Genomic DNA, 112807 nt, shown 5'->3' on the forward strand with positions numbered 1-112807 from the left:
GCGCTTGCCGACGCGGGTGACATAGTCGGCGAGGGGCCCGGACATGGCGCCACCGAACTGCTGCACCAGTTCCTTGCTGGCCTGCGCGCCCTGCTGCCGTTCCGAAGGGGACAGGCCGGGGGCATATTGCGCCAAGGCGGGGGTGGCAATCAGGATGGTGGCGAGAAACAGGTGACGCATTGATACCTCCGGGCCGGGATAGTGCCGTTGTTCGGCCGAATCTAAAGAATCGGCGAGGTCAGGAATCGTTCCCGGCGGTTGGCCTTGACGGTGGCGGCAGGCTGATTGTGGAGCGCGCGCAGCTCCTCCTCGATGGCGTCTCCCAAGGAGCGGATGGCGGCCGCCGGCGCGCGGTGGGCACCGCCGGGGGGCTCATCGACGATGCGGTCGGCGACGCCCAGGCGAAGGAGGTCGGGCGCGGTCATCTTCATCGCCTCGGCGGCGTCGGCGGCCTTGCCCGCGTCACGCCACAGGATGCTGGCGCAGCCTTCCGGCGAGATGACCGAATAGACGGCATGTTCGAACATCAGCACGCGGTTGGCGGCGGCCAGCGCGACGGCGCCGCCGCTGCCGCCCTCCCCCACGATGGCGGTGACCAGCGGCACGTCGAGGTCGAGGCAGGCCTCGGTCGCGCGGGCGATGGCCTCGGCCTGGCCGCGCTCCTCCGCCTCAATGCCGGGGAAGGCGCCCGGCGTATCCACCAGGGTGACGACGGGCAGGCCGAAGCGGCTGGCCATGGTCATCAGCCGGATCGCCTTGCGATAGCCCTCCGGCTTGGCCATGCCGAAATTGTGGGCGACGCGGCTGGCGGTGTCATGGCCCTTTTCATGGCCGATCAGCATGACGGCCTGGCCGCGGAAGCGGGCGAGGCCGCCCTGGATCGCCGGATCGTCGGCAAAGGCACGGTCGCCGGCCAGCGGCGTGAAATCGCTTACCAGGCCGGCGGCGAGCGAGCTGAAGCGCGGGCGGTCGGGGTGGCGGGCGACCATGGTCTTTTGCCAAGGGGTGAGCTTGGCGTAGAGGTCGCCGAGCAGCTTCACCTTGCGGCCGAGCGCGCGATGGAGATCTGCGCCGCGGGCGGGGTCGCCCATCAGCAGGGCGATTTCGGCATCGATCGCTGCGACGGGCTTTTCGAAGTCCAGAAGGCTGGGCATGGCCTCTGCCTAAGCGGGAACGCGGACGTAGTCCAGCCGCCAGACTTCATGGCCGAGGGCGCGGGCCTTGGCGGCGAAGCGGGTGTCCGGCCAATCCTGCGGCACGTTTTGCCAGTGAAACGGCGTTTCAGCGGTCCATTCAAAATCCGGACGGGCAGCCATGACCATCAGCGCGTGACGGAGATAGCGGGGGTGGTCGGTCGCCAGCTTGAAATGGCCGCCGGGTTTCAGCTTGGCGGCGATCAGGTCCATCGGGCCGGGGTTGACGAAGCGGCGCTTGGCGTGGCGCGCCTTGGGCCAGGGGTCGGGATGGAGCAGCCAGACGGTGGACAGGCTGGCATCGGGAAGGCGTTCCAGCACGTCGAGCGCGTCACCGCGGTGCAGGCGGATGTTGGTGAGGGCTGCGTCGTCGATGTCGGCCAGCAGCCCGGCGACGCCGTTCAGGAAGGGTTCGGCGCCGATATAGCCGTCGCCGGGGTTGCGCACAGCCTGGAAGGCGAGATGCTCCCCCTTGCCGAAGCCGATTTCCAGGTGAAGCGGGCGTTCATCAGTGAAAAGACGTCGCGCGGAAAGCGGGCCTTCGGGAATGGCGAGCGTTGGCAGCAGGGTTTCGATCAGCCCGGCCTGCCGCTCCCGCAGCGGATGGCCCTGGGCGCGGCCGTAGAGGCGACGGATGGAGAGCGGGTCGGTCATCCGTTGCCCCTATCAGCCGCAGGCACCCCGCAAAAGTGGCCGCTTCACGCTGCGCCGCGGCGTCGCCACTATGGCAGGGTCAGGAGTTTCATGATGGCCGACGCCGACGCCGCACGCGATTTCACCCATGCCAACAGCCCGGGGCCGAGCGTCGCCGAGATCCATGCGCGCGACCATCCGCCGGTGCCGGCGAAGCTGGGCGACGACAGCTGGCGCGATTTCGGCACCGCGCCGCTGGCGGCGAGCCGTTACACCAGCCCGGCCTTTTTCGCGCTGGAGAAGGAACGGATGTGGCCGCGCGTCTGGCAGATGGCTGCGCGCGACGAGGAGTTTCCGGAACCGGGCGACCTGGTCGTTTATGACAATCTGGGCAAGTCGGTGATCCTGGTGCGGCAGGCGGACGGTGGCGTGAAGGCGTTCTGGAATGTCTGCCTGCATCGCGGGCGCAAGCTGCGGACCGAGGCCGGCCATGCCAATGAGCTGCAATGCCCATTCCATGGCTTCACCTGGAACAATGACGGCACGCTGAAGCAAATCCCCTGCCGCTGGGATTTCGCGCATCTGAGCGACGAGGCGATGACACTGCCCGAGGTGCGGGCCGAGCGCTGGGCGGGATACTGGTTCGTCAACTGGGACGGCAGCGCGCCGCCGCTGAACGAGTATCTGGCGCCGCTGCCCGAGCATTTTTCGCACTGGGGGCAGGAGCGCAATTTCACCGCGGTGTGGGTGGGGAAAGTCATCAGGGCAAACTGGAAGGTGGTGGCGGAGGCGTTCATGGAGGCGTGGCATTCGATCACCACGCACCCGCAGATCCTGCCCTTCACCGGGGACAGCAACAGCCGCTATGCCATCTGGGGCGATCATGTGAACCTGGCGCTGACGCCGTTCGGGGTGGCCAGCCCGCATCTGGGCGATATCGAGCAGGCGGCGATCATCGACGCCTTTTCGGGCGGGGCCGGGCGCAACAACGAGGAGGCGGCGCCGCTGGTGCTGGCACCGGGGCAGACGGCGCGGGCTGCGCTGGGGGCGCGCAACCGGGAGGGGTTCGCGGCGCTGGGCTATCCGGAGGCCGCGCAGGCGAGCGATGCCGAACTGCTGGATGCCTGGACCTACAATGTGTTCCCGAACATCTCGCCCTGGGGGGGTTATCTTTCGAACATCAGCTATCGCTGGCGGCCCTGGCCGGACGAGAATGCGACGCTGATGGAGGTGCGGGTGCTGGCGAAGGCGCCGGCCGACGGCCCGGTGCCAAGGGCGGCGGAGATGGTCTTCCTGAAGGAGGATGAGCCCTGGAGCAGCGTCACCGCCTGGGGCCGGCTGGGCGGGGTCTATGACCAGGACATGGCCAACCTGCCCTATGTCCAAGAGGGACTGCACTCATCGGCGAACGACCGGGTCGAGCTGGGGCATTATCAGGAAAGCCGGATCCGGCATTTCCATGCGACGCTGGATAAATATCTGGCGCGATAACTATTTGTTGCCCACGACCTGCCGCCAGACCGCCAGCACGAGAATGGCGCCGAGCGTCGCGCCGATGAAGCCGGTCCATTCACCGTCGGCATACCAGCCGAGCTGCTTGCCGATCCACGTGAAGACGGCGGCGCCGACGATGCCGAGCAATGTGGTGAACAGGCAGCCCTGCGGGTTGCGCGGGTCGGACGAGATGGCGCGCGCGAGCAGGCCGGCGACGAAACCGATGATGATGGCGCCGATCCAGCTCATGATGCCTGCTCCCCTGATGACAGGGAAAGAGGTTAATGCCGCGCGAGCCTGTCGGCAACCACACGAATGGCGGCGGGATTCCAGCCGAGGCCGCTGTGGGTGCCTTCGATGGTGACATTTTCCACCAGCGGCCCGTCGGGCGCGCGGGAGGCGCTGCGGTCGATCACGCCGTCGCCGCGGGCGGTGACGGCGGTGAAGGGGACGGGCGGCAGCGCGCCGGGCCGCCAGTCGATCGGGGCGGCATCGATGCGGTGGCCGGCGACACGCTGATAGAGCGGCCAGGCGTTGTTGGCGTAGAGGTCGCCCGAGACCGGTGACCCCAGCGTGATGACCTGGCGCACCATCGAGGCATGGCGGCGGGCGAGTTCGACCGCGAACAGGCCGCCGAGGCTCCAGCCGACCAGGGCGACCGGTGCGGAATGCGCTTGCGCCAGGTCTTCGACGCGCGCTTCGAGCGTTTCGAAGAGGCCGGGGCGCAGGCCGAGGTTGCGGCCCAGCCCCCAGCCGTGGACGCGGTGGCCAAGGCCGGACAGCACCGAGCGCAGTGGCGCGGTGGCCCAGTCGCCCGACAGGAAGCCGGGCAGCACGAGGACGGTGCGGGTGGGCCAGCTGGGCAGGTTGGCGATCAGGCGCGAGCGCTGCCGCATGAAGGCGATGAAATTGACGGGCGAGCGCACCTCCCCCAGCAGCGCCAGCGGGGTGGGCCGCGGTGCCTGGGGACGAGGGGTGGCCGGATTCGCGCGCATCGCTGTCATAAAAACGCCATAGACTGAACCAAGGGTGAAGGCCATGGGCTGAAATGCCGCGCGCCGCCCCCATATGGCGCCTAACCATGATCAGGATCGGGCCGATGCGCTGGACTTTGGATGATATCGACTGGGCAGGATTCGACCCCGCGCGGGTGGATCCCGACCTGCTGGCGGTGGTGAAGACCGCGTCCTTGGTGGAGGCGAATGCCGCCGACTATGTCGCCTATCTGCGCAATGTCTTTGCCGATGACCCGGACTTTGTGGCGGCGGCGGTGCAGTGGGGCGTGGAGGAGGAGCAGCATGGCGCGGCGCTGGCGCGCTGGGCGGAGCTGGCAGACCCGCGCTGGTCGGCGGCGGCGGCGCTGGCGGATTTCCGCGCCAATTACCGGCTCGACCTGGACACCGATGTGTCGATCCGTGGCAGCCGGGCGCAGGAGATGATCGCCCGGCAGGTGGTGGAGACCGGCACCAGCAGCTTCTATTCGGCGATCAGGGACGCCAGCGCCTGCCCGGTGCTGCGCGAGGTGGCGGGGCGGATCGCGGCGGACGAGTTCCACCATTACCGCCTGTTCCGCACCCATGCCGAGCGTTATGCGGCGGGCAAGCTCTCGCTGTGGGCGCGGGTGAAGACGGCGTTGACGCGGTTCCAGGAAGCCGAGGATGACGAATTGGGCTGGGCCTGGTTCGCCGCCAATGTGCGGCCGGCGCAGCCCGATGCGGTCTATGCCGCCCGCGACTGGGGCGCCGATTATTGGGTGCGCGCGATGGCGCTGTATCGCCGGCCGCATATCGACAATGGCGTGCGGATGCTGCTGCGCGCGGTGGGACTGGCCCCCAACGGCGTGCTGTTCCGGGGCGTTTCGGCGCTGTTGTGGTTCGCCACCCGGCGGCGGGCGGCGGCACTGGCGGGTTAGAGCGAGTCTCGATCTGATTGCATCAGATCGGCCGCTCTATCTCTTTGTTTCTCCGCATGGGTTTCCGATGCTGGTGATTGCACAGACACGGAACATGCTCTAATCGGTCTTTCGTTCGCCGCGCGCCGCGATGGTGGCGGCGGACACGTCCGCCACCACATTGCCGATGGTGCGGAACAGGTCGGGCAGGATTTCGACCGCCAGGAACGGCACATAGATTTCCGGCGGCACGCCGAGCACGGTGCCGATCGGGATGAGGGCGGCGAAGAAGGTGATCTGGCTGGGCAGGCTGACCACGGTGAAGCTCATCAGCAGCGCGGTGGCGGCGGCGGCGATCAAGGCGCCGGTGCTGTAGTCGATATCCAGGATGGCGGCGCAGTAAAGAACGACCGCCATGTTGGCCATCGGGCTGGTGATGCGGAAGGTGGTGACGGCGAGCGGCAGGGTGAGCCGCGTGACACGGTCGGGCACGCCAAGCTCGCCGCTGGCCTTCACCATCAGCGGCAGGGTGGCGAGCGAGCTTTGCGTGCCGAGGCCGACGGCGAGCGCCGGGCCGAGCGCGCGGATGAAGCGCAACGGCGGCACGCCGCCCCACACCCAGGCAAGCAGCCATGCCAGCAGCAGCGACAGGATGCACATCAGCGAGACGAAGCCGACATAGTGGACGAGGGTGCCGACGCCGGCGACGCCGGCGCGTTCGCCCAGGCCGAAGGCGAGCGCGAACACGCCGAGCGGCGCCGCCCACAGCACCCAGCCGACGATCACCAGCATCGCATCCGCCAGCGCGTCGATCGGGGCAAGCAGGGCGGCGCGGCGTTGCGGCGACAGGGTGAGCGCGGCGAAGCCGAGGGCGAGGCCGAAGATCACGATCTGGAGCATGGAACCGTCGGCCAGCGCCTTGAAGATGTTGGGCGGGATCAGGCCGTTGACCCATTGGCTGAGCGGCGGCGGGCTGGGCAGCGTGGTGCCGGGCGGGATGGCGGCGGCGAGGCCGGGCGGCGGCGGGGAAAGGGCGAGAAGGGCCGGCCCGGCGGTGATGGCGAGCGTGGCGGACAGCAGCAGCATGACGGCGAAGATGCCGAGCGAGCGGGCGGCGAGGCCGCCGGCGCGGGCGGTGTCGGCGGCGGAGGCCAGCCCGCTGATGAGGAGCGCGAGCACCAGCGGGATGACGGTGAGTTTCAAGGCGTTGAGCCAGAGCGTGCCGATGGGGTCTGCGAGCGCCAGCAGGCTGTCGCCGCGTTCGGGAATCAGCGCCGCCACGGTGACGCCGGCGGCGAGACCCAGCAGGAGGCCGGCGAGGGTGCGGAGCGCGGCGGCGGTGGTGGCGGTCATCGCACCCTGCATAGCGGGCAGGTGGCGAAAGGGAAGCCGTTGCGGTCGGCGGTGGGCATGGGCAAGGGGCGGGGATGGCAGAGGATTGGGATGCGATTGCAGGCTGGCTGGCGGCGCGGGGGCATCGCCTCGCCGGGCCGGGGGAGCGGCTGGCGGGTGGGCTGGCGAACCTGAACTATCGGGTGGTGGTGGACGGGCGGGATGCGGTGTTGCGGCGGCCGCCGGGGGGTGTGCTGGCCGCGGGCGCGAGCGACATGGGGCGGGAGGCACGGGTGCTGCGGGCGCTGGCGCCGGTGCTGCCGCTGGTGCCGCGGCTGCTGGTGTTTTGCGATGATGCCGGCGTTATCGGTGTGCCGTGGCAGCTGATCGAGTGGCGGCCGGGAGTGGCGGTGGGCGGGTCGCTGCCGCCGGGGTTCGCCGCCACGGATGGCGGCTGGATGACCGACGCGCTGCTGGAGGCGATGGTGGGGCTGCATGCTCTGGCTCCGGAGGCGGTGGGTCTGGGTGCTCTGGGCCGGCCGGGATTCAAGGCGCGGACGCTGGCGGGCTGGGCGCGGCGGGCGGAGGCGGCATTCGGGGATGCGCGGCCGGCGGGGCTGGATGGGCTGCTGGCGCGGCTGGCGGCGGAGGTGCCGGACGATGCGCCGCCGCGGCTGCTGCACATGGACCTGAAGTTCGACAACCTGCTGCTCGATCCCGGAGCGCGCTGCGCCACCGCGCTGATCGACTGGGACATGGGCACGCTGGGGCCGCCGGGGTTCGATCTGGCGGTGCTGCTGAGTTACTGGGCGATGCCGGGCGACCCCGTGGATGTGCACGCGCTGGGGGCGGTTCCCAGCCTGACGCCGGGCTGGCCGACGCGGGCGGCGGTGATCGCCGGCTATGCCGCGCGGGCGGGCGGTGTGCCGGATCATCTGGGCTGGCTGCTGGCGCTGGCGCGGCTGCGGCTGGGGGTCGCGTGGATGCAACTCTATCGCTTGTGGCAGCGGGGCGATCTGGCGGGGGATCGCTATGCCGGGTTCGAACGTCAAGCAGGCGCGGTGATCGCGCATGCGGCGGATGTTTATGGAGAGACGGCATGATCGATTTCACCCCGCCGCGCGAAACGCTGGCGCTGGCCGCGAAGGTGCGGCGGTTCGTGGCCGAGGAGATCGTGCCCTATGAGCGCGACCCGCGGCTGACGCAGCATGGGCCGACGGACGATTTGCGGCGGGAGATGGTGGCGAGGGCCCGGGCGGCGGGGTTGTTGACCTTGCAGGCGCCGGCGCGGTTCGGCGGCATGGAGTTCAGCCATCTGGACCAGGCGGTGATTTTCGAGGCGGCGGGGTGGAGCACGCTGGGGCCGGTCGCCATGAACTGCGCGGCGCCGGACGAGGGCAACATGTTCATCCTGGGGAAGATCGCCAGCGAGGAACAGCAGGAGCGCTGGCTGCGGCCGGTGATCGAGGGCCGGGAGCGGAGCGTGTTCGCGATGACGGAACCCGATGGCGCGGGGAGCGATCCGGCGCAGTTGAAGACCGAGGCCGTGTTCGACGGGACGCATTACACCATCAACGGGCTGAAATGGCTGATCACGGGGGTGAATGGCGCCAAGACCTGGATCATCATGGCGAAGCTGCTGCCCCATGATTTCGGCAACGATGGCCCGACGCTGTTCCTGTGCGATGGTGACACGCCGGGGATCGAGATCGAGCGGGTGATGAACTCGATGGACCGCAATTATGTGGAGGGGCATGGGGTGGTGCGCTTCCGCGACCTCAAGCTGCCGGCGAGCGCGCTGGTGGGGGAGGCGGGCGCCGCGTTCCGCTATGCGCAGATGCGGCTGGCGCCGGCGCGGATGACACACTGCATGCGCTGGCTGGGGGCGGCGACGCGGGCGCATGTCATCGCGCTCGACCATGCGCGGCGGCGGACGGCGTTCGGCAAGCCGCTCATCGAGCATCAGGGGGTGAGTTTCATGCTCGCCGACAATGAGATGGCGTTGCAGGCGGCGCGGCTGGCGATCTGGCATACCTGCTGGCTGATGGACCGGGGCGTGAAGGGGCGGCACGAGAGCAGCATGGCGAAGGCGAGCGTCAGCGAGGCGCTGTTCGCGGTGGCGGATCGCTGCGTGCAGATCCTGGGCGGCATCGGCGTGACGGATGAGACGGTGGTGGAGATGATCTGGCGCGACATGCGGCCGTTCCGGCTGTATGACGGCCCGACCGAGGTGCATAAATATGCCATCGGCCGCACGCTCAATCACAAAGGCACGGGCATGACGGCGCTGTTCGAGGATGCGGCGTGAGCGTTGCCTGGGAGGGGCGATTCATCGAGGCGCATGTGGTGCCGCACGGGCGTGGCGGGCAGTGGGAATATGTGAAGCGGGTGGGCGGCATCGGGGCGGCGGTGATCCTGGCGCTGACCGACGCAAACGAGATTGTTCTGGTGGAGCAGTATCGGCCGCCGCTGGGGCGGGCCTGCATCGAGCTGCCGGCGGGGCTGGTGGGGGATGTGACCGCGGGCGAGGCGGTGCTGGACTCGGCACGGCGCGAGCTGATCGAGGAGACGGGCTTTGCAGCCGCTGAGTGGGAGATGATCGGCGAGTTCGCCTCCAGCCCGGGGATGGTGGGGGAGACGTTTCACCTGTTCCGCGCCACCGGGTTGAGCCGCGCGGGCGCGGGCGGCGGGGTGGATGGCGAGGGGATTGAGGTGCATGTGGTGGCGGTGGATGCCATGCCTTCCTTCCTGACCGCGGCGCGGGCAAGAGGGTGCGCGATCGACACGCGGCTGTTGCTGACCTTGCGACTTGTCTGACCGTCACTGCCGGATCGGCGCGAAAGTGGCAGGGTTATTGAAATTACAAATGGGCAGCATTTTCGACTGCGAACCCTGCTCTTTGGCTTCCATAATGATACACCCACTATTCCCTCGGGGCAATTTTATTACTGTCTTCCGAAAGTTCATGTATTGCTGTTAATGATATTTAATCTTGGGAATCTCATGAACCGATCTTAACATCATTGTTCATTTTCAATTCACGGCGGATTGTTAGTCAGCACCCTCTCCGGATTGGCCGGGGTTATCGTGATTGCTGCGAAAGGCATTTCTTCATGCGCAAATTCTCTTCGCTGGCCCTGCTGGGTCTGGCGGTGTCAGCTCCCGCCTTTGCGGCCGAACCGTTCAACGGGCCCTATGTCGGCGCGACGCTCGGCTGGCAGCAGGACCGGTTGAACCTGTCGGTGACCGATGGCGGTGTCACCCAAAGCGCGTCGGCGACCGCCGACGGGTTGGGGTTCGGTGGCAGCCTGGGCTATGACTTCAAGCTGGACGACAGCATCGTGCTGGGTCTGGAGGCCAGCATCGGCGGCACGACCGGCAAGCTGACCGACGGCGCGGCACCCGGCGTGTCGATCAAGGCCGGACGGACGCTGGGCGTCACCGGTCGCCTGGGCTTCCTCGCTGCGCCCGAGACGCTGGTCTATGCCAAGGGCGGTTATGTCAACGGCCGGTTCAGTTTCCGCGACAGCGGCGACAATGTTTCCACCAACAAGGACGGCTGGACGCTGGGCGCGGGCGTCGAGCAGTCGCTGACGCCGAACATCTCGGCACGGCTGGAATATGCCTACAGCAAGTTCGGCCGCTTCGGCGAGAGCGGCGCCGACATCGGCCTCGACCAAATCAGCGCGCGTTTCACGCGCAACGAGATCAAGGCGGGCGTCAATTTCCGCTTCTGATCGACGGCGCATGACATGAGGGGCGGCGGCGGGCTCATCCCGCCGCCGCCTTTTTTTCAGGCCGCCAGCTCGGCGGATTGTGGCGCGCCGGGGGCGGTGGCGACTTCGGCCAGGCGGCGTTCCAGCGTCTTGATGCGGGCGGGTGAGGTGATCTTGTCGCCGGTCAGGTCGGTCAGGTAGAAGACGTCCACCGCGCGCTCGCCATAGGTGGCGATGTGGGCGCTGTGGATGGTGACGCGGGCGCCATAAAGCGCGTAGGTCAGCGCGTAGAGCAGGGCCGGCCGGTCGAGCGCGTTGACCTCGACAACGGTAAAGCGGTTCGAGGCCTTGTTGTCCACCAGCACCTGCGGCGCGAGGCGGAATGCCTCCTGCCGGCGGCGGGCGAGCGGTTTCGCGGTCAGCCGGTCGGCGAGGCGCACCTTGCCGGCGAGCGCATCGGCGATGGCGCTTTCCATGCGTTTCAGGCGCGCGGGCTCGTCGAACGGGCCGCCGAGCGGGTCCTGGATGACCAGATTGTCGAGCGCCATGCCATCGCGGGTGGTGTGGATGCGGGCATCGACGATGTTGGCGCCGCCGAGCGAGATGCCGCCGGCGATGCGGTAGAAGATGCCGGGATGGTCGGGGGCATAGACGGTGACCAGCGTGGCGCCGGCGGTCGCATCCGGCGTGCAGCGAACGTTGAGCGCGCTCTGGTCGAGGTCGGCCTGCGCCACCAGCGCCATGTTGGCGGCGAGCACGTCGGGGGATTCCGACAGCCAGTAGCTGTCGGGGAAGCGGCCGGCATAGGCGGCGAAGCTCTCGTCCTTCCAGCCCATCACGCTTTGCAGCCGCGCCTTCTTGTCGGCGATGCGCTCGTTGCGGCCGGTCTGCTTGTGGCCCAGGCGCAGCACTTCCTCGGCACTGTTATAGAGCGTGGTGAGCAGCGCCGCCTTCCAGCCGTTCCAGATGCCGGGGCCGACGGCGCGGATGTCCACTACCGTCAGGATCAGCAGCAGGCGCAGCCGTTCCGGGCTGGCGACCGCTTCGGCGAAATCGATGATGGTCTTGAAGTCCGACAGGTCGCGCTTGAAGGCGGTGGCGCTCATCAGCAGGTGATAGCGCACCAGCCAGGCGACGGTTTCGGTCTCCGCCGGCGACAGGCCCAGGCGCGGGCAGAGGCGTTCGGCGACCTCCGCCCCCAGGATGCTGTGGTCGCCGCCGCGGCCCTTGGCGATGTCGTGCAACAGCACCGCGACATAGAGCACGCGGCGGCTGACGATCTGGTTGATGATGGCGGTGGAGAGCGGATGGTCCTGCCGCAGCTCCCCCTTCTCGATGCGGTTCAAGAGACCGATGGCGTGGATGGTATGCTCGTCCACGGTATAATGGTGGTACATGTCATACTGCATCTTGGCGACGACGCGACCGAAGTCCGGCACGAAGCGGCCGAACACGCCGGCCTCGCCCATCCAGCGCAGCACCCGTTCGGGCGTGCGGGGCGAGGTGAGGATGTCGAGGAAGAGCGCGTTGGCGCGCGGGTTGCGGCGGATCCCCTCGCCGATCAGGCCGGCGTCGCGGTTGGCGGCGCGCATGGTCATCGGGTGCACCTCCAGCCCGTGCAGGTCGGCGAGCTGGAAGAGTTCGATGAGGCGCACCGGGTCCTCGGCGAAGAAATCGTCGCGCGGGATTTCGATGCGGCCGCGGTTGAGACGGAAGCCGTTGAGGCGCGACGGGCGGCGGGCGAGCGAGGGCAGCCAGGCGCTGCGGCTGAAGCGTTCCTCGAGATGCGCGATGAACAGTCCGGTCAGGTCGCCGACGGTCTTCGCCGTCAGGAAATAGTGGCGCATGAAACGTTCGACCGGGGCGACGCCGGGGCGGGCACGATAGCCCATGCGCTCGGCGAGGTCGCGCTGCACGTCGAAGGTCAGGCGCTCCTCGGCGCGGCCGACCAGGTCGTGCAGGTTGATGCGCACCGCCCACAGGTGGTTCTGCGCGCGGTTGAACTGGCGCAGCTCCGCCGGCGTGAACAGGCCCTTGTCGGCGAGTTCCTCGGGCGTGCGGGCCTGGAGCGCGAACTTGCCGATCCAGAACAGGGTCTGGAGGTCGCGCAGGCCGCCCTTCCCTTCCTTGAGGTTGGGTTCGACGACGTAGCGGCTGTCTCCCAGCTTGCGGTGGCGCTCGTCGCGCTCCGCCATCTTGGCGGCGATGAAGGCGCGCGCCTCGCCGCTGACGATTTCGCGCTGGAAGCGCAGGCTGGCCTCGTCATAAAGCGGCTGGTCGCCCCAGACATAGCGGGCCTCGAGCAGCGCGGTGCGGACGGAGAGATCGGCTTTCGCCATGCGCAGCATCTCGTCGATGGTGCGGGTGCTGTGCCCGACCTTCAGCCCCAGGTCCCACAGCATGTAGAGGATGGATTCGACCACCTGTTCCACCCAGGGCGTGGAGCGCAGCGGGGTGAGGAACATGATGTCGACGTCGCTGAAGGGCGCCATCTCGCCCCGGCCGTAACCGCCAACGGCGACCAGGCTGAGGCGTTCCGCCGTGCTGGGGTTCTTGGCGGGGTAGAGGTGCGTGAGGGCGACATCATGCGCCAGGCGCAGCAGCTGGTCGGTCAGGAAGCAATGCGCGGCGGCGAGTTCGAGGCCGCGGCCGGGATGGGCGGCGATGCGGCGTTTCAGTTCGGCGCGGGCGGCGGTGAGCGCGGCCTTGAGCAGGCGGGAGGCGGTGCCGCGCCGCGCGTCCGGCGCGCAGTCGGCCAGCGCCGCGTCGATGCTCTCCGCCACGGCGCGGCGGTCGATGATGGCGCGGCGGTTGGGGATCTCGCTCATCGCCCGGCTATAGCGCCGCCCGGGGGAAAGTGACAGTCGCACGGATGGCCATGGTGCGTAAGATGCGCACCGGGGAGAGTGACCATGACCGAGCACCGGACCTTCTGCCGATTCTGCCACGCCAACTGCGCCATGATCGCGACCGTGGAGGAGGGCCGCGTGACGGCGGTGCGCGGCGACCCCGACGATGCCATGTATGGCGGCTATACCTGCATCAAGGGGCGGCAGCTGGCGGACGCGCACAACCACCCCACGCGGCTGACGATGCACCAGCAGCGGCAGGCGGACGGCAGCTTCGTGGGCGTGGACAGCGAGACGGCGCTGTCCGACATCGCCGCGCGGCTGCGGGCCATCGTCGACGCGCATGGGCCGCACAGCGTCGCCTTCTACTGCGGCACCTACGCCTTCCAGAACTCCGCCGGGGTGGGGGCGGCGCACGCGCTGGCGACGGGGATCGGCACGCGCAACTTCTATACCTCGGTGACGCTCGACCAGCCGGCGAAGGTCTATACCGTGGGCCGGCTGGGGACTTGGGGCGGCGGGGTGCACAGTTTCAGCGATGCCGACGCCTGCATCTTCGTCGGCAACAATCCGCTGGTCAGCCATTATGCGCCGCCGGGCGGCGTGCCGCCGTTCAGCCCCAGCCGGCGGTTGCGGGACAGGCTGGATGCCGGGTTGAAGCTGGTGGTGATCGACCCGCGGCGGACGGAGGTGGCGCGGCTGGCGCACATCCACCTGCAGCCGAAACCCGGCGAGGATGCGGCGATCCTGGCAGCGATCGTGCAGGTGATGATCGCCGAGCGGCTGATCGACGAGGCCTTCTGCCAGCGGCACGTCGGCAATCTGGACGCGCTGCGGGAGGCGGTGGCGCCGTTCACGCCCAAGGTGGCAGCGGCGCGGGCCGGGGTGGCGGCGGGCGATATCGTGGCGGCGGCGCGGCTGTTCGGCGGGGCGAAGCGCGGCGCGATCAGCACGGGCACGGGGCCGGAAATGGCGGGCCAGGGCAATCTGGTGGCCTGGCTGGTGGCGGCGATCAATATCATCGGCGGGCGGTTCTACCGGGAGGGCGAGACGAGCGCGGTGCCGCGGGTGTTCACGCCGGGACAGGGGCCGCGCCGTGCGCAGGTGGAGCCGCCGGTGCGGCCATGGGGCGAGGGCTATCCGGCAAGCCGCTTCCGCGGCCTGACGCAGCTGGGTTTCGAGATGCCGTGCAACGTGCTGGCGGACGAGATGCTGGTGCCGGGCGAGGGGCAGGTGCGCGCGCTGATCAACATCGGCGGCAACCCGGTGGTGGCCTTTCCCAACCCCGAGAAGATGGTGCGGGCGCTGGCGGGGCTGGAGCTGCTGGTGAGCGTGGACATCCGCATGAGCCAGACGGCGCGGCGCAGCGACTATGTGCTGGCGCCGAGCATGTGCCTGGAACGGGAGGACATCACCAACCTCTCCGAATGGTGGTTCGAGACGCCCTATGCGCGCTATGCCCGGGCGCTGGTGCCGCCGCCGGGCGAGGTGCTGGACGAATATGAGATGCTGTGGGAGCTGGCAAAGCGGATGGGCGTGCCGATGCCGCTGGCGGGCGGGCCCTGCCCGATGGACGCGCGGCCGACGAAGGCCGAATTCCTGGACCTGATGAGCGCGGGGTGCCGGGTGGCGCCGAGTGTGGTGCGGGCGGATACGGCGGATGGCGCGGCGATCACCTATCCCGATCAGGCCGCGGTGGTGGAGCCGGGAGCGGACAATGGGGTGCGGTTCGATCTGGTGCCCGATGACCTGGGCGAACTGCTGGCTGCGACGTTGAGGGCGCCGACGGCCGACTATCCGTTCCGCATGACCAGCCGGCGGTCGGCGCATGTGTTCAACTCGTCGGGCCATCAATATGCCGCGCTGGCGAAGCGGGGGACGGCGAATTTCGCCTGGATGCACCCCGAGGACATGGCGGCGCTGGGGCTGGCGGACGAGGCGGCGGTGACGATCGCGTCGAAGGCGGGGGCGCTGCCGGGGCTGGTGAAGGCCGACGCCGACATGCGGCGCGGCGTGATCAGCATGAGCCATGCCTTCGGCGATGTCGGGCGCGATGCGCACGTGGCGGCGATCGGCAGCACGACGGGGCGGCTGGTGGACGAGACGGTGGATTATGACCCCATCACCGGCCAGAGCCTGCAATCGGCGATCCCCGTGCGGGTGGTGGCGGCTTGAACCGTTGCGCCGGGCATGCCAAAGGAGCGTTGTCGCGGGTGTAGCTCAATGGCAGAGCAGAAGCTTCCCAAGCTTACGACGAGGGTTCGATTCCCTTCACCCGCTCCACTTCGCTTTGCTTCGGTCGCTTGCGGCCCCGCTCCACCTCACAACGCCGCCGGGACCGCCGCATCGGACCGCCACTTGTGGCATTCGGCTATGGCCGGCGCAGTGTGGCTTTCAGGAAGGCGGCTTCATCGTCGCGGTAGGGTGCGCCGTTGGCGTGCAGGATGTCGTGGAACCAGGGGTCGGGTTCCGGGCCTCCCGCCGGGTCGCTCCAGGCATACTTGGTCTGTGACCTGCCGTCCACCAGGCCCCAGTTCCAGCAGCCGACCCGTTCGCGGTGGAACAGCGGCAGATGCGTTTCGAACAGGCAGTTTTCCCGCCGGTTGAGATATTCGGTGCACCACAGCGGTCGGCCGAAGGCTTTCAGCCTGGCCAGCTCGGCCTCCAGCGTTTCAACCGGCTTGTAGTTGTGGAAGCTGATGATGTCGGAAAGACCGTGCAGCGTCGCATTCAGGCCCTCGTCCTCATGCCAGGAGCCGGCGGTGAGCGGCTGCGACGGGTCGACAGTGCGCACCCAGCCGAAAGCCGCGTGCAGCAGCGCGATGGCCGCGTCGCTCTGGGCAGGGCGATCGCGCATCAGTTCGGCCATGGCGAGCTTGCGCTCCGCCCGGGGCAGCGCCATCGCCGGCATGTAGATGTTGGTACATTCGTTATAGACATCCCAGCCGATGATGCGGCGGTCATCGGCGAAGCGGCGCACCACCGCGGTGACATAGGCTTCCAGCACCGGCCAGCGGCCGCGGTCGAGCAGCGTGTCGCGCCCCGGCGACCGCGCCCAGCCCGAATTGTGGACACCCGGCACCGGGTCGGGCTGCCGGCCGGCCCTCGGCTCGTGCCAGCAATCGTCGAACAACACCACCAGCGCCGCGATGCCGTGGCGGTCGGCGATGTGCAGGAAGGCGTCGAGGCGGCCGAGGAAGCCTTCGGCGTCCTCCGTCCACAACAGGTCGTGGAGATAGACGCGCACGGCGTTGAAGCCGAGTGCTGCCGCCCAGCCCAGCTCGCGGTCGATGGTCATGGCATCGAAGCTGTCGGCGGCGAACATCTCGATCTGGTTGATCGCCGTCGAAGGCAGGAAATTGCAGCCGACATACCAGGGGCGCGCCGCGGCCCAGGCGTTGGCGCGCGCGGCGGACCAGCGTGCGTGGCTCACGCGGCGGTCTTCGACAGGCCGTTTTGATAGGGCGTCATGTCCATGCCGGGATAGCGCGCCGCGACATCGCGGATGGTCTGTTCGTCCCAATAGGGATCGCCGATCTTGGGAAAGCCGAACAGCTCGCGCTGCGCCGGCGTCATCGGTGCCAGCGCCATGCTCCACAACCGCGAATTGGCGCGGTCGGGCCACGCCATTTTCCCCGTCCACGGCCGCCCGCGCGGCTGGAAATCGGTGAGCAGCACGAAGCGCGCGCGGTTGCTGCCGGTCATCGCCGAGCCGCGGTGGAGCACGTCGGTGCGATAGATGAACAGGCTGCCGGCAGGCCCCGTGATCGCGACCTCCTCGTCGGCATGGGCGCCCATCGGCACGAACCAGGGGGTCAGCGGCACGTCGCGCGTGCGATCGAGCGGCACCACCTTGGTGGGCCCATCCGCCTCGGTCACGTCGGACAGCAGCAGGAAGGTGGTTACCTGCATGAAATCATCATCGGCCCTGGGCACGACCAGCGAATGGTTGCTGTAGTCGCGGTGGTGCGCCTGGTCATAATTCACCGCGCCCGAATATTTCGCCCACAGCTCGATCTTGTAGAGGTGGAGATCGTCCGTCGCGCACAGCCGCCGCGCCGCGTCGACCAGATCGGGATGAACCGAGAGATGGTTGAGGGCGTTCGATGGATAGGGGAAGAGTTTCAGCCCGGAAAATTGTGTGGCCACCAGCGCCGCATGGCGTTCGGGGTCGGCGAAATAGGCCTCGGGCGACGGGAACATCTGAAACAATGCCTGCCATGCGGCGGCGAGCAGATCGGGTTCGAGGAAGTTCTCGACGACGGTGAACCCGCGGGTGCGGACCTCGTCCAGATGGGCATCGCTGACGTGCATGGGTCCTCCGCCATGACCAGGGCGTTCACTGTCCCGTCAATTATCTTATTATTGCGATGGCGGGACGGGCAATGCAAGGGATGATGTCACCACAACATGCGCGGGTGGGGCCCGGGCGGCGCGGGCCGCCCCTACATGTTCGGATAGCCCGGCCCGCCGCCGCCTTCGGGCGTTACCCAGTTGATGTTCTGCGTCGGGTCCTTGATGTCGCAGGTCTTGCAGTGCACGCAGTTCTGCGCGTTGATCTGCATCCGCGGGCCATCGGCTTCCTGGACGATTTCATACACGCCCGCCGGACAGTATCGCTGCGCCGGCTCGTCATAGAGCGGCAGGTTGATGCGCACCGGCACGCTCGGGTCCTTCAGCACCAGGTGAACCGGCTGGTCCTCCTCATGGTTGGTGTTGCTCAGGAACACGCTCGACAATTTGTCGAAGGTCAGCACGCCGTCGGGCTTGGGATAGGCAATGGGGTGGGCATGTTCCTTGCGCAGCAGGCTTTCATTGTCCTTGTGGTGGCCCAGGGTGAAGGGCATGCGGATGCCGAAGCTCTCCAGCCACATCGTCACGCCCGCGGCCATCGTGCCCGCCACATTGCCCAGCTTCTCGACGAGCGGCAGCGTGTTGCGCACCATGCGCAGCTCCTTCTCCACCCAGCTGTTGTCATAGGCCGCCTGATAGGCCGCCAGTTCATCGCCCTGCCGCTGGCCGGCGACCGCATCGACCACCGCGTCCGCCGCCATCATGCCGCTCTTCATCGCGGTGTGCGTGCCCTTGATCCGCGGCACGTTGACGAAGCCGGCGCTGCACCCCACCAGCGCGCCGCCGGGAAAGGCCAGTTTCGGCACCGATTGCCAGCCGCCGTCGGAAATCGCCCGCGCGCCATAGCTGACGCGCCGGCCGCCCTTCAGGATCTTCGCCACCTTGGGATGGGTCTTGTAGCGCTGCATCTCGTCGAACGGGCTGAGATAGGGGTTGCGATAGTTCAGCCAGACCACGAACCCGATGGAGATCTGGTTGTTGGCCTGGTGATAGATCCAGCCGCCGCCGTTCGCATCGGAGAGCGGCCAGCCCTGCGTGTGGATCACCCGGCCGGGGACATGGTTTTCCGCCGGCACATCCCACAATTCCTTGATGCCGATGCCATAGACCTGCGGCTCCTTGCCCTCGCGGAGCTTGAATCGCTCGATCAGCTGCTTCGAGCAGCTGCCGCGCGCGCCCTCGGCGAACAGCGTGTATTTGGCATGCAGTTCCAGCCCTGGCTGGTAGCTCGGCTTGCGGCTGCCGTCCCTGGCGATGCCCATGTCGCCGGTCGCCACGCCTTTCACCCGGCCGTCGTCGTGATAGAGCACTTCGGCCGCCGCGAAGCCCGGGAAAATCTCCACCCCCAGCGCCTCGGCCTGCCCGGCCAGCCAGCGGCAGAGGTTGCCGAGAGACCCGGTATAGGTGCCCTTGTTGTGCATGAAGCCGGGCGTCAGCAGGTGCGGGAAATCCCACTTGCCCTTCTCGCTCAGGATCCAGTGCTGGTTGTCGATCACCGGCACCTCAGCCAGCGGGCAATCCATCGTCCGCCAGTCCGGCAGCAGCTCGTCCAGCGCCTTCGGATCGATGACCGCGCCGGACAGGATGTGCGCGCCGATCTCGGCGCCCTTCTCCAGCACGCACACCGACAGCTCCAGGCCCTTTTCCGCCGCCGCCTGCTTCGCCCGGATCGCCGCCGACAGGCCCGCCGGCCCGCCGCCCACGATCACCAGGTCATAGGGCATTGCTTCGCGTTCGCTCATGATCGTCCCAATCAAATCCTCGTCTGCTGCGTCTTATCGCAGCAGAACCTCGCTTGACCAGATGCGCATGGTCGCACGCCTTGACCCCCCGCCACCCCGCTTTCATGACAGCGCCAATGTCGGGAGGGGTCTCTTCACACGCGAACGACCGCGCCGCGCTCGCTTTCTGGCTGGAAAGCGGGGTGGACATGCTTGTCGATCCACTGCCCCGCCGCTGGCTGGCGCCGGTCGTCAAAGCCTCGCCGCAACCGTGCGCCGAACCCGCGCCGCCACCGCCAGCGCTGGCATCGTCCAAGGCGTGGGACCGCTTCACCACCCTTGCCGACCTGACCGCTGCCGTCGGCACCATCCCCTTCGCCGATGGCAACCCCGCCGCCGGCGTGATGGTGCTGGGGGATGGCCCCAGCGCCGAGGACCTGCGCACGGGGCGCCCCTTCAGCGGCCCTGCCGGCGAACTGCTGGACCGCATGCTGGCCGCCATCGGGCTGGATCGTGGTGGCGCCTACATCGCCCTGCTCTGCCCGCGGCGCAGCATCCCGACCGCGCCGGGGCCGGAGGATATCGCCCGCGACCTGCCGCTGACGCGCGCCCACATCCGCCTTGCCGCGCCGCGTGTGCTGCTGCTGCTTGGCCAGTCCCCCAGCGGCGCGCTGTTCGGCGAACGCGGCCCGATCAGCAGCCTGCGCGGCCAATGGCGCGACCTGGACATCGAGGGGCACCGTGTCGCGGCGCTGGCCAGCTTCAACCCCGGCTATCTGCTGCGCAACCCGCTTGCCAAGCGCGAGGCCTGGGCCGACCTGCGCGCGCTGGGCGCCAGGATCGCCGCATGATCCGCGCGCTCCTTCTCTCCCTTCTGCTGGCCACCGCCGCCGACGCGGCGCCGCGCGCCATGCTGCTCAGCGCCGCGGAAAGTGCCACCCGTCTTGGCGTGGACGACAGCGTCACGGGCGTGCCCGGCCTGCCGCTGCGCGCCGCCGAGCGGAAGGTGCCGGCCCAGCTGACGCCGGCGCAGCGCTTCCAGTATCGCCGCCTCTTCCTTGATATCGATGCCGGCCGTTTCAGCGCGGCCCGCGCGGCGCTGGCTGCCATGCCGCAAGGTCCGCTGCATGCCGCGGCGCAGGCGCAGATCCTGCTGGGCCTGGGCGCGGGTGCCGGCCAGACCGCCCTCATCGACTGGTTGAACGCCAACCCCGCCGCGCCGCAGGCGTCCGCCATTGCCGCGCTTGCCCGTCGTGCCGGTGCCGCCGAGCTGCCGGCGCTCGCCAGCCGCCGACAGCTCGTGCCGGTCCGGCTGACGCCCTCGCTTGGCCCGCGCAGTGCCAGGGGCGACCTGCCGGGCGACGCCACCTTCGCCGCCAGCGCGCGCGCGCTGCTGGCGGCCGACCGCATCGCCGAGCTCGAAACCGCGCTCGAAGCGCATGCCGGCACGCTCAGCAGCGGTGTCGCCGCCGAATGGGCACAGCGTGCCGCCTGGGACCGCTACCTCGACGGCGATGATGCCGCCGCCATGCGCCTGGGCGACCGCGCCGCCGCCGGCACCGGCGATTGGGCCGTCATGGGCAACTGGGTCGCCGGCCTCGCCGCCTTCCGCCAGAATGATTGCGAGGGCTCTGCACGCCGCTTCGACGCCATCGGCCGTCAGTTCGCCTCCGCCGACATGGCGTCCGCCGCCGCCTATTGGGCCGCCCGCAGCCATTTGCGCTGCGGTCGCCCCGACCAGTCCGCCGCCCGCCTTGCCATCGCCGCGCGCGACACCACCGGCTTCTACGGCCTGCTCGCCACCCGCGCGCTGGGCATCGAACCGCGGCTGGATTGGCGCGAACCCGATTTCATCAATGCCGACTGGAACCATCTTTCCGACCTGCCCGGCGCGCGGCGCGCCGCCGCGCTGGTGGAGATCGGCCAGCTCGGCCTTGCCGACCGCGAGCTGCGCCAGCTCGCGATGATCAGTCCGCCCGCCACCTATGAGCCGCTGCTGCGCCTTGCCGCCCGCCTCGACCTGCCCGCCACCCAATATTGGCTGGCGCAGAACCCGCCGCCGGGGCAGATGGCGCCGCTCAGCGCCCGGCTCCCCGCGCCGGACTGGCGGCCCTTCGGCGGCTGGCGCGTGGACCGCAACCTGGTGTTCGCCCATGCGCTTCAGGAATCGGGCTTCATCATGTCGGCGACCAGCCGCACCGGTGCCCGCGGCGCGCTGCAACTGATGCCCGGCACCGCGCGGGACATGGCGCGCGCCGCCGAGATGCAGCATGACGAGACCATGCTGACCGACCCGTCCTTCAACGTCGAATATGGCCAGCGCTTCCTGGAACTGTTGCGCGACACGCCCCAGACACAGGGCCTGCTGCCCAAGGCGATCGCCGCCTACAACGCCGGGCATGGCAATGTCGGCAAATGGAATCAGGGTGGCGTGCGCGACAATGGCGACGTGCTGCTGTTCATCGAGAGCATCCCGTTCCGCGAGACGCGCCACTATGTCGAGGTTGTGTTCCGCAACTACTGGCTCTACTCGATCCGCGCCACCGGCAAGGCGCCGAGCCTGGACGCCATCGCCGCCAACCTGTGGCCGACCTTCCCCGGCCGACCGGGCCCCGCCGCCGTCGCCACGCCGCCGGTGGTGGTCAACGCGTTGTCGCTAACCACCACCGTCGCATCCGCCACCCCTTGACATCAATCACTTGCCAACTATAGTTGACAAGTGATTGATGTCAAGCAGACGCGCATCTTTGCTGACTGGTTACGGGATTTGCGCGATGCGCGTGCACGGGACCGGATCGAGCTTCGGCTCGCACGCATCGCTGTCGGGCATTTCGGTGACGTCAAACGCGTGGGCCGCAAACTGATCGAGGCCCGTGTGGACTATGGCCCCGGCTACCGTGTCTACCTGGTGCGGCGCGGACAGAAGCTGGTCGTCCTGCTCTGCGGCGGCGACAAATCCAGCCAGCAGCGTGATATCGCGGCCGCATTGGCGATGATTGAGGAGTTGGATTGATGCCCCTGGACCTGCTGCCTTACGACGCCTCAGCCTGCCTCGTCGGTCGACCCGAAGAGCAGGCATCCCTGCTGTCCGATGCGCTGGCCACCAACGATCCGGATATTGTCGCCGGCGCGCTCGCGCTGATCGCCAGGGCGCAGGGTGTGAGCGCGATGGCGCGCGAAACCGGCCTCAGCCGCGAAGCTATCTACAAGGCGACCCGCAAGGACGGCAATCCTCGGCTCTCCACGCTCATTGCCATGCTGAAATCGGCCGGCATCAAACTCACCGCAACTGCCGCCTGATGCCGCTCGACCTCTCGCGCCCCTTTCTCCCCGTCCGCATCGCCGTCCTCACCGTCAGCGACAGCCGGACGCTGGCCGAGGATCGCAGCGGGGACACGCTGGTTGAGCGCCTTACGGCGGCCGGTCATGTCCTTGCCGACCGTCGGCTGCTGAGGGACGACCTTGCCACCATCATCGACATGCTGAACCACTGGGTTGATGACCCGAGCGTGGACTGCGTCATCACCACCGGGGGCACCGGTGTTACCGGACGCGATTGCATGCCCGAGGCGTTCGGCGCCGTTTGCGAAAAGACCATCCCCGGCTTCGGTGAGCTGTTCCGCTGGCTCAGCTTCCAGACCATCGCCACCTCCACCATCCAATCCCGCGCCACCGCCGGCACCGCGCGTGGCACCTATCTGTTCGCGCTCCCCGGCTCGACCGGCGCGGTGAGGGACGGCTGGGATGGCATCCTCGTCCACCAGCTCGACAGCCGCCACCGCCCCTGCAATTTCGTCGAGCTGATGCCGCGATTGCGGGAAGCCTGACGCCGCGCTACCCAGCCCGCATGATCCGCTGCTACGTCGCCGGCGCCGAAGGAGCGCGTCCCTTCCCCGAAGATGGCGTGCTGCCGGAAGGCACGGTGTGGGTGGACGTCGCCGACCCGCTGCCGCACGAGAAGGAATGGGTGGAAAAGGCGCTTGCGCTCGACCTGCCCACCCGTGCGGACATGGAGGAGATCGAGGCCTCCAGCCGCGTCTATCGCGAAGGCGACGCCAGCTTCATGACCGCGACGCAGGTCGTCGGTCTCGACAGCGACGATCCCACCGCCGTCCCCATCGCCTTCATCCTGACGCCGCGCCTGCTCGTGACGCTGCGCTTTTCCGATCCGCACAGTTTCCGGCAGATGATCCTGCATTGCGAGCGCGTGCCGCTGCCCGACAGTTCGCTCGCCGTCCTCATCAAGCTGCTCGACATGATCGTCGACCGTCTTGCCGACATCCTGGAGCGCATGTCCGCCGACGTCGACCGTACCAGCCGTCAGGTGTTCGGGCGCGATACGCCGAAGACCAAGCGCCTGTCATCGGACAATCTGCGCGACATCCTCAGCCAGATCGGCGCCATCCAGTTCGTCGTCAACAAGGTGCATGATTCGCTGCTGACATTCGCCCGCATGATCAGTTTCCTGAACCTGCCGCAGGAAACCGAAGCCGCCGCCAACGGCAGCCGCGCGAAGCTGGACAAGCGCAGCCGGGAGGGCCTGAAATCGCTGGTGCGGGACGTCAGCTCGCTGCTGGAGAACAGCAGCTACCTCACCAACAACATCGCCTTCCTGCTCGACGCGGCGCTCGGCCGCATCAGCATCGAGCAGAACGCCATCATCAAGATCTTTTCGGTCGCCGCCGTGGTGTTCCTGCCGCCGACGCTGGTCGCTAGCATCTATGGCATGAACTTCGAGCATATGCCCGAACTGAAACTCCAGCTCGGCTATCCGATGGCCATCCTGATGATGATCCTCTCCGCCGTCCTGCCCTACCTCTGGTTCAAGAAGAAGGGCTGGCTGTAGCGGCCTTGCCCCTCCCCTGAGGGGAGGGGTGCGGGGTCAGAACTTCGCGACCGCGCCGGCGTAGAAGAAGCGGCCGCGGTTGTCGTAGATGGCGCTGCCGCCGCCGATGCCGGTCAGGCCGAGCGGAGGCTTGCGGTTGCCGATATTGTCGACGCCGATGTAGAAGTTGAACTTGTCGTTGACGTCCACGCCGGCGCGGACATTGTGGTAGGTGACCGGGCTGTAGAAGGTGCGGTCGGCGAAGTCGGCATTCTGCGGCGGGCGGCCCTGCTTGCCGAAGAAGTCCTCATAGGTGCCAAGCGTGCCCTGCGTGACGATCATCTTGCCGATGTAGCGCATCTGGTAAGCGAGGCTGAAGGGCCCGGCCTTCAGGTCGACGTTCCAGTTGAAGCTGTCGCGCGGATCCCCCAGTTCGAGCAGCAGCTGATCGGCGAAATTGGGGTTCGCCGGGTCGAGGAACTGATCATTCTGGATGGCGCGGGTGTAGAGGACGCGCGTGCCGAGCTGGACCCCGCTCTGAAACTCATGACGGTAGGCGGCCTCGACATCGATGCCGCGCACTTTCAGCTTGGCATAGTTGAGCTGGATCTGTTGCAGGCTGCCTTCGACGATCTGGAACGGCTCCTCGCCATTCGGGCCGCCGCCAGCGCCGGAGCGCTGGAACAGCGAGCAGAACTGGTTGGTGAGGTCCGGCCCATCATAGCAGGCGTTGAGGATGTTCTGCGCCGACGGGGAGGTGATCACCTTGTTCACCGTGACATCATAATAGTCGACGGTCAGCGTGAAGCCGGGAGCGAAGCGGGGCTGGAGCACACCGCCGATGGTCCAGCTGTCGGAGGTTTCGGCCTTCAGGTCGGGATTGCCGCCGGAGACGATTTCCAGCGACGAGGAATAGATGAAGTTGAAGCCCTGGGGCACGCCGGCGGCGCGGCAGTTTGCCTCTCGCGTGGCGGTGCCGGTGCCGATCTGGCCCGCGGAGCAGGGATCGACGACCGTCGCGAAATTCTGCCCCGGCGGCGTGAAGAGTTCGACGAGGTTCGGGGCACGGACGGCGCGGGCATAGTTCGCACGGAAGCGCAGGTCGCGCACCGGCGCCCACTCGATCCCGCCATTATAGGCATAGACGGTGCCGGTCGAGCCCTTGTACCTGGCGATGCGCCCGGCGCCGGTGACCGTGAGGTTGTGGAAGAAGGGCCGGTCGGCAAGGATCGGCAGCCGGATTTCGGCATAGCCCTCCGTCACCTGGAAGGAGGGTGGCGAAAAGGTGGGAATGATGTTGTAGAAGGTATAGCCCTGCTCGACGAGCTCGTCCTGCTGGTAGCGCGCGGTTTCGCGCCGATGTTCCCCGCCGATGACGAAGCCGACCGGCCCGCCGGGAAGTTCGAACCAGTCGCTGCTGTCGCCGGCCAGGAAGGCGCTGGCGACGAACTGGCTGATCTTGCCGACAGCAGTGGTATCGGTCAGGACATAGTTGCGCGCCTCGGGGCTGATGTTGCCGCCGCCGAACAGGTTGATGGGGACGCAGGCGGCGATGTCGTTCGCCAGGATAGCGTCATTGTCGACATAGGGAATGGCGGCGTCAGGGTCGAAGCGCGAACGGCAGACGATGTTGCCGCTGGCGGGATCGCGCGCGGCATCGGCCGCCAGCAGGAAGCGCTGGATGTTGAGGTTGCCGAGGATTTTGGTGCGTTCCTTGAACTCGCCATAGTTGATGCTGGCCTCGTAGCGCCAGTCATCGTTGAAGGTGCCGCGCGCGCCGATGACGCCTCGCCAGGTCTCGCGCGTCGCTTCTTCCGTTCGGGCACCCAGGCCGAGGAGGTTTTGCCGCAGCGAGAACCGGGCGGTGGGCGCAGGCGCGGTGCCGTTCTGCAAGGTGAGCTGCTGGGTGATCAGGTCGCGTGCCTGGGCGCCGAGATAGGGGTTGTCGAGCCGGGGACGTTCGCGGCTGTCACCCAGTGCGGTGCCGGTGATGAAGGCCGGGCCGCTGTTGCCGGTGCCGACCGAGCGGGTGCGCGAATATTTGGCCTCGACAAAGGGTTCGAAGGCCTCGCTCACCTCGAAGCGGCCGATCACGGTCGCGTTGAAGCGGTCAAGCGTGGGCGCGAGTTGCAGCTCGTCACCATTGCGGAAATTGTCGCCATTGCCCCCGATGAAACTGCCGTTCGGACCGATGCCGACACGCTGGCCGGTTTGCGGCGCCAGCGTGCCATCCGGGTTGAAACGGAAAACGCAGTTGTAGGGGGTGCCTTCGGGATCGGTTCCGCACGTGCCGGTGTTGAAACGGACGAGGCCCGTGTTCCCGAGGGTGGCCGAGCGGATGTCCTGGAAAAAGGTGCGGTCGGGGTTGCCATCGGAGCCGTTCGGCGTGCCGGCCGGATCGGTATCGACGGTGAGGAAACCATCATTCTGGCGCAGGTTGGGGCGTTCGCTGCCGAAATAATCCTGCTGCCGTGTATATTCCAGATTGACCGCGACATTGCCGCGGCCATCGGCGAAGTTGGTGCCGGCGGTGCCGCTGATGCGATAGGTGCCGGCATCGCCATAACCGCTGATGCCGCCCAGGCCGCGCAGCTCGACGCCTTCGAAATTGCGTTTCAGGATGAAGTTGACGACGCCGGCGATGGCGTCGGAGCCGTAGACCGCCGAACTGCCGCCGGTGATGATCTCGACCCGCTCAATGAGGTCGGTGGGAAAGATGTTGATGTCCGGCGAGACGGCATTGTTGAGGATGTCCGAGGCGACATGGCGACGGCCGTCCAGCAGGACGAGCGTGCGCTGCGTGCCGAGGCCGCGCAGATCGAGCAGGTTGAGGCCGGCGGTGCCGAGAAAGCGGGTGGAGTTGGCCTGGCTGTAGGTGCTGCGCAGCGAGGGCAGGTCGTTCAGCACGTCGCCGATCGAGACCTTCCCCGTTTCGGTGAGCTGCTGCGCGTTGATGGCGACGATCGGCACCGGGGTGTCGGTATTGGGGCGCGCGATACGGCTGCCGGTGACGACGATGGTGTCGGCAGGGTCTTCCACGGCAATGTTTTCGGTCGCGTTCGGGACCGGGGCAGCCGGCTGCGTTGCGGGCGCGGTCGGGGTGGGGTCGATGCTTTGGGCGGAAGCGGAGGCGGCGCCAAGGGCGACGAGGCTGACGGCAACAAACAGACGGCAGACGGAGTCCGGGCGGAGTTCGGTTCTGAGCATGAATGACCCTTACGCAACACAACAACACAGCGCCGGCCAGAGCTGCCCTCCAAGGGTCCGAACGTCATACTGACACGCCCGGTCGCTTCACCGACATGACAGACGTGTCGATTAAATTACATTTCAGAAAGGTTCTTTCGACAAACGGCCTTGTTTGGCGGACGAACGACATTGGGTGCGTCTCGTGGCTTGTCGTGATCTGCCGGAAGGCACCAGATATGCCCCGATGCCAGAAACATGCCGCATGATCTCACTTGAGATGCCGTCGATGGGCATGATCTCGCTGTTGCGTCCCCCATGTAAAGCTGCAATCGCGGCGACAACGCCCTAATTGTAGCGTCGCAGTTCATCCTTCGCGATGGCTTGGCGGTGCACCTCGTCCGGGCCGTCCGCCAGGCGAAGGGTGCGCTGGCCGGCATAGCCGGAGGCGAGGCCGTAATCCTGGCAGACACCGCCGCCACCGTGCGCCTGGATTGCCATGTCGATGATCTTTGTGCTGACATTGGGTGCCACAACCTTGATCATCGCGATGATGGTCTTGGCTTCCTTGTTGCCGACCGTGTCCATCATGTAGGCCGCCTTCAGGCAGAGCAGGCGGGCCTGTTCGATCTCGATGCGGGCATTGGCGATGCGTTCGTGCCAGACGCCCTGGTCGGAGATCGGCCGGCCGAAGGCGACGCGGGATTTCAGCCGCTTGCACATCTTCTCCAGCGCGCGTTCGCTGGCGCCGATGCTGCGCATGCAATGGTGGATGCGGCCCGGCCCGAGGCGGCCCTGCGCAATCTCGAAGCCACGGCCTTCGCCCAGGATGATATTCTCCACCGGCACGCGGACATTCTCCATCACCACCTCGAAATGGCCGTGCGGCGCGTCGTCATAGCCGAACACGTGCAGCGGCCGCACCTTGGTCATGCCGGGCGTGTCCATGGGCACGAGGATCTGCGACTGCTGAAGGTGCTTGGGCGCGCCGGGATCGGTTTTCCCCATGACGATGTTGACCTTGCAGCGCGGATCGCCGACGCCCGAGGACCACCATTTCCTGCCGTTGATGACATAATGGTCGCCGTCACGGGTGATGCTGGTTTCGATGTTGGTCGCATCGGACGACGCCACCGCCGGCTCGGTCATCAGGAAGGCGCTGCGGATTTCGCCGGCCGACAGCGGCGCCAGCCAGCGGTCCTGCTGCGCCTGAGTGCCATAGCGCGCCAGCACCTCCATGTTGCCGGTGTCGGGCGCGGAGCAGTTGAACACTTCGCTGGCCCAGCCGACCTTGCCCATCTCCTCGGCAAGGGGGGCATATTCCATGTTGGTCAAGGGTGTGCCGTCGAAGTGGAACTCGTGGATGGCCGGCGCGCCGGCATGGACGGGCGGTACGAACATGTTCCACAGGCCGGCGGCGCGGGCGAGGGGTTTCAGCTCCTCGATCACCTCGATCACCTTCCAGCGCTCGCCGGTCATTACCTCCTGCGCATAGCGTTCCTCGTTAGGGTAGATGTGCTCGTCCATGAAGGCGCGGACGCGTTCGATCATTTCCTTTGTGCGTGCGCTATAGTCGAACTGCATGGACTGGCTCCCTCATACTGGTCGGCGCGACCTTAGCGACGATTCGGGGAGGGGCAAGCCGCGCGTTTTGGGCAGTGGCCGGTTGCCGTGGTTGTTCAGGGCAGCAACGCCATGGTGCCATATTCCCAGGCCCAGCGCAGGCCGGTTTCGCCGAGCGCCGCGCGGGTCAGGCGGGGGAAGGCGGGTTCGGCGCGGACGTCGTTCGACAGGATCAGCACGCAGCGCAGGCGCCGTTCGAGGCAGACCAGCATGTTGCCGGTGGAATCATTGTGGCCGCCCTTGAAGAAGCCGCGGCCCTGCGGGCCGGTGAAGGTGACAACGCCGAGGCCGGCGGCAAGGCCAGGCCAGCGTTCCCCGACCGGGGCTTCGGGTTGCAGCGAGGGAAACTGGCTGCGGCTGGTAATCGGGCGCTGGGGTTCGAACAGTGCGGCACCCTGTCGCCGGACGAGGCGCGCGGTGATGGCGGCAAGGTCGGCGATGCTGCTGTCCAGCGAGCCGGCGGCACGTACCTTGCTGCGCTCGTCATGCGGTTCCGGCTGGCCGTCCGCCTTCCAGCCGTCGGCGAGGTTGTCGGCGAAATCCGCGCGCCACATCATCGCGGTGCGCCCGGCGCCGGCGGGGGCGAACAGGCGACGCTGCATTTCGGTGCCGACGTCGAGGCCGAGGCCGGCCTCCAGCACGAATTGCAGCAGGATGATGCCATCGCCGGAATAGGCGTAACGGCTGCCGGGGGTGAAGTGAAAGCGCAGCTTTCCATCCGGTTCGAGGAAACCGAAATTGGAAAAGCCCGAGGCATGGGTGAGCAGGATGCGCGGCGTGAGCAGCCGCCAACGGTCATCGCCGGCAAGGTCCGACCAGCGGGCATAGCGCCGCTCGATCTCGGGGCCGGCATAATCGGGCAGCGGTTTCGGCAGCAGGCTGGCGATCGGGGCGTCCAGGGTCAGCCGACCCTCGGCTGCCAATTGCAGGACAGTGGCAGCAAACAGGGTCTTGGTCAGCGAGGCGGCATACATCACCGTGTCGCGTGTCAGCGGCTGCCCGGCGGCGTTGCGCAGGCCGTGCGCGCTGACATGTGTGACGCGGCCGCGATCGATGACGGCGATGGCCAGGCCCTTCGCGCCGGTGGCGGCCATGGCCTCCGCCACAGCCTGTTCGAGGGGCGTCGCGGGCGCCGCGGCGGGCAGCATCAGGGCGAGGAGGAATATGGTGGTGCGCATCGGTTCAAGCGCGGATCGGGCGCAGCAGGGCCTCTTGCGCGGTGCTGGCGATCAGGCGGCCGTGGCGGTCGTGGATGCTGCCACGGGCGAGGCCGCGCCCTGACTGGGCGCTGGGACTGTCACAATCGAACAGCAGCCAGTCGTCGGCGCGGGCCGGGCGGTGAAACCACATGGCATGATCCAGGCTGGCCATGAACAGGCTGGGGCTGGGCATCGGCAGCGTGTGCGGCATGGCGGCAGTGCCGGCGAGCCAATAATCGGAAAGATAGGCGAGCAGGCAGGCCTGGTCGGGGCCATCGTTGGCGGTGGCGGCGCTGGGAAGACGAATCCACAGCGTGCGGCGCGGCGCGGCCTCCGGCTTTTGCAGGAACTGCGTGGGATCGACCGGCTTCACCTCGATCGGGCGCTCGGGGGCGCTCCAGCGGCGGATCAGCCAATCCGGCAACCGGTCGGCCCATTTGGTGGCGAGGGTCGGCAGGTCGTCGAGCATCTCCGGGCCGGGGATGCCGGGCGCGATGGGCGTGGCATGGTCGAACCCCTCCTCGGCGGCGTGGAACCCGCACTCCATGTGGAAGATCGGCTGGCCCTGCTGCACGGCGGTAACGCGGCGGGTGGAGAAGCGGCCGCCATCACGGGTACGGTCGACCTGGTAGATCACCGGACTGTCAGCCTTGCCGGCGCGCAGGAAATAGCCGTGCAGCGAGTGGACGCCGCGGTCCTCGACCGTGTGCGTGGCGGCGGTGAGGGCTTGGGCGAGCACCTGGCCGCCGAACAGGGCATTGTTGGCGTTGCGCTGGTTGTAGCGGTTGCGGAACAGGTTCAGATCGAGCGCTTCGAGCGCGAGCAGTGCCGGGGCGCTCTTGCCATCCCATGGCAAGACGGAGGCGGGAGCGGGTTCGGACATGGCTGATGGCGTGCCATCGCCCTGGCGTTCGTGCAAGCTGGCTTTGCCGGAGCGAGCGCCTAAGGTGGCGGCATGTCCGATGAAATCGCCACGCCCGCCGCCACCGTGATCATCCTGCGGGACGTAGCGCCGCCCGAATTCCTGATGATCCAGCGCGCGAGTACGATGGGCTTTGCCGGCGGTGCGATGGCCTTTCCTGGGGGAAAGGTGGATGCCGGCGACCGGGCGGAAGGGGTGGTTTACGCGGGGTTCGACGGGCTGGACGGGGTAGACGCCGCGGCACGGATCGCGGCCGCGCGGGAGGCGTTCGAGGAGGCCGGCATCCTGTTGTCGGCCGGACCGACGGTTTCGGTGGCGGCGCGGGCGTCGGCACGGACCGCGCTGGTGCGGCACGAGCGGACATTCGGGCAGGTGCTGGCAGGGTTCGGGCACAGCTTGTCGGCCGACGTGTTTCGGCCGTTCGCGCGCTGGGTTCCACCGCCGGGGCTGCACCGGCGGTTCGACACGCATTTCTACCTGGCGCGGCTGCCCGATGGTGAGGAGGCGCTGGAGGATGGCGACGAGACAACGGCGGCGCGCTGGGTGACGGCGGATGGTGCGCTGGCGGACCATCTGGCGGGACGCGGGCAATTGCTGTTCCCGACACGCTGCAATGTCGAGCGGCTGGGGCAGTTCAGTTCGCTGGAGGCGCTGTGGAATGATGCGACGCCGATGGCCGATGTGCAGCCTCGGGTAGCCGAGGTGGCAGGCGAAATGATGCTGATCATTCCCGATGGCATCGGCTACCCGGTGACGCGGCGACCCTTGTCGGGGGAACGGCGGGCCTGACGCAGGCTGCTGTTTCTACATGAGAAAAAGCGGGATTATTGGCGGCATTCCCGCAGCATGGCAGGGTCTTCGTGTCGGAAGGAGCCGAGTCGTCATGCCGAAGGGAAAGGTCCGGGAGCCGAAACGCGTGGTGCTGGAAAAGCCGTTCGGCGGCATCGCGGCAGGGTGCATCCTGTTCGTGGCGACGCCGGAGATCGTCGCCGACTATGTGCGGGCCATTCCCGCCGGCGAAACGCGCAGTGTCGAGCGGATGCGCCACGAGCTGGCACGGCGCCATCGCGCCGACGCGAGTTGCCCGGTTTCGACCGCCATTTTCGTGCGGCAGGTGGCGGAAGGGGCGTTGAAGGCCATGGCGGAAGGGGCGGCGCGCGATACGGTGGCGCCCTTCTGGCGGCTGGTGGCGGCGGGAACGCCGATCGCGAAGCGGTTGCCGGTGGACGCTGCCTGGCTGGAGGCGCAGCTGGCGCTGGATGCCGCTACACCGGCGCCGGCCTGACGCGGAAGCCGCGGACCGGGTTGCAATCGGGCGTGGCGGTGATGCTGGCGCGGCCTTTCAGGGTGACGAAGACGCGCAGCTCGCCTTCGTCCGGGCAGATTTTGTAGGTCCAGCTGTAATCCCAGCCGTCGGCGTAGTCGACCGATTGCGCTTCGGCAAAATGGCCGCGGCGTTCGCCTGCGCTGCTGATGTAGCTGATGAGCGCGCGTTCGGCGATGCGGTCTGCATCCTCCTGCGTGATCGGGGAAGCGGGCCGGAACAGCCAGACAGCGGCGGCGGCGGTGAGCGCCAGCATGGCGAGGGTGAGCTTGCCCGCCGTGGTCATAGGAAGGCGTCGAGCGGCAACGCGGTGCCGGCCTGGGCGTAGATCGCGCGGGTGCGGAAGAAGCGGGTGAGGCCGGCCGCGCCGGAGCGCGGTGGTCCCATGCCGGAAAGCTTGAAGCTGCTCTTCTCGGCGTCCGAGAGCAGGCTGGTCAGCGCGCCGTCGTTGAGGCTGACGGCGCCGGCGTGGAGATACCGGGCGACGGCGGCAGCCTCATCGAGTGTGCCGGCGAGGACAGCGGCGGAGAGGCCGAAATCGCCGCTGTTGGCAAGGGCGATGGCGTCGCCGGGGGTGTCAACCGACGTGACGGGCATAACGGGGCCGAAGGTCTCCTCGGTCATCACGGCCATCGCCGACGTGGCGTTGGTGAGGATGGTGGGACGAAGCCAGAGGCCACCGTGGTTTTCGACGCGGCCACCGGCGAGGAGGGTGGCGCCTTTGGCGAGCGCGTCGTCAACCTGCGCCTGCACCTGATGCGCCTGTTTTTCGAAGATGAAGGGACCGAGGCCGGCAGAGGCGGGTGAGGCGGTGTTGAGCGGGACGGCGTCGGCGAGGCGGGTGAGTTCGGCGAGGAAAGGTTCGGCGATGGCGCGCGCGACGTAGATGCGCTCGATCGACTGGCAGGCCTGGCCGGTGGCGCGGCAGCTGGCGGAGAGCGCAATGGCGGCGGCCTGGTGGGGATCGGCACTGGCGAGGATGATCATCGGATCCTTGCCGCCGAGTTCGAGGCTGGCGGGAACGAAGGCGCGGGCAGCGGCCTCGGCAACCTTTCGCCCCGTGGCGACGCTGCCGGTGAAGGCGATGAAGTCGACGGTGTTGACGAGGGCGGCGCCGGTGGCGCCGTCGCCCTCCACCACGGCCAGAACGGGGGCGAGCGCGGGGATGGTGGCAACACAGGCCATCAGGGGGGCGATGAAGCGGGGCGTGACCTCCGACGGCTTGACGAGGGCGGCGCAGCCGGCGGCGAGCGCGGGGATGGCATCGGTCAGCGCCAGCAGCAGCGGGAAGTTCCACGGGCTGATGACACCGACAAGGGCATAGGGGACCGGCGCGGTCGAGAAGGTGATGCCCGGCATGGCGGCCGGCGACGAGGGCCGGTGGGCGGCGGCGATCAGGGCGGGAGCGGTGGCGGCCCAGCGTCGCAGCGCGGCGGCGGTGGCGCTGATTTCCAGGCGGGCGACACTGTGGCGGCCGGTATCTGCGGTAAGCGCGGCGAGGAGGTCTGGCGAGGCTTCGAGCGCGTCGGCGAGGACCATCAGGTCGGCCGCGCGGTCATCGGGCGACCGGCCGGCCCAGGCGGGTTGGGCAGCGCGCAGCGCGGCGGCGTGCGCGGCGATGGCGGCGGCATCGAGGGGGGCGATGCAATGGTCATGAAGGCCGCTGTGCGGATTGCGCACCTTCATGGCGCGGACTTCGTTTTTTTCCAGGTGATGACCCGGTAGAGGTAGATGCCGAACAGGATGACGATGATGGCGGTGGAGAGCGGCCCGATGACCTTGTCGATCTCCGCAAATCTTTTGCCCAGCAGATAGCCGGCAACCGCGAGGCCCGTGGTCCAGACGAAGGTGCCGAGCGAGGAGTAGAAGAGGAAACGGCGCCAGTCCATCGCGACCAGGCCGGCGGGGATGGAGATGAGCGAGCGCACCGTCGGCAGCACGCGGCCGACGCCGACAATCGCCCCGCCATAGCGTTCGAACAGCTTCTGGCCGCGGACGATCTCTTCATGATCGAGCGTCAGGATGCGGCCGAAACGGATGGCGAAGCGTTCGAAGCGCGTGAGGCCGAGCCAGGCGGCGAGCAGATACCAGAAGATGTTGCCGATCATGCTGCCGATGGCGCCGGCGATGATCACACCGGTCAGGCTGTGGCCGCTTTGCGCGGCGTAGATGCCGGCGAGCGGCATGATGACTTCGGACGGGATCGGCGGGAACACCGTTTCCACGAACATCAGCAGGCCGATGCCGACATAGCCGAAATTGTCGATGATGGTGCCGATCCAGTCGGTCATGCGCGGCGCGCCTCCACCGCGTCCCAGAAGCGCGCGGGCGTGTCGGTGCCATTGAAGCGGTCGATGGCGACGATGCCGGTGGGGCTGGTGACGTTGATTTCGGTGAGGTGCCCGGCGATCACGTCGATGCCGACGAAGACCAGACCGCGTTGCTTCAGCGCGGGGCCGAGGCGGGCGCAGATTTCCACCTCCCGCGCGGTGAGTTCGGCGGCGTGGGCGGAGCCGCCGGCGGCGAGGTTGGAGCGGATTTCGCCGCTTTTGGGCAGGCGGTTGATGGCGCCGGCGGGTTCGCCATCGATCAGCACGATGCGCTTGTCGCCTTCGGCAACACCGGACAGGAAAGCCTGCACCATGAAGGGTTCGCGCCAGATCTGGCCGAACAGTTCGGTCAGCGCGGGCAGGTTGCTGTCCGATTCGGGTACATGGAAGACCGCGCTGCCGGCGTTGCCGTAGAGCGGCTTTACCACGATGGCGCCGTGGCGGGCGCGGAAGGCCTGCGCCTCCGCCAGCGACCGGGTGACGAGGGTGGGCGGCATCAGGTCGGCGTATTCCAGCACGAACAGCTTTTCCGGCGCGTTGCGGACGCTGGCGGGATCGTTCACCACCTGCACGCCGGCGGCCTGGGCGCGTTCGAGCAGATGGGTGGCGGTGATATAGGCCATGTCGAAGGGCGGATCCTGCCGCATCAGCACGGTATCAATGCCGGTAGCAAGGTCGAGGGGAGCGCGTTCGCCAAGCCATTCGAAATGCGCGCCCGGAGCGCCCGGCGTGGGGCGCATGACACGCAGCGGCCGGGCATCGGCGACAACGCGGCCTTCGACCCAGTGCAGCTGGTTGGGGCCATAGTGCCAGAGCCGGTGGCCACGTGCCTGCGCCGACAGCATCAGCGCGAAGGTGGAATCGCCGGCGACATTGATGGTTTCGATGGGATCCATCTGGACCGCGACGGCGAGGGACAAGGGCATGACTGGCGCTATGGCGGTGGCGGGCGATGAGGGCAAGGTCAGGGGACGAGGGTGAGGGTGCCGGTCTCCAGCGCGGCGGCGGCGAAGGGCTGATCCAGCGTCACCAGCGTGGCGCCGATACGCCGACAGATGGCGAGGTGCAAGGCGTCAGCGGCGCGAAGATTGACCGTCGGATGCGCGCAGAGTTGCGCCGCGCTGCGAAAATCATCGGCCTCGACCGGAATCAGCGGCAGGTTTTTCGCGGTCAGTTGCGCGAACCGCGCCATGACCGAGGCACGCTGCACTGCCTGGATCTGCCCGATGCGCGCCTTCATCGAAATCGCCGCGGCAAACTCCGTGACGGCCCATTCGCTGATGCAGTGCTGGGCATCGCGGTGCAGCCGGAACCATTCATAGACTTGCGCAGTTGCTATCTCGTCGGTCAGCAGGCTGACCACGACCGATGTGTCGAGATAGGCTTTCAATACCGTGCATCGTCGCGCATGGCACGCACGACATCGATATCACCGGGCTTGTGTGGCGGCAGGCTATCGGTGAAGCGGCGCAGTTCTTCGAGATCGAGGGGTTCATAGGTGCGCGTCGCGGGGGCCAGCGTCGCGACCGGTTTGCCGCGTTTCAGGATCGTGATGGTTTCGCCGGCAGCGGCGCGTTTGACCAGCGCGCTGAGAGCGGCCTTGGCTTCGGCGAGGTTGATGGCGTTCACGGGTGCGCTCCTGACCAGGTTGTTGGTCATATAGCGGTTTGCGGAGAAGGGGACAAGGTTCAGCGCGCCAAGGCGGCGACGTTTCAGCGCGCGAGCGCGGCAACGGCCGCCTTGATGCGCGCTTCGACCGCTGGATCATGGGTGGTCTCGCGCATCGCGGCGAGGCTTTCGCGGGCGGCGGCGCTGTCGCCGCTCAGCTGTTCCAGCCGGGCGCGGTCCCACCAGAGCGTGCTGACCATCGGGGCGATGGCGGTCATGCGGCGCGTGAGGACAAGCGCGCGCTCGACATCGCCGGCCTTGCGGGCACGGGCGGCGGGGTTGGAAAGCAGGCGGATGAGCGTGGCGCGGTTGGTCATCGGCGCGACATGGTCGGGACGGGGTTTGACGTGGCGCCCGAGGCTGCGGGCGACGATGGCGGCGAGCGCGCCCTCGCCGAGCAGGGCGCCGCCTTCGAACGGGTCGATCAGCACCGAGCCGGGTTCGCGGCCGATGCGTACCAGCACATGACCGGGAACGTTGAGGGCAGCCGCCGCCCAGCCCACGCGACGGGCAAGCGCGACATAGAGCATCGACAGGATGACCGGCAGGCCGCGCCGGCGGGCCAGCATCGACAGCCAGTCGGCATTTTCCGGGGCATCATAGCGCGTGGCGTCGCCGCGGAACCCGTCCTCCACGGCCACCACCTGGGCCAGCATCGCGGCGCGGTCGGCGGCGCTGGCCCAGGGCGAATCGCGGGTCAGCAGGCGGCGGGCCATGGCATCGACGATTTCGCGCGCAAAGGGCAGGTCGGCGTCAGGCGTGTCGGCGGCGGACAGCAGAAGGCCGGCCTCGTCGAGGCGGATGGCCTCGTCGTCGACCAGACCCAGGGCGGCAATTGCATCCATCGCGCGCTCCATCACAACATCCCGATATTGGCGACATGGCGGGGAAAGGAAAAGGGGGCGAGCGCCAGAAGGTCGAGCCGGATTGTCGCAGGACGGTTGCTGCGGACGGCATAGCGCGGGCCGACCTGGCCGACGGCGAGGCGAAGCCGGCGCAGGGCATCGGGCGTGATGGCGGTGAGCGCCTGGGCAATGGTGGGGCGGTATTTCACCTCGACAAAGGCGATGACATCGCCACGGCGGGCGATGATGTCGATCTCGATTCCGGGCGTGCGCAGCCGGCGTTCGAGGATGTTCCAGCCAAACAGGCGGAGCCAGAGAACAGCGATGGTTTCGGCGCGGCGGCCGCGGCGGTCGGACAGGCGCGCGGCACGCCTCATCCCGCCTTCAATTCGAGCGCGCGGGCATAGACGGTGGCGCGCGGCAGGCCGAGGGCGGCGGAGACACTGGCCGCGGCCCTGCCGGCCGGCATAGTGGCGAGCGCGGCGAGGAGCGCGGTATCGAGGTCGGCGGCGGTGGCGGATTGGGCGGCGGATGGCGGCCCGATGAGCACGACGATTTCGCCTTTCGGTTCCGGGGCGTCGGCATAATGCGTGGCAAGGTCGCCAAGGGTACCGCGTCGCAGCTCCTCGTGGCGCTTGGTGAGTTCGCGGGCGACGGCCGCGTCGCGCGCACCCAATGTGGCGGCGGCGTCGAGGAGCATGGCGGCAAGGCGGGGGCCGCTTTCGTAGAAGAGGAGGGTAGCCGGCATGGTGGCGAGGGTGCGCAGTTCGGTCGTTCGCGCCGCGCGCTTGGCAGGAAGGAAACCGGCGAACAGGAAGCGGTCGGATGGAAGGCCGGCGATGCTGAGCGCAGCGATGGCGGCGCAGGGACCGGGCGCTGTGGTGACGGTGATGCCGGCTTCGTGCGCGCCGCGGACCAGGCGGTAGCCGGGATCACTGATGAGAGGTGTGCCCGCGTCGCTGAGCAGTACCACGGCCCTGTCGGCCATGCGGGCGAGAAGGCGGGCGCGGGCTCTCTCGTCGCTGTGATCGTGATAGGGGGTCATGGGGCGGTCGGAACCGGCGGCGCGCAGCAGCGTTGCGGAGACACGGGTATCTTCGCAGGCAATGATGTCGGCGCGGCGCAGCCAGTCGGCGGCGCGCGGGCTGAGGTCCGCGAGGTTGCCGATCGGGCCGGCAACGATATAGAGGCCGGGGGGCAGAGGATCGGTTGCAGAGGTTTTTTCACCCATGAACATGTCTATGGCCCCGCGCCCGGCGCGCCGCCACCCCGTTTTCATCGCGATGCTGGCCGGCGCACTGGCCCTGGCGGGTTGCGCGCGCACCCCGCGGGTGGAGACCGCGCCGCCGGCGCCACCGGTGGTGGTGCCGGAAGCGCCGAAGCCGGAAGCGCCAAAGCCGGTGAACCGGATCGCCGTGCTGGTGCCATTGTCGGGCACCAACGCCGCGGTCGGGCAGAGCCTGGCCAATGCAGCGGCGCTGGCGCTGGCGGACACCAAGGCGACGGGCATCGTGCTGAAAAGCTATGACACGGCGCCCGGTGCGGCGGCGGCGGCGCAGCGGGCGATGGCGGACGGCGCGACGCTGATCCTGGGACCGCTGCTGTCGAATGATGTGGCGGCGGTGCGGGGCGTGACGGCGGCGCGCAACATTCCACTGCTGAGCTTTTCCAACGACGCCGCGCTGGCGGGCGACGATGTCTATGTGCTGGGGTTCCAGCCGGCGCAATCGGTGACGCGGGTGGTGAATTTCGTTCGCGGACGCGGCGTGGAACGGTTCGCCGCGCTGATGCCGGTGGGGATCTATGGCCAGCGCGCCTCGGTGGCGTTCACGCGCGCCGTACAGGCGAGTGGCGGGCGCGTCGTCGCCATCCGCAATTTCGAGCGGGACAGCCGCAAGCTGGTGGCGGCGGCGCGGGCGGTGACCGATTATGAGGCGCGGTTGAAGAAGGCCTCTGTGGCGCTGACGCGGCCCGATGGCACGATCGCTCCAGTGGCCAGCCGGCTGCCGCCGGTGGCGTTCCAGGCACTGATGATCGGCGATTCGGGGACGGTGGCGGGCGCCTTCACCACCCCGCTGGCACAATATGGGGCCAGCGGTTCGAACATCGTGCTGATGGGGACGGAGCTGTGGAACACCGAGCCGGCGCTGGCGCGGGTGCCGGGGCTGCGTGGGGCGTTGTTCGCGGCGGTGCCGGATGCGCGCTTCGGCGGACTGGCGACGCGCTATCGCGAGCGGTTCGGCGGCACGCCGTCGCGGCTGTCCAGCCTCGCCTATGACGCGATGCTGCTGGCGGTGAGCGCCGGGGCGCGCTGGCCGGTGGGGGCGTCGTTCCCGCAGGCGGTGCTGACCGATCCGCAGGGTTTTTCCGGGATCGACGGCATTTTCCGCTTTCGCGGCAATGTGGCGGAACGGGGCCTGGAAGTGCAGCAGGTGGCGCCGACCGGGTTCGTGACCGTGTCGGCGGCGCCGACGGCGTTCTGATCAGCGCGCCAGCTCGCTGATCAGCACCCGCCAATGGTCCACGGCGGGTGCGATCGAGGCGACGCGGACCCGCTCGTTGAGGCCGTGGATGAACACCTCATTCTCGCGCACGAACAGCCCGCCGGTGCCGAAGCTGGGGATGCCCAGCGCGCGGTACCAGACGCTGTCGCTGGCGCCGGCATCCATCGCGGGGACGGCGGTGAGACCGGGGCGGGTGGCGGCGAGCGCCTTTGCGACAGCGGCCATCACGTCGGCACGAAGCGGCGAGGCGGGACTGGAGAGCCAGACGGTGTCGGTGCCGATTTTCACGGCGGGGTCGGCGACGACCTTTTCCAGCTCGGCGCGGACGGCATCGACCGGAACACCGGGAAAGATGCGGCAGTTGATGTTCATGGTGGCGCGTTGCGGCAGGGCATTTTCGGCATGGCCGGCGCTGACCATGGTGGGGATGCAGGTGGTGCTGATCTGGCCGATCAGCCAGGGGTCGGCGCGCAGTGTGGCGATGGCGGCCGGGTCGGCCGGGTTGGCGACGAAGGCGAGCATCGCGGCGCCGGTCCTGCCGCCGCGTTTGCGGCCCTCGGCGGTCAGCGAGGCGCGGGTGATCTCGTTGATCTGCGGCGCGAAGCGGTAGGCATCGATCTTCACCGCGGCGGCGGCGAGCTGCGCGATGGCGTTGGGCCAGGTGGGGAGGCTGCTGTGGCCGCCGGGGTTGGTGACCACCGCCTTGAAATCGGCGTAGGTCTTTTCCGCTGCGGAGATGTTGTAGGCGACAGGCTTCAGATTTTCATCGAGCGTGCCGCCGCCATTGTCGGTGTTGAGCATGAACTCGACGCCGGCGGCCTTGGCGGCGCGGGCCTGGATTTCGGTGGTCTTCCAGTCGGTCTCCTCGTCGCCCGACAGGAAGAGGTGGATGTCGCGGTTGGGTTTGAAGCCGGATGATTTGAGCGCGATCAGCGCGTTGATCGCCATGGTGACGTCGAACTTGTTGTCGTGCGAACCGCGCCCGAAGACGAAGCCGTCCTCCTCGATCGGCGTGAACGGGTCGCGTACCCAGTCCTTCGGATTCGCCTCCACCACGTCCATGTGGCCGGTGATGGCGAAGGGGCGCTTCTTGCCGCTGCCGCGCCAGACCAGGTGCAGGGTGGCGGTTTCGCCGTGGCGGTCGATGGCGACGTCCGATGCGGCAAACCCGCCCGCGACCAGCGCGGTTTTCAGATAATCGGCATAGGCGGGGACCTTGCCGCGGCCCTTTACCGTGTCGAAGGCGATGCCGCGTTTCAGCATCTCCTTGGCCTGCGCGGCATCGCCGGGGGCGGCGTGGACCGGAGCGGCAAGCAGCAGGGCGACGGCAAGCGCGAGCTTCATGCGATAATCCTGTTCGACATTGATGCGATGATTCCATCGACGGTATCGTGGAAGGCCTTCAGGCCGAGTTCGAGGCTGCCGAGCAGCAGGTGATCGACGGCACCGGAGGAGAGGCCCCGCTGGCCGAGTTCTGCCGCGCCGAAATCCTCGGTGCCGAACACCTGGCCATCGAGGAGCGCCCAGCTTTTCGCCCAGTGCGCTTCGGCCTTTTCGTCCTTCGGCGGCTCGGGAATGAGCATGAAATCCTCGACCAGGGTGTGGTCGACCGCCTGCGGCATCAGGGTCATGATGTTCACATAATCCGGGCTGGCGACCACCACCGTGCCCGGCAGCAGTTGATAGGCGTAGGTGACGATGCGGCGCAGTTCCGCCCAGTCGGTCATGTCGATGCCGTCGAGGCCGCCGACGCGCGCGACCGCGCTGCGCATGTGCGGGCCGACGCTGTCGCCGCTGGTGATGCCATCCTGGAAGAAGCGCGCGATGCTGCCGCTGTGCAGGCGCTGGACATGGTAACTTTCGAGGAAGGCGTCCATGATCAGCTTCCAGTTGGCGGCGACGCTGTGGGTGCGGCGGGCGTAGAGGTGCATGTCCTGCAACCCGAGCGCAGTGAAATCATCGCCCAGGGGGCCGGTGGCCAGGCTGAAGTCGGCGCCCGGGCTGAGGGCGGCCCAAATGAGCCCGCCGGCCTCCACGGCTTCCACCGGGATCAGGCCGCGGCTGGATTTTTCGATCCCGGGGAAGGTGTCCGCGCGGGGGATGGCGCCCAGTGCGCCGTCCAGCCCATAGGCCCAGGCGTGGTAGGGACAGATGATGCGCGGGCCGGTGCTGACCTCGGTGCTGTCGAGCAGGCGCGTGCCGCGGTGGCGGCAGACATTGTGGAAGGCGCGCACGGTGCCGGCGCGGTCGCGCGTGAGGAGCAGCGGGACGCCGAAGCCGTCATGCGTGACTGCGCTGTTGGCGGGCAGCAGCGCGGAAGGGGCGATGACGTTGGGCAGGCGGTGGAACAGGCGGGTCTTCTCGGCGGCAAAGCGATCCGGACAGGTGTAGTGGCTGGCGGGCAGTGTGGCGGTGGCAGGGGGGCGGATGGTGGCGGTGCGGCAGGAGTCCGCAAGCGCGAGCTGTGCCGGCGTGGGGCGGCGAGCGGACAGGGGAAAGGGCGCGTTCATCGGCGTCAGAATGCGCGCGTTGGCGCGGCGGGGCAAGCGGCTCTATGGCCAGCGGGCAGATGTTCGGCTAAAGGTTGCACATGGCGACGCGCGCGAAACCGCCGGCGGCGGAACAGGATGACGAACTGGGCGACCTGTTCGAGACCGAGGACGATGGCGCGGCGGCAGAAGCCTTGCTGGCGGCGGGGATTGCGATTTATTACCGCGACCAGTCGATCGCTTCGGACGGCATCGTCAAGGAATATCCGAATGGTCGCCGCGAGGTCGTGCGGGCAACCGATATCGGCGAAGTTCTGGTCCGGCACCTCTGACGGCTGCCGTGTCGCCGCGATTGTGGATTGTGGCCGGGCCTAATGGTGCCGGAAAATCAACCCTGGTGGAACGTTTCCGAAGGGGGCGACTGCCGCTGGTGAATCCTGACATCATTGCGCTCTCGCTGCCATCGTCGGCCGGCGCCCGGCGGGAGTTGCAGGCAGGGCGGATCGCCATTGAGCAGCGGCGGCAGCTTCTGGCGACGCGAGCCGCTTTTGTGATCGAGACAACGCTGACAGGTGCCGGCGAACGGCAGCTGATGCTTTCGGCCATCGATGCGGGATATCGCGTTGGTTTGGTCTATGTCGGATTGGATGACCTGGAGCTTTCGATGTTCAGGGTGCGGGTTCGCGTTGCCACTGGTGGACATGATGTTCCCATCAGCGATTTGAAGCGCCGGTTCGAGCGCAGCCTCGCCAATCTCGACCTTGTCGCGCCGCTGGCGCAGCGGTTGCTGCTGTTCGACAACAGCGGACGGCGGCGACGGTTGCTGCTGTCGCGGCAAGATAGCCACGTGCGGTTCTGCTCATCGGACTGGCCGGAATGGGCGACGCGCTCGCCGGTGCTTGCCGGGCTGGGGAAAGGCGCATAGCAGAGGGGCATGAATGCTTTTTCCGTCGCGCTCGGGCCCTATCTGAAACGTGCGCCGATGGGGGCGCTGCTGCTGGGCATCTCCTCGGGCTTTCCCTTCACGATGATCGCGGCGACGCTGACGACGCGGCTGGCCGAGGCGGGGATCGAGAAGAAGACGGTGACGGCGTTCGCGCTGGCGTTCCTCCTCTATAACTTCAAATTCCTGTGGGCGCCGCTGGTGGACCGGGTGCGGCTGCCGGGCAGCGCCACGCTGGGGCAGCGGCGGATGTGGCTGATCGTTGTTGCCGTCGGCGCGATGGCGGCGGTGCTGTGGCTGGGCAGCGTCGATCCCAATGGCGCGATCACGCGCTACACCCGGGTGCTGCGGATAATGGGGGGTGAATATCATTTCAGCCTGCCGTTCGGCGGCATCTATACCATGGTGGCGGCGACGCTGGCGGTGGCGTTCATGGGGGCGACGTTCGACATCATCATCGATGCCTATCGCATCGAGACGCTGGCGCCCGAGCAGCTGGGCGTGGGCAGCGGCATGAGCCAATATGGCTGGCGCATCGGCAACTGGGCGGCATCGACCGTGGCGCTGCTGGTGGCAACCGCGGCGGGGTGGAGCGCGGCCTATGCCGCCACCGTGATCTTCGCGCTGCCGGCGGTGGCCGCGGCCTTTCTGCTGGGGGAGCCGGCGGACCGGCGGGCGGCGGCGACGGGCGGCGTGATCGCCTCGGTGGTCGAGCCGCTCAGGGATTTCCTGACGCGCCATGGCGCCTGGATCGTGCTGCTGTTCATCCTGGTGCACAAGGTGGGGGATACGCTGGCCAACCTGACACTGCGGCTGCTGTTCAACGATCTTGGTTTCACCAAGCCGGAGGTGGCGTTCTACGATGTCGCCATCGGGCAGGTGGCGCTGCTGGTGGGGATTTTCGTCGGCGGCATCCTCTATGCGCGGCTGGGCATCAAGCGCTCGGTGTTCATTTCGCTGGTGCTGATGGCAGTGTCGAACCTCAGTTTCGCCGGGCTGGCGCTCGCCGGGCATGACGTGTGGGTGATGGCGGCGGCGGTGGGGTTCGAGAATTTCGCCAGCGGTGTCGGCGGCGTGGCGGTGGTCGCCTATCTGTCGGCGCTGTGCAACCTGCGCTTTACCGCGACGCAGTTCGCGCTGCTGTCGGCGGCGGCGTCGATCCTGGGGCGGTTCCTCAGCGGTACGACCTCGGGCGCGATGATCGAGGCGCTGGGTTATGTGAACTTCTACCTGCTGACAACGCTGCTCGCGCTGCCCGGTGTGGCGCTGTTCGCCTGGATGATGAAGGCGGGGATTGTCGATGAGGTGGACCGCGCCGCGCGGGAGGCGCGGCTGTAGATAACCGCCAGAGCACGGCACATCGGCGCCGACGGTCGATCGGCCTTGCGCCTTTCAGGCGACTGCCCGTTGACCCCTCCCAATTGTCACAAAAGTCGGTTATAGCCGTCATAAAGGCAGGTCGCAGGACGGGTTTCGATGGCTTTTCAGATGCTTGGCTCAACCGCCGTGTCGGCGCACGTGTTGGCGGCGGCGCCGTTCATCCATCGTGCCGGGCAGCTGGACGTCCGGGTTGCGACCTCCGAAGAGGAAATCGCCGCGGCGCAGGCCCTGCGCTATCGCATTTTCTATGACGAGATGGGGGCCGAGCCGACGCCGGCGATGGCCCGCGCACGGCGCGACATCGACGATTATGACAGCGTCTGCGACCATCTGCTGGTGATCGACCATGGCCTGGATGGCAAGCCGCATGTGGTGGGCACCTATCGCATGCTGCGGCAGGTGGTGGCGGCGATGCACCGGGGGTTCTACTCGGCCGGCGAATATGACCTGACGCCGCTGTTGAAAACCAGCGCGGAGGGCGGCCAGCTGCTGGAGCTGGGGCGCAGCTGCGTGGCGCCGGAATATCGCAACAATGCGACCATCAGCCTGCTGTGGCGCGGCATCGCCAGCTATCTTCAGACGCACGGGATCAGCCACATGTTCGGCTGCGCCAGCCTGCACGGCACCGAGCCGGCGGCGCACGCGGTGGAGCTGAGCTATCTCTACCACCACCACCTGGCCCCCCCCGAGCTGCGGGCGCGGGCGCTGGACCATGTGCCGATGGACCGGATCCCGGCCGACCGCTATGACCCGCGCGCCGCCAGCCGCGCGTTGCCGCCGCTGGTGAAAGGCTATCTGCGGGTGGGGGCAATGGTCGGCGACGGCGCCTTCGTCGACAGGCAGTTCAACACGGTGGACGTGTTCGTGGTGATGCCGGTGGAGCGGATCACGCGGCGCTATCTGGACCGGTTCACGGCGAACGACGCCGATTGAGGGGGCGGCCATCGCGGCCTATGCTGCCACGGTGGCGATGATTTCCGTTCATGGTCGGCTCTGGCCGTTGAAGCTGCAACGTTCGGCGCGCGCGCGGCGGATCGGGCTGCGGCTGTGTCCGGTGACGCGGTCGGTGCGGCTGACCCTGCCCCTGCGGGCACGTGAAAAGGACGGGCTGGCCTTTGTGCAGGCGCAGCAGGACTGGCTGGCGAAGCAGCTTGCCGGCTGGGACGACGCGCCGGGCGGGCTGCTGCCGGGATCGGTCATCCCATTCGGCGATGGCACGCTGACACTGTACCCGGGTGGCGGCCGGCTGACGTGGCGGGAGGGGGAGCGGCTGCTGGTGGGCGGCAGCGCGGACGCCTTCGCGGCGCGGGCCCTGCGCTGGCTGAAGGCGGAGGCGCTGCGGGTGCTGGAGGCGGAAACGCGCGGCCTGGCGGCGACGATGGGCGGCACCGTCAGCGCGGTCGGCGTGGGGGATGCTGCGCGGCGCTGGGGCAGCTGCTCGACGAAGGGCAACATCCGCTACAGCTGGCGGCTGATCCTGATGCCGGGCTGGGTGCGGCGCAGCATCGTGGCGCATGAGGTGGCGCATCTGCGGCACCCGAACCATGGCGCGGATTTTTGGGCGCTGGCGGAGGAATTGAGCGCGCGACTGTCCGCCGGGCGGCCAGTGGAGGCGCGCAAGTGGCTGCGGGCGCACGGCATGGCCATTCATTCGATCGGACGATAGGCCGGAGCAACCGGCAGGGGGAAGAATGGCGCGAAAATTCGGCCCGGTGATGCCGGAGGACGGCGTCAGCCGCCTGAACATGTGGACGCTGATGGCGGCGGCCTTCGCGACGATTGGCCTGGTGACCGGGATGGCGGTGCTGACCCCTTATCTGCTGACGCAGACGCTGGGGCTGCCCGAAGCGGCGCAGGGGCGGGCGTTGGGGCAGCTGACCATCGTCAACGAGATCGTGCTGATCGCGGCCTACGGCCCGTTGGGCGTGCTGGCGGATCGTTACGGCCGGCGAGTGATCTATGCCGCCGGCTTCCTGGCGATGGCGATCGCCTATGCGCTGTTTCCGCACATGGACAGCCTGACCAGCTTCAGCGCGGTGCGGGCGCTCTATGCGCTGGGGATCGGTGCGGCGACCGGCATGTATGGCACGCTGCTGGCGGACTATGCGGTCGAACGCGACCGCGGCAAGTTGGCGGCAATCGGCGGCATCCTGAACGGGCTGGGCGTGGTGATGATCGCGCTGCTGCTCGGGCGGTTGCCGGCGCTGTTCGTGGCGCGCGGCAGCGATCCCTATGTCGCCGCCGAGCTGACCACGGGCATCGCGGCGCTGTTGTGTGCGGGCGTGGCGCTGATGCTGTGGCTGGGGCTGAAGCGTGGAACCCCTGCGGCGGCGGCGCGATTGCCCTTTCGGGAGACGCTGCGGCGGGGCCTTGCCGCGGGTCGCGCCGAGCCGGACATAGTGCTCGCCTATGCGGCGGCGTTCGTGGCGCGCGGCGATCTGGCGATCGTGGGGATTTTCACCGTGGCCTGGGGCAAGATGGCGGCGGTGCAGGCGGGAATGGCGCCGGCCGACGCGCTGAAGGCCGGGCAACTGCCCTTCATCATCGCGCAGTCCGCAGCGCTGCTGGCGCCGCTGGCGCTGATCTTCGTGCTGGACCGCGTGCAGCGGACGCGGATGCTGGCGATCACCATGGGGCTGGGGGCGCTGGGCTATCTGGGGATGGGGTTCGTCGATGCGCCGCTGGAACCGGCGGCGATACCGTTTTTTGCCGCCCTTGGCGTGGGGCAGATCGCCGCCGTGCTGGGAGCGCAGACGCTGATCGGCAAGGCGGCGCCCGAGGGTGAGCGCGGCGCCGTCATTGGCCTGTTCAACTTCTTCGGCGCGGTGGGGATTTTGATCATCGGCGGGGTGGGGGGCTGGGCGTTCGACCATTATGGGCCAGCGTCGCCGTTCATCATCGTCGGCGTGCTGAATGCGGTGGTAACGGCGGCGGCGGTTTGGCGGGCCGGCCCTCTCCGTCAGCTGCGCTGACACCCCTCCCACAAGGGGAGGGAGGAGCTTGGCAGGGTTGCTACACCTGGCCTTTTTCGATGCTGTCGATAGTCTGCCAATAGGCGCTTTGGCTGTCGCCCTCGGCGAGGTCGGCGAGTTCTTCGCGCAGGATGGCGAACACGCGGTTGAGGAGCGCTTCACGGCGGGCTTCGCGGGCCTCGCGCTCGGGGAGGTCGGGGCGGTGGCTGTCCACCGCATCAGCGGCAAGCCAACCGGCAGCGATGCCGAGTTGTTCCAGTGTGCGAACGCGGTCAGAGAGCACGCTGACCTCGCTGGTGAGCGCCAGCACCATCGCGACCAGCCGGTCGATGCTCGGCTGGTCGTGGAAGGCCGGGCGCTGGCCGCGCACGGTGTCGGGGACGGCTCTCACCGCTTCACCGCCGCAATCAGCCCGAAGCCCTTTTTCTTCGCGGCGTCGATGGCGCTGTTGTTCTGCGACTGGCGGACGACATCGGCGACGAGCGTGTCCTCGATGATGTCGGCCGGGGCGAAGCCGCAGTCGGCAGCCAGGGCGGCGAGGTCGATGCGGCGATACTGCCGCCAGAAGGGCTCGTTGTTGTACCAGGTCTCATTCTCTTGCAGGAAGGTGGCCCAAGGGTCGCTGTCGTCGAACTTCGGCTGATCGACGTGCAGCATGAGGCCGCCCGGCTTCAGCACCCGGTGGCATTCGCGCAGGATCGCGGGCAGGCCCCGCGTCGAGGTCTCGTGCAGCACGATGCTGCTGGTGACGAGGTCGAAATGGCCATCGGGGAAGGGGGTGCTTTCCGCATTGGCCTGGGTGAAATGCACGGCCTTGCCCAGGCTGCCGGCCCGGGCATGGGCATAGCGCAGCAGTGCGGCGCCGACATCGATGCCGTGCACCTCGGCAGAGGGGAAGGCATCGCACCAGGGGAGCGTGGCGTGGCCGACGGCGCAGCCGATGTCCAGGATGCGCGCCGGCGCGAAATCCGGACGCTCGCGGCGCAGCCAGCCGACCGCCAACTGCCCGACGGCGTCATTGTAGGCGCCCATGAGGCCGGACATGTAGAGATAGACGCCGCGGTCATAGACGGCGCCGGCGGCCAGGTCGCCGTCTCCCCTGTCGGCGGTGTAGCCGCCGGGCATGCAGTGGATGTCGATGGCATCGACATAGCGGGGCGGGATGAGGTGGGGATCGAGCGTGAGGCTGCCGAGCGTGGCGGCAGCGGGTTCGGCGGTGTTGGCCGCAACCGCCGGAATGACGCTGGCCCAGAGCAGTTCCTGGCTGCTGCGGCGCGCCGAGGTGTAGAAGCGATACCAGCTGTCGGCGTTCATGGCAGCGCGGATGGCTTTGGGGTCGGCGAGCGCGGTGCCGGTGGCGCGGGCATGGGCCGGGCCGGCGCGCTTGTCGAACACCAGGCGGTTCGCCGGCATCAGGTGGCTGGTGACATGGTTGCGGAGCGTGAAAGCGAAGTCCTGCCGCGCCCGGTCGTCATGGTCGCCCATGACCAGCGCGGCATGATGGCCCTGTTCGGCGATGCGTTTCATCGGCGTCTCCTGCGATGATGGCTCCTACGGCGCCGCGCCAGGACGCTTGCCGGCGGCGGGGAAACTGACCGCGTGGTGGATGACATGCAGCACGTCTTGCCGCAGGACGGTGCAAAGAGCCTAGCTGGCGAAAAGACGGGAGACGGGGATGGCGGGGTTTCTGGGCGAGGCGAAGGCGGGCGGCGGCAAGCTGGTGGTGGCGGGCGCGCTGTGCCTGATGCTGGGGATATCCGCCCTGCCCTTCTACACGCTGGGGGTGTTTGTGAAGCCCGTGTCGGCGGAATTCGGTTGGGAGCGCTCGACCGTGCAGGCGGGCTTTACCGCGATGGTCGGGGCGATGGTGGTGGTCGGCTGGCTGTGGGGCGTGGGCATTGACCGGCTGGGGGCGCGGCGGGTGGGGATCATCAGCCAGTTCGGACTGGCGGCGGGGTTCCTGATCGTCAGCTTCGCGCCGGCAAGCGCGCTCGGCTGGGGGTTGTGCTGGGCGCTGCTGGGGGCGCTGGGCGCGGGCACGGCGCCGGCGACCTGGACGCGGGGTGTGGCGGCGGCGTTCAGCGACGGGCGCGGCACGGCGCTGGGGCTGACACTGATGGGCACGGGGTTCGCCGGCTTCCTGGCGCCGGTGCTGATGACGCCGATCGTGGCGGAGCATGGCTGGCGGGTGGGCTATCAGGTGCTGGCGGGGGCGGTGCTGCTGGTGGGAGTGCCGGTCGCCTTCGCGCTCTATCGGGAGCCGGTGCGGGCGGCGGTCAAGGGCGTGCTGAGCCTGCCGGGGATGGACGTGGGGGCGGTGCTGCGCGGGCGGCGCTTCTGGGTGATGGTGCTGGTGTTCACGGCGGTCACCTTCGGCGTTGGCGGTATCATTCCCAACCTGATCCCGCTGCTGACCGACCGCGGCATGACGCGGGAAGAGGCGGCGCTCTATGCCTCGATCACCGGCGGCATGGTGATTGTGGGGCGGGTGGTGGCGGGGATGCTGTTCGACCGCTTCTGGGCGCCCGGCGTGGGCGCGGCGTTCCTGGCGCTGCCGGCGGTCAGCTGCCTGCTGCTGCTGGGGGACAGCCTGCCACACGGGCTGGCGACCGGCATCGCCGCGGCGTTCGTGGGGCTGGCGGCGGGGGCGGAGTTCGACCTGGCGGCATTCCTGATCGCACGATATTTTGGCATGAAGCGCTATGGCACGCTCTATAGCCTGATGGGCATCGCGTTGCTGCTGCCGGCGGGCATCGCGCCGCCGGTGTTCGGGGCGATGTTCGATTCGACCGGCAGCTATGATGGCGTATTGCTGGTATGCGCCGGGCTGTTCGCGCTGGCGCCGCTGCTGCTGTTCACACTGGGCAAATATCCGCGCCATGACTGAGGTCTGTATCGTCGGCGCGGGGCTGGGCGGGCTCACCTGCGCACTGGCGCTGGCGCGGCAGGGCGTGGGCGTAACGGTGCTGGAGCAGGCGCCGGCGCTGGGGGAGGTGGGTGCGGGCATCACCCTGTCCCCGAACAGCAGCCGGGTGATGGCGCATCTGGGGCTGGGCGAGCGCCTTGCACCACTGGCGGTGGTGCCGGGGACGCAGGTGACGCAGCATTGGCAGAGCGGCGCGGTGGTGCGGACAACAGCGCGCGGGGCGGAGATGCTGTCGCGGCACGGCTTTCCCTATGTCCACCTGCACCGTGCCGACCTGCATGGCGTGCTGGCGGCGGCGGTGGCGGCGGCAGCGCCGGGGGCGATCCGGCTGGGGCAGGCGGTGGCGCGCGCGGGGCGTGATGGCACGGTGACATTGGCCGACGGCCGGAGGCTGGGGCCGTTCGACGCGGTGGTGGGGGCGGATGGTGTGCGCTCGGCGGTGCGCGCGGCGCTGTGGCCGACGGAGCCACCGCCGCATTTCACCGGACAGGTGGCGTGGCGCGGCATCGTGCCGGCGGACGCGCTGCCGGTGGCGCACCGCGCGCATTCGCCGGGCATCCATGTCGGGCCGGGGAAGCTGTTCATGCGCTATCCGGTGCGCGGCGGCAGCCTGGTCAACTATGCGGCGTTTGTGGCGATGGACGGGTGGCGGGACGACAGCTGGTCGATCCGCTCGACGGTCGCCGAACTGCTGGAGCATTTCGGCGACTGGGACGCGCTGGTGCCGGCGATCATCGGTGCGACCGCGGAGGGCCAGTTGTTCAAATGGGCATTGCACGCCCGGGCGCCGCTGGACGATTGGGTGCGCGGCAGGGTGACGCTGCTGGGCGATGCGGCGCACGCCATGCTGCCCTTCCTGGGGCAGGGGGCGGGGACGGCGATCGAGGATGGCATGGTGCTGGCACGCTGCCTGGCGGGCTTTCCGGTGCAGGAGGCGCTGGCGCGTTATGAGGCGGCGCGGCGGGAGCGGACGACGATGGTGCAGGCGCAGAGCCGGATGATCGGCATGGCCTTTCAGGGCGAGGATCCGGCCAGCCTGGGCCGCGGGCCGATGCAGGACGAGGAGGCGCTGGGATTGTTCGATTATGATGCGATAGAATGCAAGGTTTAGTGTTGATCTGCCGATTTCAACATAGATCTCAACGCTTCTTCGAAAGCATATTCACTAACAAAGCTTATTTTAACCCCCTTAGACCGATATTCAAGAACTTTTTCGATTTTCCTGCCATAGTGTGTGGCAGCCCAATCGGGTGAAGCGTTTCCTGCCACTATAAGATACTGTGTTTTCTTTGAGATGTTCGCGTGAAAAATCCCTCCGCATTTCTCAATGGAGCTAACAATGTACGATCTTGGACCCATTCTCAAGGGACCGGTCAACACAAAGCAGGACTGCGCAAAATTTATATTGTTTGCTTCAACAATCATTTGAGGTAAATCAATGACCTTTCCAATGGATGATATACCTGTGTCTGAATAACCATCACCAGTTAACTTAACAAGCCATTCCAATATTTCATTAATTTCTGCTTCAGTTAGTTTTCCATCTTGCATAGATCTGAAAACGGAATATTTCAGATTCTCAAATATCGGATGTTGTTCAATGACTTCAGATTCATTAAATCTGGTGACGATAGCATCGATTTCTTTTGGATGCAATCTGCCGTCACATGCTATACCTGCGCAAAAACCCAAAAACTCATTGACCTCGTCAATCGATTCAATCTGCTGCTCGCTCATCACTGTTGACATGGTCGAATTAATAATTTCTTGTATTTGTTCCAAAACATCTTCTCTAGATTCAAAGCATAGATGATTAAGATCTTCAGACAAATCGCGAGCATCTGGGTCGTTGAAAAATTCAGCAAAATGAGAGGCTTCGGCGATCAAAGATGGTATTTCTTCGTCTTCCAAACGTTTGGAAGCCAAAACACCGGAGAGAAATCCAGCCCAATATGTCTGACGCTTGCGCCTGTTTGCACTAGAGCGAAAAAAAGATACTGATTCAGGATCAAAATAGCGTGCACGCGCATTGGTGATGCCTTTTTCGTGATCCACGTCCTGCTCCCGTCCGTCGATTCATTTTCAAACATATTATAATGCTCGTGCATCTCTGACAATTCGTGGCATGCGGCAGGACAAGAAATCTCAGCGTGTGGCTATATCAGTGTAAGCGTGCGGCTACGCTAAGCAGCCACGCTAACGCCGCCCAAACAGCTTTTCCAGATCCCCCTTCGCCAGTTTGATCCAGGTGGGGCGGCCGTGGTTGCAGGTGCCGCTGTGCGGCGTGGCCTCCATCTGGCGGAGCAGGGCATTCATTTCAGCAAGGCTGAGGGCGCGGCCGGCGCGGACGCTGCCGTGGCAGGCCATGGTGGCGGCGACATGGTCGAGGCGCTCCCGGAGCGCCAGCGGTGCGCCGTGGGCGAGCAGGTCGTCGGCGAGGTCGGTGAGCAATGCGCCGAGGTCGGCGCCGGCGAGGGCGGCGGGGACGGCGCGGACGAGGATGTCGGTGTGGCCGAAACGTTCAAGCGTCAGGCCGAGCGCGGCGAGCGTGTCCGCGTGCGCTTCGAGCCGGTCGGCGGCGGGTTCGTCGAGGCTGATGACCTCGGGCATCAGCAGGCTTTGCGAGGCGGGCGCGGCCTCATGGGCGCGCAGCGATTCGAGGACGAGGCGTTCGTGCGCGGCGTGCTGGTCGACGAGGATGAGACCGTCATCCGCCTCGGCGACGATATAGGTGTTGGCGACCTGGCCGCGGGCGAGGCCGAGGGGATAGCGCTGCGGTGGCGCGGCGGGTGGGGGTTCGGTAAGCGGGCGGCCCTGGGGCACGAGGTCGAAGCCGAGGGCGAGGTCGGCGACGTTTGTGAATGCAGGGGAGGAGGTGGCGTAGGGCGCGGTGGATTGCTGGCCCCCTCCGCTCACGGCGTTGCCGTGAGTCGCTCCCCCGTGCCGGGGGAGAGCCGGTTCGGTGCTTGCGGCATCCCTGTCGCCCAGCGTACTTCGTTGCAAGGCGTGCAATGCGGCAATCGTGGTCAGCGCAACCGGGCGGACGCCGGCGGCGTCGAGGGCGCGGCGCAGCGCCGAGACGATGAGGGCGCGGACGGCGGCTGCGTCGGCAAAGCGGACCTCGGTCTTGGCGGGGTGGACATTGACGTCGACGAAGCTGCTGTCGCAGGTCAGGAACAGCGCAACGACCGGGTGGCGGTCGCGCGCCAGCAGGTCGGCATAGGCACCGCGCACCGCGCCTGACAGCAGCCGGTCCTTCACGGGCCGGCCGTTGACGAACAGATATTGGTGGTCGGCGATGCCGCGACTGGCCGCCGGCAGCCCGGCGAGGCCACCGAGCGCGAGGCCATCGCGGGCGAAATCGACGGCGACCGCGTCGCGCGTCGCCAACAGGTCGAGCACGCGGGCGGGGAGGTCGGGCGCGGCGGCGGCATGCAGCAGCCGGCGGCCATCGTGCAGCAGTTCGAAGGCGACCATCGGATGCGCCATGGCGAGGCGCCGCACTGTATCGATGACGGCGGCGACTTCGCTGCGCTCGCTTTTCAGGAACTTGAGGCGGGCGGGGACGCGGGCGAACAGGCCGTCCACGCTGATGCGGGTGCCGGGCGGGACAGCGGCGGGCGCGTCCTCGGCCATGCTGCCATTGTCCACCACCAGCCGCCAGCCACTTTCCGCCCGCGGGGGCCGGCTTTCCAATGTGAGACGGGCGACCGAGGCGATGCTGGGCAGTGCCTCGCCGCGGAAGCCGAAGCTGTGGATGGCCAGCAGGTCGTCGCCCGGCAGTTTCGAGGTGGCGTGGCGTTCCACCGCCAACCGCAGCTCGGCGGGGTCCATGCCCTGGCCGTCGTCGGCGACGAGGATGCGGGTCGTGCCGCCGCCCGTCAGCTCCACGCGGATGCGCCGCGCCCCGGCATCGAGGCTGTTCTCCACCAGCTCCTTGACCGCGCTTGCCGGGCGCTCGACGACCTCGCCTGCGGCGATGCGGTCGATAAGGTGGCTGGGAAGGCGGCGGATCGGCATGATGACGGTTGCAAGACTTGCTGAAACGGAGCGCCAGCCCTATGCCGCGCCTGATTCCCCATAACGCAGGATAGGGTCGCGGCGTTGAGTTTTTTCAGCAAGATTTTCGGCTTTCTGAGCCAGGACATGGCCATCGACCTGGGGACCGCGAACACGCTGGTCTATGTGCGCGGGCGTGGCATCGTGCTCAACGAACCGTCGGTGGTGGCGATGGAGACGGTGAACGGCCGCCGCCAGGTGAAGGCGGTGGGCAATGACGCCAAGCTGATGATGGGCAAGACCCCCGGCAATGTGGAGGCGATCCGGCCGCTGCGCGACGGCGTGATCGCCGACATCGACGTGGCCGAGAAGATGATCCAGTATTTCATCGACAAGGTGCACGGCCAGTCGCGGCTGCGCAGCTTTCCCGAGATCGTCATCTGCGTGCCGAGCGGCTCCACGCCCGTCGAACGCCGCGCCATCCGCGACGCGGCGAGCAATGCCGGCGCGAGCCAGGTCTATCTGATCCTGGAGCCGATGGCGGCGGCGATTGGCGCCGGCATGCCGGTGACCGAGCCGATCGGCAGCATGGTGGTGGACATCGGCGGCGGCACCACGGAGGTGGCGGTGCTGAGCCTGCACGGCCTTGCCTATACCACCAGCGTGCGGGTGGGCGGCGACAAGATGGACGAGGCAATCATCAACTATGTCCGCCGCAACCATAACCTGCTGATCGGCGATGCGACCGCGGAGCGCATCAATAAGGAGGTCGGCACCGCGCGCGCGCCGGCCGATGGCGTTGGGCGCACCATCGAGATCAAGGGCCGCGACCTGGTGAACGGCGTGCCGAAGGAGATCACCATCAACCAGGGCCAGATCGGCGAGGCGCTGTCCGAGCCGGTGAGCGCGATCGTGGAGAGCGTCCGCATGGCGCTCGAAAATACCGCGCCGGAGCTGGCGGCGGACATCGTCGACCAGGGCATCGTGATGACCGGCGGCGGCTCCCTGCTGGGCGGCATCGACGAGGCGCTGCGCGAGGCGACCGGCCTGCCGGTGACGATCGCGGAGGATCCGCTGACCTGTGTGGCGCTGGGAACCGGCCGCGCGCTGGAAGATCCGGTGTACCGCAAGGTGCTGATGACCTCCTGAGCGGCTGGGGTGAGCGGACGTGGCCTGGCCGAATGACAGTTTTGGCGGGCGTGGACGGCGCAGCAGCTTTGCCCGGCGGGACAGCAATCTGGCGCTGATCGGTGCGCTGCTGACCGGCGTGGTCATCGCCTTTGGCCTGCTGCTGCTGCTGATGGAGCGGGTGAACCCGGAAATCGGCGCGCGGCTGCGGGGCGGCGCGCTGGATGTGGTGGCGCCGGTATGGCGGGTGGTGAGCGCGCCGCTGGACGGGCTGAACGCCGCCGCCGGCAACATCGCCGAACATTGGCGCACGGTGGACCGGTTGCGCGATGCCAATGAACGCATTGCCCGCCTGGAGGCGGAGCTTGCGGCGGCGGCGGCGGACCGGACGGAGAAGGCACGGCTGGCGGCGCTGCTGAAGATGCGACGCGAAACCCGCCGGCTGGTGGCAAGCGCCGATGTCTCCGCCGCCGGCGCCGGCGCGGTGGCGCGCACCGCGGTGGTCAGCGCCGGGCTGCGCCAGGGGGTGCGGCCGGGCATGCCGGTGGTGGCGGCGACCGGCCTTGCCGGCCGGGTGATCGACGTGGGCGAGGGCGCGGCACGGATCCTGCTGCTGACCGACGCGGCCTCCCGCGTGCCGGTGAAGGTGGTGCGGACCGGCTGGACGGGGCTGGCGGCGGGGACGGGGAGGACCCTGCTGGAGTTTTCCTTCGACGGACAATCGGCGACCGACCGGCTGATGGTGGGTGACCGGCTGGTGACCAGCGGCGATGGCGGCCTGTTCCCGCCCGACGTGCCGGTGGGGGTGATCGTGGATGTCGGCAGCAACCCGCCGCGGGTGCGCCCGGCGGCCAACCCGAACGGCCTGGGGCAGGTGAGCATCGAGGCACCGTGGCTGGCGCCGCCGAAAGTGGTGGCGGCGGCGCCGGCGGTGGCGGAAACCGATCTCGCTCCGCCCCCGCCAACGCCACCTGCCGTCACGACGCCGATGGCACCGGCTGCCACGGCGACCACGCGATGACCGGCGTGGACAGCCCGGTGCGGCTTTCCGACCGCCTGCCGCGCGCCTTGCCGACCCTCAGCATCGCGCTGGCGGCGCTGCTGATGTCGGCGCCGCTGCCGCTGCCGCTGAGCATCCTGCCCAACCTGCCGCTGCTGCTGCTGATCTGCTGGCTGTGGGTGATGCCGTCGCTGCTGCCGTCCTGGCTGGCCTTCCTGCTGGGGCTGCTGCTGGATGCGGTCACCGGCGCGCCGCTGGGGCTGAATGCCACGCTGTTCGCGCTGGCCGTGGTGGCGGTGCCGCTGTCGGACACGATGATGGACGCGCATTCGCTGCTGCTCGACTGGTTGTTCGCGGCGCTGCTGATCATCGGCTTCCAGCTGCTCAGCTGGGGCCTGCTGGCGCTGGTGAACCGGCCGGTGGCGCCGTTGCTGCTGCTGGCGCAGGCGGGCACCAGCATCCTTGCCTATCCGCTGGCGGTGTGGCTGGTCGAACGGCTGCAACGTCGCCTGATCCGGAGCTGAGGCGATGGCGGGCGACGCCGAGGCGAAGCGTACCTTCACCCGCCGGGCGCTGTTCCTGGGCGGCGTGCAGGTGGCGGCGGGGGTGCTGCTGACCGGGCGCATGGCGTGGCTGGCGCTGGCCGAGAATGAGAAATATGCGCTGGCGTCGGAGGCGAACCGGGTCGACCTGCGGCTGATCCCGCCGCGGCGGGGGTGGATCGTCGATGCTGCCGGGCTGCCGCTGGCCGAGAACCGCCCAGCCTATGGCGTGGAGCTGATCCCGGCGCTGGCGGGGGATATCGAGGCCGCGCTGGCGACCATCGGCGCCATTGTGCCGCTGGCCGCGGAGGATCGGGCGCGCATCAATACCGACATCGCGGCGCGGCCCAAGAGCGTGCCGGTGTCGGTGGCGACGGACATCGGCTGGGAAGCCTATGCCGCGCTGAACCTGCGGCTGGCCGACATGGCAGGGTTGCAGCCGGTGCGCAGCTTCGTGCGATCCTATCCGCAGGGCAGCGCCTTCGGCCATGTGCTGGGCTATGTCGGGCCGCCGACCGCCGAGCAGTTCCGCGAAAGCCGTGACGCGCTGCTGCTGTTCCCGGGCTTTCGCATCGGCAAGGACGGGGTGGAGAAGGCGCTGGAGCCGGTGCTGCGCGGCGAGGCCGGGGCGCGGCGGGTGGAGGTGAACGCGCGGGGGCGCATCATTCGCGACCTGGACACCCGGCCGGACACGCCGGGGAAGGCGGTGCGGCTGACACTTGATCGCGGCCTGCAGGCGCACGCCGCCGCCCGCGTGGGGGATGGCAGCGCCAGCATCGTGGTGATCGACTGCCAGACCGGCGACATCAAATGCCTGTTGTCCAACCCGGCGTTCGATCCCAACGTCTTTTCCAACCGCATCCCGTCGGCATTGTGGAAGGCGTTGCAGGCAAGCGATCACAAGCCGCTGTTGAACAAGAGCCTGCAGGGGCTCTATGTGCCAGGATCCACCTATAAGCCGGTGACGGCGCTGGCGGCGCTGGGCGCGGGTGTGCCGCCAAGCGACAGCGTGGTGTGCAACGGGCGATACCGCATGGGCAGCAACACCTGGCACTGCCACGGCCGGCACGGCGTGGTGGACATGCGGCGGGCGATCGCCAAAAGCTGCAACGTGTATTTCTATACGATGGCGCGGCGGATCGGCAACGACGCGGTGGCGGCGATGGCGCGGACCATGGGGCTGGGGCAGCGGTTCGAGCTGCCGATGCCGAGCCAGCGGCGGGGCACCATTCCTGATGAGGCGTGGAAGCTGCAACGTTTCGGCAAGCCCTGGACGGCGGCGGAAACGCTGAACAGCTGCATCGGGCAGGGCGATGTGCAGGTGAACCCGTTGCAACTGGCGGTGATGACGGCGCGGCTGGCGAGCGGCATGATGGTGCTGCCGCGCCTTCTGGCGGATGCCCCGGCGGTGGCGTTCGAACCGCTGCCGCTGCCCGCCGACCAGCTGGCGGTGGTGCGGCAGGGCATGTTCGATGTGGTGAACGGTCCGGGCGGCACCGCGCGCGCCAGCCGGCTGCGGCTGGCGGACGTGGCGATGGGCGGGAAGACCGGTACGGCACAGGTGCGGCGCATCACGGCGGCGGAGCGGCGGCGCGGGGTGATCCGCAACGAGGCGTTGCCGTGGAAGCTGCGCGACCACGCGCTGTTCATCGGCTTCGCGCCGGCGGATGCGCCGCGCTATGCCATCAGCGTGGTGGCGGAGCATGGCGGCAGCGGCGCCGGCGCCGCGGCACCGCTGGCGCGCGATGTGCTGACCTTCCTATTCGACCGGGAGCGGGCGGAGAAGGACCTCGCCGCAACCATTACGGAGCGGGAGCGCAAGGCCCGGGCCGCCGCGCGCGCGGCGGAGGCGGCGGCCGCCGCAGCGGCGGCAACATCGGCAGCGCCCGATGACGACGAGGATCGCGCGGGAGGGCCGGGCTGATGTTGCTGAATGCGCGCTGGCCGCAACGCATCCTGGCGCTGCCCTGGGGCATCATCCTGCTGATCGTGGCGATCGGCGGGTTCGGGCTGGTGGTGCTCTATTCGGCGGCCGGCGGCAGCATGCGGCCCTGGGCCAGCGCGCAAGGTACGCGTTTTGCCGTGCTGCTGCTGGCGATGCTGATGCTGAGCCAGGTGGACGCGCGGTTGTGGCTGCGTTTCGCCTATCCGATCTACGCCATCGTGCTGGCGGCGCTGGTGGGGGTGGAGGCACTGGGCGCGATCAGCGGCGGCTCGCAGCGCTGGCTCGATCTGGGCTTCATCCGGTTGCAGCCATCCGAGTTCATGAAGCTGGCGATCATCCTGGCACTGGCACGATTCTACCATTACCTGCCGCGCGGCTATGTTGGCCGGCTGGCGGGCATGTGGCCACCGCTGGCGATGATCGCGGTGCCGGCGGCGCTGGTGATGCTGCAACCCGATCTGGGCACCGCGCTGATGATCGTGGCGGGGGGGCTTTCGGTCATGTTCCTGGGCGGGTTGCCGCTGCGCTGGATTTTCGGGCCGGGCGCGGCGTTGGTGGCGGCGCTGCCGGTGGTGTTCAACCTGCTGCACGATTACCAGAAACGGCGCGTGCTGATCTTCCTGGATCCGGAAAGCGATCCGCTGGGCAGCGGATACCATATCACGCAATCGAAAATTGCCATCGGCTCAGGCGGGCTGACGGGGAAGGGTTTTCTGCAGGGCACGCAGAGCCATCTGGAATATCTGCCGGAACAGCATACCGATTTCGTGTTCGCGACGATGGCGGAGGAATGGGGGCTGGTGGGCGGCGCGCTGCTGCTTCTGGCGTTCGGCATCGTGCTGAACTGGGGCCTGCGGGTGGCAATGCGCGCCGAGACGATGTTCGTGCGGCTGGTGGCGGGCGGACTGTCGATGACGCTGTTCTTCTATGTGCTGATCAATGTGGCGATGGTGATGGGTCTGGCGCCGGTGGTGGGCATTCCGTTGCCGCTGGTGAGCTGGGGGGGGAGCGCGATGATGACCGTGCTGATCCTGATGGGCATCCTCTTGGGCATGAACCGGCAGAAACGCGAGCCGCTGGAATGAACGAAGGGGTGGACAGCGCGCCCACCATTCGCTAATGCGCCGCCTCCCGACGGGATGGACGCATAGCTCAGTTGGTAGAGCAGCTGACTCTTAATCAGCGGGTCCTAGGTTCGAGCCCTAGTGCGTCCACCAAATTTTTCAATGTTTTGCGGAAAATCCGCCTGGGCGAATTGTCGCCTTGGTTCTGCACGTAAGCGCTGCGTAATCGACCGCACCCGAAATCATTTTCGATGAGCTTGCATTTATTGGAACGGCAAATCTTTCGATATGATCGCTAGCACTGGGGAGCCGGCTCGCACCGTGATCGTCGGCCTTCGAGACAATTCGCGCTCGACGATCTGCCTGCCCGTGCGGCTGATGCTGTCGGATGCACCGTCGCGGAGGGCGCGGGCGAGGTCGCTTTCATCTCCGGAAGTGCCGGATTGGGCGCCGATGCTGAGAATGGTCGAGATCAATGCGGCTTTCGCCGTGCTGCCCCAGTGGTTGTCGACCTTGTCGCTCAGGCCGGCCTGGCCTGTCGCGTCGGCGGCGGGCGTGCGGCCGAGATCGATGGACCGGCCGTCGGGCAGTAGAAGCCGGGTCCAGGCCAGGAGCAGACGGGTCTGGCCGGCGGCTAGTTCGCTGTCGTAGGTGCCGATCAGGCGGGCCCCTTGCGGTATCACGACATGGGAGCCGGTGAGGCTGTCGCGGACGGGTTCCGTGACCTGTGCAATAACTAAACCGGGGAGATCAGACTGGATGCCGGTGACGAGGGCTGCAGGGATGATGGTTCCCGCACGCAGAGTGTTTTGCGCTTCAGAGGGCGGGGTTGGGGTGGCCGGGCTGTCGAGCAGGACGACCGCCTCCGCTTTCGGGTTCGCCAGTGAACCAGTTTCAGCAGGCTTTGGCACCTCTCCGGTCGAGTCTGCCTGCAGGTCCGGCGCAGTTGCCGGCGCAGCGCTGCTGTTGCCGAAGAAAAGCCCCGAGGTTCTTGCGGCCATACGCGCCTGCTGTTCAGACGTCGGACCGGCCGGACTCGGTGACGCCGACGTGCCGTCGGCCGCATAAGGTCTGCCCGGTATCGGCTCGCCGGCTTCCTGCGACCGGCGCAGTACGGGCTTGCCGAACTCGCCCGGCAAGGGCGGGCCGAGCTTGGGGATGCCTGTGTAGTCGCGGGGGAGCGATGCGACGCCCTCCGCCGGCGTGGCGCGACCGGTCGGGTAGAGTTCGCTCGGTCCGTCCTTGCGATCTGCGGGCTCAAGCGCCAGCAGGAATGCCGCACCAAGGCCGGTCGCTGCGACCCCGCCGGCGATAGCGAGCGCCTTGCGCGACAGGCGCATGACCTTCGGTGGGTCCGCACGCAGGCGCAATTCGCGGGCGATCTCGGCCTCGCTGCGCCGGGGTTGCTGGAACTCCGGCTCAGGTGTGTCGTCGGTCCAGTCGTTGCGGGTCATCGGGGCTGCTCGCGCACGATCCGCACGCGCTGCTGCTTCTTGCCGCCGAGGCGGAGTTCGGCGGTGTCGAACAGGCGGTCAACGATCATGTGGCTGCCACGCACGCGGTAGTTGACCAGCTCGGCGGTCTTGCCATTGGCGCCGATCACGAACAGCGGCGGCATCTCGCCCTGTGCGATGCCGGCCGGGAATGCGATGAAGGCTTGCGTGCCGTCGTCGAACGCCAGCAGCGGGCGCCAGGGTGCCTTGCCATCGATGCGGTAGCCGAAGTTCAGCCGCTCGATGTCGAGGCCTGCTGCCACAGGCGCGGTTGCAGCATCGCGTTCAGAGTTTCGGGCAAGTGCGATGAGCGCGTCCTGCGGATAGGTCCAGGCGACCGAAGCCATATACGTGGACGACATCGCGCGGAGCTCGATGTGGTAGGTCCGGCGGTCGGTGTTGATGAGGAGGTTGGTGGCAAGATCGGGGCGTGTCGGTTTGACGAGGATGTGGACGCGAAGGGTCGGTCCGCTGCCGCTGATTGTGTCGCCGATGATCCAGCGCGCGGTGTCGCCCGCGGCGACCGGGCCGGGGCCGACAAGCCGTTCACCCGGTTCAAGCGCGATGTCTGTCACCTGTCCGGGGGCTGTGTAGACCTGATAGAGCGAGCCTTCGGCATAGGCGAACCGTTGGATGGCATTGATGTAGCCGGCGCGATCCGGCTGGACGCGGGCCGCTGCGTTGGCGACAGCCACATTGCGGGCAGGCTCAGCGTGAACCGCGCTGCCGGTTGCCAGCATGAGAACGAGCAGCAGACCTTGCGGGGGGTTTTGGAGGGGGGTCATTGGCGCATCTCCCGCGACCAGTTGATGGCGTGGACGAAGATGCCGAGCGGGTTTTTCCGGAGCGCTTCGGCGGTGGTCGGCGGCTGCACCACGACCGTCAGAATCGCGGTCCAGCTCTCGGCCCCGGCGAGCTGGCCTTCCGCATAGCGCCGCTCGGACCAGGCAACACGGAAGCTGTCGGGCGAGGCACGGATGACGCTCGAGACATCGACCGCAATCTGTTCCTTCCCCACCCTCGAGAACGGATCGTTGACCCGGGCATAGTCGTTGAGCGCAATGGCGCCGCGATCGGTGGTGAAGTCATAGGCGCCGAGCCAGTCCTGGCGCAGCACGATGGGATCGACCGGCACGGAGCGAACCTGCTCGATAAACCGGGCCAGATGCCAGGCGATTTCCGGGTCGCTGGCGCGATGCCCTTGTTCGGCCGGGCCGACGGCAACGGCGCGTCCCGAACGATCGACCTCGACGATCCAGGGCACCACCGTGCCGCGTGTGCCTTGCCACACGAGCGCGGCCGAGAGGCCAGCAACAAGCGCAAGCTGGCCCAGCGCCATCAGGCGCCAGTTGCGCGCTTGCACACGGGCGGAGCCGATGCGGTCGTCCCAAGCTTGACCGGCGCGCTGGTAGGGTGTTTCCGGTTCGGGTGTCGTGCCGTAGCGGACGGACGGTCGCTTCCACATGATCCTACTCCGAGACCTTGACGGATGATCCGGTGCCGCCGCCGTCGCCGGCTTTCAGGGCGTGGGCTGCAAGCCCGATTCCGTGACCCATGGACTGGCTGCGGCGCATGCGTCGGGCCCAGTCGGGAACCCCAGATACGCCGGTCGCACTGCCGCCTCCCGATCCACCACCTGCGGGAGCCAACTGCTGGCGCAGTGCCGCTGCCGCCTGCCGGAGCGGGCTTGTCGCGCCAGTTGGTGCGGCGCTTCCGCCCGACATGCCGCCTGAAGCTGGCGCCGGGGCGCGGGTGCCGCCCATCGCCGCGCCAGCAGCATAGGCGCCGCCGCGCGCTACGCCGCCGACAGCGGCCGCGCCCATGCGCGCCGCTCCCATCCCGGCAAGTGCCGCGCCTCCGACTGCAAGCCCGGTACCGACGGCCGCGCCGGCACCCAGTTGCGGGCCGCCTGCAACGATGCCGTTGGCAATGCCCGGGCCGAAGATGCCAAGCGCCAGCAGGGATAGCGACGCCAGCACGACGGCCGAGGCCTCGTCGATTGTCGGCACCGGCCCGGCAAACGCACCGGTGAACTCGCTGAACAGCGTCGAGCCGATACCGACGATGACCGCCAGCACCAGCACCTTGATCCCCGACGAGATGACATTGCCCAGCACCCGCTCGGCCATGAAGGCGGTCTTGCCGAACAGGCCGAACGGCACGAGCACGAACCCGGCGAGCGTCGTCAGTTTGAACTCGATCAGCGCCACGAACAGCTGGATGGCCAGCACGAAGAACGACAGCAGGATCACCGCCCACGCGGTCAGCAGGATGGCGATCTGGGCGAAGTTGTCGAAGAAGGAGGCGAAGCCCATCAGCTCGCCGACCGCGTCGAGGATGGGACGCCCGGCCTCCAGCCCGACCTCCGCGATCCGGCCCGGCCGCAGGAAGTCCGCCATCGCCATCGGCGTGCCGGACGCCATCAGCCCGAGCCCGGCGAAGCTCTCGAACACGATCCTCGCCAGCATGTTCCAGTTGCCGATGACATAGGCGAACACGCCGACGAAAAGCGTCTTCTTGACCAGCCGGGCAATGATGTCCTCATCGGCCCCCCAGACCCAGAACAGGGCTGCGAGCGTGACATCGATGACGATGAGCGTCGCCGCGAGCCACGCGACCTCGCCCCCCACCAGCCCGAACCCGCTGTCGATGTAGCGGGTGAAGGTGTCGAGGAACCGGTCGATGACGCCGACGTCTTCCATGATCAGTTGCGGAACATCGTGACCGTAGTCGGGACATAGCCGGAGCCGGGTTTCAGGAACCGGCGGTTCTGCTCTCGCGCCTGATCCTGCGCTGCTACCCGTTGGGCCTCTGCCAGCGCCTGCGCGCGGCCCAATGCCGTCATGGTCGCGGTGAGATCTGCGAGTTGTTGCGCCTGCAGGGCGAGAAGCTGATTGCCGGACTGGGAGGCCTGCAGCGCACCGATCGCGCCCTGGCTGCGGTTGACCAGCTTTTCGATCTCGGCGCGGTAGGTCGCAAGATTGTCGACCACGCCCGCCTGCACCTTCAGGGCATCCTCAAGCGATGCGAGCGAGGTACGCCAGCGGTCGCGGGCGTTGGAGACCAGCAGTGCATCCGGGTCGGTCGGCCGCGCTTCGGCGTAGCGGCCGCGGAAGGCGGCATCGACCTCGGCAACGTCATACGCGAGCTCGCGGGCGTCGGCGAGCAGGGTGCGGGTGTGCTCCACCGAACGTAGCAGCGGGGCGAGCGAGCTGTAAGGGAGCGAGGTCAGGTTGCGCGCCTCGTTCAGTAGCGACTTCGCCTCGTTCGTCAGGCTGCGGATCTGGTTGTTGATCTGGTTGAGCGCGCGCGCCGCCTGAAGGACGTTCTGGGCATAGTTGGTGGGGTCGTAGACGACGATGGCGCCAGCAGGCGCGAGCGGCACGAGGATCATGGCCGCCACAGCGGCAATAAGGGTGGATTTGCGCAAAGTCATAGCGGAAGCTCCAGGTTGGCGGGACGGGGGTCGGGGAGAAGCTCTGCGGCCCAGCCAAGGCTTCGATGCAGGAGCCAGGCTGCTGCAAAGGCTGACGCACCGTGACGCCCAAGGATGCGGTCGATCGCGGCCTGGTCGGCCTTCGACGAGGCGGCGGTGAACGCGAGCGCGATTTCACCCAGCCCCAGCTCGAACAGCCGGTTGCCGAGGCGGCTTTGGCAGTAATAGTCGCGCTTGGGCGCCGCTCGGGCGAGGATTTCGATCTGGCGGTCGTTGAGCCCGAACCCGGCGTAGACCGCCGCGATCGAAGGTTCCTGCGCCCGCTCGTTCGGCAGGAAGATGCGTGTGGGGCAGCTTTCGATGATGGCGGGCGCGATCGCCGAACCCTGGATGTCTGCTAGGCTCTGGGTCGCGAAGACGACGCTGGCGTTCTTCTTGCGCAGCGTCTTCAGCCACTCGCGCAGCTGCCGGCCAAAGCTGGCGTCATCCAGCGCCAGCCAGCCTTCGTCGATGAGGATGAGGGTCGGCGCACCGGCCAACCGATCACCGATACGGTGAAACAGATAGCCGAGGACAGCGGGCGCGGCGGCCGTTCCGATCAGGCCTTCGGTCTCGAACACCTGGATCGACGCCGATCCCACTTCCTCCTGGTCGCCATCGAGCAATCGGCCCCACGGGCCTGCCAGCGTGTAAGCATGAAGCGCCTGCTTCAACATCGAGGACTGGAGCAACACGGTCAGGCCTGTGAGCGTGCGCTCCTCGACCGGCGCTGTGCCGAGCGACGCCAGCGCGGACCAGAGAAGGTCCTTGATGCCCGGGTCGACTGCGAGGCCCTCCCGCGCAAGGATGGCGGCGAGCCATTCGGCGGCCCATGCGCGCTCGCCCGCCTCGTCGCAGCGCGCCAGCGGCTGCAGGGTCGGGCCACTTTCTGCGTCTCGACCCAGGCCCTCGCCGAGATTGTGCCAGTCGCCGCCTGTCGCCAGCGTTGCCGCGCGGATGCTGCCGCCGAAGTCGAACGCGAAGACCTGTGCGCCCGCATAGCGGCGGAACTGCAACGCCATGAAGGCGAGCAGCACGCTCTTCCCGGCGCCCGTGGGGCCAACAACCAACGTGTGGCCCACGTCGCCCACATGGGTGCTGAACCGGAACGGCGTCGAGCCGTCGGTGCGGGCGTGGAACAGCGGGGGGCCGTCCAGATGGGCGTTGCGCTCGGGACCTGCCCAGACCGCCGACAGCGGCACCATGTGCGCGAGGTTCAGGGTCGAGATCGGTGGCTGCCGGACATTGGCATAGGCCTGGCCGGGAAGGGAGCCGAGCCACGCTTCGACGGCGTTCAGGGTTTCCGGAACGCAGGTGACGTCCCGGCCCTGGATGACCTTCTCGACCGCTTGCAGCCGCGCGTCTGCCGCGCGCGGGTCCGGATCGGACACGACGACGCTGGTGGTCACATAGGCCCATCCGGCGGCATCTGCGCCGAGCACCTGCAGGGCTTCGTCCGCGTCCGCTGCCTTGTTCGAGGCATCATTGTCGAGAAGCGCCGAGGCTTCGTTCGTCAGCACCTCCTTCAGGATCGCCGCGACCGACTTGCGTTTGGCGAACCATTGGCGCCGGATCCGGGCCAGCAGCTTCGCTGCATCATTTTTGTCGAGCATCAGCGCACGGGTGGACCAGCGGTAGGCGAAGCCCAGCCGGTTGAGTTCGTCGAGGATGCCTGGTTGCGTCGCATTGGGTAGGCCAATGATGGTCAGCACCCGCAGATGATGAACGCCGAGCATGGGAGACAGCCCGCCCGTCAGCGGCTCGTCGGCAAGCAGCGCATCAAGGTGCATGGGCGTTTCGGGAACGCCCACACGCTGGCGGCGGGTGGAGATGGTGGCGTGGAGATATGTCAGACTGTCCGCGTCGCTCAGCCAGCCGACCTCGGGCAGGAAGCCGTCCAGCAGGTCGAGAACGCGGTCGGTGCGGCTGATGAAGTCGGTGAGATGCTCCCGCCATCCCCCGCCCGATTTTGCCTGCCCTTCGTAAATCCAGCGTTCCGCCCGCGCGTTGCCGTCGGCCGGCGGCAGCCAGGCGAGGGTCAGATAGTAACGACTCTCGAAGTGTGCGCCCTCCTGTTCAAACTGGGCGCGACGTTCTTCGTCCACCAGGGCTGATACCGGGTCGGGAAAGCTGCTCTGCGGATAGGTGGCGGACGGTCGACGCTGCGCTTCGACGAACACTGCCCATCCCGAACCGAGCCGCCGCAGTGCTGCGTTCAGCCGCGCGGTGACCGACACGAGCTCGGCCGGCGTTGCGGAGTCGAGATCCGGCCCCCGGAGCCCGGCAGTTCGCTGGAAGGAGCCGTCCTTGTTGAGGACGACACCGTCAGCCACCAGCGCCGCCCAAGGCAGGAAGTCGGCCAGCAGCTGCGGTTTCTGGCGGTATTCGCGCAGGCTCATCATGTCAGAGGCCCAGCCGCGCGGGAAGACGCAGGTGGCGGCGCACGACATCCACGAACTGCGGATCGCGTCGCGCCGCCCACACGGCAAGCATATGTCCGAGCGCCCACACGCCCAACCCCACAAGCCAGAGCCGCAGACCGAGCCCGAGAGCGGCCGCCAGCGTGCCGTTGACGATGGCTAAGCTGCGCGGCGCGCCGGCGAGCAGGATCGGCTCGATCAGCGCCCCGTGCACGGGGACGATGAAGCCGGGCGTCTCCATCAGACGAGCGCACCGCCGCCGAAGCTGAAGAAGCTGAGGAAGAAGGAACTGGCCGCGAACGCGATGCTGAGGCCGAACACAATCTGGATCAGCTTGCGAGAACCGCCGGAGGTGTCGCCGAAGGCCAGCGTCAGGCCGGTGATGATGATAATGATCACGGCGATGATCTTGGCGACCGGCCCTTCGATGGATTCGAGGATTGCCTGTAGGGGTGCCTCCCACGGCATCGAGGAACCGGCGGCATGGGCGGGCGCTGCCATGAACACCGCCGTAGCCAAGCCGGCGCTGGCAACGCGGACGCGCATTCGCGAGAATTGGGTCATTCGCTGTCTCCTGCTGGGGTGAGCCGGTAGTCGCCGCTGCTGTCGAGGGGGAGGACGTGGGCGAGTTCCACGAGCCGTCGCGCGCCGCCACGACCCGCCAGCACAGCAATAAGGTCGATCGTATCGGCGATGAGCGAACGGGGCGGCAGCGGCACTGCTTCCTGGATCAGTTGTTCGAGGCGGCGGAGTGCACCGATGGCCGACCCCGCGTGGATGGTGCCGATGCCACCCGGATGTCCGGTTCCCCAGGCCTTGATGAGGTCGAGGGCTTCGGCTCCCCGGACCTCACCGATCGGAATGCGGTCCGGTCGCAGGCGCAAGGCAGAGCGGACAAGGTCGGAAAGCGTTGCGACCCCGTCCTTGGTGCGCAGCGAGACAAGGTTGGGGGTGAGGCATTGAAGCTCACGGGTGTCCTCGATGAGCACGACCCGATCCGACGATTTGGCAACTTCAGCCAGCAGGGCATTGGCCAACGTCGTCTTGCCGGTCGATGTGCCGCCCGCGACAAGGATGTTGCGGCGGCCTTCGACGGCCGTGCGCAGCTGCGCTGCCTCTCGCGCCGACATCACCCCGGCTTGAGCATAGTCATCCAGCGTGAAAACCGCGACGGCTGCTTTGCGGATTGCAAAGCAGGGCGCTGTTGCGACTGGTGGCAGCAGGCCTTCGAAACGCTCTCCTGTGCCTGGCAGCTCAGCAGAAACGCGCGGCGAACCGGCATGGACTTCGGAGCCGACATGGTGCGCAACCAGCCGGATGATGCGCTCGCCATCGCTCGGCGAAAGCTGGATGCCTGTGTCAGCCAGCCCGGAACCGAGCCGATCCACCCAAAGCCGTCCGTCCGGGTTGAGCATGATCTCGACGACATCGGGTTCGGCAAGCGTTTGCATGATCCACGGCCCGAGCGCCGTGCGCAGCATGCGGGCGCCACGGGTCTCAAAGGATTGGGCAACGGACAAGGGCTGCATGGCGATCCCCGAAAAGTCGGTTCGGGGATGATTAGAGAAACCACCTGGCCCAGCCGATCAACAAGGAAAACCGGGTTAGAAACCGTAGCGTAGAAAGACAGGCGGAAGGGGTGGTCTGTGACACTTTGTTTCCAGATTGGGCTGTGTCCAAACAGCCATTCGAGCACGTGACGCAAGTTTTGTCGGTGCCCGATGTTCCTACGTCCGAACGTATGAGGCCACGACAATCGCGGCACTGAGATGAAGATTATCAACGTTTAGGAAAAAACCGTCGCCCTTCCGGCGCTTACAAATTTACAATCTACATCATATGCCGCCGAAAGGTATATAACGAACAAGCCGATCTAATGTTTTGGCGGAATGATAGCTATAAGCAGCCATCAAAGAATCTCATCGCTCTTTTTTCGATTCTTATTGCAACGTTCAAACGCATGTGTTGCTATGGCTGTGGGGTCGCACAGATTCGGGGAATTTGGTGCGCATGGATTTCTCTATCGCGGGCGCTGTGTCGCTCAGCAGCTTGATTCTATTTGCCATTGCCGCTCATGCAGGCGAAACAACGACCTTCACCTACGACGCGTTGGGCAGACTTGTTTCCACCAGCAGTAGTGGAACGGTGAACAACGGCTTGTCCAACACAATAGCTTACGACCCCGCTGGAAACCGGTCGTCCTATGGAACTTCGGGAGCGCCGGGTGGCACGCAGCCGCCTCCACCACCTCCGGCTAACCAACCGCCCGTAGCGAATCCTGATTCAATCACATCGCCAAAGTGCGTAACGCGATTCGTGAATGTCGTGGCAAACGATACGGATCCAGAAGGGAACTACCCGCTAGGATTGGTATCTGTAAACCAACCACGGGCTTGGGTTGAGAGCGGCACGACGGTTGGGATGTTCACGCCCGACGTTAATGGAGGTTATGCGATCACATACACCGTTGCAGACTCGCTGGGTGCAACCTCCACGGGAACGCTTTCGGTCAACGTCACGGGGTCACAGCAATGCAATTGAGACTGTGCTCGTGGCTGCGCGAGCTGCCTGTTGGCGTCAGCGCTGCGTCTTCTGCTAGCGCTCTTGACGCTCGCTATATTGCCTCGCGGGTGGGGCAGCAGCTGAGGTGGCTTGTTGTCGGTTTCGTCGCCTTGTGCGCAACGGGGCTGGTTTTAAGTTCAGTGGCAATGACGCAGGCGATAAAGCCGCTCGACGTTGAACAGGACGCGAATGGCGTCGATGTCTTCACAGGACAAATTGAAACCCCCCTTCCAACGCTTTCAATTCCTGCCGCTCCCAACCTGCGTCTGCAAAGGGTTCAGGATTTACAACCCATACTCAATGGGAATATGGCATTTCCGCCTCCTGGGCAAATTGGTGAGGTAAGAACTTCTTATAGTGTAAATACAGGGGGCATTTCGTCTAATAGTTTTAGCTGTGTTCAAGAAAGTGATTGCAAGGCAAAAAAACAAGATGGATCGAGTCTGCAGGGATATTCAGGCCAGAGTTTAGATTATTATGAAGGAGGCACCGGTAGGCGAATTCAGTATGATGTTCGATTGGGTCCGCAAGGCACAATAATTCCTGGAACCGATTTTTCCTATTATCCTTCTTCTATTCAATTTCCTAGCGGCGAGATTATCGGTTTTTTCTACGATAGCTACTCGCTGCCAGACGGTCGTATATATTACAGGCCGGCGAAGGTGCAAAGCAGCACGGGGTATACATTATCACTATCTTATGTTGGACAGACAGGCGGTCAAGCAAGTTGGTATTTTCTTGCGCAGGCGACAATCTTTCAGACGAGCAATCCGTCTGTCCCGCTCGCGCGATTCACATATTCCGGCGATACGATTACCGATCTCGGCGGACGCCAATGGATTTGCGCAGGTTGCCGCAACGCCGTAAACGAGCAAAGCATGGTATCCACAACCTCGCTGCGTTTGCCGGGCGAGGCGTCGGAGACACTTTCCGTTGCCGCGCAAAGCCCAGGGTTCACTCGGGTTGAGACTATAACGCGTGATGGTGTGTCTTCGACTTATTCCTATGTTCTCGGCAATTCAGGGGCATCACCCATCTCCAAAGTGACGGTGACCGGGCCGCTGGGCTTTTCGCGCGTGGTCAACATCTACGCAACGAACATGCTCAGGCCCAGGATAACGTCCACGGTCGACTCGCTCGGCCGCACTACGACCTACAGCTATGACACTGGCGTCAAGTTGCTGAAAATCGCCTATCCTGAAGGCAATTCGGTCAATGTCGTCTATGGACTGCACAGCAATATCGTCGAACGCAGGCTGATTGCCAAGGCAGGATCGGGGCTTCCCGACATCGTGGAAACCGCGAATTATACGTCCGATCCCTATTGCTATGGGGTGATATGCTCCCGGCCGAACTGGACGGTCGATGCGCTCGGGAGACAGACGGATTATACGTGGGATCAAGTGACCGGCGATCTGCTGGTGAAGCTGGAACCGGCCGATGCCAATGGGCAGCGCCGCAAGACGATCAGCCAGTATTCGCTTGGCCGGCTGACGCGCGAACGGGTTTGCCTGACCAATGCCGCCGGCGCGGAACTCACCTGCGGCACATCCGCCGAACAGGTGCGCGAATTCACCTATCAGGGGCTTACCCCGTTGCAACTGACGGCGACGCAGACGGACGGCGCGGCGACGCAGGCCCTGACCACGACCTTCACCTATGACGCGGCCGGACGTCGGCTGTCCGCCGATGGGCCGCTGCCGGGCACCAATGACGCGACCTATTATCGGTATGACGTTCATGGCCGCCGAACCTGGGAAATCGGGCCGCTCGGCGTGAACGGCGTGCGCGCGGCCAAACGGTTCACCTATCGCGACTCGGATGACAAGGTGGTGCTCACCGAGGAAGGCACGGTACCGGACGCCGGCAGCACGGCGTTGACCATCCTGACCCGCGCCGAAGTCTCCTATGACAGTCGCCGCAATCCAGAGCGCGAGGCCGTGGTCGCGTCCGGGACGACCCACAGCCTGACGCAGCGGACGTTCGACACGCGCAACCGGCTGGAATGCGAAGCCCGGCGCATGAACCCGGCGGCGTTCACCGCGCTGCCGGCGAGCGCCTGTACCCTGGGCACGCAGGGCAGTTTCGGCGCCGATCGCATCACCCGCAACGTCTATGACGCGGCCGGGCAACTGCTTCAGGAACAGCGCGCCTATGGCACGCCGCTCCAACAGAATTATGCCAGCTACAGCTATACGCTGAACGGCAAGCGCGCGAGCGTGACCGACGCAAACGGCAATCGCGCGGCGCTGCGTTACGATGGGTTCGACCGGCAGAACCGATGGGTGTTTCCCTCGCCCACCACCGTTGGTCAGGTGAACGAGGCCGACTATGAAGCCTATGGCTATGACGCCGCCGGCAACCGGACCTCGTTGCGCAAACGCGATGGCACCACCCTGACCTACGCCTATGATGCGCTGAACCGGGTAACGTTGAAGAGTGTTCCGACCTCGGCGACCGGCGCGCCGGGCTATGCGGTTTACTATGGCTATGACGTCGGCAACCGGCAGACGTTCGCGCGCTTCGGGTCAACTTCTGGTGCGGGTATTTCCAGCACTTATGACACGCTGGGGCGGTTGACCAGCACGACCAGTACGATGGGCGGGTTCACGCGGACCCTGCAATATCAGTTGGACGTGGGCAGTCGGCGGACGCGGCTGACCTTTCCGGACGGCAATTTCTTCAGCTATGATTATGACGCCGCCGGTCGTCTGACGGCTATCCGGGAAAATGGCGGGGCTGCGACCGCTTCGTTCAGCTATGACGGCTTTGGCCGCCGTTCAGCAACCGCGGTTCCCAGCGCCGCGACCAGCTTCAGCTATGATCCGGTGTCGCGCCTGTCTGGTCTTTCGCACGATTTGGCCGGCACGGCGTGGGATCACAGCCTTGGGTTCGCTTACAACCCCGCCTCTCAGATCGTCACGCGCACGGCCTCGAACGATGCCTACGCCTCGACTGCGGCGGTGAATGTGAGCCGTGCTTACACGGTGAACGGCCTCAACCAATATACCGCTGCGGGTCCTGCGGTTTTCCTGTATGATGCGAACGGCAATCTGCGCTCGGATGGATCGACGACCATGGTCTATGATGCCGAGAACCGTCTGGTGAGTGCGAGCGGCGCGCGGGTTGCGGCGCTGTCCTATGACCCGCTGGGCCGGCTGTTCCAGACGAGCGGTGGGGCGCCGGGGACGACGCAGTTCCTGTATGACGGCGATGAGCTGGTGGCGGAGTATGATGCGGCGGGTAGCTTGCAGCGGCGCTATGTGCATGGGGTGAATGTGGATGATCCGCTGCTGTGGTATGAGGGGGCGACCTTGGGCACCCGCCGCAGCCTGTTTGCCGATCATCAGGGGTCGATCATCGGCGTTGCGGACAGTGCCGGCGCTTCGGTTGGGATCAACGGCTATGATGCCTGGGGTCTGCCGAACCCGAACAACATCGGCCGGTTCCAGTATACCGGTCAGGCGTGGCTGCCCGAGCTGGGGATGTATCACTACAAGGCGCGGATCTACTCGGCGACGCTGGGACGGTTCCTGCAGACCGACCCGGTGGGCTACGACGACCAGGTCAACCTCTATGCCTATGTGGGGAACGATCCGGTCAATAAGACCGATCCTACGGGGATGACGGAATGCCCAGGCTCTCGAGTGTGTATGGGTCAAGAGCGCAAGGAAATGAGAGAACGGCAACGCGAAGGAGCTGCGAAAAGTCAACTTATGGGAACACTTTCGCAGGCTCGTTCGGGACAGACTGCCGTTACAGCAGTAGCTATGGCCGCAGCTTCTCGTGGGTTAGCAGGGTCCGCGGCTCAATCGGCTGCCGACTCGATCAAAGGCATGGGCAAGACTATGGGCATTGCAGGAACCGCCCTGGCCGTTGGCAGTGAGACGATGCGTGTGAAGGATGAAATTTCCAATGGAAAGGACGCTAGCTCTGCCGTAGTTGGCGCGGCTGGTCGTACCGCCACCACCGGAGCTGTGGCGCTTGCGGGAGCGAAAGCTGGGGGAGCGTTAGGTCTCGCCATTGCTGGGCCGCCTGGTGGCGCGGCGGGAGCAGTTGTTGGCGCTGCTGCTGCCGGATACGCATCGGACAAAACTGGCGCGACTGATAGCGGGGGGCGTGCGGCGGAAAGAGCATTTCAATGGGTTAAGGATAATCCTCCCGACTATTTTCCTAGCATGAATCTTATGGGGCCGCCATGACTAATATAATATCAATTGGTCACGCAAATCGTAAATTGTTGCCCACTGTCATATTGTCTATCATATTGTTTTTTGTATTGCCTTTTTCATTTATGGGCGATCCATACCAAATGATCAATTCCATACTGCATGGAGATCGAATGTGGGCGTTAATTCTCATCGTGCTAATCGGTCAAGTTTATTTCTTTATTGTTGGATCGCCTCTTGTGTATTCAATATTTAACAGATGTATCATTATATACTATAAGAACAATAATATTGTATTTGGTTATCCAAAATATTTATCTTGTTCAGTAGATGACGTTATTGATATTCATGTTCGATCTTGGAAAGGTTTCCTATCAACAGGATCATACGGCGTACTAGTTCTTAAGAATGGGACGGAACATTTTATTCCCATTTTGCTCATAAGGGAATCGGCGGACGAGATGATGGACAAAATCAGAAATCTAAAATCAAGGGCATAAATGATTCGATTTTTGACAATAAAGACGCATAAGTTGTTTTGCTTTTTGACCACCACCCTCAATCAATATACCGCTGCGGGTCCGGCGGTTTTCCTGTATGATGCGCATAGCAATCTGCGCTCGGATGGATCAACGACGATGGTCAAGACGCAAGAGAACCGGCTGGAGAGCGCGAGCGGTACGCATACAGCGGCGCTGGCCCGAAGCCGGCTTTGACACCGGTCTATGACCGGCTGGGTCACTCACCCCTTAATCGCGCGCGTCATCGCGGCGGCGGCACCGAGGCGCCAGCGTAGGGATCGGCTGAGGGCGTGTCTGGACGCCGCGGCAACTTGTCAGGGATCGTCACACCCGCCGATACCGGGACAGGCGCCGGCGGCACAGCATCGCCACCCGCGGCCTCCCGCAATCCGCGGGCCAGTTGCGGCGCGCCGAACAACAGCACACAGCCCAGCAGAACCTGGCCGGCTCGCCGCACCGACACATGCCCGCCCAGCATCGCCAACCCCACCAGCGCGATGGAGATGGTGCCGAGCGCAACTGCGAACGGCCCGGTCAGCAGCGCCTCGATCCAGCGCGCGTCCGCCAGCAGCACGCTGGCGGCAGGCGGGTCTGTGAGGCGCTGCGTCATGCGGAAAACGGCCGGTCGGGGGAGCCGCGCGTCGCTGCCCCCGCGTCGCGGTTGAACGACAGCTCGCTGACATATCGATTCCCGCCATGCCGCGCCAGGTGAACGTACACATCAATACTGGCACGCACATAGTCGGCGACATCGGCGCGGCTCAGCCGGCTGCCGCTTTCCAGCACCAGCAGCGCCAACTGCTCGACCGCGCGGGCGGGGCTGTCAGCATGAATGGTGGTCATCGATCCCTGGTGCCCGGTGTTGACCGCGCGCAGGAAGGTGAAGGCTTCCGGCCCGCGCAATTCGCCCAGGATGATGCGGTCAGGGCGCATGCGCAGCGCCGCGGTCAACAGGTCGTTCATGTCGATCCGTGCCTCCCCCATCCCGCCGCGCGAAGCGAGGAGACCGACGGCATTGGCATGGGTCAAGGCGATCTCGGGCGTGTCCTCGATCAGGATCAGCCGCTCGTCAGCGTCGACCTCCCGCAGCAAGGCGTTCAGAAACGTCGTCTTGCCCGTTGAGGTCCCACCGGAGATCAGGACGTTCAACCGGCGGCTGACCGCATCCTTCAACTGCTGCGCCTGGTTCCCACCGGCGGCATATCCCGGGCCGCTCGACAAGCCTGCCCGTGAAGGCAAAAACCAACTTTGCGATTGATAGTCGTCGATCCCGACCTCGCGCGCCTGATGCTTGCGGATCGCGATCGCCATGTCGCCACGTGTCGCGGAGGGTGCAACGAACTGTGCACGCGCTCCATCGGGAAGCATTGCGGACAGCAGCGGTTGTGCGCGGCTGATCCCCTGTCCGGTCAAGGCAGCGACCTGTTCGGACATGCGGGCCAGCAGTGCAGCCGTCAGCGATGGCATGTCATGGCGTTCGACCTTGCCGCCCAGCGTTTCGGTCCACAGTTCGCCGGGGCGGTTGATGTAGAGGTCGGTTATATCGCCGCGTGCCAGATAGGGATCGAGCGGTGCGAGGGCCTGCGCAAGATAGATGCCCACGCCTTTGGACTGAGTGTTCACTGGGCGGCCGCCTCTACCGCGGTGAAATCGAGATCACGCACGACAAACACGGCGATGCTCGTTCCTTGCCGGACATGCAGTGTCGGCTTGGGCGGCGGACCAACCAGGCTGGACGTCACCGACTGTGTCGCCGGCAGTGCCACGACGACTGCGCCATCCGACAGAGCGCGCGCGGCGGCGAAGCTGCCGAAGTCCAGTGTCGATTGCAGCAGGGCGCCCCCGAAACGCTCCAGAAAATGCGTGTCGACACGACCGCCGATACCGGCGCGGCCCAGCGGGTCCGACGCGGGAGAGTCAAGGTCGATGGTGGCGCCATCCGGGCGGACCAGGCGCACCCATTGCACGTTGGCGCGCTTCTGACCGGGGGCGAGTTCGCCGCGATAGACGCCAAACAATCGGCTGCCGCGCGGGATGAGCACCCGATTGCCCAGCAGATTCTTGACGTCCATTGACACGAGCGCCCGTGCCTGACCGGGCTGTGTGGAGTCCAGCGCGGTTTCCAGTACGGCCTTGATCAATGTTCCCTGCGGGATGACCGTTGCCTTGTCTGTGGTGCGCCCCGTGCGTGCGCGAGCAACCGTGGAGCTGGATATGGGTGACGACGCGCCGGCAGGCTGCACGGCTGCTGCCGATGGAGCCGCGGATGACGCTTCTCCAGCATCAAAGACGATGGCAGGGCTGGCCTTCGGTTGCTCTGGCGGCAGCGTTCTTTGCGGCGTTGTTGGAATTTGTGGGGGTACGACAGGGATCGGGGTGAGTATAGCTGGTGGCGTGACAGGTGGGGTCATCGAGGGAGCAGCAATAGGCCCAGTTGGAGGTGGTTGGGGTGGAACTGCGATCAGGTCTGGTGGGAGAGACAAGGGCGGGATTGTCTCGGAAGAGGAGATCGGCAGGTCTTCATCGGGCACTGCCGCAGCTGGGGTCTGGAGCTTCTGTCGTTCTGCGCCTAGGGTCGCGAACACGACCAGGCCGAGCAACAGGACGACAGCCAGACCGATCCACAATGGCCGGTTTCCAGCATTGCGACCCACCAACGGTCGGATGTCCTGACTATTGAGATCTGGCCTTGCCGCGGGCATTCGTCAGCGCCTTTCGGCGGGCCGATCGACCCTTTGCGCAGTGGCACGCTGGCCATCGAGCCGAAAAATGATCGTTTTGGGGTGGCCCTCCACGATGAAGCGATCATTCTGCATTTCGCCGTTCACCAGTGCCTCGGTACCGTCATCGGTGACCTGGAAAACTGCAGGCAATGGCACGGCCTTGTCCCAGCTGATTGCGGTGTTTTCGCCGATCTGCTCGATCCGCGCGGGACGGATCGTGCGACTGCCGCGAATACGATAGGTGAAGGACACGGTCGGCGAACTTTTGTCCGATGCGCCAACATTTGCCGGAAGGGGGTAGACGAAGCGCACGGCATAGGCCGGCATGACGAGGCCTCCGCCGGCGCGGAGCCTCATGAGATATGTTCGGGCATCGGTGACAACCGTGAGATTACTTTCCGCTCCCGAAAGCGCCTTGATGAAAATAGCGTCCGCCCGCTTCGTCGGTGTGACCGCCCAAGCGGCACTGTCACCGAGCGCAATAGTCTCTACCCGTTCGCTGCTGCTGAAGCTCACCATGACGGCGGTTCCGGCCGTCAGTTCGAGTTCCACAACCTGATTCGGTTCGAAGCTGACGATTTGCACTCTGGGATCGCCGGGACCCGGTACTGGTCGGGTTTGTGCGCAGGCACCCGCCGCGACACAGAGAGCCGTAAACAGGATTGCCTCACGCATCATCGTTGAACAGTGTTCGAAACGGGCGGGGGCAAAGGTGTAGTCGAAGAGGAGGAGGGCGCGACCACACCCGTATTTGCATTGGCGCCCGGCGTGGACTGGCGCTCTCCGTCCGCAGCGGATTGCGACGGCGTCTCGGCATTGCGGCGGTAGCTTGTCACTTGAAAACCCAACGGATTGATGAAACGGTCTTCAACAGTCATCGGGCCGTTGGAGAAATTGTAGCGAACGATGGCCACCCAGTAACGTGGCAATTGTACCGCGCCATTTTGATCGCGGCGTATGGTTTCAAAGCGAACTAGCGCGGTCGTTTCGTCCAAAGACGATATTGAGCGCACACGCGATTCGATAGTGGATCCGCGGGGGAGCGCCACGAGAGGACTATTTGGGTTGGAAGCCTGGAGTGCTGCGGAATAAACCGTTCGCACACGTCCATTGGACCATAGCATCACACGTCGATAGTCCTGCTTGACCGTGGCACGGTCGAAGCCTTCCCGCGCGGTTACATATTGTGCAAGAAACGAACGCGTGAGCGCTGCGTCGGGCGCGATCCGCGGATTGTCGGTCGGGTCCAATGCCTGGACATATCCCGTATGACGATCAACGAGCAAAGTGTAAGGGACAACAGTCTTGAGCGGCAGCATGATCACGACGGCAATGCCGAGGATCAACGCGATCCCGCTGGCAATAAGCGCAATCAACCACGCAAACCGCTGCGATCTCAAAGCTGACTCAAAGCCATCGTTTTTCCAACTGGCCGCCGCCTGAAAATTGGATTGAACGGCGTCGCGTGCTTCCGGCAACATCAGCGTATGCTTCGCGTGGATGCGACAAGGGAAACGCGGCGAACGGTCCTTCGGTGCCCTTGACCGAGCGGTGTAGGCGGCCGAGTTGCCAGCGGCTCTCGACGCATGTCGGCGTTCGGCAAGCGATCACCCACCAAGAGGGCACGATTCGCTGCACCGGAGGCAAGGTTCGCTGTAAGGAGCGATGAGGCATTGGCTTGCACCGCTGCATTCCGCTCAGTTTCGCTTGCCCGCTGGGAACCGGTGGTTCGCGCTTCTCCAAAATCGTGCTGCCGTCGATCGCTGAGCGTCCATCGGGGCGCAAAAGCTAAGTTGGGGATGCCGAGTGCGACCTTGATGGCAACGAGGATCATGCCGACCGCAACAACGGCAAAGGCGACCGTGACGATCATCAGCTCGATGGGCGCCGATGGCGTGGGAATATCCCCGGCGCGTAGCGCGAGGATATTCGTGAGCCAAGGCTCGAGGAATGCAAGCGTCACGCTTAGGACGAGCGTGATGCCGAGCGATCCCAGAGCCGTTGCAATAAGCATGCGCAACCACCCCGTGAAGATGCTTCGCGTGGCATCAAATAGCAGCAAGCCCGCGACCAGCGGTGAAATCGCCAACAAGAGGCCGGCTGCCAAACGTACCAGCCCGAGGGCGCCGACGGTGCCGACGAGGTAGAACGACCGCGAAATCCCAAACGCCACATCGTCGGCGAGCGGGATGTGCGCAGACGGCTGTTCGATCACGATGTTCGGACTGCGCGTGCCAGCACTTGTGAACGCGACCATGGCATCGTCGACCGCTTGCAGCCGATCGACCAAGCCAGCCGCACCGCCCAGCCCCGACGGTGAGGAAATGACATCCAGCAGCTCCCCCGGTCCGCGCAGCACAATATTATAGACTACCAGCTGAAACGCTGCCCAGCTGGTAGCAAGTGCGAGCACGATACCCAGCTTCACAGCGACGGGGACGAGCACGCCGGCACCCAAAGGCTCACCCGCCAACAGGCGCAGGCCCAGCACGGCTATGAAGATGGTAACGAGGATCGTCAGCACTGCACCCGCGGGCGAGCCGGGATCGGACAGCGCGGCAAAGCCGCCGGCGCCGATATTAAGCGTCTGGCAGTCGATGAAGTCGAGCACGCCCTTGAGGAAGCCAGCGCCGGTGCCAGGAACCGTGCAACTGCTCCCCATCACGCGGCTTCCAGCAAGCGCGGTAGCCAAGCCTGCGGATCGTCACCGGTCTCCGCGCGGATGTTGTCGAGCAGGCGTACCGTCCGTTCGCGTCCCGAAAGGATGGTGAGGAAATCCTTTTCGCCCGACAGATCGAGCCGCACGACTGCGCTCTCGTTGCCATGCCGCACCAGAAAGCAATGTGCACTGTCAGGCAGCGTGCGCACCAAGTCGAGCTCATGCAGCGTGAGTCCAAACCCCCGGCAATAGTCCTCTTCGCTTGCCTTGGGGTTAATCATGAAAATCTGTGTTGCTGCCTGTTCGACGATGGCACTTGCAATGCGGCTGTCGAGCGCGTCGCGTGCGCTCTGGGTGGCAAAGCCGACGATGCCATTCATTTTGCGAATGGTTTTCTCCCAGTCCTTGATGCGCCGCACGAACACATCGTCGTCCAACGCTTTCCATCCTTCATCGACCACGATGATTGCCGGGCTGCCGTCGAGCCGTTCCTCGACGCGGTGGAACAGCACCATCATCGCCGGCGTGCGTAACATGGGATCGTCGAGGATGGCGGTCATGTCGAACCCGACCACGCGCTCGGTCAGGTCGGTGCGGTCTAGTTCATTGTCGAACAGCCAAGCGTGTGCGCCATTACCCCACCACGGTTCCAATCGAGCGTACAGGTCGTTCGGGGCGGGTCGCGCCTGGCCGCGGAACAGTTCCACGAGATGGCAAAGGCGGCGATATTCGGATGGCACCGTGAAGTTGGCGTCGATGGCGGCATTGATGCGCGCCATCTCTTCGACGTCGGCACCACCCGCGAGGGTCGTGAGCCAATCGGCGAGCAGCGCGCGGTTGCCGGGCGTATCGGGGAATTGCAGCGGATTGAGTCCCGATGGCACCGCGGGATCGAGACGGTCGTAGCGCCCGCCGACCGCGCGGATGAAGAGTTCCGCGCCACGATCCTTGTCGAAGAACACGATGCGCGGATCGAACTTGCGTGCCTGGGCCAGCAGGAAGTTGAGGACGACGGTCTTGCCCGATCCCGATGGGCCGATGACGGTGAAATTGCCAAGATCGCCATGATGGAAGTTGAAGAAGTAAGGCCCGGCAGCGGTCGTCTCGAGCAGGGTTACCGCCTCGCCCCAATGGTTGCCCGAGTGTGACCCGCTGGCGAAGCTGTGCGCACTGGCAAGGCCGGCGAAATTGGCGGTCGAGACAAGCCCCCGCCGTGCGATATAGGGAAAGTTCGCCGGAAATTGTGCCCAGAAGGCTGGTTCCAGCCCGATATCTTCTCGAACCGCCAATATGCCCAGGTCCGCCAGCGTCGCCGCGACCTCCGAAACATTGCCATTGAGGGTGTCCAGGTCCTCCGCTTCGACAGCGATGGTCATATGGTGTTCGCCAAACCCTGCCCGGCCGGCTGCGACAGAATCCTTGGCGACCAGCAATTCCTCCCGAAGGCTCATTGCCTCGTCGTCGGCTGCGCGCATCCGGCGCAATGCCAGGTTCATCGCGGACAGCGACGCGCCGCGTTCGACAAAGGCGAACGACTGGCTGACCACCATGTTGACGGGAAGGCGAAGCAGTTCGTCGAACATGCCCGCGGCGGTATGGCCGGCATAGTCCTTGACCGACATGATGGCGCCAAAGGCGCGTGGCGCCAGACCATCCGCGGCGCGCTCGAAAGCATTCTGGCCAAAACTGATCCGCCGGCGCGCGACATTCTCCCCCAGATCGCCGAACGGCAGCAGCATCGGCGTCGTGGTGCCGTTGAACAACCCGCCCAGGAACTCCAGCGGCTCCGAGCAGAGGCCTTGGGGCGTCTGGTAGACGCCGAGCAGCCGCGGACCATAGCTGCCGAGCGCGGCGATCAAGGCATCGCGTGCCTCGTTCAGCGCCGAGAGCTCGATGCCGACCTGTTGCGCACGATCCACACCGGTGGCGCCCACCCAGGTCCGCACCTTGTCGAGCAGCCCCATCCGGCCTTGCAGCGGCCGCCGGATCAGCGTCAGGAACAGCTCATTTGCGTAAAGCTGCCGGCCTTCCAGCTTCGCCCGCCAGCGTCGATCGAGGTCGAGTGAGAAGGGGTCGGGGAAGTCGGCGTCGAGCGCCACATCGACCCGTCGGCGAACGACATGGTGATAGAGGGCGAAGCGCGATGAGCCGATCGCACGCAGCATCGCATCGCGCAGGGTCTTGCGATAGTTGAGCTCGGCACTGTCGGCAGTCTCGAACAGCAGGCCACGCAGGGCGATGACTTGCAGCAGCAGGCCGGAGCGCGTTTCGATCGTATGGTCATCGACATGGCGGGCATAGGGCAGATGCGCGCCGGCGCTCTTTTCCCGCGCGATGATGCGCGGGTCGCGGGTCAGGGGCGGTAGGAGTTGCATCGCCACAGGGCATGGTTGCGGACACGGCCACAGCGGCTGGCGCGCGTGACCCACAGGTCGGCGAAGCGCGGCTCCCTCAGCGCGAGGAGCATGCCGACGGCGTGGACGAGCAGCGCGGTCGCCACGACCCAGAGCGAGCGGAAGATGAGGAACAGTTCCGCAGTGATGACCATGTTGATCACGAAATAGCTGTAGGTGACGCCGGCGAACATCTGCGGCCGAGTGAGGGCCACGAACAGCCGGTCGCGGTCGATGCCGCTCATGGGGTCAGCCGCCGCTCAGGGTGGCGGCGGACTGGATGCCGGCGACGATGCTGGCCGCGCCGAACAGGATGAAGCAGCCCAGGATCACGACCGCGCCATGGCGCCAGTTGACCCGGCCGGTCAGCATCAGCAGGCCGACGACCCCGACCGCGACGACGGCAGCCGTGGTGGCGAAGGCGCCGAGCAAAGTGCCCTGGATCCAGCGCGCCGCCCCCACGATGACGCCGGCACCCTGAGGGTCTGCATCAAGGGTTTGGGCGATGGCGGGAATGGCGAGGAGGAGGGCATTCGATGCCATCGAAAGCCGAAGCAAATGACTGACGCGCTTCATCTTTTGGCCATTCCCCAGTGACCGGATTTGAACCCGAATCGGGGTGTGTTGTCAATCGATTCCGGCGGCGATGGACGCGAAAGGCGATGAAAGAGATTTTATCGCTGGCGTGCGCAGCGCGGCACAGAATAGCGGTGCGCAGCCCGCTATTCTAAGACTCGCGCCAGCATGGCCGGCGGGGCGGAGGGCTTGCCCGACGAACCCGTCCGACAGCGTGGCTTTGCCACGCCCTTTCTTCTTCCTTTTGTTCTTTTCGCTCTTTCCGCGCAGGCCGCTGTTCGTTTCGCGCGGCTTGGCCGCGCAGGGGGTGTTGGTTTGTTGCAGGGCCGAATTCTGGAAGGTTTGTCGAAAAAAGTGACAGCCTGAATCAAGGGCTTAGCGATTTCGGGGGTTTGGGCGGGTCGCGCGGGGTGGATGGACGTCGAATGCTGACTCGGTGATGCCAATATGGTTAGCAGATGTTGGCGGATTTGGCAAGCTGTTTCAGGGCTTCGCATAGGCCTGCGGCAAGGCGGCGAAGAAAGCTGGCTCATCCTTGCGCCGCAGCGCCCGGTCCACGATGATGTGGCCAGCCGAATCAATGGTATGCACTTGGAATAGATGCTTGGCCAGATCGAGGCCGACAACAGTGACAGACGACAGATCAGAGAGTAGCTTCGGCATGGCCTGCCCCGGCGAAGGCCGGGGGTGCTCCTGCAGGTGAACCTCGACAGTCACACCGTGAAGGGTCGGCACAGCCGAACCAAACCCCCAATCAGAGTACCGTCCACACCATCATCGTATTCCACCGTAATTCTAAGATTCATAGGCCATAGAAAAAAAAGATATCAATAAAAACATTGCAGAAATGGCAACAATAAAAATTATAACAATGTCGTGATTTTGAGTATATGGTTTAATCGAAACAGCAAATAGCCACAGTCCAATCGCAGCCAACATAAGCTTAAAAGATTTTTCTGATACAGATGAAATTCTCAATAAGCCAATAATGTATGGACGAGATTTCAATACAAACACATAGTACAAAGTAAAAACGATGAATGACAAGCCGCGTATTATCCAATCAAAATTTGCCAAAAGGAGCAGATCTATCAAATAAATAATAATTAAGGGGGCAAATATGATCAAACCCTGTTGATGAAAATGGATAAACCAGCGAGTCGATTTCATTTGCAGCGCTCCGGGTCAAGCAACGGTATAGGTGACAGGCCTACCGCAAGGAATTCTCCTGCAAGTGCATCACCTAGCGCACTACGTGCGCCCGACGGAACAAGCGCGCCAACCAAACTGCCCCCAAAGGCATTTATTCCAAATCGCAATCCTATTTCAAGTACTGGACGATCGAATGCAATGTCTTGCAACGCTTGTCCGGCTGCTGAGGCAAATCCACCAACTTGAGCACCAGCAAGGCCGGGCGCCGCTCCAACGACGGTAAATGAGCCGACCGCTGCTGCCCCCAGTCCAAATCGCGCACCCCATTTCCCTCCTTCCTCCAACGCTGCCCCAAATCTGTTAAGTGCAGACCCACACTCTTTGGGACGCTCAGGGGGTTTAGGCGATGGCTGGGCCGGCTTTGCGGCATCAACCGATGGGAAACTCACCTCGGCGAGTATGATCGGCGGAATATTGGGTATTTCGCCTACCCCGCCGAAGCTTCCTGAAACAGTGAATGTTCCACGGGTTACCGAAACAAGAATTTCCTCAATGCACCCGCTTTGGGCTCCACCCTCGTAGTCACACAAACCCGTCGGATCCCGCCCATTCACCGGATCATTCCCCACATATGCGTACAGGTGCAGCCCATCGTCATACCCAATCGGGTCGGTCTGCATGAACCTGCCCAGCGTGGGGGAGTAGAACCGTGCCTTGTAGTAGCTGAGGCCGATCTCGGGAAGCCAAGCCTGGCCGGTGTAGCCGAACCGGCCGAGGTTGGTGGACGACGGGATGCCATACTCATCGTATCGGTTCACGCCGAGCGTATTGCCCGAACCGTCCGTCACCGCGATCACGCTGCCGCGCTCGTCCGACAGCAGCCAGCGCTTGTCGGTAGTGCCGGCGCCCTCATACCAGACCAGCGGCTCGTCCGCGCCGGGGCCGGCGACATAGCGGCGGAGCAGGTTGCCCGTCACATTGTCATACTCCGCCACAATCTCTCCGCCATCATGGATGAACCTTGTGTCGCCGCTGCTGCCGCCCCAGGTCTGCGCGAGACGGCCATAGGGATCATAGGCCAGATTGAGCGTGCGTGCACCCGTGACGTTGCGAAGGCGGTTGTCGACATCATAGTTGAAGCTGCTCGCCCCATCGCCGATCAGGTTGCCGCGACCGTCATAGCTGAGCGTCACAGCACCGGCGGTGGTGTATTGGTTGAGACCGTTGGGGGTGTAGGGCCGGTTGACATTGTAATGACCGGTCCAGGCATAAAGATCGTTCGAGCGCGTCAGGCTGGCGATCTGGCCAGAGGGCATATAACCGAATGTCCAGTTCACATCCTGCGCCGTGCCGGAAGGGTCGTGCGTCATCAGCGTCAAGCGCGAGGCGCCGTCGTCGATATAGCTGGTGTTGACCCCGTTGCCGCGCAACAGCCAGGTGCGGCGGCCAAGGCTGTTGTAGTTGTAGGACGCCAGCACGGAAGAGCCGTTCTCCCGAATGAATACCGGTTCGCCGGTTATCAGATACTCATAGGTGACGAAGAAGCCATCGGGCCAGGTCATCCGCGTGCGGCGGCCGGCCAGATCATATTGGTAGGAGACGGGGCGACCATAGACCGTGCTGGTGGTCAGCCGGCCGAGCGCATCGAAATCGTTGAACACGCCCGATGCGCCGGTGGGGCTGGCATAGCGTGCCCACAGCTGCCGGCCGAGATTGTCGTACGAGTAGTAGATGTCCTCGACCGTGCCGGGCACGTCCTTCACGGTGATGCGGTTGAGATTGTCATAGGTGTAGTTGATCAGTTGTGTGTCACGCAGGCGGCGCTGGATGACGTTGCCGTTCGGGTCATAGAGCGTCACAGCTTCATAATCCGTGGTCGAGCTGCCGCCGCCGCCCGCGAGCGGATAGCGTGTCTGCGACAGGCGGTCGAACCCATCGTAGACATAGGTGGTGAGGTTGTTGTTCGCATCCTTGACCGTGGCGACCTGGCCGTTGCTGGTGTAGGTGAGGGTGCGCTCGTCGGCGGCCTCGGCGGGGATACCGACGCCTTCCTGCACCTTCAGCAGGCGGTCGGCATCGTCATAGAGGCGTTTGACGATGCGGTCCGGGCCGAAGGAGCCCGCCGTGCCCTGGGTGCAGGCGGCGGGCAGCGAGGCGAATGCAGCCGGGTTCATGCGCACCGCGCTGCAATCGAGCCGATCCTTCGCGTCGTAGCTGTATTGCGTCAGCGCGAAAATCGTTCCGCCATCGGCGGTCAGTGTCTCCTGCACCTTGCGCGCCGCGGCATCATAGGTGACCGCGACCTGTTGGAAGCTGCGGAAATTGGCCCAGTCGGCGTTCGACTGGCTGATCACATCGCCAATATCGGTCTGCGACAGAAGGCCTGTGCCGTTATAGGTGTAGCGTTGTGCGCGATGCCGCAGGGCGCCGCCGGGACCGTCGGGGTCAGGCCCGGCCACGCCCACGATCTGCCGCGCGGCGTTATAGCGGTAGCGCGTGGTATCATCGGTACCAGGAAGCGCCCCGTCGACGGTGAGCGTGTTGCCGGTGAAGTCATAGGTGGCCGTGGTGGTCGCGGTGAGCGAGCCGTTGCCGGCGCCGGTGCTGACCACCGTGGGCAGCAGGTTGTTGGCGACGCCGGGGGTGCCATAGGTGATGGTGGTTCTCACCTCGTCCGCAGTGCCGGCGCAGGAGGCGAGCGTCTGGCAGGTGGAGGTGGCGGTGAGCCGGGTGACCGGGGTGGGGGCCTGAACAAGGGTGCCGGACGAATCCTTATACCAGGCGTAGAGTGAACTATAGGTGTAGCGCACTTGCGGACGGACGCCATTGGGCGCAACCGGTGCCGTAACGATCGATGGCAGACCGGCAGTGGGCTCGTATTCATAGTTGGTCACCGCGCCTCGCCCGTCGGTCGTCGAAATGGGCTGATTGCATGTTTTTCTATTGTCACAGGTTGCAGGGAAAGCCGCGCTGGTCACGATATTGATCAGCCCCGACCCTGTCTTCGCTACTCGGGTGGTCGTTGTTACATTGCCACGCGAATCATAATCGTAGGTAACATAGTTGCCCTCTGGCATGGTCGTTTTGGTCAGCTGATTGCTGGCGTTGTAGGTGTAGGTGATCGTGCGCCCGGTCGAGTCCGTGACAGATGTAGGAAGACCAACGCTTAGGCTGGAAACGGTAGTCGATGGTAGGCCCGCAGGCGGGGTGATGACCATCGTCGCGCTGCCGCCTGATACGGTGCGGCTGTAGGACCAGACATCGCCATCGTCGTTGACAGATGTCAGCAGTCCATTGGCATCATAGGTGGTGACGACGTTGTCGTTTGCGCTTCCTGGACGACGATAGTTGAACTGAAAGGGCACCGATAAAGTCATTGTATAGCGCGATATTCGACCTACCGGATCAGTTACTTGCCAACTTCTTGCGACACCGGGTGTCACTGTCTCAGAGTATGCTACTACGATTTCGGATGGTGTGGGTAAACAGCCCCAATCATAACAAGAGCTATAAACGGCATTGCTACCTCTAACTCCAACGACCCTTACCCAATCATTGAGTGAATCAAGATATTCCACGCCATTGTCTTCAGCATACTCAATAGAAATCACATAGCCCGTAGAGTTATGTATGGACTTAAGCCTGACCCTATATTCCCTTAGATTGGCTGGACACTCTAGTGGATCAAGAGACTGATTTGAGCAATAATATGCAATTTGCCAGTTAAGTTTGACCCTTTCCCCTGTCGGGTATGTAATCGACTCCGCTCTACTGATTACAGATGACTCAATAGGCACCAACCTGTTCACGTTATACGTGAATATGGTGCCATCCGCAAGTGTCAGCGTGTAAACGTAAAATGGGGCATTTCCGCTCCGCGTCAGTGTTGAGCCATCCCCATCATTTGAGGTGAAAGTGCTGCCTGACTGCGTAAAGGTTTTGGACTCAAACCCAATTGTTACAGAAATCTGATTAGTTGATTGTTGCCGAATTTTGAGATCCCAGTTCGTTCGATCCCAGAACATCCGACCATATTCTCGTATGTACGCTAGCCCGCCCGGACCCGGCGGGCCAATAATCAAATCTGTCGATCGAAAGATCTTTGCGCCTGTCGCCAAGTTGACCCCATTGCGATCCAAAACGTAGCGCGCGGGTGGCGCGACGTCGGGCATGGCTTGTGCCAACAAAGATGTGCTGCTGAGCGCGGTGCTGACCAGCAACAGCCCAAGAGCTCCATGCATTCGCATGTTGCCTCCCCCTTACAATGCAATTAATTGATGAATGGGCCCCTTTGCGCGAGTCGCGCTTTACGGTGGCGGGTTGGGAGACCCAGTGACCGTCACATTGGTTCGATTGCCGGCCTTGTCCAGGGTATGCTGTGCCTGGACGCCATTGTTGACGGTGCCCGACCGGACAACCTTCACCAGGCGCCCGCGGGAGTCATAGATGTAAGTTATGGTTTCAGTTGCGACCACCGGCGCTACAGCAAGCAACATGGCGGGAAAAAGCAGAAAACGAGGCATATGATCCCCTGACTCGTCTTCGACCCTTCCGCAGTAGTGCACATTCATCAGAAGGTGTCAACTTGCTTACATGGAAACTTCGACTGTCCTGCCACGCTCTCGCCTGTTTTGCACGATCAATTGTAACTTCTGATGCACGGATAAAATTCATCACATTGAAAATATTGATGTTCAGGCACCACTGAATTCGTTCTCGCTACTATAAAAGACAATGACCGCAAAATCCAGTGTATCGGCGAAGCGGTCATCCATTGGACATATCACACATAGTTAAAAAAGACTTTCCATATATGAATATAAATAATATCGGCGTGAACCATGCTTCCTTATCTGCTATTTGAAGAATATGTCCGTATTGACGGCGGTGCTCGTATCGCAAAATGGTAGATCATATGTATGATCTGTAGCTTTCTACTCAGCGATTTTCACCATCTTCCAATACCTCGCGCGACAGCTTGAAGGCGCCGCTCATTCGCTTGGACAGAGACTCGACGAAGCTATGGTATCGCTCGAGACCTCGGGAATTCGCCGAAGCCTGTGCTGCTTCAGCCAGCGGCGGTGTGGCAGTAAGCCATGCTCGGACGAACAGGCCGATGGCTTCCATCATCATCGTCTGGTCGCGCTCGAGCCGGTCAAGCTGGCGAACTATGCGATCAAGCCTGCGAGCGAGTGCGGCTTCGCGCTGATCAGATGAGTCGGGCGAAAGGAAGGAGGTAATGGCGGCTTCGACGATGGCGGCCTTGTCCAGCTTTCGGCGTAATGCATACTCGGCCAGCTGGTCAGCAACATCGTCGGACATCCGGACGTTGAGGCGTTGGCGACGTGGCATCAGCGGACAATGTTCAGATCGAACTCGGCTTGCATCTGCCGGGTGGGTCGGCGGGCAGGGCCGGGCCTGGTTGACTGACCGGGCGTTTCCGAACCCGGGTCGGAAAGGTTCAAATGTGCCGCGACAGGACTGACGGCCACTTCCTCGTATTCCGAAAGCTCCGGCTCGCGCCGCAATCCGCCGTTTCCACATGGTCCGGCTTTGGGAGGGAAACCTAGAGCGGGACGCTCGTCGGTCGCGGTCGACGACTGAGCCGATGGCATTCGCTTGACCGGCGGCGCCACCCGACTCTTCAAGCGCCAGTCTTCGAAGTAGCGCGCCTTGCGCGCGCGAATTGGATGCACCCCGGATACCATGACGAGCGCGTCCGAGGGCGGCAGCTGCATGATTTCGCCGGGGGTCAGCAGCGGACGCGCGGATTCCTGTCGGCTGACCATCAGGTGTCCGAGCCATGGCGAGAGCCGGTGGCCGGCGTAATTGCGGGCGTCGCGGATCTCGGTCGCCGTGCCCAGCGCGTCGGAAATTCGCCGCGCCGTCCGTTCGTCGTTGGTCGCGAAGGCCACGCGGACGTGGCAGTTGTCTAGGATGGCGTTGTTCGGGCCGTAGGCCTTTTCGATCTGGTTCAAGGACTGCGCGATCAGCAGCGCTTTCAGACCGTAACCCGCCATGAACGCCAACGTCGTTTCGAAAAAGTCGAGCCGCCCGAGTGCGGGAAACTCGTCAAGCATCAGCAACAGGCGATGGCGTTTCGCCTTGGTATGCAGCTCTTCTGTCAGCCGACGTCCGATCTGGTTGAGCAGCAGTCGCACGAGAGGCTTGGTTCGGCTGATGTCCGATGGCGGGACGACGAGGTAAAGAGTCACAGGCATCGCAGAATTCACCAGATCGTCGATGCGCCAGTCGCAGCGACTCGTGGCCGCTGCGACCACCGGGTCCCGGTATAGGCCAAGGAACGACATGGCGGTCGAGAGCACGCCGGATCGTTCGTTCTCAGACTTGTTGAGCAGTTCTCGCGCCGCAGAGGCGACCACCGGATGCGGGTAATCGCCGAGATGGCGAGTTTCCATCATCGCGGCCAGCGTCTCTTCGATGGCTCGTGCGGGATCGGAGAGGAAAGCAGCAACGCCGGCAAGTGTCTTGTCGCGTTCGGCATAGAGCACGTGCAGGATGGCGCCCACCAGCAGAGCGTGGCTGGTCTTCTCCCAGTGCGTCCGGCGCTCCAGCGCGCCTTCCGGGTCGACGAGGATGTCGGCGATGTTCTGGACGTCACGCACCTCGGACGGACCGCGGCGGACCTCCAGCAGCGGGTTATAGGCATCTGAATCGGCCCGGGTCGGATCGAACCGCAGCACCCGCCCAAAGCGGGCACGCCAGCCGCTGGTCAGGTCCCAGTTCTCGCCCTTGATATCGTGGACGATGCACGACGCCGGCCAGGTGAGCAGGGTGGGCACAACCAGCCCAACACCCTTGCCGGATCGCGTCGGTGCGAAGCACAATACATGTTCCGGCCCGTTGTGCCGGAGATAGCTCTGCCCGAACTTTCCGAGGAAGACGCCTGCGTCGCGTAGCAGCCCTGCGCGGGCCACCTCGGCAGGTCGGGCCCACCGGGCCGACCCGAACGTGGTGGCTTCCCGTAGCTCCCTTGCCCGCTGCACGGACATTGTGACCGAAATCACGACCGCTGCGAGACCGCCGGAAGCGGCGAGCATGCCACCGCGCGCGAACACGTTCGGCGCATAGGCGTCATACCAGTACCACCACCAGAAGAGCTGGCCGGGGACGTAGACAGGGACGCCTGCTATTTCGAACAGCGGCGGCCCGAGCTCCCCCTGGTAGCCGAGCTGGGCGGCAGTCCATTGGGTTGCGCCCCAGACGGAGCCGAGCACTACCAGTACCACCAGAAGGATCTGTCCCCAGAGGATTTTCGTCGCTTGCATGAGATGCACCGGATGCTCGGACGTCCGCGCGCGCAAGCGCAACTATGCCGCCTTCGTAGCACTGCGTAGGGAAGAGGGCACATGGGACAGTCAGATTTCGAGGCCTCGCTGGCGGCCCAGTGACCATTCGATCCTGCCGCCGTCCCGGACGATGCCGGCGACCTCACGTCCGAGCTGCCGGTCCAGCGATGGGGTCCACGGCACGAGCTGAAAGCCGAGACTGCCTTCGATCATCGCGAACCTGCCCGATGCCAGATCGATCCGTCGGCGGAAGGTGCCTGCAACCGCGCCGCCGACCGTTGCCGGCCGCGCCGCGATACCGGTCTCGATTTCAAGTTTTGCTTTGACGGATCGCAGTTCCCGTTCCTGAAGGGTTGCCAGCAGGTCGCGCACGAAAAGCATGCGCGCGCCCTGCCGCCGCGCGAGCCCCTGCGAGGCAAGATGCTCTGCCCTTGCCGACAACGCGTCTTTCACGTCCCGGCCGAACCCGGCATCGACCACATGCGACGGCTCGCGTGCCACGAGTTGACGGTCGAGCCAAGTAGCGCCCGCAGCGCTGACCTGCGCGCCGACCGCGAGATCGGACCGAAGCGCCAGGACCTCGGCCGCGCGACCGGCGCGATCCGTGTAGGTCCACAGTTCGACGATCGAGCCGACAGGCCCGTCGCCAGTCGCAGCAAGGTCGGGCAGCCGGATGTGGTGTGCCCGGCCATCGACACCGTCGACGACGGCGTAGGCCGTCCCGGCAAGCTCATCTTGAAGCCCTCGTTCGACCAAGCGACCGATGACAGGGCCGCCACTCGCATGTTCGTGGATCAGCGCGTCGGCTCCCCGCTCGATCGACTGGCGTGCGAGGGCTTTGTGAATGGTCGCGATGATGTCGTTCCGGCTACCGAGATCGCGCAGCCGCTGCTCGAGGTCGGCCGCAATACGCCAGCCTCCATCGTCTGTCGGCGTGGCAAGGCCCATCCATTCGAGGCGTCGAAGGCGGGTAATAGCCAGCTGTCCGACGCCGGGCGTTGACAGTGTCGGCAGCTTGTCAGGATCAATACAACCGTCATGCGCAGCCAAGTTGCGCATCATCCGATCGAGGCCGGTGAAGCGGTCGGCGGTGACTTCGCGTTCGAGCGTGGTGCGGATGGCGAGTTCGTTGCGCGGGCCAAGTTCCTGCTCGATCAGTGCCTCGGCACGCGCCCGCAGGCCTTTCGTCCAATAGTCCCGGCTGATGACGAGATCCCTGCCGTCATCCGCCCGACCGCGGATGAGGATATGCACATGCGGGTTGTCGGTGTTCCAGTGATCGACCGCTATCCACTCCAGTCGGGTTCCCAGGTCCTTTTCGGCCTGTCGCATGAGGTCGCGAGTTGTTGCCCTAAGATCCTGCAGTTCATTTGCATCCTCGGGCGAGACGATGCAGCGAAAGTGGTGCCGGTCATCGCTGCAGCGGTCGGCGAAGGCGCTCCGATCCGGCGTTTCACCATCAGCCGAAAAAATGCCCTGCGGTTCGCCCTCACGGCTGACCCCATCCCGATCGAGGTAAGTGATGTGGGCTGCGAGCGCGGCACGGGCCATCGAACCTCGATGCCTGACGGACCGCATCTTGACGGCGACACGTCGGCCCGGCGACCGAAGCGACGCAGTGAGCGAGGCTGCTCTTCCCCTCCCGAAAGTCGAGGATGTGCGTCTCGCAGAGGGGTTCGTCCTTGACCCGCAAAGATTCAAAACTGCGGCTCGTAGCCCGCTTGGAGACGGCACCGTGTGCCGACCGGAGATGCGGCCTGGTCGCGGCGAAAAGCGATCGTCGCGCTTGTTATCCATGGCCTGCCAGATGGTTGGTGCCCATGTATACCATTGAAAGTGCTGGAAGATCGGGTAGATGCAGGCACCGGCAGTTTTGCGCCGGTGCCTCGGATTTGCAAACGATCACAACCACAAGGCAGGCACGTGGTGCCGCCGCTTTCATCTTGCCCTCACAGAAACTGTTCATTCCTGACCAAAGTCTGACGGTGACCAAGGACATTGGCTGGTCAGTCGTCCAGAGGCGGCCGAGCGACACTTGTCGCGGATGACTCGTTCGAGAATCCGGCCGCAGATGGGCCGGTGAAAAGGTCTGAGTGTCGCCAATCCGGCAATCCGATCGCGGGTTGGAGTGCGATCGTGGTCGTGCCGTCTGTCCTGCTGGCAATGGTGGCGACATAGGCACGGGTTTCATCAGGGAGGGGTCGAGCCCCTTCGCGATGCTGCTCGTAGCGATTGGGACCTGCGTGATAGGCTGCCAGTGCCGATGGCCATCCGAAGCGATCGACCATCGCGCGGAGATAGGCAGCACCTCCGAACATATTGGCGCGCGGATGGAATGGATCAGAGCCGAGGCTGAACCGGGCGGTCAGTTCTGACCATGTTCCCGGCATCAACTGCATGCAGCCTATTGCACCAGCACTCGAAATCGCGGAGCTTCGACCCCCGCTTTCCGCGAGCATGACTTCCCGAACCCAGACAGCTGGAAGACCAGCCCATACAGCGGCGGCGTCTATGTGCGCTTGGCAGGCGTCGCTGGTTGGTCGCATGCTGTTCGCATATGATGGCGCAGAGACAGCTGTCGCCAAGATGGCTATGCAGCCGAGCATGGTGAGGCGCCGGCGTGGCGTCATCGGACGCTACCAAACGTCCAGATTGGCACAGCAATCGCGGCTACCCGCTCGATCGGCTGCGGTCCGAAATATCGGCCGTCGAGGCTGTCGGGCACGCCGACGTTCAGCAGGAAGACCTCGCCCCGGCCAAGCGTCCGACAGCCCTCCCACACCGGCAGCGGTCTGCCTTTCCGGTCGCGGTCGCGAGCCGTCAGGACGACATTGGCAACACGAACTTCTGTTTCACGACGGCAGATGCGATCTCCGGCCAGACCAGCGACGCGCTTGAGCATCGGTGTCCCGAGAGGCAGATAGCCGCGACTGTCGGCAAAGCGTGCGACTTCGGCCGGTGGGTCGAACACCACAATGTCGCCGATGCCCGGCTTTGCTGGGCTGGTAGCCAGATAAAGACCGATCGGGACACTTGCCGAGGCGTTCCAGAAGACCTTCTTCGGCATTGCCGCGATCAGCGAGATGATAACCATCGCAGCAACCGTGCCGCCTGTCGCAAGCAGCCTGCGCTGTTCTCTAACCGTGGCCTTCACGTGTCGAGCTTCCGCCGCAGGAGCCAGGCCCGATGTCGGCTGGCGCTGTAACGGGCGGGCGTGAGGCCTGTGATCAGCCGCTGGTGGACGTGCTGCCAATAGTCCGGGTTCACGTCGGCTGCATCGCCACAAACGCGCTCCGCCTCGTCGATCAGGTTCAGGACTTGCCGCACCTTTGGCCATCCTGCCGCCCGCAACAGGCTTACAGCGCCGGGCTCTATATATGGAAGACAGGTCACGGACTCGCCCAGCTCGCCCGCCCTGGCAATGTCGATTCGGCTTTCGATTGTGCCATGATCGTTCGACGCCCAGCGGATGAAAGCGAACACTGCGCCCGGCCGGAACAGCAACGTCCGCCGACGTCGGTCGATGATCCGTTCCGACCAATGCTGCCCGAACCGTAACCAATGCTCCTGCCGACCTGGAACATGCAGAAGTGCCACTTCGGTCCCGCCGGTCATTGCCCGCCACCGCCTTCGCCGAACTCCCGGTCAAGCAGGGTACGCAGCATGTCGGCGACCGTAAGCCCGTGCTGGAACGCGACGATCTTGATCCGGCCGCGCAATTCCGGGGTCACGTCGATGGTCAGACGCGCGCTGAACTGCTCGGTCCGACTGGCGGGAACGGCCTTGACCCAGGCTTCGGCATTGCCCGGGCGGGACGCGAAGCGGCTTTTCACGGCTGCAGCGCCTCGACTTCGCTCGCGAGCGCGGCGATCTCGGCGGCGGCCAGACAACCCGGATCGAGTTCATCCACTAGGCTGCCGGTGCTGGCGGCCTGCGCGAAGATCACCCGCTGCCCGATGCGGCTGTTCAGCAGTGGCGGATCATGGGCTTCGAGCGCGGCGGCCGTCTCGCGCGCGATCACCGTTCCGCTGGCACAGCGGTTGAGCACCAGCCGTGCCACCAGGTCCGGCCTGAAAACGCGCGCCTCCTCGATCAGTTGAAGCATTTCGGCGGATGCCCATCCGTCGAGCGGAGACGGCGTCGCCGGAACGAGAACCACGTCGGCCGCAAGCAGCGCGGATCGCGCGAGCCCAGTGGTTCGCGGTGCGCCGTCGATGATCAGGTGATCGACATCGGCGGCAAGCGCCGGAAGTTCCCGATGCAGGGTTTCGCGGGCGAGGCCGATGACGCCGAAACGGCGCGCGCCGTTCGACGCCGCACGCGCTTCAGACCAGTCGAGCGCAGAGCCCTGCGGGTCGGCATCCACCAGCGTTACCCGCCTTCCCTTACCGGCCCATCGCCCGGCGAGGTGCAGGGCGAGCGTCGTCTTGCCGACGCCGCCCTTCTGGTTGAGCAGTGCAACGATCACGGGTGGCTCCGACGTCGATGAGCGACTTCGAAGTTAGAAGATACGTTAGACTCGAAGTTAAGGGTGACAGAAGCTATTGGTTGAGAATGGTTTCTCGGCGATTTCGGCAAGTGATCGCACGATGGCGCGGCCAGCGATCGCACGAGGTTTCGGGTCACCGATCGCACGATGCTGTCCACAGTTTTTGCACAGTTCGGCCGGAAGGAAAGCTCGGCGCCGCCCCGCGGCGCGGGTTCGATGGCGAGCCAGTAACCCGGCAACGACTGTCGTTTCACGATCGCCCTGACCTCGCCGCTGAACCATTTGTAGGGCGCGAGGCTGCCGGACTTCAGGTGCAGATAGTGCAGGTTGAAGCGCCACCCCTCCGATTGCCGGCCGCCATGTTTGCGCACGATGCGATAGAGCCAGCGTTCCAGCCCGCCGGTCAGCGCGAAATAGCCCGGGTCGATCGTCAGGATCAGCTTCTGGTCGAGCACGAGCTGGTAGAACCAGTCGGGCAGGATCAACTCGATCCCGAGTGCCGCGCCGGATGCGTCGGAGCGTTCGACCCATTCGTTGATCCAGGAGAAGCGGTGCAATCTGCGCCCGGCCGGGCGGCCGATCGAGGTGGCGATAGTGGTGGATTGCAGCCGGTCCAGGGCAGCTTTCAGCCGTGCATAGGCAGCGCCCGAGGTTCCGCGCCGCATGAAGGTGAGCATCTCGAACGGTGTCGCGGACAGCAGTCTCGACGTCTTCAGGCCGGCATCGCGCGCCTCGACGATATGGCTGGCGGCCCAGATGAGCACGTCGGCATCCCAGATCGTCGCCATGCCATGCTCGGGGACGGCTTCGACCCGGATGGAGACATCGCCGGCCGCAAAGACGATGGGCCGCACCCGCCGTGATTTCGCCAGGCTGAAGAAGGGGTAGGCCATGAGATCCTGTGCATCCCGAAGCGCCATGTCGCGCGGGATGACCCGGAACAGATTGAGCTGGGCACGCTCGGGTCGCATCAGCGGCGCCCAGCATAGGCGGGCGCCAGCGCCACATGGCGCTTGGCCGGGAGCACGGTGTCATGTCCGGGGTCGCTGGTGGAGGCCTTCATTCCACGGCCGACCCAGGCTTGAAGGTCGGAGACGGAATAGACGACGCGCCCGCCCACCTTGGAATAGCGCGGCCCCGTTCCGTAGCAGCGGTGCTTCTCAAGCGTGCGATGGGAGAGGCTGAGAAAACGCGCCGCTTCCGGGGTACGGAGGTAGCGTGGCGGAAAGCCGGGTGCAGTTGCGCTCATCGATGGGCTCCTCGGGCACCGCGCGGCCGCTGCGGACAGCTTGGCGGGACAGGAGCGCAAAATGGCGAAAGGTTGGCGGCGGGAGGGAGTCCGGTTTCAGGGGGCCCGGAAATCGGACCCCTTGCCCAGCAGTGAGCAGTACCCGCCGTTCGAAAGGCGCCTGCCCGTGTCGGTCAGACGGATGACAAGGCTGCGCGCGTCGCTTGACTTCCATGCCGGTCCGGCGGGGACGACTTCCGCACCCAGGATTGCGACGGCCAGCTCTCGATAGCTGGCGCCGTCGAGCCTGCCGCAGACAGCACGAAGTGCCCTTGTCAGATAGGTGCGTCGCCGCATGCTCAGCCTGCGCGTCGATATGGGCGCCAAGCCTTCCATCCTTCGCCATACCTGTTCGACCGCGGCAAGGCGGCGTGCCAGCGCGCCATTCAGCGGCGCTATCGCGGCGACAGGCGCATCAGGGATGACCGGTGGAAGCAACCACGCCTGTTCGCCCGAGCGCCAGTTCAGATGCAGCCCATCCGAAGCCGTCCTCTGTCGGTGCGCGAGGCGAGCAAGCTCGTCCGCTGTGCTGGCCAGCCCAGCACCGATCGGCGCCCTGCCAAAGCAGGCCACATCGTCGCACATATCGGCCCGCCAGAAGACGGGAGTGTGGCGCCAGTCATGTCTTGGGTCGGCGACGAAATCGCAACCCCCAACGGGAAACGTCCGGGGGTTCGTCACCGAAGCGAACCCCGTTCCGGACATATTCGCGGTAGTCCGGGTTGAATCTGAGAAATTCCCACGCGAGAGCTGTGAGCCCGCATTCCAATGTCCACTCAAAGCCCTCGCCGGTTCTCCAGTCCGGCGCCGTCACGCCTTCCTCCGCAACCTGCGAGCCGGCCCCTCTCGACTCAGTGCGACCCACGCCATTTTAACGGATCAAGCCTGAGTATGCTCCGGCGGTTCGTCGTATTTTCCGCGTTTCAGCAGGTCCAGGAAGCCATGCCTGGCAATCCAGATGGCGCGCCGAAGGTGCGCGTCGTGAATGCGTTGCGCCCGCCCGGGATCGCTGACGCAATCGAGCGATAGCACCAGCGACGCGGCTTCTTGCCAGGGCGCACCTTCGTCATGTGCGGCGAGCAGCCTTAGATAATGATTGGCGAACGCCAGATCATAGTCCGTGACGGTTTCGTCATCAGGAGGCTCGTCCAGGAGCCTTGTCCCCCCCGCGTCTGACATCTCCCTGTTCCTTTTCGGATGACCCGGCGTCCAATCGTAAACTCTTGCTATGCGCACGAGGCGGATCGTGCACCTGCCAGAAATGTTGTAGAGAATACTCCGTGGCGGAATACTCAACAAGCGCGTCGCTTGGCATGCATGACGTCGCGGGAGATATTCGCCAGGAACCTCAAAGCGCTTCGAAAAGCGCAAAAGCTGTCGCAGGAAGAATTGGCGCATCGCGCCGGGCTTGATCGCACCTATGTCAGTGCACTGGAACGGCAAGTCTATTCGCCTACGCTTGACGCTGTCGACAAGGTGGCAAAGGTCTTTAACGTCAGTCCGGCATCAATGCTGGAGAACATCTAGGTTCTCCAATTTGGACCAAGATGCTCCTGTCGCGTCGCTGCCCCAATTCAAGCCGTCCCTGGTGTTGTGCGTTGTGGCTTCGAAGCGCTTCCTTCTGACCCATTGTCCGAGCCGGCGCTTTTCGGCTTTCAGTTGCCCTCGGAATCCGTCTTGCATGTTGACACAGGATTAGAACATATCATGAACATATGAACTCTGAGTCGCGTCATGTGCTGGACAGGCTGCGTCAACGCGTGGCGCGGATCGAAGGGCGGCGCGCGGCCAAGCATCATGCAGTGCCTGGCAGGCAAGCCGATATGTCGTCTTTCCGCGGTATCAGGTCGGGGCGGGTGCATGAGCTTCTGGCCGATACGAAGGATGCGGCGTCGGCGGTCGCCTTTGCCTCGATGCTGGTGGTCCAGTCGGCGGACAAGCCGTTGCTGTGGCTGCGGACGGTGGCGGCCATGCGGAGGGGTGGACAGCTCTATGGCCCCGGGCTTGCCGATCTGGGGCTTGATCCGAACAGGCTGTTGATTGGGCTGCTGCCGGACGATGCCAGCCTGCTGCGCGCCGCAGGCGACGCGGCGCGCTGTGGGGCGCTAGGCGTGCTAGTGGTGGAATGCTGGGGTAACCCTCGTGCGCTGGACCTGACCGCGACGCGCCGGCTGACGTTGGCAGCGGAGCGGTCGGGCGTGACCGTGCTGCTGTTGAGGCTGGACGCGGCGGAGGCGCCGGGCGCGGTCGAGACGCGCTGGCGGGCAACGTCGGCACCGTCGCGGGCGCTTTTGGCCAACGCGCCTGGCCAGCCGACGCTGGGTCTGGAGCTGCTGCGCCAACGTGGTGGCCCGGCGGGTGCGTTAATGACCCTGGAATGGAGGCGGGATGAGCGACGGTTCGCAGCGCCGGATACTGGCGCTCTGGTTCCCCTGGTTCGCGAGCGAGCGCTGGACGCGTTGCCACGGCAGGCCAGCGGCTGACCCGGCCGCGCCGACGACGCGCCCAGCTTTCGCGCTGACCGCACGGATACGCAATGCCGAGCGACTGCATGCAGTGGACGTGCAGGCCGCGGCGCTCGGTCTGCATCCCGGCCTGACGCTCGCGGATGCCCGCGCGCGGGTGCCGGCGTTGCGCGCCGTGGCGCATGATGCAGCTGCGGACGCAAGCTGGCTGACACAGCTGGCGCGCGGGTGCTGGCGTTGGTCCCCTCTGGTGGCGATGGATCCGCCGGACGGGATATTGCTGGATATCGGCGGCTGCGCGCATCTGTTCGGAGATGAGGTGGCGCTGATCGCGGATGCGCAAAACCGCCTCGGTAAGCTGGGGCTGACGCTGCGGCACGGGCTAGGGCGCACGGGGGACGCGGCGCGGGCGCTGGCGCGGTTCGGGCATCCGCCAGGGATGGACGAAGCGGCAGCAATCCGGGCGTTGCCGGTGGCGGCGTTGCGGCTGGAGGCGCGGGCGGACGCGGCGCTGCGGCGTGCCGGGTTGAAGACGGTGGGCGATGTGCTGGACCGGCCGGCGGCTTCGATTGCTGCGCGGTTCGGTGCCACCGCCGTACGGGCGCTCGCACGGCTCAGCGGCGCGGCAGACTGCCCGATGCTGCCGATGCCGCGGGTGCCGCCGCTGGCGTTCGACCGACGCTTTGCCGAACCAGTGGCGCGAACCGAGACGATGCTGCACCATCTGGCAGGACTTGCGCGGGAAGCCGCTGCAGCAATGGCGGCGCGCGGCGTCGGTGGCCGGCAATATGAAGCCTTGTTCTTCCGCACCGATGGCCTGGTGCAGTCACTCGTCGTGCAGACGTCGGCGCCGGGACGGGATGTGGGGTTGCTGATGCGGTTGTTCAGGGAGCGGCTGGAGGCGCTTGCCGATCCGCTCGACCCGGGGTTCGGCTATGACCAGCTGCGGCTGCTGGTGCCACAGCATCAGCCGCTCGCCGAGCAGCAGGGCCATCTCCTGGAAGAGGCCGCGGACGAGGCAACGCTGTCGGCGCTGATCGATCGGCTGACGGCGCGCCATGGCCCTTCCACGCTCCGCTGGCTGCGGAGCCGTGACAGCCATGTGCCCGAACGGGCGCAACGCCATGGTAGCGAGCCGGGCAATATGCCTTGGCCGGTGGCACTGGCGGGCGAGCCGCCACACCGGCCCACGCATCTGTTCGAGCCGCCGCAGCGCATCGAGGTGCTCGCCGAAGTGCCAGACGGCCCGCCGCGGCGGTTCCGCTGGCGACGGACGCTGCATCAGGTGCGGCTGGCGGAAGGACCGGAGCGGATCGCGCCCGAATGGTGGCGACGCAAGGGCGGCGCGCTGCACGGCGGGCTGAGCCGCGATTATTACCGTGTGGAGGACAGCGACGGCCGCCGCTTCTGGCTGTTCCGACATGGGCTGTATGACGAGAGCGCGGCACCCGACTGGTATCTGCATGGGCTGTTCGCATGAATACATATGCAGAACTGGCCGCCTCGACCAACTACAGTTTCTTGCACGGTGCATCGCATCCGTCGGACATGGTGGCGCGGGCGGTCGAACTGGGATTGTCCGGCATTGGTATCGCCGACCGCAACAGCGTGGCCGGGGTGGTGCGCGCGCATGTGGCACTGCGCGATGCCCAGGCGGCCTTGAAGGCCACAGGGGATGCCGAGTTGCCCTTCCGGCTGGTCGTCGGCACGCGGCTGGTGTTCGCCGACGGCACGCCCGACGTCATCGCCTATCCGGTGAACCGCCCGGGTTGGGGCCGACTGACCCGGCTGCTGAGCACCGGCAATCTGCGGGCGGAAAAGGGCGGCTGTGTCTTGAACCTGCCCGACCTGCTGTTCAATGCCGCCGACCTGCTGTTGATCCTGTTGCCCGATGACAGCGGCGACATCGACGCGCTCGACCCGCCCTTGTCGACGCTTCGCACCGTCGCCGCCGACCGGCTGTGGCTGGGGGCGACCATGCCGCGCGGAGGGCAGGACCGGCGACGGCTGGCGATGCTGTCGCAGGTTGCCGCGCGAGCGCGCGTGCCGCTCCTCGCCACCAATGCCCCGCTCTATGCACTTCCCGAGGATCGCCCGCTGCACGACATCCTCGCCTGCATTCGGGCAGGGACGACGATCCGCAACGCCGGCCGCCGCCTGGCCGCCAATGCCGAGGCGCATCTCAAATCCCCCGCCGAGATGGCGCGCCTGTTCGCCGACCGGCCAGAGGCGCTGGCCGAGATAGGCCGGCTGCTGGCGCGCATCGAGTTCAGCCTCGACCAGCTGCGCTATGAATATCCGCACGAACCTGTGCCCGAAGGCTGGACCCCGCAGGGCTGGCTGGAGCATCTGGCGCGTGAGGCCGCCCGCGAACGCTATGGCGATCCGCTGCCCGAGAAGGTCGAGCGGCTGCTCGCCGACGAACTCACGCTGATCGGCCAGCTCGACTATGCGCCCTATTTCCTGACCGTGCACGACATCGTCCGCTTCGCCCGGTCGCGTGGCATCCTGTGCCAGGGTCGAGGATCGGCTGCCAACTCGACCGTCTGCTTTGTACTGGGCATCACGTCGGTCGATCCGATGGCGCACAGCCTGCTGTTCAGCCGCTTCATCAGCGCCGAGCGCGCCGAGCCGCCCGATATCGATGTGGATTTCGAGCATGAACGCCGCGAGGAGGTGATGCAGTATATCTATGCCCGCTACGGCCGGGAGCGCGCCGGCATCGCCGCCACCGTCATCCACTATCGGCCGCGCAGCGCCGTGCGGGAGGTGGGGAAGGCGCTGGGGCTGAGCGAGGATGTCACTACGCGGCTGACCAGCACCATCTGGGGCAGTTTCTCGTCCGACATGCCCGCCGAGCGCATCGCCGAGACGGGCTTCGACATCACGCAGCCCGACATCATCCGGCTGAAGGCGCTGGTCGACCGGCTGCTGACCTTCCCGCGTCATCTGTCGCAGCATGTCGGCGGGTTCGTTCTGACCGAAGGTCGGCTGGATGAGCTGGTGCCGATCCACAACGGCGCCATGGCCGACCGCACCTTCATCGAGTGGGACAAGGATGACATTGATGCGCTGGGGCTGATGAAGGTCGATGTGCTTGCGCTCGGCATGTTGACCGCGATCCGCAAATGCTTCGACCTGTTGCGAGCGCATGATCTTGGCGACTATGCGCTCGATACGATCCCGGCGGAAGACCCTGCCACCTATGCCATGCTCTGCCGCGGCGACAGCATCGGCGTCTTTCAGGTGGAGAGCCGCGCCCAGATCAACATGCTGCCGCGCCTGCGCCCGCGCGAATTCTATGACCTTGTGGTGCAGGTTGCCATCGTCCGTCCTGGGCCGATCGAGGGCGACATGGTGCACCCCTATCTGCGGCGCCGCAATGCGGAGGAGCCGGTCGTTCTGCCATCACCTGGGCCGGCGCATGATCAGAATGAGTTGAAGGATGTGTTAGGCAAGACCTTCGGCGTACCGCTGTTCCAGGAGCAGGCGATGAAGCTGGCGATCGTCGCCGCCGGGTTCACGCCCGATGAGGCGAATGCGCTGCGCCGCGCGATGGCGACTTTCCGCAATGTCGGCACCATGCCGCGGTTCCACGCCAAGATGGTGGAGGGGATGGTCGCGCGTGGCTATGAGCGTGACTTCGCCGAACGTTGCTTCCGGCAAATTGAAGGCTTCGGCAGCTATGGCTTTCCGGAAAGCCATGCGCAGAGCTTCGCACGGCTGGTCTATGTCTCGAGCTGGCTGAAGTGCCACCATCCGGCGGCATTCGCCGCGGCGCTGCTCAACAGCCAGCCGATGGGCTTTTATGCCCCCGCGCAGCTGGTGCGTGATGCCGCCGAACATGGGGTGGCCATCCTTCCCATCGATATCAACCACAGCGCGTGGGACTGCACGCTGGAAGCCGGCGCACTGCGGCTGGGGATGCGCATGGTCGATGGGTTTCGGGAGGCCTGGGCCGGGGCACTGGTGGCGGCGCGGGAAACAGGCGCATTCGAAAGCGTCGAGGCGCTGGCCCGCCGCGCGCGGCTGCCGGCGACAGCGTTGCAGCTGCTGGCAGAAGCGGATGCATTCGGCAGCCTGGCGCTGAACCGGCGTGACGCCATCTGGGACGTACGGCGCACGCCCAATGACACGCTGCCGCTGTTCGCCGCAGCGGACGCCCGCGAGCTGGGAGAGGAACCCGATGCCGAGTTGCCGCCCATGCCGCTGGGTGAGGCGGTCGCAGCCGACTACCAGAGCTTCCGGCTGTCGCTGAAGGGGCATCCGATGGCGCTGCTGCGGCATCATTTCGCCGGCGAGCGCGTGTTGACCTCGGCGGAGACCAGCGCCGCTAGCAACGGCGCCCGGGTGCGCACCGCCGGCGTGGTGCTGGTGCGGCAGCGGCCCGGCAAAGGCAACGCCATCTTCATTACCATTGAGGACGAGACCGGCATCACCAATGCCCTGCTATGGGCGCGCGACTTCGAGCGCCAGCGGACGCCCGTCATGGCCTCGCGCCTGATGCTGATCGAGGGCGTCATCCAACGCAGCAAGGAAGGGGTCGTGCACCTGATGACGCAGCGGGTGCACGACCGCAGCCACCTGCTGACAATGCTGTCAGACCAGCATGATCCCCGGCCACCGCTGTCGCGCGGTGACGAAGTCGCCCACCTACAACCCGAACGGCAGCCCCTCTACCGCCACCCTCGCGATGTGCGAATCCTGCCGCATTCACGGGATTTTCATTGAGGGCATACGCTCGGATTGAGGAAAGGCGACGGTATGCGAAAAGCCAGCAAACCTCATGAGTGTCACCGCCAAATGATCGTCGATGCTATCGATCGTTCGATCGCGTCCGGAATGCATGTTCCGATCCCCCTGCCTCTGATTCAGAGGATAGATCGGTTGACCAGGGGCATCACGGTCGATCCGGACATGCCGATCGAAGGCGAAGTCGATCTCTAGCGGCGGCCCTATCCGCTCGTCCGGCGGATGTGAGAGGCTCATGGGCAGCGTTCGCCTGCCCATGAGAAAGGAACTACTACGCCCGTGCCGCAAGCCGACATAAGCAAAGAGCCGACATCCACTGCGGAGATAGTCCGCGTCGCATCCTATCTCCGCGTATCGACCGGCAAGCAGGCTGAGAGCAACCTGTCGATCCACGACCAGCGCCGTCAGATCGAACGCTATTGCGCGGCACGTGGCTGGACGATGGTGGAAGACTTTGTCGAGCCCGGCAGCAGCGCGACCGATGATCGGCGGCCCGCCTCTCAGCCGATGATCGATGCGGCGCTGACGGCTCATGATGTGCATCGCGTGGCGACAGACAGTGGCGCCACGCTTCGTAGCGCTGAAGGTGGCACGCGCCGGACGCTGGCCCAATCGCTGCTTCAGCGCGTCGAGGTCGCCGACAAGCGTAAGGCGCGCGTGCTCGGTTCTCGCAAGACACTGCTGAAGATGCTGGCAATTTCCAGCGGGACGAATCTAGCGAGAGCGGGATTCGGCGGATCAGATGAGACGGTCGATCATTATGCTTTCCCGCTGGCACTATAAGCTGCTTGGCACCTTTTGCTGTCCGGTACCTTAGGCGGAGCGCAGAAAGTACGAACTGATTTCATTTTATAGAGCTTTTCCTCGGCACCATTCTCGAACCAACTTCTCATTCATTTAAGGAATTGTGATAGCGCGCTTAATTGTACGACCGATTCCCGGGTCGGCAATTGCCGCCCGAACGACCACAGCCGGGGCGCAAACTCGCCACTCACCGTAAAGGACTCGAACCCTTCTTACCGCAACGATCCGTCGTATTTACGATATTGAAATCATATCGTTTTCCTGAACAGAACAAATACTGCTCCGGCGTGTCGCGGCGTAGTAGCCACGGCGGTTCTGGTGCCGCTTAGGTGACTCGAACACCTGACCCCATCATTACGAATGATGTGCTCTACCGGCTGAGCTAAAGCGGCGAAACCAGCAGGGGCGGGCCATATCAGCCGGCCGCCCCCAGTGCAAGCCGCCGCTGGCGGCCCGCCGGCCGGGCACTTCGGCGAGTCCGCAACCAGCCACGCTGTTTGCGGCCGCCTTGGCCTAATACATGTGCTGCCCGCCGTTGATGCTCAGCGTGCTGCCGGTCACGAACCCGGCATCCTCGCCGCACAGGAAGGCCACGCCGCGCGCGATCTCCTGTGCCTGCCCCAGCCGGCCCGTCGGGATCTTCGCCACGATCTTCTCCAGCACGTCCGCCGGCACCGCCGCCACCATGTCGGTGTCGATATAGCCTGGCGCGATCGCATTCACCGTAATGCCGAACCGTGCCCCCTCCTGCGCCAGCGCCTTGGTGAAGCCGTGGATGCCCGATTTCGCCGCGGCATAGTTCACCTGGCCATATTGCCCGGCCTGGCCGTTGATGCTGCCGATGTTGACGATCCGCCCCCAACCGCGCGACTTCATGCCCACGAAGGTCGCCTTCGCCATGTTGAAACAGCCGCCCAGGTTCACGTCGATCACCTCGCGCCACGCCTCATAGCTCATCTTCATCAGCGTGCCGTCGCGCGTGATGCCGGCATTGTTCACCACCACATCCACCGGCCCCAGCGCCGCCTCCACCGCCGCCACGCCGTCCAGGCAGGCCTGGTGGTCGGCAACATTCCAGCGGAACGCCTTGATCCCCGTCCGCTCGCTGAACGCCTTCGCCCGCTCCTCGCTGCCGACATAGTTGGCGGCCACCGCCATCCCCATGTCCCGCAGCGCCAGGCAGATCGCCTCGCCGATGCCGCGCGTCCCGCCCGTTACAATTGCCACCCGTGCCATCATCAACCTCCCACTCTCCCGGGGGCCGGTCTAGCCTTGGGGAACCCAGCCCGCAAGCGATTCGCCGATGATGCAGCGCAGCATTTCAATGCCTTGCGCGCTGTCATTCAAACAGGGGAGATAGGCGAAATGCGTGCCCCCTGCATGCTCGAATATCTCCTTCGCGCCGATGGCGATTTCCTCCAGCGTCTCCAGGCAGTCGACCGAGAAGCTCGGGCACACCACCGCAACCTTGCGGATGCCTTCTTTCGCCAGCGCCTCCAGCGTCGGCTCGGTATAGGGTTGCAGCCACTCCGCCCGCCCGAACCGGCTCTGGAAGCACAGCCGCAGCCGCCCCTCCGGCCAGCCCAGGGCCTCGCGCAGCAGCCGCGCGGTCTTGCTGCAATGGCAGTGATAGGGATCGCCCAGCTCCAGGGTGCGCTTCGGCATGCCGTGGAAACTCGCCAGCACCGCCTCCGGCTCGAAATCCAGCGCCGCCACCCCTTCGCGCACGCTCGCCGCCAGCGCGGCGATATGCGCCGGATGGTCGTGATAGGAAGGCAGCGTCCGCGTCGCCGGGATCCAGCGCATGTGATCCAGCGAGTTCCAGCCATGCTCGATCGCCGTCCCCGTCGTCGCGCTGCTGTATTGCGGATAGAGCGGCGCCAGCAGGATGCGGTCGCACCCGGCGGCATGCATCGCCTCCAGCCGGCTGGGGATGGAGGGATTGCCGTATCGCATGGCGAAATCCACCGTCACGCCCGGCCAGGCATCGGCCAGCGCCTCGGCCTGGCGCCGCGTGTTCAGCCGCAGCGGGCTGTCCTCCTGCCAGATGCGGGCATAGTTGGCCGCGGTCTTGCGCGGCCGCACCGTCAGCACCAGCCCGCGCAGGATCGGCTGCCAGATGAAGGCCGGAATCTCCACCACCCTTTTGTCCGACAGGAAGTCCAGCAGATATCGCCGCACCGCGCTCTTGGTCGGCGCATCGGGGGAGCCGAGGTTGATCAGCAGCACGCCCACCTTCCCGATGGCGACCGGCGGATGCCCCGCCGGGCGCGGATCGGCCCGCCCTTCCGCAGCGGCAATGCTGGTGGCGATGTTCACGCGCTGTAAAAGGGTGCGAGCGGCAGCGCCCGCGCGCGTCTGCCGGTCGCCGCGGCCAGCGCATTCGCCAGCGCCGGCGCCACCGGCGGCGTGCCCGGCTCGCCCACACCACCCAGCGGCCCGCCCTGGTTCAGGATATGCGTGCTGAAGTCCGGCGATTCCGCCAGCGGCAACAACGGATAGCCGTCGAAGTTGGTCGCGGTCGCCCGCCCCTTCTCGAACGTCACCGCCTCGTACAGCGCCGCCGCCAGCCCATAGATGGCGCCCCCCTCCAGCTGCGCCTTCACGCTGTCGGGGTTCACCGCCCGGCCGCAGTCGATCACGCTGGTCACGCGGCTCACCACGACGCCCTTGTCCTTCACCCCGGCCTCGATCACCATCGCCACGATCGAACCGAAGCTCTCATGGATGGCGATCCCCCGGCCGAAGCCCGCCGGCGCCGCCCCCAGGAACTCGCCCTTCTCCGCCGCCAGCTTCAGCACGCCGGCATGGCGCGGCTTGTCCTTCAAATGGCTCATGCGGAAGGTGAAGGGATCGACGCCGGCGGCCACCGCCAGCTCGTCGACGAAACTCTCCACGAAGAAGGCGCTGAAACTATGCCCCACCGATCGCCAGAAGCCCAGCGGCACCGGCTGATCGACCGGCGCATGCACCGCGCGGAAGGCGGGGATGCCATAGACATTCTCCTCCGCCCCCTCGATCGCCTGCGCGTTCGGCTTGTCGGTGTCGCTTGCCAGCATGGGCATGTTGCGCGCCATGAAGCTCTTCTGCACGCTGGGCACGGCGATCCGCGCATCCCAGGCGGCGATGCGCCGGTCGGCCACGGCGCCCTTCATCCGCGCCGCTGCCGCCGGCCGGTACATGTCGCTGCCCAGATCCTCGGTGCGGTCCCATTGCAGCTGCACGGGCTTTCCCACCGCGCGCGCGATCAGCGCCGCCTGTTCCAGCGCATCGGTCTCCGCCTTGCGCCCGAAGCCGCCGCCCAGCAACGTGGGATGCACCGTCACATCGCGGCTGTCGATGTCCAGCGCCCGCGCCACGCCCCAGCTGCACAAAGTGAGCGACTGCACCGGCGCCCACAGCTCCACCCGGCCATCGGTCACACGCGCGGTCGCCACCATCGGCTCCATGCAGGCATGCGCCAGGAACGGCACGCTGTAATCCGCGCTCACGGGCGTCTTGCCGGCCATGTCGCCCAGCGTATCGTCCGCGCCCACCGCCTCGCCGTCGCTGGCGGAGAGCGCCGCGGTCAGCGCCGCCTCGATCCAGGGCCCGGCGGGCCTGCCGGCAATCGCGAAGTCCGGCGCCAATTTCGCCAGCGCCGTCTTCGCCGCCCAATTGGTCTCGCCCACCGCCGCCACCCAGTTGGCGCCCTTCACCATCGTCACGCCCGGCACCGGCGCGCAAGACCGCAGGCTGCCGCCCACCGGCCCATGCCGGATCGCCGCGAAGACCATCCCCGGCAGCCGCACATCGCCACCAAAGCGCGCGCTGCCATCCACCTTCCCCGGCAGGTCGAGCCGCAGCACCGGCTTCCCCACCAGCGGACGCTGCTCTTCCGCGCGCAGCACGGGCGACTCGCTGGCGTCCTTGGGATCGGCCTTCTTCGCGGCCTCGGCAAAGCTCATCCGGTTCGCCTTGTAGATGACGAAGCCGTTCGCCGTATCGCAATCCGCCGCGTCGATGTCCCATTCGCGTGCCGCCGCCGCGCACAGCATGGTGCGCGCCGACGCCCCCGCCGTGCGATAGATGTCGTGATAATTTTTGATCGAACTGCTGCCGCCGGTCAGCTGCATGTCCAGCCGGCGGATGAGCGTGCTGCCCGCGGCATTGACGATGGCGCGCAGCGGCGGCGCCATGTCGCGCGTCGCCGTCGTCACCAGGCCCGTTTGCGCATAGGCGGGGTGCAGCGGCGCCGGCTCCACCGCCACCGTCCGCCAGTCCGCCCCCAGTTCATCGGCGATCACCTGCGCCAGGCCCGAATAGCTGCCCTGGCCCATTTCGGCCTGCGGTACCGCCACCGTCACCACGCCATCGGTGCCGATCTTCACGAAGGCGTTCATCAACCGCTCGTCGCCCCCCACCGGCCATGTGTTGGGATAGTTGCGTGGCCACACCGCAAACCCCACCAGCACGCCCAGCGTCGCCCCCGTCCCGATCAGGAAGGCGCGTCGGCTGGGCACCCAGCTCTTCTTCGGCGTGGCGGCATCGGCGGGCGGAGTCTTTTGCAGCATGCCACCACCATAGCGCATCACCCGCACAGCCGATAGCGACAAGTGGGCGCGGCCGGCCCCGCGGCTCAGATGCCGCCGGCGCCCATCTTGCGCACCCGGTCCGGCGCCACCCGCGCGACCACCAGCAGCAGCACGGCGACCACCGCCAATGTCCATTTTTCGCTGGTCACGGATTGGCAGATGGTCTGCGCATTGATCCACGCCGTCTGCCAGCCATCCGATGCCAAGGGCGGCATCACATCCGACGGCCAGCTGACAAACAACGCAAACACCGCACCCACAGCCAACCCGCCGATCGCCCACAGCCACCTGGGCCATCCCTTCAGGAACGCCCAGGCCAGCAGCGGAAGAACGCCGATCAGGGCAATGAAGGCCGCCCCGCCCAAGGCGCCCAGCGCGGTCACGGCCGCCACCAGCTTGGCAAGGACCAGCGCACCATTGTCCGCTCCCTCCTCTTTCGCCGCTCCCGGTGGCGCCGGCGGCGTATCCGGCGGGCGCCTCAACATGCCGTAAACCAGCAACACCACAACAACCGCCAACATGCCGATGACGAGAAGACCGGTCAGGCTGACCCCCTCGCCCGACGGCCGAGCGCGCGCGGCGTCATCGACAATCATCACGGGCGGGGTCGCGGGAATCGCCGACGATGCCGGCACATCCGCCGCTTTCTCGCCGACGCTTGTCCGCTCCGTCGAACGCTGAATGCCGGCCGGACCGTCGGCCACCGCAGCCGCCGCCGACCCGGGCCGCTCCGCCGTGGCACGAAGCCCGATGACCAGCGCCAGCAGCAGCGCCAGAAACGCCAGCCCGCCGATCACCGCCAGCCGGATCCGGTCCTCGTGCGTCCGCCGCCGCTGGGTCGCCCGCGCCTCCCGCGCCGTCCGCAGCGCTGTCCGGCGGGCCCGCTCCGCCTCCACCCACGCCCGTTCCTCCGCGGCAATCGCGACGGCCAGCGTCACCTTCTCGCGCGGCGGAATGTCCTGCCCCGCCAGCAGCGCCAGCGCCTGTTCGACCCGCCAGCGCGCGGCCGGCACGGCATCGGCCTTGCCATCCGTCGTCACCGCGCCGGGGGTCAATGGCTGCTCCGTCATCTCTGACACCCCCGCCTTCCCGCCAGACCGATACCGCGCCATAGCAGGTCATCGCATGTCGTGCACGCGCGCGGCTTCCGCCCGAAGCCGCGATCGTTTACCCTGCCCGCATGTCGGACACCCCCATCGGCGGCGGCCTGCCGAAAATCGCCTATGCCGCGCGCACGGTCGCGAAGATCGGCGTCGGCCAATCGGCGAAGGCCCTGACCGCGCGCAACACCTGCAAGGCCTGCGGCCTGGGCATGGGCGGCCAGAAGGGCGGCATGACCAACGAGGCCGGCGAGTTTCCCAGCGTCTGCAACAAATCCATCCAAGCACAATCCACCGACATCCAGCCCGCCATCCCGCTCGCGCGCCTGACCGCGCCGCTCGCCACGCTGCGCGCGCTCGACGGCCACGACCTTGACCATCTCGGCCGGCTCGACACGCCACTCTATCGCGCCGCCGGCGCCACCGCCTTCGTGCGGCTGGGCTGGGAGGAAGCGCTGACCCACGCCGCCCACCGCATGACGGAGGCGACGCCGCCGCGCAGCTTCTTCTATTCCTCCGGGCGCTCGTCGAACGAGGCCGGCTTCCTGCTGCAACTGCTCGCCCGCGCCTGGGGCACCAACAACATCAACAATTGCAGCTATTACTGCCACCAGGCCACGTCCGTCGGCCTCGGCAGCACCATCGGCACCGGCACCGCCACCGTCGAACTGGGCGACCTCGACAAGTGCGATTTTCTCCTGCTGCTCGGCGCCAACCCCGCCAGCAACCACCCGCGTTTCATCCACAAGCTCGCCGCTTGCCGCGCGCGCGGCGGCCAGGTCGTGGTCGTCAACCCGGCGAAGGAACCCGGCCTGGTCAAGTTCGCGCTTCCCAAAAGCGCCCGCTCCCTGCTGAAAGGCGGCGACGCCATCGCCAGCGACTGGCTGCAACCGCGCATCGGCGGCGACATCGCGCTGCTGAAAGCGCTCGCCAAGGCGCTCATCGAACAGGGCGCCACCGACCCCGCCTTCATCGCCGCGCACACCAACGGCTATGACGCCTTCGCGCTCGACCTCGCCGCGCTCGACTGGCCGGTGCTGGAGGCCGCCTCCGGCTGCATCCGCGCCGACATCACCCGTGTCGCCGCGCTCCACGCCAACGCCCGCAACGCCGTCTTCGCCTGGGGCATGGGCCTCACCCACCACCTGCACGGCAGCGCCAATGTGGAGATGGTCGCCAACCTCGCCTTGCTGCGCGGCATGGTCGGCCGGCCCGGCGCCGGCCTCCTCCCCCTGCGCGGCCACAGCAATGTCCAGGGCATCGGCACCATCGGCGTGAAACCGGTGCTGGCCGCCGACGTGATGCAAGCCCTTGAAAAACATGTGGGCGTGAAACTGCCATCAACGCCAGGCATGGATACCATGGCTGCGATGCACGCCGCGCATGACGGCCGGATCGGCGCCGCCGTCATCATGGGCGGCAACCTGTATGAGGCCACGCCGAACCATGAATTCGCGCGCCAGGCGATGGAACGCATCGGCTTCAAGCTGTTCCTGACCACCACGATCAACCGCGGGCACATCGTGGACGACGGCGAAACCCTCATCCTCCCCGTCACCGCGCGGGACGAGGAGTGGCAGCCAACCACCCAGGAATCCATGTTCAACTATGTGCGGCTGAGCGACGGCGGCATCGAGCGCCACGGCAACGTCCGCCCCGAAAGCCACATCCTTGCGGATTTGGCGAGCCGCCTGATGCCCGCCGGCCCCATCGATTTCCAGGCCTTCAAGGCCCACCGCAAGCTGCGCGAGACAATCGCCGCCACCATCCCGGGCATGGCCGCGCTCGCCGACATCGACGTCGCGAAACGCGAGTTCCACGTCACCAACCGCCTGCTCCACCACCCAAATTTCCAAACCGCAGACGGCCGCGCAACCTTCGCGCTA

Annotated in this window: 106 protein-coding genes and 3 tRNA genes (2 of these 109 running past the window's edge); 41 read left to right on the top strand and 68 right to left on the bottom strand. The window is 65.9% G+C overall.

Annotation, left to right across the window (positions count from 1 at the left end; all coding sequences use genetic code 11):
• The 3 genes in view from H3309_RS13745 to trmB are tightly spaced (at most 41 nt apart) and all read right to left on the bottom strand, a layout consistent with a single transcriptional unit that may run on beyond the window.
• Positions 1 to 180: the start of a M48 family metalloprotease gene (locus tag H3309_RS13745; RefSeq protein WP_182295255.1), read on the bottom strand. Its footprint begins 1218 nt before the window's first position; the window shows 180 of its 1398 coding nt (coding positions 1-180); it begins with the start codon at positions 178 to 180; its stop codon lies off the left edge, out of view.
• A gap of 41 nt (positions 181 to 221) precedes the next feature.
• Complete coding sequence (locus H3309_RS13750) at positions 222 to 1154, bottom strand: acetyl-CoA carboxylase carboxyltransferase subunit alpha (protein WP_182295256.1); 933 nt, start codon at positions 1152 to 1154, stop codon at positions 222 to 224.
• A 9-nt stretch (positions 1155 to 1163) separates the two neighbouring features.
• The gene (gene trmB / locus H3309_RS13755) at positions 1164 to 1847 is read right to left on the bottom strand and encodes a tRNA (guanosine(46)-N7)-methyltransferase TrmB (protein ID WP_182295258.1); all 684 of its coding nucleotides are present in this window, start codon (positions 1845 to 1847) and stop codon (positions 1164 to 1166) included.
• A gap of 90 nt (positions 1848 to 1937) precedes the next feature.
• On the opposite strand from trmB, the gene H3309_RS13760 reads away from it, so the two are divergent.
• Positions 1938 to 3317, top strand: coding sequence for an aromatic ring-hydroxylating oxygenase subunit alpha (locus H3309_RS13760; RefSeq protein ID WP_243453736.1), 1380 nt, complete (start codon positions 1938 to 1940; stop codon positions 3315 to 3317).
• Here H3309_RS13760 and H3309_RS13765 read toward each other — a convergent pair whose 3' ends face one another.
• Together H3309_RS13765 and H3309_RS13770 are read right to left on the bottom strand one after the other, a co-directional pair.
• Positions 3318 to 3569, bottom strand: coding sequence for a GlsB/YeaQ/YmgE family stress response membrane protein (locus H3309_RS13765; protein ID WP_182295260.1), 252 nt, complete (start codon positions 3567 to 3569; stop codon positions 3318 to 3320).
• Positions 3570 to 3601: 32 nt separating this feature from the next.
• Positions 3602 to 4324 (bottom strand): lipase family alpha/beta hydrolase, encoded by a 723-nt coding sequence (locus H3309_RS13770; protein WP_182295262.1) that lies wholly within the window; start codon positions 4322 to 4324, stop codon positions 3602 to 3604.
• A gap of 95 nt (positions 4325 to 4419) precedes the next feature.
• On the opposite strand from H3309_RS13770, the gene H3309_RS13775 reads away from it, so the two are divergent.
• The gene (locus H3309_RS13775; RefSeq protein WP_182295264.1) at positions 4420 to 5232 is read left to right on the top strand and encodes a ferritin-like domain-containing protein; all 813 of its coding nucleotides are present in this window, start codon (positions 4420 to 4422) and stop codon (positions 5230 to 5232) included.
• A 99-nt stretch (positions 5233 to 5331) separates the two neighbouring features.
• Here H3309_RS13775 and H3309_RS13780 read toward each other — a convergent pair whose 3' ends face one another.
• Entirely contained in the window at positions 5332 to 6564 is a 1233-nt protein-coding gene (locus H3309_RS13780; RefSeq protein WP_182295266.1) for a dicarboxylate/amino acid:cation symporter, read from the bottom strand.
• Between the two features lie 74 nt (positions 6565 to 6638).
• Between H3309_RS13780 and H3309_RS13785 the strand changes: the two genes are divergently transcribed.
• The 4 genes from H3309_RS13785 to H3309_RS13800 all read left to right on the top strand — a co-directional run bounded on the left by H3309_RS13785 (position 6639) and on the right by H3309_RS13800 (position 10280).
• A complete protein-coding gene (locus tag H3309_RS13785) occupies positions 6639 to 7646 on the top strand; it encodes a phosphotransferase family protein (protein WP_182295268.1) in 1008 nt (335 codons plus the stop codon).
• Positions 7643 to 8851: an acyl-CoA dehydrogenase family protein gene (locus H3309_RS13790; RefSeq protein WP_182295270.1), complete on the top strand. Its 1209-nt coding sequence runs from the start codon at positions 7643 to 7645 to the stop codon at positions 8849 to 8851. Before H3309_RS13785 ends, H3309_RS13790 begins: the two co-directional genes overlap by 4 nt.
• Positions 8848 to 9360 (top strand): NUDIX hydrolase, encoded by a 513-nt coding sequence (locus H3309_RS13795; RefSeq protein ID WP_182295272.1) that lies wholly within the window; start codon positions 8848 to 8850, stop codon positions 9358 to 9360. The genes H3309_RS13790 and H3309_RS13795 overlap by 4 nt, the downstream gene beginning before the upstream one ends.
• Positions 9361 to 9656: 296 nt before the next feature.
• Positions 9657 to 10280, top strand: coding sequence for an outer membrane protein (locus H3309_RS13800; RefSeq protein ID WP_182295274.1), 624 nt, complete (start codon positions 9657 to 9659; stop codon positions 10278 to 10280).
• A gap of 56 nt (positions 10281 to 10336) precedes the next feature.
• On the opposite strand, the gene H3309_RS13805 is transcribed toward H3309_RS13800, so the two are convergent.
• The gene (locus H3309_RS13805; protein WP_182295276.1) at positions 10337 to 13087 is read right to left on the bottom strand and encodes a [protein-PII] uridylyltransferase; all 2751 of its coding nucleotides are present in this window, start codon (positions 13085 to 13087) and stop codon (positions 10337 to 10339) included.
• An 84-nt stretch (positions 13088 to 13171) separates the two neighbouring features.
• On the opposite strand from H3309_RS13805, the gene H3309_RS13810 reads away from it, so the two are divergent.
• Both H3309_RS13810 and H3309_RS13815 read left to right on the top strand, forming a co-directional pair.
• The gene (locus H3309_RS13810; RefSeq protein WP_182295278.1) at positions 13172 to 15283 is read left to right on the top strand and encodes a molybdopterin-containing oxidoreductase family protein; all 2112 of its coding nucleotides are present in this window, start codon (positions 13172 to 13174) and stop codon (positions 15281 to 15283) included.
• A gap of 34 nt (positions 15284 to 15317) precedes the next feature.
• Positions 15318 to 15391 (top strand) — tRNA-Gly (locus tag H3309_RS13815).
• An 88-nt stretch (positions 15392 to 15479) separates the two neighbouring features.
• On the opposite strand, the gene H3309_RS13820 is transcribed toward H3309_RS13815, so the two are convergent.
• From H3309_RS13820 to H3309_RS13830, 3 genes are all read right to left on the bottom strand, one after another.
• A complete protein-coding gene (locus tag H3309_RS13820) occupies positions 15480 to 16541 on the bottom strand; it encodes a glycoside hydrolase family 5 protein (RefSeq protein ID WP_182295280.1) in 1062 nt (353 codons plus the stop codon).
• Positions 16538 to 17422 (bottom strand): phytanoyl-CoA dioxygenase family protein, encoded by an 885-nt coding sequence (locus H3309_RS13825; protein ID WP_182295282.1) that lies wholly within the window; start codon positions 17420 to 17422, stop codon positions 16538 to 16540. The genes H3309_RS13820 and H3309_RS13825 overlap by 4 nt, the downstream gene beginning before the upstream one ends.
• 131 nt (positions 17423 to 17553) lie before the next feature.
• Positions 17554 to 19203, bottom strand: coding sequence for an electron transfer flavoprotein-ubiquinone oxidoreductase (locus H3309_RS13830; RefSeq protein WP_182295284.1), 1650 nt, complete (start codon positions 19201 to 19203; stop codon positions 17554 to 17556).
• 116 nt (positions 19204 to 19319) lie between these two features.
• Between H3309_RS13830 and H3309_RS13835 the strand changes: the two genes are divergently transcribed.
• From H3309_RS13835 to H3309_RS13860, 6 genes are read left to right on the top strand one after another with little or no spacing between them, the layout of a single operon-like run.
• Complete coding sequence (locus H3309_RS13835) at positions 19320 to 20033, top strand: uracil-DNA glycosylase (RefSeq protein ID WP_182295286.1); 714 nt, start codon at positions 19320 to 19322, stop codon at positions 20031 to 20033.
• Positions 20030 to 21871 carry a lytic transglycosylase domain-containing protein gene (locus tag H3309_RS13840; RefSeq protein ID WP_182295288.1) on the top strand — a complete coding sequence of 614 codons (1842 nt, stop codon included), beginning with the start codon at positions 20030 to 20032 and terminating at the stop codon, positions 21869 to 21871. Before H3309_RS13835 ends, H3309_RS13840 begins: the two co-directional genes overlap by 4 nt.
• Positions 21872 to 21901: 30 nt before the next feature.
• Positions 21902 to 22195 carry a type II toxin-antitoxin system RelE/ParE family toxin gene (locus tag H3309_RS13845; protein ID WP_182295290.1) on the top strand — a complete coding sequence of 98 codons (294 nt, stop codon included), beginning with the start codon at positions 21902 to 21904 and terminating at the stop codon, positions 22193 to 22195.
• Positions 22195 to 22482 carry an addiction module antidote protein gene (locus H3309_RS13850; RefSeq protein ID WP_182295292.1) on the top strand — a complete coding sequence of 96 codons (288 nt, stop codon included), beginning with the start codon at positions 22195 to 22197 and terminating at the stop codon, positions 22480 to 22482. The genes H3309_RS13845 and H3309_RS13850 overlap by 1 nt, the downstream gene beginning before the upstream one ends.
• Entirely contained in the window at positions 22482 to 23009 is a 528-nt protein-coding gene (gene moaB / locus H3309_RS13855; RefSeq protein WP_182295294.1) for a molybdenum cofactor biosynthesis protein B, read from the top strand. The genes H3309_RS13850 and moaB overlap by 1 nt, the downstream gene beginning before the upstream one ends.
• 20 nt (positions 23010 to 23029) lie before the next feature.
• Positions 23030 to 24028 carry a magnesium transporter CorA family protein gene (locus H3309_RS13860; protein WP_182295296.1) on the top strand — a complete coding sequence of 333 codons (999 nt, stop codon included), beginning with the start codon at positions 23030 to 23032 and terminating at the stop codon, positions 24026 to 24028.
• A gap of 36 nt (positions 24029 to 24064) precedes the next feature.
• Here the strand turns inward: H3309_RS13860 and H3309_RS13865 are convergent, their stop codons facing one another.
• The 4 genes from H3309_RS13865 to H3309_RS13880 all read right to left on the bottom strand — a co-directional run bounded on the left by H3309_RS13865 (position 24065) and on the right by H3309_RS13880 (position 30898).
• On the bottom strand, positions 24065 to 27214 hold the full coding sequence (locus H3309_RS13865; protein WP_182295298.1) for a TonB-dependent receptor domain-containing protein: 3150 nt from the start codon (positions 27212 to 27214) through the stop codon (positions 24065 to 24067).
• A gap of 327 nt (positions 27215 to 27541) precedes the next feature.
• Entirely contained in the window at positions 27542 to 28777 is a 1236-nt protein-coding gene (locus H3309_RS13870) for an acyl-CoA dehydrogenase family protein (RefSeq protein WP_182295300.1), read from the bottom strand.
• A 95-nt stretch (positions 28778 to 28872) separates the two neighbouring features.
• Positions 28873 to 29994 carry a serine hydrolase domain-containing protein gene (locus H3309_RS13875; RefSeq protein ID WP_182295302.1) on the bottom strand — a complete coding sequence of 374 codons (1122 nt, stop codon included), beginning with the start codon at positions 29992 to 29994 and terminating at the stop codon, positions 28873 to 28875.
• 4 nt (positions 29995 to 29998) lie between these two features.
• On the bottom strand, positions 29999 to 30898 hold the full coding sequence (locus H3309_RS13880) for an acyl-CoA thioesterase (RefSeq protein WP_182295304.1): 900 nt from the start codon (positions 30896 to 30898) through the stop codon (positions 29999 to 30001).
• Positions 30899 to 30970: 72 nt separating this feature from the next.
• On the opposite strand from H3309_RS13880, the gene H3309_RS13885 reads away from it, so the two are divergent.
• Entirely contained in the window at positions 30971 to 31726 is a 756-nt protein-coding gene (locus H3309_RS13885; protein WP_182295306.1) for an NUDIX hydrolase, read from the top strand.
• A gap of 94 nt (positions 31727 to 31820) precedes the next feature.
• On the top strand, positions 31821 to 32222 hold the full coding sequence (locus H3309_RS13890) for a hypothetical protein (RefSeq protein ID WP_182295308.1): 402 nt from the start codon (positions 31821 to 31823) through the stop codon (positions 32220 to 32222).
• Here the strand turns inward: H3309_RS13890 and H3309_RS13895 are convergent.
• From H3309_RS13895 to rsmI, 9 genes are read right to left on the bottom strand one after another with little or no spacing between them, the layout of a single operon-like run.
• Entirely contained in the window at positions 32203 to 32547 is a 345-nt protein-coding gene (locus H3309_RS13895; RefSeq protein WP_182295310.1) for a hypothetical protein, read from the bottom strand. The two genes, H3309_RS13890 and H3309_RS13895, sit on opposite strands and share 20 nt — an antisense overlap.
• Positions 32544 to 33947, bottom strand: a complete 1404-nt coding sequence (locus H3309_RS13900) for an aldehyde dehydrogenase family protein (RefSeq protein ID WP_182295312.1) — start codon at positions 33945 to 33947, stop codon at positions 32544 to 32546. Before H3309_RS13900 ends, H3309_RS13895 begins: the two co-directional genes overlap by 4 nt.
• Positions 33944 to 34552 (bottom strand): DedA family protein, encoded by a 609-nt coding sequence (locus H3309_RS13905; protein WP_182295314.1) that lies wholly within the window; start codon positions 34550 to 34552, stop codon positions 33944 to 33946. The genes H3309_RS13900 and H3309_RS13905 overlap by 4 nt, the downstream gene beginning before the upstream one ends.
• Positions 34549 to 35511, bottom strand: coding sequence for a glutathione synthase (gene gshB / locus H3309_RS13910; RefSeq protein WP_182298779.1), 963 nt, complete (start codon positions 35509 to 35511; stop codon positions 34549 to 34551). The genes H3309_RS13905 and gshB overlap by 4 nt, the downstream gene beginning before the upstream one ends.
• A gap of 44 nt (positions 35512 to 35555) precedes the next feature.
• The gene (locus H3309_RS13915) at positions 35556 to 35981 is read right to left on the bottom strand and encodes a type II toxin-antitoxin system VapC family toxin (RefSeq protein WP_182295315.1); all 426 of its coding nucleotides are present in this window, start codon (positions 35979 to 35981) and stop codon (positions 35556 to 35558) included.
• The gene (locus H3309_RS13920; protein ID WP_243453737.1) at positions 35978 to 36250 is read right to left on the bottom strand and encodes a type II toxin-antitoxin system Phd/YefM family antitoxin; all 273 of its coding nucleotides are present in this window, start codon (positions 36248 to 36250) and stop codon (positions 35978 to 35980) included. Before H3309_RS13920 ends, H3309_RS13915 begins: the two co-directional genes overlap by 4 nt.
• A gap of 53 nt (positions 36251 to 36303) precedes the next feature.
• Entirely contained in the window at positions 36304 to 37104 is an 801-nt protein-coding gene (locus tag H3309_RS13925; RefSeq protein ID WP_182295317.1) for a SirB1 family protein, read from the bottom strand.
• A gap of 11 nt (positions 37105 to 37115) precedes the next feature.
• Positions 37116 to 37481, bottom strand: a complete 366-nt coding sequence (locus H3309_RS13930) for a YraN family protein (RefSeq protein WP_182295319.1) — start codon at positions 37479 to 37481, stop codon at positions 37116 to 37118.
• Positions 37478 to 38335 carry a 16S rRNA (cytidine(1402)-2'-O)-methyltransferase gene (gene rsmI / locus H3309_RS13935; protein ID WP_182295321.1) on the bottom strand — a complete coding sequence of 286 codons (858 nt, stop codon included), beginning with the start codon at positions 38333 to 38335 and terminating at the stop codon, positions 37478 to 37480. Before rsmI ends, H3309_RS13930 begins: the two co-directional genes overlap by 4 nt.
• 4 nt (positions 38336 to 38339) lie before the next feature.
• Here rsmI and H3309_RS13940 point away from each other — a divergent pair, with 4 nt between their 5' ends.
• Positions 38340 to 39587 carry a penicillin-binding protein activator gene (locus H3309_RS13940; protein ID WP_182295323.1) on the top strand — a complete coding sequence of 416 codons (1248 nt, stop codon included), beginning with the start codon at positions 38340 to 38342 and terminating at the stop codon, positions 39585 to 39587.
• On the opposite strand, the gene H3309_RS13945 is transcribed toward H3309_RS13940, so the two are convergent.
• Together H3309_RS13945 and H3309_RS13950 are read right to left on the bottom strand one after the other, a co-directional pair.
• On the bottom strand, positions 39588 to 40952 hold the full coding sequence (locus tag H3309_RS13945) for a M20/M25/M40 family metallo-hydrolase (protein ID WP_182295325.1): 1365 nt from the start codon (positions 40950 to 40952) through the stop codon (positions 39588 to 39590).
• Positions 40949 to 42118: an aromatic ring-hydroxylating oxygenase subunit alpha gene (locus H3309_RS13950; RefSeq protein WP_182295327.1), complete on the bottom strand. Its 1170-nt coding sequence runs from the start codon at positions 42116 to 42118 to the stop codon at positions 40949 to 40951. Before H3309_RS13950 ends, H3309_RS13945 begins: the two co-directional genes overlap by 4 nt.
• 80 nt (positions 42119 to 42198) lie before the next feature.
• On the opposite strand from H3309_RS13950, the gene H3309_RS13955 reads away from it, so the two are divergent.
• From H3309_RS13955 to H3309_RS13980, 6 genes are all read left to right on the top strand, one after another.
• Positions 42199 to 42429, top strand: coding sequence for a hypothetical protein (locus tag H3309_RS13955; protein ID WP_207791511.1), 231 nt, complete (start codon positions 42199 to 42201; stop codon positions 42427 to 42429).
• A 65-nt stretch (positions 42430 to 42494) separates the two neighbouring features.
• On the top strand, positions 42495 to 43022 hold the full coding sequence (locus H3309_RS13960) for a zeta toxin family protein (protein WP_243453738.1): 528 nt from the start codon (positions 42495 to 42497) through the stop codon (positions 43020 to 43022).
• A 9-nt stretch (positions 43023 to 43031) separates the two neighbouring features.
• Positions 43032 to 44378, top strand: coding sequence for an MFS transporter (locus H3309_RS13965; protein WP_182295328.1), 1347 nt, complete (start codon positions 43032 to 43034; stop codon positions 44376 to 44378).
• Positions 44379 to 44546: 168 nt separating this feature from the next.
• Positions 44547 to 45353, top strand: a complete 807-nt coding sequence (locus H3309_RS13970; RefSeq protein WP_243453739.1) for a GNAT family N-acetyltransferase — start codon at positions 44547 to 44549, stop codon at positions 45351 to 45353.
• A 37-nt stretch (positions 45354 to 45390) separates the two neighbouring features.
• Positions 45391 to 46086 (top strand): M48 family metallopeptidase, encoded by a 696-nt coding sequence (locus H3309_RS13975; protein WP_182298786.1) that lies wholly within the window; start codon positions 45391 to 45393, stop codon positions 46084 to 46086.
• A gap of 25 nt (positions 46087 to 46111) precedes the next feature.
• A complete protein-coding gene (locus tag H3309_RS13980; protein ID WP_182295331.1) occupies positions 46112 to 47392 on the top strand; it encodes an MFS transporter in 1281 nt (426 codons plus the stop codon).
• 40 nt (positions 47393 to 47432) lie between these two features.
• Here H3309_RS13980 and H3309_RS13985 read toward each other — a convergent pair whose 3' ends face one another.
• Both H3309_RS13985 and H3309_RS13990 read right to left on the bottom strand, forming a co-directional pair.
• Positions 47433 to 47762, bottom strand: a complete 330-nt coding sequence (locus tag H3309_RS13985) for a hypothetical protein (protein ID WP_182295332.1) — start codon at positions 47760 to 47762, stop codon at positions 47433 to 47435.
• A 17-nt stretch (positions 47763 to 47779) separates the two neighbouring features.
• Complete coding sequence (locus tag H3309_RS13990; protein WP_182295334.1) at positions 47780 to 48919, bottom strand: class I SAM-dependent methyltransferase; 1140 nt, start codon at positions 48917 to 48919, stop codon at positions 47780 to 47782.
• 148 nt (positions 48920 to 49067) lie between these two features.
• Here H3309_RS13990 and H3309_RS13995 point away from each other — a divergent pair, with 148 nt between their 5' ends.
• Both H3309_RS13995 and H3309_RS14000 read left to right on the top strand, forming a co-directional pair.
• Positions 49068 to 50279 (top strand): MFS transporter, encoded by a 1212-nt coding sequence (locus H3309_RS13995; protein WP_182295336.1) that lies wholly within the window; start codon positions 49068 to 49070, stop codon positions 50277 to 50279.
• Positions 50272 to 51429 carry an FAD-dependent monooxygenase gene (locus H3309_RS14000; RefSeq protein WP_182295338.1) on the top strand — a complete coding sequence of 386 codons (1158 nt, stop codon included), beginning with the start codon at positions 50272 to 50274 and terminating at the stop codon, positions 51427 to 51429. Before H3309_RS13995 ends, H3309_RS14000 begins: the two co-directional genes overlap by 8 nt.
• Here H3309_RS14000 and H3309_RS14005 read toward each other — a convergent pair.
• Entirely contained in the window at positions 51426 to 52373 is a 948-nt protein-coding gene (locus tag H3309_RS14005) for a BRCT domain-containing protein (protein WP_182295340.1), read from the bottom strand. The two genes, H3309_RS14000 and H3309_RS14005, sit on opposite strands and share 4 nt — an antisense overlap.
• Positions 52374 to 52514: 141 nt before the next feature.
• Positions 52515 to 54338 carry a DNA mismatch repair endonuclease MutL gene (gene mutL, locus H3309_RS14010; RefSeq protein WP_182295342.1) on the bottom strand — a complete coding sequence of 608 codons (1824 nt, stop codon included), beginning with the start codon at positions 54336 to 54338 and terminating at the stop codon, positions 52515 to 52517.
• 84 nt (positions 54339 to 54422) lie between these two features.
• Between mutL and H3309_RS14015 the strand changes: the two genes are divergently transcribed.
• The 6 genes from H3309_RS14015 to H3309_RS14040 all read left to right on the top strand — a co-directional run bounded on the left by H3309_RS14015 (position 54423) and on the right by H3309_RS14040 (position 60149).
• Positions 54423 to 55466 (top strand): rod shape-determining protein, encoded by a 1044-nt coding sequence (locus H3309_RS14015; RefSeq protein ID WP_317983327.1) that lies wholly within the window; start codon positions 54423 to 54425, stop codon positions 55464 to 55466.
• A 19-nt stretch (positions 55467 to 55485) separates the two neighbouring features.
• Positions 55486 to 56466: a rod shape-determining protein MreC gene (mreC, locus tag H3309_RS14020; protein ID WP_182295344.1), complete on the top strand. Its 981-nt coding sequence runs from the start codon at positions 55486 to 55488 to the stop codon at positions 56464 to 56466.
• Positions 56463 to 56969: a rod shape-determining protein MreD gene (gene mreD, locus H3309_RS14025; protein ID WP_182295347.1), complete on the top strand. Its 507-nt coding sequence runs from the start codon at positions 56463 to 56465 to the stop codon at positions 56967 to 56969. Before mreC ends, mreD begins: the two co-directional genes overlap by 4 nt.
• A 4-nt stretch (positions 56970 to 56973) precedes the next feature.
• Positions 56974 to 58911: a penicillin-binding protein 2 gene (mrdA, locus tag H3309_RS14030; protein WP_182295349.1), complete on the top strand. Its 1938-nt coding sequence runs from the start codon at positions 56974 to 56976 to the stop codon at positions 58909 to 58911.
• Entirely contained in the window at positions 58911 to 60017 is a 1107-nt protein-coding gene (rodA, locus tag H3309_RS14035) for a rod shape-determining protein RodA (RefSeq protein ID WP_182295351.1), read from the top strand. Before mrdA ends, rodA begins: the two co-directional genes overlap by 1 nt.
• A 56-nt stretch (positions 60018 to 60073) precedes the next feature.
• Positions 60074 to 60149, top strand: a tRNA-Lys gene (locus tag H3309_RS14040).
• Positions 60150 to 60259: 110 nt separating this feature from the next.
• Here the strand turns inward: H3309_RS14040 and H3309_RS14045 are convergent.
• The 9 genes from H3309_RS14045 to trbB are packed head-to-tail and all read right to left on the bottom strand — an operon-like array spanning position 60260 to position 68865.
• Entirely contained in the window at positions 60260 to 61450 is a 1191-nt protein-coding gene (locus H3309_RS14045) for a TrbI/VirB10 family protein (protein WP_182295353.1), read from the bottom strand.
• Positions 61447 to 62388 carry a P-type conjugative transfer protein TrbG gene (gene trbG / locus H3309_RS14050; protein WP_398400326.1) on the bottom strand — a complete coding sequence of 314 codons (942 nt, stop codon included), beginning with the start codon at positions 62386 to 62388 and terminating at the stop codon, positions 61447 to 61449. The genes H3309_RS14045 and trbG overlap by 4 nt, the downstream gene beginning before the upstream one ends.
• Positions 62271 to 62954 carry a conjugal transfer protein TrbF gene (gene trbF / locus H3309_RS14055; protein WP_182295357.1) on the bottom strand — a complete coding sequence of 228 codons (684 nt, stop codon included), beginning with the start codon at positions 62952 to 62954 and terminating at the stop codon, positions 62271 to 62273. The genes trbG and trbF overlap by 118 nt, the downstream gene beginning before the upstream one ends.
• 4 nt (positions 62955 to 62958) lie before the next feature.
• Complete coding sequence (gene trbL / locus H3309_RS14060; protein ID WP_182295359.1) at positions 62959 to 64191, bottom strand: P-type conjugative transfer protein TrbL; 1233 nt, start codon at positions 64189 to 64191, stop codon at positions 62959 to 62961.
• Between the two features lie 2 nt (positions 64192 to 64193).
• The gene (trbJ, locus tag H3309_RS14065; RefSeq protein WP_243453740.1) at positions 64194 to 64883 is read right to left on the bottom strand and encodes a P-type conjugative transfer protein TrbJ; all 690 of its coding nucleotides are present in this window, start codon (positions 64881 to 64883) and stop codon (positions 64194 to 64196) included.
• A 38-nt stretch (positions 64884 to 64921) separates the two neighbouring features.
• Positions 64922 to 67366 carry a conjugal transfer protein TrbE gene (gene trbE / locus H3309_RS14070; protein ID WP_182295362.1) on the bottom strand — a complete coding sequence of 815 codons (2445 nt, stop codon included), beginning with the start codon at positions 67364 to 67366 and terminating at the stop codon, positions 64922 to 64924.
• Between the two features lies 1 nt (position 67367).
• The gene (locus H3309_RS14075; protein WP_182295364.1) at positions 67368 to 67625 is read right to left on the bottom strand and encodes a VirB3 family type IV secretion system protein; all 258 of its coding nucleotides are present in this window, start codon (positions 67623 to 67625) and stop codon (positions 67368 to 67370) included.
• Positions 67625 to 67930, bottom strand: coding sequence for a TrbC/VirB2 family protein (locus tag H3309_RS14080; protein ID WP_243453936.1), 306 nt, complete (start codon positions 67928 to 67930; stop codon positions 67625 to 67627). The genes H3309_RS14075 and H3309_RS14080 overlap by 1 nt, the downstream gene beginning before the upstream one ends.
• A 14-nt stretch (positions 67931 to 67944) precedes the next feature.
• Positions 67945 to 68865 carry a P-type conjugative transfer ATPase TrbB gene (gene trbB / locus H3309_RS14085; RefSeq protein WP_182295368.1) on the bottom strand — a complete coding sequence of 307 codons (921 nt, stop codon included), beginning with the start codon at positions 68863 to 68865 and terminating at the stop codon, positions 67945 to 67947.
• Between the two features lie 529 nt (positions 68866 to 69394).
• Here trbB and H3309_RS14090 point away from each other — a divergent pair.
• The 3 genes from H3309_RS14090 to H3309_RS14100 all read left to right on the top strand — a co-directional run bounded on the left by H3309_RS14090 (position 69395) and on the right by H3309_RS14100 (position 74831).
• Positions 69395 to 69925 carry an Ig-like domain-containing protein gene (locus H3309_RS14090; RefSeq protein WP_207791621.1) on the top strand — a complete coding sequence of 177 codons (531 nt, stop codon included), beginning with the start codon at positions 69395 to 69397 and terminating at the stop codon, positions 69923 to 69925.
• Positions 69916 to 74148 (top strand): RHS repeat domain-containing protein, encoded by a 4233-nt coding sequence (locus H3309_RS17690; protein WP_182295372.1) that lies wholly within the window; start codon positions 69916 to 69918, stop codon positions 74146 to 74148. The genes H3309_RS14090 and H3309_RS17690 overlap by 10 nt, the downstream gene beginning before the upstream one ends.
• A 467-nt stretch (positions 74149 to 74615) precedes the next feature.
• Positions 74616 to 74831, top strand: coding sequence for a hypothetical protein (locus H3309_RS14100; RefSeq protein WP_182295374.1), 216 nt, complete (start codon positions 74616 to 74618; stop codon positions 74829 to 74831).
• 46 nt (positions 74832 to 74877) lie between these two features.
• Here H3309_RS14100 and H3309_RS14105 read toward each other — a convergent pair whose 3' ends face one another.
• The 9 genes from H3309_RS14105 to H3309_RS14145 form a co-directional block, all read right to left on the bottom strand.
• Complete coding sequence (locus H3309_RS14105; RefSeq protein ID WP_182295376.1) at positions 74878 to 75246, bottom strand: TrbC/VirB2 family protein; 369 nt, start codon at positions 75244 to 75246, stop codon at positions 74878 to 74880.
• A complete protein-coding gene (gene virB11, locus H3309_RS14110) occupies positions 75243 to 76259 on the bottom strand; it encodes a P-type DNA transfer ATPase VirB11 (protein WP_317983328.1) in 1017 nt (338 codons plus the stop codon). The genes H3309_RS14105 and virB11 overlap by 4 nt, the downstream gene beginning before the upstream one ends.
• On the bottom strand, positions 76256 to 76777 hold the full coding sequence (locus H3309_RS14115) for a TrbI/VirB10 family protein (protein WP_182295380.1): 522 nt from the start codon (positions 76775 to 76777) through the stop codon (positions 76256 to 76258). Before H3309_RS14115 ends, virB11 begins: the two co-directional genes overlap by 4 nt.
• Before the next feature lie 564 nt (positions 76778 to 77341).
• The gene (locus H3309_RS14120; RefSeq protein WP_182295382.1) at positions 77342 to 78037 is read right to left on the bottom strand and encodes a TrbG/VirB9 family P-type conjugative transfer protein; all 696 of its coding nucleotides are present in this window, start codon (positions 78035 to 78037) and stop codon (positions 77342 to 77344) included.
• A complete protein-coding gene (locus H3309_RS14125) occupies positions 78034 to 78840 on the bottom strand; it encodes a virB8 family protein (RefSeq protein ID WP_182295384.1) in 807 nt (268 codons plus the stop codon). The genes H3309_RS14120 and H3309_RS14125 overlap by 4 nt, the downstream gene beginning before the upstream one ends.
• Positions 78840 to 80021 carry a type IV secretion system protein gene (locus H3309_RS14130; RefSeq protein WP_243453937.1) on the bottom strand — a complete coding sequence of 394 codons (1182 nt, stop codon included), beginning with the start codon at positions 80019 to 80021 and terminating at the stop codon, positions 78840 to 78842. Before H3309_RS14130 ends, H3309_RS14125 begins: the two co-directional genes overlap by 1 nt.
• Positions 80021 to 82393 carry a VirB4 family type IV secretion/conjugal transfer ATPase gene (locus H3309_RS14135; RefSeq protein ID WP_182295388.1) on the bottom strand — a complete coding sequence of 791 codons (2373 nt, stop codon included), beginning with the start codon at positions 82391 to 82393 and terminating at the stop codon, positions 80021 to 80023. The genes H3309_RS14130 and H3309_RS14135 overlap by 1 nt, the downstream gene beginning before the upstream one ends.
• Entirely contained in the window at positions 82372 to 82656 is a 285-nt protein-coding gene (locus tag H3309_RS14140; RefSeq protein ID WP_182295390.1) for a type IV secretion system protein VirB3, read from the bottom strand. Before H3309_RS14140 ends, H3309_RS14135 begins: the two co-directional genes overlap by 22 nt.
• A 4-nt stretch (positions 82657 to 82660) precedes the next feature.
• Positions 82661 to 82954: a TrbC/VirB2 family protein gene (locus tag H3309_RS14145; protein ID WP_243453741.1), complete on the bottom strand. Its 294-nt coding sequence runs from the start codon at positions 82952 to 82954 to the stop codon at positions 82661 to 82663.
• Between the two features lie 222 nt (positions 82955 to 83176).
• Here H3309_RS14145 and H3309_RS14150 point away from each other — a divergent pair, with 222 nt between their 5' ends.
• Positions 83177 to 83353, top strand: coding sequence for a hypothetical protein (locus tag H3309_RS14150; RefSeq protein WP_182295394.1), 177 nt, complete (start codon positions 83177 to 83179; stop codon positions 83351 to 83353).
• A 117-nt stretch (positions 83354 to 83470) separates the two neighbouring features.
• On the opposite strand, the gene H3309_RS14155 is transcribed toward H3309_RS14150, so the two are convergent.
• From H3309_RS14155 to H3309_RS14225, 16 genes are all read right to left on the bottom strand, one after another.
• Entirely contained in the window at positions 83471 to 83650 is a 180-nt protein-coding gene (locus H3309_RS14155) for a hypothetical protein (RefSeq protein ID WP_182295396.1), read from the bottom strand.
• 132 nt (positions 83651 to 83782) lie between these two features.
• Positions 83783 to 84157, bottom strand: coding sequence for a hypothetical protein (locus tag H3309_RS14160; RefSeq protein ID WP_182295398.1), 375 nt, complete (start codon positions 84155 to 84157; stop codon positions 83783 to 83785).
• The gene (locus H3309_RS14165) at positions 84154 to 87516 is read right to left on the bottom strand and encodes an RHS repeat-associated core domain-containing protein (protein ID WP_182295400.1); all 3363 of its coding nucleotides are present in this window, start codon (positions 87514 to 87516) and stop codon (positions 84154 to 84156) included. The genes H3309_RS14160 and H3309_RS14165 overlap by 4 nt, the downstream gene beginning before the upstream one ends.
• Positions 87517 to 89077: 1561 nt before the next feature.
• Positions 89078 to 89461 (bottom strand): CopG family transcriptional regulator, encoded by a 384-nt coding sequence (locus H3309_RS14170; protein WP_243453742.1) that lies wholly within the window; start codon positions 89459 to 89461, stop codon positions 89078 to 89080.
• A 29-nt stretch (positions 89462 to 89490) separates the two neighbouring features.
• Complete coding sequence (locus tag H3309_RS14175; protein ID WP_182295404.1) at positions 89491 to 91428, bottom strand: conjugal transfer protein TraG; 1938 nt, start codon at positions 91426 to 91428, stop codon at positions 89491 to 89493.
• 90 nt (positions 91429 to 91518) lie between these two features.
• Positions 91519 to 93000 carry a relaxase/mobilization nuclease domain-containing protein gene (locus H3309_RS14180; protein WP_243453743.1) on the bottom strand — a complete coding sequence of 494 codons (1482 nt, stop codon included), beginning with the start codon at positions 92998 to 93000 and terminating at the stop codon, positions 91519 to 91521.
• A gap of 455 nt (positions 93001 to 93455) precedes the next feature.
• Positions 93456 to 94079, bottom strand: coding sequence for a lytic transglycosylase domain-containing protein (locus tag H3309_RS14185; RefSeq protein WP_207791514.1), 624 nt, complete (start codon positions 94077 to 94079; stop codon positions 93456 to 93458).
• Positions 94076 to 94543: a S26 family signal peptidase gene (locus H3309_RS14190; RefSeq protein WP_182295409.1), complete on the bottom strand. Its 468-nt coding sequence runs from the start codon at positions 94541 to 94543 to the stop codon at positions 94076 to 94078. The genes H3309_RS14185 and H3309_RS14190 overlap by 4 nt, the downstream gene beginning before the upstream one ends.
• 56 nt (positions 94544 to 94599) lie before the next feature.
• Positions 94600 to 95064 (bottom strand): DUF2840 domain-containing protein, encoded by a 465-nt coding sequence (locus H3309_RS14195; protein ID WP_182295411.1) that lies wholly within the window; start codon positions 95062 to 95064, stop codon positions 94600 to 94602.
• On the bottom strand, positions 95061 to 95282 hold the full coding sequence (locus H3309_RS14200) for a ribbon-helix-helix protein (RefSeq protein WP_182295413.1): 222 nt from the start codon (positions 95280 to 95282) through the stop codon (positions 95061 to 95063). The genes H3309_RS14195 and H3309_RS14200 overlap by 4 nt, the downstream gene beginning before the upstream one ends.
• On the bottom strand, positions 95279 to 95917 hold the full coding sequence (gene parA / locus H3309_RS14205; protein WP_182295415.1) for a ParA family partition ATPase: 639 nt from the start codon (positions 95915 to 95917) through the stop codon (positions 95279 to 95281). The genes H3309_RS14200 and parA overlap by 4 nt, the downstream gene beginning before the upstream one ends.
• Positions 95914 to 96909 (bottom strand): replication initiator protein A, encoded by a 996-nt coding sequence (locus tag H3309_RS14210; protein ID WP_182295417.1) that lies wholly within the window; start codon positions 96907 to 96909, stop codon positions 95914 to 95916. Before H3309_RS14210 ends, parA begins: the two co-directional genes overlap by 4 nt.
• Positions 96909 to 97187 (bottom strand): helix-turn-helix transcriptional regulator, encoded by a 279-nt coding sequence (locus tag H3309_RS14215; protein ID WP_182295419.1) that lies wholly within the window; start codon positions 97185 to 97187, stop codon positions 96909 to 96911. Before H3309_RS14215 ends, H3309_RS14210 begins: the two co-directional genes overlap by 1 nt.
• 96 nt (positions 97188 to 97283) lie before the next feature.
• Positions 97284 to 97811, bottom strand: a complete 528-nt coding sequence (locus H3309_RS14220) for a DUF2285 domain-containing protein (protein WP_182295421.1) — start codon at positions 97809 to 97811, stop codon at positions 97284 to 97286.
• 34 nt (positions 97812 to 97845) lie between these two features.
• Positions 97846 to 98091: a transcriptional regulator domain-containing protein gene (locus H3309_RS17835; protein WP_398398654.1), complete on the bottom strand. Its 246-nt coding sequence runs from the start codon at positions 98089 to 98091 to the stop codon at positions 97846 to 97848.
• Positions 98092 to 98105: 14 nt separating this feature from the next.
• Positions 98106 to 98405 (bottom strand): hypothetical protein, encoded by a 300-nt coding sequence (locus H3309_RS14225; protein ID WP_182295422.1) that lies wholly within the window; start codon positions 98403 to 98405, stop codon positions 98106 to 98108.
• 138 nt (positions 98406 to 98543) lie between these two features.
• Here H3309_RS14225 and H3309_RS14230 point away from each other — a divergent pair, with 138 nt between their 5' ends.
• The 5 genes from H3309_RS14230 (at position 98544) to H3309_RS14250 (ending at position 105226) form a co-directional block, all read left to right on the top strand.
• Positions 98544 to 98753, top strand: a complete 210-nt coding sequence (locus H3309_RS14230; RefSeq protein ID WP_182295423.1) for a helix-turn-helix domain-containing protein — start codon at positions 98544 to 98546, stop codon at positions 98751 to 98753.
• A 329-nt stretch (positions 98754 to 99082) separates the two neighbouring features.
• A complete protein-coding gene (locus tag H3309_RS14235) occupies positions 99083 to 99709 on the top strand; it encodes an ImuA family protein (protein ID WP_243453744.1) in 627 nt (208 codons plus the stop codon).
• Positions 99615 to 101171, top strand: a complete 1557-nt coding sequence (locus tag H3309_RS14240) for a DNA polymerase Y family protein (protein ID WP_182295425.1) — start codon at positions 99615 to 99617, stop codon at positions 101169 to 101171. The genes H3309_RS14235 and H3309_RS14240 overlap by 95 nt, the downstream gene beginning before the upstream one ends.
• Positions 101168 to 104422, top strand: coding sequence for an error-prone DNA polymerase (locus tag H3309_RS14245; protein ID WP_182295426.1), 3255 nt, complete (start codon positions 101168 to 101170; stop codon positions 104420 to 104422). The genes H3309_RS14240 and H3309_RS14245 overlap by 4 nt, the downstream gene beginning before the upstream one ends.
• A gap of 300 nt (positions 104423 to 104722) precedes the next feature.
• Positions 104723 to 105226 carry a recombinase family protein gene (locus H3309_RS14250; RefSeq protein WP_207791515.1) on the top strand — a complete coding sequence of 168 codons (504 nt, stop codon included), beginning with the start codon at positions 104723 to 104725 and terminating at the stop codon, positions 105224 to 105226.
• A 337-nt stretch (positions 105227 to 105563) separates the two neighbouring features.
• Here the strand turns inward: H3309_RS14250 and H3309_RS14255 are convergent.
• The 5 genes from H3309_RS14255 to H3309_RS14275 all read right to left on the bottom strand — a co-directional run bounded on the left by H3309_RS14255 (position 105564) and on the right by H3309_RS14275 (position 110900).
• Positions 105564 to 105639, bottom strand: a tRNA-Thr gene (locus H3309_RS14255).
• A 121-nt stretch (positions 105640 to 105760) separates the two neighbouring features.
• Positions 105761 to 106483, bottom strand: coding sequence for an acetoacetyl-CoA reductase (gene phbB, locus H3309_RS14260; RefSeq protein ID WP_182298792.1), 723 nt, complete (start codon positions 106481 to 106483; stop codon positions 105761 to 105763).
• A gap of 30 nt (positions 106484 to 106513) precedes the next feature.
• Positions 106514 to 107566, bottom strand: coding sequence for a ferrochelatase (hemH, locus tag H3309_RS14265; protein ID WP_243453745.1), 1053 nt, complete (start codon positions 107564 to 107566; stop codon positions 106514 to 106516).
• Entirely contained in the window at positions 107563 to 109800 is a 2238-nt protein-coding gene (locus H3309_RS14270; protein ID WP_182295428.1) for a xanthine dehydrogenase family protein molybdopterin-binding subunit, read from the bottom strand. Before H3309_RS14270 ends, hemH begins: the two co-directional genes overlap by 4 nt.
• A gap of 65 nt (positions 109801 to 109865) precedes the next feature.
• Positions 109866 to 110900, bottom strand: coding sequence for a hypothetical protein (locus tag H3309_RS14275; protein ID WP_182295429.1), 1035 nt, complete (start codon positions 110898 to 110900; stop codon positions 109866 to 109868).
• 101 nt (positions 110901 to 111001) lie between these two features.
• On the opposite strand from H3309_RS14275, the gene H3309_RS14280 reads away from it, so the two are divergent.
• Positions 111002 to 112807 carry the 5' portion of an FdhF/YdeP family oxidoreductase gene (locus H3309_RS14280; RefSeq protein ID WP_182295431.1) on the top strand. The gene runs 414 nt beyond the window's last position, so 1806 of the gene's 2220 nt are visible here — the first part of the coding sequence; it begins with the start codon at positions 111002 to 111004; its stop codon lies off the right edge, out of view.

This window comes from Sandaracinobacteroides saxicola (genome assembly GCF_014117445.1).
Taxonomy (GTDB): Bacteria; Pseudomonadota; Alphaproteobacteria; order Sphingomonadales; family Sphingomonadaceae; genus Sandaracinobacteroides_A; species Sandaracinobacteroides_A saxicola.

Excerpts from the sequence above, each read along its gene's own strand:
- H3309_RS13890 (WP_182295308.1), top strand. The coding sequence starts at position 31,821 with ATGCCGAAGGGAAAGGTCCGGGAGCCGAAACGCGTGGTGCTGGAAAAG.
- H3309_RS14170 (WP_243453742.1), bottom strand. The coding sequence starts at position 89,461 with ATGTCCGACGATGTTGCTGACCAGCTGGCCGAGTATGCATTACGCCGA.
- H3309_RS14160 (WP_182295398.1), bottom strand. The coding sequence starts at position 84,157 with ATGAAATCGACTCGCTGGTTTATCCATTTTCATCAACAGGGTTTGATC.
- trbF (WP_182295357.1), bottom strand. The coding sequence starts at position 62,954 with ATGTGGAAGCGACCGTCCGTCCGCTACGGCACGACACCCGAACCGGAA.
- mrdA (WP_182295349.1), top strand. The coding sequence starts at position 56,974 with ATGGCGGGCGACGCCGAGGCGAAGCGTACCTTCACCCGCCGGGCGCTG.
- H3309_RS13770 (WP_182295262.1), bottom strand. The coding sequence starts at position 4,324 with ATGACAGCGATGCGCGCGAATCCGGCCACCCCTCGTCCCCAGGCACCG.
- H3309_RS14215 (WP_182295419.1), bottom strand. The coding sequence starts at position 97,187 with ATGAGCGCAACTGCACCCGGCTTTCCGCCACGCTACCTCCGTACCCCG.
- H3309_RS14180 (WP_243453743.1), bottom strand. The coding sequence starts at position 93,000 with ATGGCCCGTGCCGCGCTCGCAGCCCACATCACTTACCTCGATCGGGAT.
- H3309_RS13925 (WP_182295317.1), bottom strand. The coding sequence starts at position 37,104 with ATGGATGCAATTGCCGCCCTGGGTCTGGTCGACGACGAGGCCATCCGC.
- H3309_RS13765 (WP_182295260.1), bottom strand. The coding sequence starts at position 3,569 with ATGAGCTGGATCGGCGCCATCATCATCGGTTTCGTCGCCGGCCTGCTC.
- H3309_RS13780 (WP_182295266.1), bottom strand. The coding sequence starts at position 6,564 with ATGACCGCCACCACCGCCGCCGCGCTCCGCACCCTCGCCGGCCTCCTG.
- H3309_RS13920 (WP_243453737.1), bottom strand. The coding sequence starts at position 36,250 with ATGACCAACAACCTGGTCAGGAGCGCACCCGTGAACGCCATCAACCTC.
- H3309_RS13830 (WP_182295284.1), bottom strand. The coding sequence starts at position 19,203 with ATGAGCGAACGCGAAGCAATGCCCTATGACCTGGTGATCGTGGGCGGC.
- H3309_RS13840 (WP_182295288.1), top strand. The coding sequence starts at position 20,030 with ATGATCCGCGCGCTCCTTCTCTCCCTTCTGCTGGCCACCGCCGCCGAC.
- H3309_RS14240 (WP_182295425.1), top strand. The coding sequence starts at position 99,615 with ATGAGCGACGGTTCGCAGCGCCGGATACTGGCGCTCTGGTTCCCCTGG.
- H3309_RS14135 (WP_182295388.1), bottom strand. The coding sequence starts at position 82,393 with ATGCAACTCCTACCGCCCCTGACCCGCGACCCGCGCATCATCGCGCGG.
- moaB (WP_182295294.1), top strand. The coding sequence starts at position 22,482 with ATGCCGCTCGACCTCTCGCGCCCCTTTCTCCCCGTCCGCATCGCCGTC.
- trbL (WP_182295359.1), bottom strand. The coding sequence starts at position 64,191 with ATGGAAGACGTCGGCGTCATCGACCGGTTCCTCGACACCTTCACCCGC.
- H3309_RS14140 (WP_182295390.1), bottom strand. The coding sequence starts at position 82,656 with ATGAGCGGCATCGACCGCGACCGGCTGTTCGTGGCCCTCACTCGGCCG.
- mreD (WP_182295347.1), top strand. The coding sequence starts at position 56,463 with ATGACCGGCGTGGACAGCCCGGTGCGGCTTTCCGACCGCCTGCCGCGC.
- H3309_RS13870 (WP_182295300.1), bottom strand. The coding sequence starts at position 28,777 with ATGCAGTTCGACTATAGCGCACGCACAAAGGAAATGATCGAACGCGTC.
- H3309_RS13760 (WP_243453736.1), top strand. The coding sequence starts at position 1,938 with ATGATGGCCGACGCCGACGCCGCACGCGATTTCACCCATGCCAACAGC.
- H3309_RS13940 (WP_182295323.1), top strand. The coding sequence starts at position 38,340 with ATGTCTATGGCCCCGCGCCCGGCGCGCCGCCACCCCGTTTTCATCGCG.
- H3309_RS13980 (WP_182295331.1), top strand. The coding sequence starts at position 46,112 with ATGGCGCGAAAATTCGGCCCGGTGATGCCGGAGGACGGCGTCAGCCGC.
- trbE (WP_182295362.1), bottom strand. The coding sequence starts at position 67,366 with ATGATGAGCCTGCGCGAATACCGCCAGAAACCGCAGCTGCTGGCCGAC.
- H3309_RS13750 (WP_182295256.1), bottom strand. The coding sequence starts at position 1,154 with ATGCCCAGCCTTCTGGACTTCGAAAAGCCCGTCGCAGCGATCGATGCC.
- H3309_RS13775 (WP_182295264.1), top strand. The coding sequence starts at position 4,420 with ATGCGCTGGACTTTGGATGATATCGACTGGGCAGGATTCGACCCCGCG.
- H3309_RS13875 (WP_182295302.1), bottom strand. The coding sequence starts at position 29,994 with ATGCGCACCACCATATTCCTCCTCGCCCTGATGCTGCCCGCCGCGGCG.
- H3309_RS14075 (WP_182295364.1), bottom strand. The coding sequence starts at position 67,625 with ATGGAGACGCCCGGCTTCATCGTCCCCGTGCACGGGGCGCTGATCGAG.
- H3309_RS14195 (WP_182295411.1), bottom strand. The coding sequence starts at position 95,064 with ATGACCGGCGGGACCGAAGTGGCACTTCTGCATGTTCCAGGTCGGCAG.
- H3309_RS13930 (WP_182295319.1), bottom strand. The coding sequence starts at position 37,481 with ATGAGGCGTGCCGCGCGCCTGTCCGACCGCCGCGGCCGCCGCGCCGAA.
- rodA (WP_182295351.1), top strand. The coding sequence starts at position 58,911 with ATGTTGCTGAATGCGCGCTGGCCGCAACGCATCCTGGCGCTGCCCTGG.
- H3309_RS13955 (WP_207791511.1), top strand. The coding sequence starts at position 42,199 with ATGGCGACGCGCGCGAAACCGCCGGCGGCGGAACAGGATGACGAACTG.
- H3309_RS13805 (WP_182295276.1), bottom strand. The coding sequence starts at position 13,087 with ATGAGCGAGATCCCCAACCGCCGCGCCATCATCGACCGCCGCGCCGTG.
- H3309_RS14145 (WP_243453741.1), bottom strand. The coding sequence starts at position 82,954 with ATGGCATCGAATGCCCTCCTCCTCGCCATTCCCGCCATCGCCCAAACC.
- H3309_RS13850 (WP_182295292.1), top strand. The coding sequence starts at position 22,195 with ATGCCCCTGGACCTGCTGCCTTACGACGCCTCAGCCTGCCTCGTCGGT.
- H3309_RS14125 (WP_182295384.1), bottom strand. The coding sequence starts at position 78,840 with ATGTTGCCGGAAGCACGCGACGCCGTTCAATCCAATTTTCAGGCGGCG.
- H3309_RS14120 (WP_182295382.1), bottom strand. The coding sequence starts at position 78,037 with ATGATGCGTGAGGCAATCCTGTTTACGGCTCTCTGTGTCGCGGCGGGT.
- H3309_RS14105 (WP_182295376.1), bottom strand. The coding sequence starts at position 75,246 with ATGACGCAGCGCCTCACAGACCCGCCTGCCGCCAGCGTGCTGCTGGCG.
- H3309_RS14230 (WP_182295423.1), top strand. The coding sequence starts at position 98,544 with ATGACGTCGCGGGAGATATTCGCCAGGAACCTCAAAGCGCTTCGAAAA.
- H3309_RS14100 (WP_182295374.1), top strand. The coding sequence starts at position 74,616 with ATGATTCGATTTTTGACAATAAAGACGCATAAGTTGTTTTGCTTTTTG.
- H3309_RS14220 (WP_182295421.1), bottom strand. The coding sequence starts at position 97,811 with ATGTGCGACGATGTGGCCTGCTTTGGCAGGGCGCCGATCGGTGCTGGG.
- H3309_RS13945 (WP_182295325.1), bottom strand. The coding sequence starts at position 40,952 with ATGAAGCTCGCGCTTGCCGTCGCCCTGCTGCTTGCCGCTCCGGTCCAC.
- rsmI (WP_182295321.1), bottom strand. The coding sequence starts at position 38,335 with ATGGGTGAAAAAACCTCTGCAACCGATCCTCTGCCCCCCGGCCTCTAT.
- H3309_RS14270 (WP_182295428.1), bottom strand. The coding sequence starts at position 109,800 with ATGCTGCAAAAGACTCCGCCCGCCGATGCCGCCACGCCGAAGAAGAGC.
- H3309_RS14210 (WP_182295417.1), bottom strand. The coding sequence starts at position 96,909 with ATGCGACCCGAGCGTGCCCAGCTCAATCTGTTCCGGGTCATCCCGCGC.
- H3309_RS13965 (WP_182295328.1), top strand. The coding sequence starts at position 43,032 with ATGAATGCTTTTTCCGTCGCGCTCGGGCCCTATCTGAAACGTGCGCCG.
- mutL (WP_182295342.1), bottom strand. The coding sequence starts at position 54,338 with ATGCCGATCCGCCGCCTTCCCAGCCACCTTATCGACCGCATCGCCGCA.
- H3309_RS14080 (WP_243453936.1), bottom strand. The coding sequence starts at position 67,930 with ATGCGCGTCCGCGTTGCCAGCGCCGGCTTGGCTACGGCGGTGTTCATG.
- H3309_RS14175 (WP_182295404.1), bottom strand. The coding sequence starts at position 91,428 with ATGCAAGCGACGAAAATCCTCTGGGGACAGATCCTTCTGGTGGTACTG.
- trbB (WP_182295368.1), bottom strand. The coding sequence starts at position 68,865 with ATGCTGCGCACGGCGCTCGGGCCGTGGATCATGCAAACGCTTGCCGAA.
- H3309_RS13975 (WP_182298786.1), top strand. The coding sequence starts at position 45,391 with ATGATTTCCGTTCATGGTCGGCTCTGGCCGTTGAAGCTGCAACGTTCG.
- H3309_RS13950 (WP_182295327.1), bottom strand. The coding sequence starts at position 42,118 with ATGAACGCGCCCTTTCCCCTGTCCGCTCGCCGCCCCACGCCGGCACAG.
- H3309_RS14165 (WP_182295400.1), bottom strand. The coding sequence starts at position 87,516 with ATGACTTTATCGGTGCCCTTTCAGTTCAACTATCGTCGTCCAGGAAGC.
- H3309_RS17690 (WP_182295372.1), top strand. The coding sequence starts at position 69,916 with ATGCAATTGAGACTGTGCTCGTGGCTGCGCGAGCTGCCTGTTGGCGTC.
- H3309_RS14245 (WP_182295426.1), top strand. The coding sequence starts at position 101,168 with ATGAATACATATGCAGAACTGGCCGCCTCGACCAACTACAGTTTCTTG.
- H3309_RS13995 (WP_182295336.1), top strand. The coding sequence starts at position 49,068 with ATGGCGGGGTTTCTGGGCGAGGCGAAGGCGGGCGGCGGCAAGCTGGTG.
- H3309_RS14045 (WP_182295353.1), bottom strand. The coding sequence starts at position 61,450 with ATGACCCGCAACGACTGGACCGACGACACACCTGAGCCGGAGTTCCAG.
- H3309_RS14225 (WP_182295422.1), bottom strand. The coding sequence starts at position 98,405 with ATGTCAGACGCGGGGGGGACAAGGCTCCTGGACGAGCCTCCTGATGAC.
- H3309_RS13790 (WP_182295270.1), top strand. The coding sequence starts at position 7,643 with ATGATCGATTTCACCCCGCCGCGCGAAACGCTGGCGCTGGCCGCGAAG.
- H3309_RS13880 (WP_182295304.1), bottom strand. The coding sequence starts at position 30,898 with ATGTCCGAACCCGCTCCCGCCTCCGTCTTGCCATGGGATGGCAAGAGC.
- trbJ (WP_243453740.1), bottom strand. The coding sequence starts at position 64,883 with ATGATCCTCGTGCCGCTCGCGCCTGCTGGCGCCATCGTCGTCTACGAC.
- H3309_RS13825 (WP_182295282.1), bottom strand. The coding sequence starts at position 17,422 with ATGCACGTCAGCGATGCCCATCTGGACGAGGTCCGCACCCGCGGGTTC.
- H3309_RS14190 (WP_182295409.1), bottom strand. The coding sequence starts at position 94,543 with ATGGTTATCATCTCGCTGATCGCGGCAATGCCGAAGAAGGTCTTCTGG.
- H3309_RS13990 (WP_182295334.1), bottom strand. The coding sequence starts at position 48,919 with ATGAAACGCATCGCCGAACAGGGCCATCATGCCGCGCTGGTCATGGGC.
- H3309_RS13800 (WP_182295274.1), top strand. The coding sequence starts at position 9,657 with ATGCGCAAATTCTCTTCGCTGGCCCTGCTGGGTCTGGCGGTGTCAGCT.
- H3309_RS14000 (WP_182295338.1), top strand. The coding sequence starts at position 50,272 with ATGACTGAGGTCTGTATCGTCGGCGCGGGGCTGGGCGGGCTCACCTGC.
- H3309_RS13900 (WP_182295312.1), bottom strand. The coding sequence starts at position 33,947 with ATGAAGGTGCGCAATCCGCACAGCGGCCTTCATGACCATTGCATCGCC.
- H3309_RS13835 (WP_182295286.1), top strand. The coding sequence starts at position 19,320 with ATGTCGGGAGGGGTCTCTTCACACGCGAACGACCGCGCCGCGCTCGCT.
- phbB (WP_182298792.1), bottom strand. The coding sequence starts at position 106,483 with ATGGCACGGGTGGCAATTGTAACGGGCGGGACGCGCGGCATCGGCGAG.
- H3309_RS13865 (WP_182295298.1), bottom strand. The coding sequence starts at position 27,214 with ATGCTCAGAACCGAACTCCGCCCGGACTCCGTCTGCCGTCTGTTTGTT.
- H3309_RS14090 (WP_207791621.1), top strand. The coding sequence starts at position 69,395 with ATGGATTTCTCTATCGCGGGCGCTGTGTCGCTCAGCAGCTTGATTCTA.
- H3309_RS13895 (WP_182295310.1), bottom strand. The coding sequence starts at position 32,547 with ATGACCACGGCGGGCAAGCTCACCCTCGCCATGCTGGCGCTCACCGCC.
- trmB (WP_182295258.1), bottom strand. The coding sequence starts at position 1,847 with ATGACCGACCCGCTCTCCATCCGTCGCCTCTACGGCCGCGCCCAGGGC.
- H3309_RS13905 (WP_182295314.1), bottom strand. The coding sequence starts at position 34,552 with ATGACCGACTGGATCGGCACCATCATCGACAATTTCGGCTATGTCGGC.
- H3309_RS13860 (WP_182295296.1), top strand. The coding sequence starts at position 23,030 with ATGATCCGCTGCTACGTCGCCGGCGCCGAAGGAGCGCGTCCCTTCCCC.
- H3309_RS13885 (WP_182295306.1), top strand. The coding sequence starts at position 30,971 with ATGTCCGATGAAATCGCCACGCCCGCCGCCACCGTGATCATCCTGCGG.
- H3309_RS13785 (WP_182295268.1), top strand. The coding sequence starts at position 6,639 with ATGGCAGAGGATTGGGATGCGATTGCAGGCTGGCTGGCGGCGCGGGGG.
- H3309_RS14130 (WP_243453937.1), bottom strand. The coding sequence starts at position 80,021 with ATGGGGAGCAGTTGCACGGTTCCTGGCACCGGCGCTGGCTTCCTCAAG.
- H3309_RS13810 (WP_182295278.1), top strand. The coding sequence starts at position 13,172 with ATGACCGAGCACCGGACCTTCTGCCGATTCTGCCACGCCAACTGCGCC.
- H3309_RS14155 (WP_182295396.1), bottom strand. The coding sequence starts at position 83,650 with ATGCCGAAGCTACTCTCTGATCTGTCGTCTGTCACTGTTGTCGGCCTC.
- H3309_RS14185 (WP_207791514.1), bottom strand. The coding sequence starts at position 94,079 with ATGACGCCACGCCGGCGCCTCACCATGCTCGGCTGCATAGCCATCTTG.